This window comes from Mycolicibacterium sp. TUM20985 (assembly GCF_030295745.1).
GTDB lineage: Bacteria > Actinomycetota > Actinomycetes > Mycobacteriales > Mycobacteriaceae > Mycobacterium.
Window position 1 is genome coordinate 4889368 of sequence record NZ_AP027291.1, and the last position, 114509, is coordinate 5003876.

The 114509-nt window shown below is 65.4% G+C and carries 109 protein-coding genes, 3 tRNA genes and 4 pseudogenes (2 of these 116 only partly in view); 56 read left to right on the top strand and 60 right to left on the bottom strand.

Annotation, left to right across the window (positions count from 1 at the left end):
* The 5 genes from QUE68_RS23935 to QUE68_RS23955 form a co-directional block, all read left to right on the top strand.
* A protein-coding gene (locus tag QUE68_RS23935; protein WP_284228767.1) for an acylneuraminate cytidylyltransferase family protein crosses the window boundary here: on the top strand, positions 1–543 show its 3' portion. Its footprint begins 132 nt before the window's first position; 543 of the gene's 675 nt are visible here — the last part of the coding sequence; the start codon falls outside the window, past its left edge; its stop codon occupies positions 541–543.
* Positions 540–1472, top strand: coding sequence for a phosphoglycerate dehydrogenase (locus tag QUE68_RS23940; RefSeq protein ID WP_284228768.1), 933 nt, complete (start codon positions 540–542; stop codon positions 1470–1472). The genes QUE68_RS23935 and QUE68_RS23940 overlap by 4 nt, the downstream gene beginning before the upstream one ends.
* The gene (locus QUE68_RS23945) at positions 1469–2194 is read left to right on the top strand and encodes an SDR family NAD(P)-dependent oxidoreductase (protein WP_284228769.1); all 726 of its coding nucleotides are present in this window, start codon (positions 1469–1471) and stop codon (positions 2192–2194) included. The genes QUE68_RS23940 and QUE68_RS23945 overlap by 4 nt, the downstream gene beginning before the upstream one ends.
* Positions 2195–2254: 60 nt before the next feature.
* On the top strand, positions 2255–3739 hold the full coding sequence (locus QUE68_RS23950; RefSeq protein WP_349816681.1) for a lipopolysaccharide biosynthesis protein: 1485 nt from the start codon (positions 2255–2257) through the stop codon (positions 3737–3739).
* A gap of 205 nt (positions 3740–3944) precedes the next feature.
* The gene (locus tag QUE68_RS23955) at positions 3945–5240 is read left to right on the top strand and encodes an O-antigen ligase family protein (protein WP_284228771.1); all 1296 of its coding nucleotides are present in this window, start codon (positions 3945–3947) and stop codon (positions 5238–5240) included.
* A 120-nt stretch (positions 5241–5360) separates the two neighbouring features.
* Here the strand turns inward: QUE68_RS23955 and QUE68_RS23960 are convergent, their stop codons facing one another.
* Together QUE68_RS23960 and QUE68_RS23965 are read right to left on the bottom strand one after the other, a co-directional pair.
* A complete protein-coding gene (locus tag QUE68_RS23960; RefSeq protein WP_284228772.1) occupies positions 5361–6116 on the bottom strand; it encodes an FkbM family methyltransferase in 756 nt (251 codons plus the stop codon).
* A 144-nt stretch (positions 6117–6260) separates the two neighbouring features.
* Positions 6261–7454: a hypothetical protein gene (locus QUE68_RS23965; protein ID WP_284228773.1), complete on the bottom strand. Its 1194-nt coding sequence runs from the start codon at positions 7452–7454 to the stop codon at positions 6261–6263.
* Positions 7455–7772: 318 nt separating this feature from the next.
* On the opposite strand from QUE68_RS23965, the gene QUE68_RS23970 reads away from it, so the two are divergent.
* On the top strand, positions 7773–8546 hold the full coding sequence (locus QUE68_RS23970; RefSeq protein WP_286274556.1) for an SMP-30/gluconolactonase/LRE family protein: 774 nt from the start codon (positions 7773–7775) through the stop codon (positions 8544–8546).
* 23 nt (positions 8547–8569) lie between these two features.
* Here QUE68_RS23970 and QUE68_RS23975 read toward each other — a convergent pair whose 3' ends face one another.
* From QUE68_RS23975 to QUE68_RS23985, 3 genes are all read right to left on the bottom strand, one after another.
* Entirely contained in the window at positions 8570–9565 is a 996-nt protein-coding gene (locus tag QUE68_RS23975; RefSeq protein WP_284228775.1) for a glycosyltransferase family 4 protein, read from the bottom strand.
* A gap of 122 nt (positions 9566–9687) precedes the next feature.
* On the bottom strand, positions 9688–10776 hold the full coding sequence (locus tag QUE68_RS23980) for a glycosyltransferase family 4 protein (RefSeq protein ID WP_284228776.1): 1089 nt from the start codon (positions 10774–10776) through the stop codon (positions 9688–9690).
* Between the two features lie 8 nt (positions 10777–10784).
* Positions 10785–11861, bottom strand: a complete 1077-nt coding sequence (locus QUE68_RS23985; RefSeq protein WP_284228777.1) for a class I SAM-dependent methyltransferase — start codon at positions 11859–11861, stop codon at positions 10785–10787.
* A gap of 204 nt (positions 11862–12065) precedes the next feature.
* Between QUE68_RS23985 and QUE68_RS23990 the strand changes: the two are divergent.
* The 3 genes and pseudogenes from QUE68_RS23990 to QUE68_RS24005 form a co-directional block, all read left to right on the top strand.
* A pseudogene (locus QUE68_RS23990) lies at positions 12066–12540 on the top strand (helix-turn-helix domain-containing protein); the annotation flags it as partial.
* Positions 12541–13129: 589 nt separating this feature from the next.
* The gene (locus QUE68_RS24000; RefSeq protein WP_286274557.1) at positions 13130–15136 is read left to right on the top strand and encodes an acyltransferase family protein; all 2007 of its coding nucleotides are present in this window, start codon (positions 13130–13132) and stop codon (positions 15134–15136) included.
* Between the two features lie 461 nt (positions 15137–15597).
* Positions 15598–16353 (top strand): SGNH hydrolase domain-containing protein, encoded by a 756-nt coding sequence (locus QUE68_RS24005; protein ID WP_284228779.1) that lies wholly within the window; start codon positions 15598–15600, stop codon positions 16351–16353.
* A gap of 99 nt (positions 16354–16452) precedes the next feature.
* Here QUE68_RS24005 and QUE68_RS24010 read toward each other — a convergent pair whose 3' ends face one another.
* The 5 genes from QUE68_RS24010 to QUE68_RS24030 all read right to left on the bottom strand — a co-directional run bounded on the left by QUE68_RS24010 (position 16453) and on the right by QUE68_RS24030 (position 21252).
* Positions 16453–17319 carry a hypothetical protein gene (locus QUE68_RS24010; protein WP_284228780.1) on the bottom strand — a complete coding sequence of 289 codons (867 nt, stop codon included), beginning with the start codon at positions 17317–17319 and terminating at the stop codon, positions 16453–16455.
* A 1-nt stretch (position 17320) separates the two neighbouring features.
* The gene (locus QUE68_RS24015) at positions 17321–18460 is read right to left on the bottom strand and encodes a Gfo/Idh/MocA family protein (RefSeq protein ID WP_284228782.1); all 1140 of its coding nucleotides are present in this window, start codon (positions 18458–18460) and stop codon (positions 17321–17323) included.
* A 27-nt stretch (positions 18461–18487) separates the two neighbouring features.
* Positions 18488–19630: a DUF1972 domain-containing protein gene (locus QUE68_RS24020; protein WP_286274558.1), complete on the bottom strand. Its 1143-nt coding sequence runs from the start codon at positions 19628–19630 to the stop codon at positions 18488–18490.
* 321 nt (positions 19631–19951) lie between these two features.
* Positions 19952–20338 carry a hypothetical protein gene (locus QUE68_RS24025; protein WP_284228785.1) on the bottom strand — a complete coding sequence of 129 codons (387 nt, stop codon included), beginning with the start codon at positions 20336–20338 and terminating at the stop codon, positions 19952–19954.
* The gene (locus tag QUE68_RS24030; RefSeq protein WP_284228786.1) at positions 20281–21252 is read right to left on the bottom strand and encodes a hypothetical protein; all 972 of its coding nucleotides are present in this window, start codon (positions 21250–21252) and stop codon (positions 20281–20283) included. The genes QUE68_RS24025 and QUE68_RS24030 overlap by 58 nt, the downstream gene beginning before the upstream one ends.
* Positions 21253–21769: 517 nt before the next feature.
* Between QUE68_RS24030 and QUE68_RS24035 the strand changes: the two genes are divergently transcribed.
* On the top strand, positions 21770–22288 hold the full coding sequence (locus QUE68_RS24035; RefSeq protein WP_284228789.1) for an arsenate reductase/protein-tyrosine-phosphatase family protein: 519 nt from the start codon (positions 21770–21772) through the stop codon (positions 22286–22288).
* Between the two features lie 474 nt (positions 22289–22762).
* On the opposite strand, the gene QUE68_RS24040 is transcribed toward QUE68_RS24035, so the two are convergent.
* Positions 22763–23143, bottom strand: a complete 381-nt coding sequence (locus tag QUE68_RS24040) for a M15 family metallopeptidase (RefSeq protein ID WP_284228791.1) — start codon at positions 23141–23143, stop codon at positions 22763–22765.
* A 721-nt stretch (positions 23144–23864) separates the two neighbouring features.
* Here QUE68_RS24040 and gmd point away from each other — a divergent pair.
* From gmd to QUE68_RS24055, 3 genes are all read left to right on the top strand, one after another.
* Positions 23865–24917: a GDP-mannose 4,6-dehydratase gene (gene gmd, locus QUE68_RS24045; RefSeq protein WP_284228793.1), complete on the top strand. Its 1053-nt coding sequence runs from the start codon at positions 23865–23867 to the stop codon at positions 24915–24917.
* A complete protein-coding gene (locus tag QUE68_RS24050; RefSeq protein ID WP_284228794.1) occupies positions 24914–25891 on the top strand; it encodes a GDP-L-fucose synthase family protein in 978 nt (325 codons plus the stop codon). The genes gmd and QUE68_RS24050 overlap by 4 nt, the downstream gene beginning before the upstream one ends.
* 259 nt (positions 25892–26150) lie before the next feature.
* Complete coding sequence (locus QUE68_RS24055) at positions 26151–26327, top strand: hypothetical protein (RefSeq protein ID WP_284228796.1); 177 nt, start codon at positions 26151–26153, stop codon at positions 26325–26327.
* A gap of 11 nt (positions 26328–26338) precedes the next feature.
* Here the strand turns inward: QUE68_RS24055 and QUE68_RS24060 are convergent, their stop codons facing one another.
* Positions 26339–26944 carry a M15 family metallopeptidase gene (locus QUE68_RS24060; RefSeq protein ID WP_284231325.1) on the bottom strand — a complete coding sequence of 202 codons (606 nt, stop codon included), beginning with the start codon at positions 26942–26944 and terminating at the stop codon, positions 26339–26341.
* Between the two features lie 88 nt (positions 26945–27032).
* Here QUE68_RS24060 and QUE68_RS24065 point away from each other — a divergent pair, with 88 nt between their 5' ends.
* On the top strand, positions 27033–28037 hold the full coding sequence (locus QUE68_RS24065; RefSeq protein ID WP_284228798.1) for an endonuclease/exonuclease/phosphatase family protein: 1005 nt from the start codon (positions 27033–27035) through the stop codon (positions 28035–28037).
* Between the two features lie 53 nt (positions 28038–28090).
* Here the strand turns inward: QUE68_RS24065 and rplA are convergent, their stop codons facing one another.
* The 11 genes from rplA to QUE68_RS24120 form a co-directional block, all read right to left on the bottom strand.
* Complete coding sequence (gene rplA / locus QUE68_RS24070; RefSeq protein WP_284228800.1) at positions 28091–28798, bottom strand: 50S ribosomal protein L1; 708 nt, start codon at positions 28796–28798, stop codon at positions 28091–28093.
* A gap of 93 nt (positions 28799–28891) precedes the next feature.
* On the bottom strand, positions 28892–29323 hold the full coding sequence (gene rplK, locus QUE68_RS24075; protein ID WP_284228802.1) for a 50S ribosomal protein L11: 432 nt from the start codon (positions 29321–29323) through the stop codon (positions 28892–28894).
* A gap of 29 nt (positions 29324–29352) precedes the next feature.
* Positions 29353–30195: a transcription termination/antitermination protein NusG gene (nusG, locus tag QUE68_RS24080; RefSeq protein WP_284228804.1), complete on the bottom strand. Its 843-nt coding sequence runs from the start codon at positions 30193–30195 to the stop codon at positions 29353–29355.
* A gap of 28 nt (positions 30196–30223) precedes the next feature.
* The gene (gene secE / locus QUE68_RS24085) at positions 30224–30697 is read right to left on the bottom strand and encodes a preprotein translocase subunit SecE (RefSeq protein ID WP_454786306.1); all 474 of its coding nucleotides are present in this window, start codon (positions 30695–30697) and stop codon (positions 30224–30226) included.
* Between the two features lie 69 nt (positions 30698–30766).
* Positions 30767–30839 (bottom strand) — tRNA-Trp (locus QUE68_RS24090).
* Between the two features lie 147 nt (positions 30840–30986).
* Positions 30987–31496: a (3R)-hydroxyacyl-ACP dehydratase subunit HadC gene (hadC, locus tag QUE68_RS24095; RefSeq protein ID WP_284228808.1), complete on the bottom strand. Its 510-nt coding sequence runs from the start codon at positions 31494–31496 to the stop codon at positions 30987–30989.
* 2 nt (positions 31497–31498) lie between these two features.
* A complete protein-coding gene (gene hadB / locus QUE68_RS24100) occupies positions 31499–31927 on the bottom strand; it encodes a (3R)-hydroxyacyl-ACP dehydratase subunit HadB (protein WP_284228810.1) in 429 nt (142 codons plus the stop codon).
* Positions 31914–32390: a (3R)-hydroxyacyl-ACP dehydratase subunit HadA gene (hadA, locus tag QUE68_RS24105; RefSeq protein ID WP_284228812.1), complete on the bottom strand. Its 477-nt coding sequence runs from the start codon at positions 32388–32390 to the stop codon at positions 31914–31916. Before hadA ends, hadB begins: the two co-directional genes overlap by 14 nt.
* 4 nt (positions 32391–32394) lie before the next feature.
* Positions 32395–32562, bottom strand: coding sequence for a 50S ribosomal protein L33 (gene rpmG, locus QUE68_RS24110; RefSeq protein ID WP_011558336.1), 168 nt, complete (start codon positions 32560–32562; stop codon positions 32395–32397).
* Positions 32563–32601: 39 nt separating this feature from the next.
* Positions 32602–32675 (bottom strand) — tRNA-Met (locus QUE68_RS24115).
* Positions 32676–32715: 40 nt separating this feature from the next.
* A tRNA-Thr gene (locus tag QUE68_RS24120) sits at positions 32716–32788 on the bottom strand.
* A gap of 115 nt (positions 32789–32903) precedes the next feature.
* Here QUE68_RS24120 and QUE68_RS24125 point away from each other — a divergent pair.
* Both QUE68_RS24125 and QUE68_RS24130 read left to right on the top strand, forming a co-directional pair.
* Positions 32904–33629 (top strand): MBL fold metallo-hydrolase, encoded by a 726-nt coding sequence (locus QUE68_RS24125; RefSeq protein WP_284228823.1) that lies wholly within the window; start codon positions 32904–32906, stop codon positions 33627–33629.
* A gap of 87 nt (positions 33630–33716) precedes the next feature.
* Positions 33717–34751: a DUF2510 domain-containing protein gene (locus QUE68_RS24130; protein WP_284228825.1), complete on the top strand. Its 1035-nt coding sequence runs from the start codon at positions 33717–33719 to the stop codon at positions 34749–34751.
* A gap of 345 nt (positions 34752–35096) precedes the next feature.
* On the opposite strand, the gene QUE68_RS24135 is transcribed toward QUE68_RS24130, so the two are convergent.
* The 4 genes from QUE68_RS24135 to QUE68_RS24150 all read right to left on the bottom strand — a co-directional run bounded on the left by QUE68_RS24135 (position 35097) and on the right by QUE68_RS24150 (position 39602).
* Complete coding sequence (locus tag QUE68_RS24135; protein WP_284231327.1) at positions 35097–36467, bottom strand: FAD-dependent oxidoreductase; 1371 nt, start codon at positions 36465–36467, stop codon at positions 35097–35099.
* 33 nt (positions 36468–36500) lie between these two features.
* Positions 36501–37139 carry an undecaprenyl diphosphate synthase family protein gene (locus QUE68_RS24140; RefSeq protein ID WP_284228827.1) on the bottom strand — a complete coding sequence of 213 codons (639 nt, stop codon included), beginning with the start codon at positions 37137–37139 and terminating at the stop codon, positions 36501–36503.
* A 108-nt stretch (positions 37140–37247) separates the two neighbouring features.
* Entirely contained in the window at positions 37248–38672 is a 1425-nt protein-coding gene (locus tag QUE68_RS24145) for a sugar transferase (protein ID WP_454786389.1), read from the bottom strand.
* A gap of 228 nt (positions 38673–38900) precedes the next feature.
* The gene (locus QUE68_RS24150) at positions 38901–39602 is read right to left on the bottom strand and encodes a GAF domain-containing protein (protein WP_286274559.1); all 702 of its coding nucleotides are present in this window, start codon (positions 39600–39602) and stop codon (positions 38901–38903) included.
* Positions 39603–39707: 105 nt separating this feature from the next.
* Here QUE68_RS24150 and QUE68_RS24155 point away from each other — a divergent pair, with 105 nt between their 5' ends.
* Positions 39708–40856, top strand: a complete 1149-nt coding sequence (locus QUE68_RS24155; protein ID WP_284228830.1) for a glycosyltransferase family 4 protein — start codon at positions 39708–39710, stop codon at positions 40854–40856.
* Positions 40853–42418, top strand: a complete 1566-nt coding sequence (locus tag QUE68_RS24160; RefSeq protein WP_284228831.1) for a glycosyl hydrolase family 28-related protein — start codon at positions 40853–40855, stop codon at positions 42416–42418. Before QUE68_RS24155 ends, QUE68_RS24160 begins: the two co-directional genes overlap by 4 nt.
* A 4-nt stretch (positions 42419–42422) precedes the next feature.
* Here QUE68_RS24160 and QUE68_RS24165 read toward each other — a convergent pair whose 3' ends face one another.
* The 4 genes from QUE68_RS24165 to QUE68_RS24180 are packed head-to-tail and all read right to left on the bottom strand — an operon-like array spanning position 42423 to position 47377.
* A complete protein-coding gene (locus QUE68_RS24165) occupies positions 42423–43757 on the bottom strand; it encodes a hypothetical protein (protein WP_284228832.1) in 1335 nt (444 codons plus the stop codon).
* A gap of 2 nt (positions 43758–43759) precedes the next feature.
* Positions 43760–44926, bottom strand: coding sequence for a hypothetical protein (locus QUE68_RS24170; protein WP_284228834.1), 1167 nt, complete (start codon positions 44924–44926; stop codon positions 43760–43762).
* Between the two features lie 26 nt (positions 44927–44952).
* Positions 44953–46071: a glycosyltransferase gene (locus QUE68_RS24175; protein WP_284228836.1), complete on the bottom strand. Its 1119-nt coding sequence runs from the start codon at positions 46069–46071 to the stop codon at positions 44953–44955.
* Position 46072: 1 nt separating this feature from the next.
* A complete protein-coding gene (locus QUE68_RS24180; protein ID WP_286274560.1) occupies positions 46073–47377 on the bottom strand; it encodes a hypothetical protein in 1305 nt (434 codons plus the stop codon).
* A gap of 214 nt (positions 47378–47591) precedes the next feature.
* Between QUE68_RS24180 and QUE68_RS24185 the strand changes: the two genes are divergently transcribed.
* Positions 47592–49598: a hypothetical protein gene (locus QUE68_RS24185; protein WP_284228839.1), complete on the top strand. Its 2007-nt coding sequence runs from the start codon at positions 47592–47594 to the stop codon at positions 49596–49598.
* A 36-nt stretch (positions 49599–49634) separates the two neighbouring features.
* Positions 49635–50348 carry a crotonase/enoyl-CoA hydratase family protein gene (locus QUE68_RS24190; RefSeq protein WP_284228841.1) on the top strand — a complete coding sequence of 238 codons (714 nt, stop codon included), beginning with the start codon at positions 49635–49637 and terminating at the stop codon, positions 50346–50348.
* Positions 50349–50441: 93 nt separating this feature from the next.
* Here the strand turns inward: QUE68_RS24190 and QUE68_RS24195 are convergent, their stop codons facing one another.
* Positions 50442–51188: a hypothetical protein gene (locus QUE68_RS24195; protein ID WP_286274561.1), complete on the bottom strand. Its 747-nt coding sequence runs from the start codon at positions 51186–51188 to the stop codon at positions 50442–50444.
* 11 nt (positions 51189–51199) lie between these two features.
* Positions 51200–51805 (bottom strand): HD domain-containing protein, encoded by a 606-nt coding sequence (locus tag QUE68_RS24200; RefSeq protein ID WP_286274562.1) that lies wholly within the window; start codon positions 51803–51805, stop codon positions 51200–51202.
* 118 nt (positions 51806–51923) lie between these two features.
* Between QUE68_RS24200 and recC the strand changes: the two genes are divergently transcribed.
* The 4 genes from recC (at position 51924) to arr (ending at position 60750) form a co-directional block, all read left to right on the top strand.
* Positions 51924–55217: an exodeoxyribonuclease V subunit gamma gene (gene recC / locus QUE68_RS24205; RefSeq protein ID WP_286274563.1), complete on the top strand. Its 3294-nt coding sequence runs from the start codon at positions 51924–51926 to the stop codon at positions 55215–55217.
* Positions 55217–58510, top strand: coding sequence for an exodeoxyribonuclease V subunit beta (recB, locus tag QUE68_RS24210; protein WP_286275934.1), 3294 nt, complete (start codon positions 55217–55219; stop codon positions 58508–58510). The genes recC and recB overlap by 1 nt, the downstream gene beginning before the upstream one ends.
* Positions 58507–60249: an exodeoxyribonuclease V subunit alpha gene (recD, locus tag QUE68_RS24215; protein ID WP_286274564.1), complete on the top strand. Its 1743-nt coding sequence runs from the start codon at positions 58507–58509 to the stop codon at positions 60247–60249. Before recB ends, recD begins: the two co-directional genes overlap by 4 nt.
* 72 nt (positions 60250–60321) lie before the next feature.
* Positions 60322–60750, top strand: a complete 429-nt coding sequence (arr, locus tag QUE68_RS24220; protein WP_286274565.1) for an NAD(+)--rifampin ADP-ribosyltransferase — start codon at positions 60322–60324, stop codon at positions 60748–60750.
* Positions 60751–60854: 104 nt separating this feature from the next.
* Here the strand turns inward: arr and usfY are convergent, their stop codons facing one another.
* From usfY to QUE68_RS24235, 3 genes are all read right to left on the bottom strand, one after another.
* Complete coding sequence (gene usfY, locus QUE68_RS24225; protein WP_284228851.1) at positions 60855–61148, bottom strand: protein UsfY; 294 nt, start codon at positions 61146–61148, stop codon at positions 60855–60857.
* Positions 61149–61226: 78 nt separating this feature from the next.
* Positions 61227–61463: a hypothetical protein gene (locus QUE68_RS24230; protein ID WP_286274566.1), complete on the bottom strand. Its 237-nt coding sequence runs from the start codon at positions 61461–61463 to the stop codon at positions 61227–61229.
* Positions 61464–61534: 71 nt separating this feature from the next.
* Entirely contained in the window at positions 61535–61996 is a 462-nt protein-coding gene (locus tag QUE68_RS24235) for a very short patch repair endonuclease (protein WP_286274567.1), read from the bottom strand.
* A gap of 72 nt (positions 61997–62068) precedes the next feature.
* Between QUE68_RS24235 and QUE68_RS24240 the strand changes: the two genes are divergently transcribed.
* Together QUE68_RS24240 and QUE68_RS24245 are read left to right on the top strand one after the other, a co-directional pair.
* On the top strand, positions 62069–63331 hold the full coding sequence (locus QUE68_RS24240; protein WP_286274568.1) for a DNA cytosine methyltransferase: 1263 nt from the start codon (positions 62069–62071) through the stop codon (positions 63329–63331).
* The gene (locus QUE68_RS24245; RefSeq protein ID WP_455012484.1) at positions 63319–64470 is read left to right on the top strand and encodes a DNA cytosine methyltransferase; all 1152 of its coding nucleotides are present in this window, start codon (positions 63319–63321) and stop codon (positions 64468–64470) included. Before QUE68_RS24240 ends, QUE68_RS24245 begins: the two co-directional genes overlap by 13 nt.
* Here QUE68_RS24245 and QUE68_RS24250 read toward each other — a convergent pair.
* Positions 64467–65708 carry a L,D-transpeptidase gene (locus QUE68_RS24250; protein ID WP_286274569.1) on the bottom strand — a complete coding sequence of 414 codons (1242 nt, stop codon included), beginning with the start codon at positions 65706–65708 and terminating at the stop codon, positions 64467–64469. The two genes, QUE68_RS24245 and QUE68_RS24250, sit on opposite strands and share 4 nt — an antisense overlap.
* Positions 65709–66009: 301 nt before the next feature.
* Between QUE68_RS24250 and QUE68_RS24255 the strand changes: the two genes are divergently transcribed.
* Positions 66010–66975 carry an esterase family protein gene (locus QUE68_RS24255; protein ID WP_286274570.1) on the top strand — a complete coding sequence of 322 codons (966 nt, stop codon included), beginning with the start codon at positions 66010–66012 and terminating at the stop codon, positions 66973–66975.
* On the opposite strand, the gene QUE68_RS24260 is transcribed toward QUE68_RS24255, so the two are convergent.
* Positions 66972–67883 carry an NYN domain-containing protein gene (locus QUE68_RS24260; protein ID WP_284228861.1) on the bottom strand — a complete coding sequence of 304 codons (912 nt, stop codon included), beginning with the start codon at positions 67881–67883 and terminating at the stop codon, positions 66972–66974. The two genes, QUE68_RS24255 and QUE68_RS24260, sit on opposite strands and share 4 nt — an antisense overlap.
* A 246-nt stretch (positions 67884–68129) precedes the next feature.
* On the opposite strand from QUE68_RS24260, the gene QUE68_RS24265 reads away from it, so the two are divergent.
* Together QUE68_RS24265 and QUE68_RS24270 are read left to right on the top strand one after the other, a co-directional pair.
* Positions 68130–69062, top strand: coding sequence for a cyclopropane mycolic acid synthase family methyltransferase (locus QUE68_RS24265; protein ID WP_284235050.1), 933 nt, complete (start codon positions 68130–68132; stop codon positions 69060–69062).
* 8 nt (positions 69063–69070) lie between these two features.
* Complete coding sequence (locus QUE68_RS24270) at positions 69071–69967, top strand: cyclopropane mycolic acid synthase family methyltransferase (RefSeq protein WP_286274571.1); 897 nt, start codon at positions 69071–69073, stop codon at positions 69965–69967.
* Between the two features lie 7 nt (positions 69968–69974).
* Here QUE68_RS24270 and QUE68_RS24275 read toward each other — a convergent pair whose 3' ends face one another.
* A complete protein-coding gene (locus QUE68_RS24275; RefSeq protein WP_286274573.1) occupies positions 69975–70592 on the bottom strand; it encodes a dihydrofolate reductase family protein in 618 nt (205 codons plus the stop codon).
* Between the two features lie 146 nt (positions 70593–70738).
* On the opposite strand from QUE68_RS24275, the gene QUE68_RS24280 reads away from it, so the two are divergent.
* Positions 70739–72343: an MFS transporter gene (locus tag QUE68_RS24280; protein ID WP_284235047.1), complete on the top strand. Its 1605-nt coding sequence runs from the start codon at positions 70739–70741 to the stop codon at positions 72341–72343.
* Positions 72344–72484: 141 nt separating this feature from the next.
* A complete protein-coding gene (locus tag QUE68_RS24285; RefSeq protein ID WP_284235046.1) occupies positions 72485–75610 on the top strand; it encodes a bifunctional cytochrome P450/NADPH--P450 reductase in 3126 nt (1041 codons plus the stop codon).
* A gap of 9 nt (positions 75611–75619) precedes the next feature.
* Here the strand turns inward: QUE68_RS24285 and QUE68_RS24290 are convergent, their stop codons facing one another.
* Positions 75620–76870 carry a KasA/KasB family beta-ketoacyl-ACP synthase gene (locus QUE68_RS24290; RefSeq protein ID WP_284235045.1) on the bottom strand — a complete coding sequence of 417 codons (1251 nt, stop codon included), beginning with the start codon at positions 76868–76870 and terminating at the stop codon, positions 75620–75622.
* A gap of 86 nt (positions 76871–76956) precedes the next feature.
* Here QUE68_RS24290 and QUE68_RS24295 point away from each other — a divergent pair, with 86 nt between their 5' ends.
* Positions 76957–78021, top strand: coding sequence for an aldo/keto reductase (locus tag QUE68_RS24295; RefSeq protein ID WP_284235044.1), 1065 nt, complete (start codon positions 76957–76959; stop codon positions 78019–78021).
* Position 78022: 1 nt separating this feature from the next.
* Here the strand turns inward: QUE68_RS24295 and QUE68_RS24300 are convergent, their stop codons facing one another.
* Entirely contained in the window at positions 78023–78454 is a 432-nt protein-coding gene (locus QUE68_RS24300) for a nitroreductase family deazaflavin-dependent oxidoreductase (RefSeq protein WP_284235043.1), read from the bottom strand.
* A gap of 56 nt (positions 78455–78510) precedes the next feature.
* Here QUE68_RS24300 and QUE68_RS24305 point away from each other — a divergent pair, with 56 nt between their 5' ends.
* Entirely contained in the window at positions 78511–79341 is an 831-nt protein-coding gene (locus tag QUE68_RS24305) for an MOSC domain-containing protein (protein ID WP_284235042.1), read from the top strand.
* A gap of 15 nt (positions 79342–79356) precedes the next feature.
* Here QUE68_RS24305 and QUE68_RS24310 read toward each other — a convergent pair whose 3' ends face one another.
* Positions 79357–80532: a hypothetical protein gene (locus QUE68_RS24310; RefSeq protein ID WP_284235041.1), complete on the bottom strand. Its 1176-nt coding sequence runs from the start codon at positions 80530–80532 to the stop codon at positions 79357–79359.
* A gap of 145 nt (positions 80533–80677) precedes the next feature.
* On the opposite strand from QUE68_RS24310, the gene pnuC reads away from it, so the two are divergent.
* The 4 genes from pnuC to QUE68_RS24330 all read left to right on the top strand — a co-directional run bounded on the left by pnuC (position 80678) and on the right by QUE68_RS24330 (position 84098).
* Positions 80678–81334, top strand: coding sequence for a nicotinamide riboside transporter PnuC (pnuC, locus tag QUE68_RS24315; RefSeq protein ID WP_284228885.1), 657 nt, complete (start codon positions 80678–80680; stop codon positions 81332–81334).
* Complete coding sequence (locus tag QUE68_RS24320) at positions 81331–82425, top strand: AAA family ATPase (RefSeq protein WP_284228887.1); 1095 nt, start codon at positions 81331–81333, stop codon at positions 82423–82425. Before pnuC ends, QUE68_RS24320 begins: the two co-directional genes overlap by 4 nt.
* Positions 82422–83168 carry an NUDIX hydrolase gene (locus QUE68_RS24325; protein ID WP_284228889.1) on the top strand — a complete coding sequence of 249 codons (747 nt, stop codon included), beginning with the start codon at positions 82422–82424 and terminating at the stop codon, positions 83166–83168. The genes QUE68_RS24320 and QUE68_RS24325 overlap by 4 nt, the downstream gene beginning before the upstream one ends.
* Before the next feature lie 135 nt (positions 83169–83303).
* Positions 83304–84098, top strand: coding sequence for a bestrophin-like domain (locus QUE68_RS24330; RefSeq protein WP_284228891.1), 795 nt, complete (start codon positions 83304–83306; stop codon positions 84096–84098).
* Positions 84099–84204: 106 nt separating this feature from the next.
* On the opposite strand, the gene QUE68_RS24335 is transcribed toward QUE68_RS24330, so the two are convergent.
* The gene (locus QUE68_RS24335; protein ID WP_284228893.1) at positions 84205–84768 is read right to left on the bottom strand and encodes a hypothetical protein; all 564 of its coding nucleotides are present in this window, start codon (positions 84766–84768) and stop codon (positions 84205–84207) included.
* Positions 84769–84965: 197 nt separating this feature from the next.
* Between QUE68_RS24335 and QUE68_RS24340 the strand changes: the two genes are divergently transcribed.
* Together QUE68_RS24340 and QUE68_RS24345 are read left to right on the top strand one after the other, a co-directional pair.
* Positions 84966–85688, top strand: coding sequence for a cutinase family protein (locus tag QUE68_RS24340; RefSeq protein WP_284228894.1), 723 nt, complete (start codon positions 84966–84968; stop codon positions 85686–85688).
* A 481-nt stretch (positions 85689–86169) separates the two neighbouring features.
* Positions 86170–86457 carry a hypothetical protein gene (locus QUE68_RS24345; RefSeq protein WP_284228895.1) on the top strand — a complete coding sequence of 96 codons (288 nt, stop codon included), beginning with the start codon at positions 86170–86172 and terminating at the stop codon, positions 86455–86457.
* Positions 86458–86480: 23 nt separating this feature from the next.
* On the opposite strand, the gene QUE68_RS24350 is transcribed toward QUE68_RS24345, so the two are convergent.
* Entirely contained in the window at positions 86481–87965 is a 1485-nt protein-coding gene (locus QUE68_RS24350) for a serine/threonine-protein kinase (protein WP_284228896.1), read from the bottom strand.
* Positions 87966–88169: 204 nt separating this feature from the next.
* Between QUE68_RS24350 and QUE68_RS24355 the strand changes: the two genes are divergently transcribed.
* Positions 88170–88964, top strand: coding sequence for an aminoglycoside phosphotransferase family protein (locus QUE68_RS24355; protein WP_284228898.1), 795 nt, complete (start codon positions 88170–88172; stop codon positions 88962–88964).
* A 3-nt stretch (positions 88965–88967) separates the two neighbouring features.
* On the opposite strand, the gene QUE68_RS24360 is transcribed toward QUE68_RS24355, so the two are convergent.
* Positions 88968–89093 carry a hypothetical protein gene (locus tag QUE68_RS24360; protein WP_284228899.1) on the bottom strand — a complete coding sequence of 42 codons (126 nt, stop codon included), beginning with the start codon at positions 89091–89093 and terminating at the stop codon, positions 88968–88970.
* A gap of 42 nt (positions 89094–89135) precedes the next feature.
* Positions 89136–90503 (bottom strand): alpha/beta hydrolase domain-containing protein, encoded by a 1368-nt coding sequence (locus QUE68_RS24365; protein ID WP_284228900.1) that lies wholly within the window; start codon positions 90501–90503, stop codon positions 89136–89138.
* Between the two features lie 100 nt (positions 90504–90603).
* On the opposite strand from QUE68_RS24365, the gene QUE68_RS24370 reads away from it, so the two are divergent.
* Both QUE68_RS24370 and QUE68_RS24375 read left to right on the top strand, forming a co-directional pair.
* On the top strand, positions 90604–91203 hold the full coding sequence (locus tag QUE68_RS24370) for a TetR/AcrR family transcriptional regulator (protein WP_284228902.1): 600 nt from the start codon (positions 90604–90606) through the stop codon (positions 91201–91203).
* Positions 91200–92417 (top strand): cytochrome P450 family protein, encoded by a 1218-nt coding sequence (locus QUE68_RS24375; RefSeq protein ID WP_284228904.1) that lies wholly within the window; start codon positions 91200–91202, stop codon positions 92415–92417. The genes QUE68_RS24370 and QUE68_RS24375 overlap by 4 nt, the downstream gene beginning before the upstream one ends.
* Before the next feature lie 6 nt (positions 92418–92423).
* Here QUE68_RS24375 and stpK7 read toward each other — a convergent pair whose 3' ends face one another.
* The 3 genes from stpK7 to QUE68_RS24390 all read right to left on the bottom strand — a co-directional run bounded on the left by stpK7 (position 92424) and on the right by QUE68_RS24390 (position 95687).
* Positions 92424–94238, bottom strand: coding sequence for a serine/threonine protein kinase StpK7 (stpK7, locus tag QUE68_RS24380; protein WP_284228906.1), 1815 nt, complete (start codon positions 94236–94238; stop codon positions 92424–92426).
* 68 nt (positions 94239–94306) lie between these two features.
* Positions 94307–94465, bottom strand: a complete 159-nt coding sequence (locus QUE68_RS24385; RefSeq protein ID WP_286274574.1) for a DUF6307 family protein — start codon at positions 94463–94465, stop codon at positions 94307–94309.
* 76 nt (positions 94466–94541) lie between these two features.
* Positions 94542–95687 (bottom strand): N(5)-(carboxyethyl)ornithine synthase, encoded by a 1146-nt coding sequence (locus tag QUE68_RS24390; RefSeq protein ID WP_286274575.1) that lies wholly within the window; start codon positions 95685–95687, stop codon positions 94542–94544.
* Between the two features lie 138 nt (positions 95688–95825).
* On the opposite strand from QUE68_RS24390, the gene QUE68_RS24395 reads away from it, so the two are divergent.
* Positions 95826–96119: a hypothetical protein gene (locus QUE68_RS24395; RefSeq protein WP_284228911.1), complete on the top strand. Its 294-nt coding sequence runs from the start codon at positions 95826–95828 to the stop codon at positions 96117–96119.
* A 7-nt stretch (positions 96120–96126) separates the two neighbouring features.
* On the opposite strand, the gene QUE68_RS24400 is transcribed toward QUE68_RS24395, so the two are convergent.
* The 5 genes from QUE68_RS24400 to QUE68_RS29580 form a co-directional block, all read right to left on the bottom strand.
* On the bottom strand, positions 96127–96942 hold the full coding sequence (locus tag QUE68_RS24400; protein WP_286274576.1) for a transglutaminase-like domain-containing protein: 816 nt from the start codon (positions 96940–96942) through the stop codon (positions 96127–96129).
* The gene (locus QUE68_RS24405) at positions 96939–97913 is read right to left on the bottom strand and encodes a glycosyltransferase (RefSeq protein ID WP_286274577.1); all 975 of its coding nucleotides are present in this window, start codon (positions 97911–97913) and stop codon (positions 96939–96941) included. The genes QUE68_RS24400 and QUE68_RS24405 overlap by 4 nt, the downstream gene beginning before the upstream one ends.
* Positions 97910–99010, bottom strand: a complete 1101-nt coding sequence (locus tag QUE68_RS24410) for a glycosyltransferase (RefSeq protein WP_286275938.1) — start codon at positions 99008–99010, stop codon at positions 97910–97912. Before QUE68_RS24410 ends, QUE68_RS24405 begins: the two co-directional genes overlap by 4 nt.
* A gap of 262 nt (positions 99011–99272) precedes the next feature.
* On the bottom strand, positions 99273–99446 hold the full coding sequence (locus QUE68_RS29575) for an ANTAR domain-containing protein (protein WP_353507015.1): 174 nt from the start codon (positions 99444–99446) through the stop codon (positions 99273–99275).
* 35 nt (positions 99447–99481) lie between these two features.
* Positions 99482–99763, bottom strand: coding sequence for a GAF domain-containing protein (locus QUE68_RS29580; RefSeq protein WP_353507034.1), 282 nt, complete (start codon positions 99761–99763; stop codon positions 99482–99484).
* On the opposite strand from QUE68_RS29580, the gene QUE68_RS29585 reads away from it, so the two are divergent.
* On the top strand, positions 99682–99996 hold the full coding sequence (locus QUE68_RS29585; RefSeq protein WP_353507035.1) for a hypothetical protein: 315 nt from the start codon (positions 99682–99684) through the stop codon (positions 99994–99996). The two genes, QUE68_RS29580 and QUE68_RS29585, sit on opposite strands and share 82 nt — an antisense overlap.
* Before the next feature lie 550 nt (positions 99997–100546).
* Here the strand turns inward: QUE68_RS29585 and QUE68_RS24420 are convergent.
* The gene (locus QUE68_RS24420) at positions 100547–101233 is read right to left on the bottom strand and encodes a hypothetical protein (RefSeq protein WP_286274578.1); all 687 of its coding nucleotides are present in this window, start codon (positions 101231–101233) and stop codon (positions 100547–100549) included.
* A 198-nt stretch (positions 101234–101431) separates the two neighbouring features.
* On the opposite strand from QUE68_RS24420, the pseudogene QUE68_RS24425 reads away from it, so the two are divergent.
* Positions 101432–102436 (top strand): annotated as a pseudogene (locus QUE68_RS24425) (MMPL family transporter); the annotation flags it as partial.
* An 88-nt stretch (positions 102437–102524) separates the two neighbouring features.
* Positions 102525–102806, top strand: a complete 282-nt coding sequence (locus QUE68_RS24430) for a hypothetical protein (protein ID WP_284228919.1) — start codon at positions 102525–102527, stop codon at positions 102804–102806.
* On the opposite strand, the gene QUE68_RS24435 is transcribed toward QUE68_RS24430, so the two are convergent.
* Complete coding sequence (locus QUE68_RS24435) at positions 102803–103060, bottom strand: three-helix bundle dimerization domain-containing protein (RefSeq protein ID WP_284228921.1); 258 nt, start codon at positions 103058–103060, stop codon at positions 102803–102805. The genes QUE68_RS24430 and QUE68_RS24435 overlap by 4 nt on opposite strands.
* 58 nt (positions 103061–103118) lie before the next feature.
* Here QUE68_RS24435 and QUE68_RS24440 point away from each other — a divergent pair, with 58 nt between their 5' ends.
* From QUE68_RS24440 to QUE68_RS24450, 3 genes are all read left to right on the top strand, one after another.
* Positions 103119–103367, top strand: coding sequence for a hypothetical protein (locus QUE68_RS24440; protein WP_284228923.1), 249 nt, complete (start codon positions 103119–103121; stop codon positions 103365–103367).
* Between the two features lie 69 nt (positions 103368–103436).
* A complete protein-coding gene (locus QUE68_RS24445; RefSeq protein ID WP_284228925.1) occupies positions 103437–105035 on the top strand; it encodes a class I SAM-dependent methyltransferase in 1599 nt (532 codons plus the stop codon).
* Between the two features lie 87 nt (positions 105036–105122).
* Positions 105123–105407, top strand: a complete 285-nt coding sequence (locus QUE68_RS24450; protein WP_284228927.1) for a hypothetical protein — start codon at positions 105123–105125, stop codon at positions 105405–105407.
* Between the two features lie 91 nt (positions 105408–105498).
* On the opposite strand, the gene QUE68_RS24455 is transcribed toward QUE68_RS24450, so the two are convergent.
* From QUE68_RS24455 to QUE68_RS24465, 3 genes are read right to left on the bottom strand one after another with little or no spacing between them, the layout of a single operon-like run.
* Entirely contained in the window at positions 105499–106632 is a 1134-nt protein-coding gene (locus tag QUE68_RS24455; protein ID WP_284228929.1) for an epoxide hydrolase family protein, read from the bottom strand.
* A gap of 24 nt (positions 106633–106656) precedes the next feature.
* Positions 106657–107634, bottom strand: coding sequence for an alpha/beta fold hydrolase (locus tag QUE68_RS24460; RefSeq protein ID WP_284228931.1), 978 nt, complete (start codon positions 107632–107634; stop codon positions 106657–106659).
* On the bottom strand, positions 107635–109395 hold the full coding sequence (locus QUE68_RS24465) for an N-acyl-D-amino-acid deacylase family protein (protein ID WP_284228932.1): 1761 nt from the start codon (positions 109393–109395) through the stop codon (positions 107635–107637).
* A 117-nt stretch (positions 109396–109512) separates the two neighbouring features.
* Here QUE68_RS24465 and QUE68_RS24470 point away from each other — a divergent pair, with 117 nt between their 5' ends.
* The 4 genes and pseudogenes from QUE68_RS24470 to QUE68_RS24485 all read left to right on the top strand — a co-directional run bounded on the left by QUE68_RS24470 (position 109513) and on the right by QUE68_RS24485 (position 112453).
* A complete protein-coding gene (locus QUE68_RS24470) occupies positions 109513–110151 on the top strand; it encodes a TetR/AcrR family transcriptional regulator (protein WP_284228934.1) in 639 nt (212 codons plus the stop codon).
* Between the two features lie 146 nt (positions 110152–110297).
* Positions 110298–110564 (top strand): annotated as a pseudogene (locus QUE68_RS24475) (metal-sensitive transcriptional regulator).
* A gap of 240 nt (positions 110565–110804) precedes the next feature.
* Positions 110805–110981 (top strand): annotated as a pseudogene (locus QUE68_RS24480) (sulfite exporter TauE/SafE family protein); the annotation flags it as partial.
* Positions 110982–111106: 125 nt separating this feature from the next.
* On the top strand, positions 111107–112453 hold the full coding sequence (locus tag QUE68_RS24485; protein WP_284228936.1) for an MBL fold metallo-hydrolase: 1347 nt from the start codon (positions 111107–111109) through the stop codon (positions 112451–112453).
* A gap of 218 nt (positions 112454–112671) precedes the next feature.
* On the opposite strand, the gene QUE68_RS24490 is transcribed toward QUE68_RS24485, so the two are convergent.
* Positions 112672–112848 (bottom strand): hypothetical protein, encoded by a 177-nt coding sequence (locus tag QUE68_RS24490; RefSeq protein WP_284228938.1) that lies wholly within the window; start codon positions 112846–112848, stop codon positions 112672–112674.
* A 239-nt stretch (positions 112849–113087) separates the two neighbouring features.
* Here QUE68_RS24490 and QUE68_RS24495 point away from each other — a divergent pair, with 239 nt between their 5' ends.
* The 3 genes from QUE68_RS24495 to QUE68_RS24505 all read left to right on the top strand — a co-directional run.
* Positions 113088–113381, top strand: a complete 294-nt coding sequence (locus tag QUE68_RS24495; RefSeq protein WP_284228940.1) for a metal-sensitive transcriptional regulator — start codon at positions 113088–113090, stop codon at positions 113379–113381.
* 159 nt (positions 113382–113540) lie between these two features.
* On the top strand, positions 113541–113822 hold the full coding sequence (locus QUE68_RS24500) for a heavy-metal-associated domain-containing protein (RefSeq protein WP_284228942.1): 282 nt from the start codon (positions 113541–113543) through the stop codon (positions 113820–113822).
* On the top strand, positions 113819–114509 hold the start of the coding sequence (locus QUE68_RS24505) for a heavy metal translocating P-type ATPase (RefSeq protein WP_284228944.1). Its footprint extends 1661 nt past the window's final position; 691 of the gene's 2352 nt are visible here — the first part of the coding sequence; its start codon is at positions 113819–113821; the stop codon falls past the right edge of the window. Before QUE68_RS24500 ends, QUE68_RS24505 begins: the two co-directional genes overlap by 4 nt.

The following is a 114509-nucleotide window of genomic DNA, read 5'->3' on the forward strand; positions in this document are numbered from 1 at the left end:
GACCTCATAGTGATCGACACGGACAGCGAATTCATCATCGATGACTGCGCCGAGTGCTTCCCGGACGTGCGGGTGCTCCTCCGACCTGAGCACCTTCGCGACGGCGCTATTGCAATGAACGACGTGCTGATGAACACGCTCAACCAAGTCGACGCCGACATCGCCCTACAGACTCACTCCACGAATCCGTTCTTGAAAGCTGAAACCGTGTCTGGCGCGCTGAGAAAATTCAAGGAACGCGATGGCGCATTCGACTCCATGTTCAGCGTCACACGATTGCAAGCCCGACTTTGGGACGCCGAGTGCCAGGCAGTCAACCACGACCCCTCGGTCCTCCTCCGCACGCAGGATTTGGCGCCGCTGTTCATCGAGAATTCATGCTTCTTCATCTTCACTCCAGACCTTTTGCGGGAACGTGGAAATCGGGTCGGCGCTCTCCCTCTCATGGTCGAGATGGCCCCCCTAGAGGCAATCGACATAGATACCGAAGAGGATTTCGCAATGGCCGCAGCCATTGCCGCGAGCATCGAGGTCAACAGATGAGCCTGCCGCTGATTCTGGTCACATGCCGCCAGATGCAAGTCGAGCTTCCACGACATCGTCAACGGATCGAAGACCTCGGGTTCGAGGTCCTGGCGCCGGATCTCAATGGCCGTCAACAGTTCACTGCGAGAGACTTACTCGAATATCGGTCTCACCTGGTAGGAATCATCGCCGGCGACGACGAGCTTGACCGCGAGTTCTTCGACGGTGCAACGAGATTGACGACCGTGATTCGATGGGGCATCGGAATGGACTCGGTTGATCACGAAGCCGCTCGAGAGCACGGGGTGACCGTTCGCAACACGCCCGGTGTCTTCGGCTACGAGGTCGCCGATTCGGCATTCGGCTTCATCCTGAACCTCGTGCGAGGTTACCTCTCCATAGATGCCGCAGTCCGGCGCGGCGAATGGCCGAAAGTGGAGGGGATAACGCTTGCGGGCGCGCGACTCGGAGTGGTGGGTTTTGGCGCGATCGGACGTGAGATCGCCAAACGCGGTGTGGGGTTTGGCATGGATGTCGTCGCCTTCGACCCATATGTCCCCGCTGAGGCGGCGCAGGCGGCGATGGTTGATCTCGAGTCGCTGTTGGCAACCAGTCGCTTCATCGTGTTGGCCTGCCCGCTGACACCTGAGACGTACCATCTGATAGATGCCGACCGTCTGGCCCTAGTGAGCCCGGATGCCTACCTAGTCAATGTGGCAAGGGGGCCAGTTGTTTTGGAATCTGACCTCATCGATGCTCTCAGGAACGGTCAGCTGGCCGGAGCCGCTCTCGATGTCTTTGAGGTAGAGCCCCTCCCCCTCACTAGTGAACTCCGGACGCTACCGAACGTGATGCTCGGCGCACACAACGCATCGAACACTCGCGAAGGAGTCGTCCGCGCCAGCAATACTGCCGTCGAATTCCTTCTCGAGGAGCTGGCGCCTTGACCCGGGCCGTAGTCATTACCGGAGCCGCGGGCGGAATTGGCGCAGCCCTGTGCGAACGGATGCGGCTGGACGGCTATGTCGCAATCGGCATCGACCGCAACCCCGCACCGGCGGCCGACGTGGATGTGCAGCTCGACCTTTCGAAATCTGATCAATTGGTGGAGCTCGGCCAGGAACTGGCAAGGGACTACGAGCTAAAAGCCGTGATCCACAATGGCGCGGTGCAACCTCTCGGCAGGGCCGGCGAGACATCACTTGGAGAGTGGATAGATGCGCTGCGGGTCAACGTCATTGCGGTCGACGCACTCACTTCGGGTACCCGAGAGAACCTAGCCACCAACGACGGATCGATTGTCGCGATCAGCAGCGTCCACGGCCGCGCAACTTCCGGCGGAGTCACGGCTTACGCCACGACGAAGGCCGCGTTGGAAGGATGGGTTCGATCTGCCGCTATGGACCTTGGCCCAGATATTCGGGTCAACGGTGTCTCTCCAGGGGCGATAGATACGGCGAAGCTACGCGAGGGGTTTGCACGCTGGGGTGATGAATCGGCCGAGACACGAAAGGCAGTTTTGCGGCAACGAACGGCCCTGCGTCGCATAGGAAACCCAAGCGACATCGCCGGGGCCGTCTCATTCTTGATCGGCGGCGATGCCCGTTTCATCACTGGCACCGTTCTGGTCGTCGATGGAGGCGCGACCGCACGTTTGGGTTCCGAGTGACTAGAGCGTGGCACAGGCTCTCAAACAGTCGCGTCTCATTCGGTTTCTGATGGGTTTGTGATGTCCCGTCACAGGAGCGTCGCCAAACGACGGCCCGCATTCAAGCGATCGCCAGGCCAGGATCGGGCGGGTTCAACTGGCAGTGCAGCTCTGACCTATCTCTTGCTCGCTGGTCTACAGCGAGGGATCTCGCTGCTCATCCTGCCGTTCATTTCGCACGTCATGTCGCCGGCCGAATATGGAGCCGCGTCCATGCTCACGGCGGCGGCCGTTCTCTTGGTGGCTCTGCTAGCGCAACCACTCGACGCTTTGGTCTTCCGAACGGTTCCCAGAGGAGGCGAGGACGCACCTCGACTCCTTCGCGCTACAGGATTGTATTGTTATCTACTCCTGCCTATGGCGGCGGCCGTGGTCGCCGCGTTGTTTGCAATGTTCGTCCCACATTTTCTCGGCGTTTCAGGCTCGTTATGGGCCATTGAAATTCTCGCAATTGGTTTCCAGCCAGCAATGACAGTGTTTGCACTCCCCATGGTGCAGTCCCGCAGGGACTTGCGAAGATTTGTTTGTCTCGCCGGCGCATCGATCATCGTTCTCACGGCGTCCAAGTTGACGCTGCTAGTCGTCTGGGAAATGGGGGTTCTCGGGTGGGTTATTTCCGATCTGACCACCGCGCTGATATCCGCATTACTTGCCATGATGATCGTCCGCCCTCCGCGCGCCCGTTTAACTAAAGCAGATATCGTCACTGTCTCAAAGTTCGCCATACCCCTCATTCCCCATAAGGCGTCGTACTGGGCGATCACATCTTTAAGTCGACCCGCCTTGGCCACCGTGGCATCATTGACGCAAGTAGGCTTGCTCTCGCTTGGCTTGAACATGGCGTCGACTGTCACGCTGGTGGTAACTGAAATCAACCGAGCAGTACAACCAAATTATTCGCGGGAGACCTTTCCCGCTCCTACGCACCACACCTATGCCGTTGTGAGGTGGCAGGTCCTGGCAGCTATCGCTGTGCCGGCTGCTGTCGGTGCGGCACTGGCGATGTTCGGACAATGGATCTTTGCCTCCTCCTACTGGCCGGCGTTTGCCTTGACGGGCATTCTTCTGGTTGGGCAAGTTGCATATGGGCTGTACCCGATTGTGATCAATTATCTAGTATTGACGGCCGGTTTACCGAAATACAGCGCATTCGCGACCGGAACGGGGGCGGTAATAATATTGGGTTCCATATTCGTAATCGGGCGTGAATTTGGAGCAACAGGGGTCGCGTACGCGACTACGGTTGGGTACATCGCGATGACAGCGGTAGCAATCCTGCTGACGCGCTTCACCAAACTCGAAATAGCATGGCGCGCTTGGGCGGTACGCTGGCCTGAACACGCGCTCGGCACCGTGGCTCTGGGTTTCACCGTCGCGGCGCTGTCCCTACCCGTGGGGTCCTGGCTGAGCCGTGCTTTCGCCGGGGTGTGCCTCACCGTCCTGATCGGCACTGCGCTCATGGTTGCACGACCCAGGTCGCGCATCCAGGCTGCGCCTACGCAATGAGGCGCCATATCTGGCGCCTCCGCGTGTCACTTCCAGTAACATTTCGTGAATCCCCGCGACGCATTTCGCGGGTCGGGGTTCACGTCTAAGCCGAGGTGGGGAATTGTCTGCAAGAGACGCGGCCACGCCACCCTTCTCTAGGTGGCGCGAGAGGCTATCTACGAGCCCTGAACCGGTTGACTGGATCGTCCTGCTCCTGCCTACCGTGTTCGCGATCCGCACCTTCAGCACCACCGCCGCACTACTCGCGTTGGGCTTACTCGGTTTCACTGCCTACGCACGAAAAGCGAATCTGACTAGCACCATCCAAGCCGGCCCATTCTTTCTTCTGATCGGGTCTACGATACTGGTCCTGACGCGACCGGCGCCAACAGGAGACTTTCTATTCTTCGCGCTATTAGTCGCGCTCATTGTGCGGCTGGTGATGACAATCAATGCGGGCGCAATCATTGCTTCGCTAGTTGACGGCGCCGGAATCTACCTTGCGCTAAACGTAGCAAGTTACGCAGCAGGAGTGCGCTCTCCTGGCGCGGCGGACCGCATTGGTGATATCAGAGACTCTGGTGGCACCCTAAGGATACTATTCCCATTCTCGCCGTCGTTGGAAATAGCGCCCACCATTGCGTCCTTCTACATTGGTGCGGCAGCCTTTTTGGTTTTTCAACGAGGGTGGAGACGCCGCTCGCTCCGCCTCGTGGGCTTCGCCGCCGCCTTTGCCGTCATAGTCCAAGGCGGAAATAGAACCGCACTCTTCGCCGCCGTCGCGTTGCCTATTGCGGTCATACTCTTTCCCTTCATCGCCCGGTGGGTGGGAATTCTCGTGACGGTCTTTGCTTCGGTATCGGCTCTCGTACTGCCAGCCATAGCCGCCTTGGTGCAGCCTACCCTCCTAGCATTCCTATCCTTCATCGCGCCGGAACGGACAACCCGTGCCGCCGACGTAGGCACGCTCAACAATCGTTCCATCATCTGGCGAAAGTCGACTGAATACTGGATGAACTGGGTTGACGGCGAATTCAATTGGCTATTCGGTTTTGGACAACAGGGCCAATACCGTTCTGGCGCCTCAATGTCGTACGCCCAGGCGCTCTCCTCAACAGTTCGGCACCCGGAACTCGCGTCTATGCATAATTCATTTCTTCAACAGCTGTTCGATGGAGGAGTCATCGGATGGCTATTACTTACCCTCGCCATCCTCTGGGCAAATGTCCGATTGTCGCGCTATAGAACGCGTTGGGGTGCTGCCGGACTGGCTGCCATTGTGGCTATGGTTACCTTGCTACTCAATTCAATGACCCAGGTGTCGATCGCGCCGGGGAGTTCCCAAGATAGTTTCTGGCTCCTTGTGATACTGATCGGCGTGGCTTGTCAGTCCCCAAGACATGCACTTCCTGCAATCGAGGCAGATGAACGGAAGACCACAAAGCCAGCCACCATAGAAACTATCGGTTTCCCACCATCGACAGGCGCGCCACTAACTGGCCGAAAAGAAAGCGTCTGACCGACTGGTAGAGACGAAATCCGCTTCTCTTCTGTGTGAGCCCTTTTCCCTCGGCGCGTTGCCGACGCACGTGCACGTCACGCGCCAAGCTGGCCGTGCGCTGCGGGATCCTCAGCGCATCTATGAAGCCTGCAGTATCAGATGGGTCTGGTCCGCGCGCTGAGCTCGATAGACTTCAGTTGTGTATCCGAATTGGTGTAGCAATCCGTTCACCTCTTCGGCGGACGACCCGAACCCGGGCAAAAATGAGTCGTGTACCTCGATGAACAACGCTCGGGGCTTTTCAGGGCCGGTCAGTAGTTGGACAGCCCCACGCAGCGCCAATATCTCTGCACCTTCAATATCCAACTTGATCACGGTCGGCCGAGGAAGACGGGCTTCTGAAACCAGGCTGTCAAGCGACCGCGCGACAACCGAGACGCTGCCGCCTTCTCCGCGCTGATGAACAAGGCTCGGACTGTTCCCGTCGTCACCGTCTGTGTATAGAACAACAGTGCCATCCGCGTCGCTCACCGCAGTTGGTTCGAGGGTGAACGTCCGATCGGCGTTCAGCGCGCCGTTCACTTCAAGCCGATGCCGAAATGAGGGGTCGGGCTCGAAAGCCACTGTGCGGCAGATCTTTGCCGCATGGAGCGTTACCATACCCACGTTAGCCCCCACGTCGAAGAGAACATCATCTTCGCGAAGGTTCTCAAGCATGGCGGCCGTATAAACAGTCTCGCCGCCATGGTCGACAACCCTGTGATGCTCGACGAGGTTCGTGATCTCAAACCGCACGCCGGCCTTCTCGAAATCCTTCAGCGTCACTACATAGGGCAACCGACGCTTGATGAGTCCCGACTTAACGCGTGCAGCGGTCTCTTGAATCGATCTCATTTGCCCCCCCTTGAGAATACGAACACGTCGTAGTCTACCTATTCGCGTACTGCGCGCCTGACATCTGAAACCCTGGTAGGCCGACAGAGCGACACACGGCGCACATTCAGAGATCACAGCCTTCCGAGTGAGGTACTTGCGACGTCACCCCTGGTCCAAGGGCTCCTGGCGATATCTCTTTTGTAAAGTGGGTGTCCAAGATGGGTGGAGCATTTGAAACCGGAAGCCGCGCCGCTCAGCTTCCGCCAACCGCTCGTCTAACAGGTCCCCGTGGACGTGGTTGACATACTTTGTTTCGTTACCCCTCGGCGTCTTATTGGCAAAGAACGCAGGATGCGCATCCCGGATGGACTGCATGAGTTCGGGATAAGCATGACGATCGGAATTCGCCCAGAAGCCGCTGTCACTCGGCCCTCGTCCATCGAACCCCCACATCCGGACATCGCGGCTTAGCGAACAGCCCAGCGGCAATAGAAGATTCGCCAATACATTTTCCACGTCGGGAAGAAGAAATTGCTCGTTGAGGTCAACTGCAATATTCGAATGTTCTCCCCAAGGGATGGGCACCAAGAGCGGCTCGACAGCATGGAACTCAGATCGAACGATTACATCGAACTGAGACGGGTAGACAAATAGTGTGCGGCCCTCAGACTCTTGAAGTCGCTCTAATGCGTCAGCACGGAAAGCTCTCGCGTGTGGATTATTGCCAAAATGATAAATCGCATCGCCGGCGGCAAGAAATGCGGGAGACAAGTGCCGCCATAACTCTGGATCTCTCACGATCGTGTTGCATACGATGGTAGTTCCGTCTGCGAAGGAACGATCGAGAGCTAGATGGAGCGATGGGCCAGTACCGAAGATATATGCCGGCCGAGCTTCATCGGTCTCAAGCTTCCGGACATGATCTCGAAAACGTTGGCCCGCGAGTGCGCTCCGCTGGCGGGCAGCACTACGGGGCGAAATCGCGACGCCGAGTTCCATTAACGACCAGCCATCGGCCAAATTAGTGTCGTAGTCGAGATCAGCTACCCATTCCAGGTGCTTCAGAGCAAGAAACTGAACTGCCGAGCTGTCGGCGGCAACGACCGCCGTATCCCGGACATACGTCATCCATGACGCCCGTCGTACAGTTCGAATATCTAGTTTGCTTTCCAGATGCTCAAATAGGAATTGCAGCCTAGCCTCTATGTTCTGAGCCTTCTCCGCTGAAGCTCCGCCGGAGACAATCGTGGCGACGGGCCGACGAACCGGTGTTCGCAGCCAGCCGGCTACGAGGTTGAAGTAGCGTCTCAACGCATGCTTTAGTCGTACCTTCCTGGAAAAGGAATACTGTGTCATCGGCTCAAATCTGCGGATAGCGGCGAGAAGGAACCTGTTGTCAATGCGACAGTATTGGTCGTTCCTATCGTGGGCACACGAAAAATCTAACATGTTCGTCGCGTGGTCACACCCGTCCTTGCCCGGACCCTCCGTCGAAATCCCGACATAAACCGACGATTACTACGTCATCCGAACTCATGAGCTGACGCCAGGACTACTATCCGGCCAATGAGCTCTGGTCGCCCACCCGTGCACAGCGCCGAGCGGTTTACCCGTTCATTCGCCAACCATGGCGAAGGCCCCTTTTGGGACTCCCGCGGCGGAAAACTCCTATGCATGGATGTTCTGGCAGCCTCCGTCGTCGCAATCGACGCAGACGGCGGAGTTCGGCGCCATCCGGTCCCGAGCAAAGCCGCAACGGTCATCCGGCATCGCTTAGGGCACGGGTTCGTGCTCGCCACCGAACATGGGATTGTCCTCGCAGATCCTGAACTGGCTACGTTCGAGCCTCTTGCTCAGCTCGTCCTCGACCCGACCGTACGAACCAACGACGGAGGCTGCGACCCACTCGGAAGCTTCGTCATCGGGACGATGAACTACGACGGAGACTCAGGCAAAGGAGCCGTGTACCGCGTTACGCCTGACGGCAAAGTCACTCAAATCCTCAGCCACGTCTCGATTTCCAACGGACTCCAATGGTCCGCGGATGGGACTCGTGTGTTTTACATCGACACTCCGACCAAGCGTGTGGAAGTCTTCGACGTCGACGAGGCTGGAGCGTGGTCAAACCGTCGGACACACATCCTCATTTCGGATACCCCCGGCCTTCCTGATGGCATGGCGATTGACGAGGAGGGCGGCCTTTGGGTCGCGCTCTGGGGTGCAGGCGCGGTCAACCATTACGACACCGCTGGGCGGTTGGTTGAGACGATTAACGTTCCCGGTGTCACTCAGACGAGTTCGTGCGCGTTCGGGGGCACAGATCGCACCGTGCTGTTTGTGACCACTTCGCGCCAGGGACTGCCCGACGGTCGGGAGCCGGACGCCGGCGCAGTTTTCGCCGTCGAGGTCGGCGTGCGGGGCGCGCCACCCCTGGAGTTCGCGGGATAGCCGACCCAAGACCATTCAGCGGTTCATCCGTCCCCGACGAGAGTGCGATATAGATCGTCGAATCGACGCGATATCACTCCGACGTCAAACTCTTCCCGCGCTCTCCGGCGTCCCTGCTCACCAAAGCGCCGCCGCGCAACGTGGTCGCCAATGACTAGCTCAAGCGCGTCGGCCAACTCGCGCACACTTCCGGGACTTACCAAGACTCCGTCGCCGTCGCCCACCATCTCGGGTATACCGCCAGCAGTGGTTGACACAACGCATATTCCGCGCGCCATTGCTTCGAGTATCGCCATCGGCTGACCTTCATTGATCGACGGCAGGACGAGAACGTGGGTGTATGCCAGCAACTGTGCGACCTCCGTTGAAGACAACCAGCCTGCCAAGCGGATGGAATCCTCCACACCGAGCCGTCGAATCTGTTCGCGAGCGCGATCGATCTCCCCCCAGCCCGCGATGGTCAGCTTCGTCGCCACGACGTCATTGCCAGCAAGCACCATGCTCCAGGCGTCGATAAGGACCGATGTTCCCTTCCGGTCACACAGCTCACCCAGAAACACCACTTGCACCGCGCCAGCAGACTCTTGGTCGACCGCAGCCTGTGACCGAATCGCGTTCGGCATCACCTCGACGCGGGCGCCTGGAGCGGCATCTCGGAGGCGCTTGGCCCAGACGTCACCCAGGGCTATAACGACATCGGCACGGACAAGCGTTGCCCGGATAACCCGCTGAACGGAAGGGGCTGCGTTCTCGAAATACTCATGAAACTCCCCACCGTGCATGTGGAGCACAACCGGCACTCGGAATGCGGCGGACACCCAGGTCAGAATCCCCTTTCGCACGAAGCTTCCGCGTTCCGAGGTGTGCAGGTGAACCACTTCTGGCCGACGAAGAATGAGTTCGACGACGAAGCCCACGAACCCCGACGTGAAGATCTTGATCCTGGCCAATTTGGTGCCGTCGCAATGGGTCGCGACGTGGCGAACATGCCATTCGTTCCAAAGCGGAGTCGCACTCATATTCCGAACGAAGGTCGCAATTCCGCCGTACGTTTCAAGGCTTGACGAAACCCACAGTGCCCGTTGATTTTTGGGCGCAGGCGCGCTCGACGTTCGGCCCAGAATGCCGTTGCGTCGTGCCCTCACCCGCGCTGCCCTAACCCATCACCCGGGCGGTCGACAGTGGCACCCTGATCGCCGCGCAAGATGTCGGTGAAGATTTCGAGCAATCGCCCTGCTGCAATCTCAGCAGCGAAGTGGGTCTGGTAGTGAGCCTGGGCCACCTTTGCCTGCCTATTGACTTCGGACGGATCTGCTAGGGCGTCGATAGCGCTCGCGAGAGCTTCAACATCATCGATTCCCGTGACACTTAGGCCCTGCGGTTGGTACTCGGATAGGGCGCCAGCGGTCGACACTAGGGTTGGCACGCCAAGCTGCATCGACAACACCTGGACCCCGCTTTGCGAGGCGGCACGGCTGTGCACGATCGACCCCTTGTACGCCGCGAGCTCAGGCGTTATTTGTCGGTAGCGATATGAACCCCGCTGCCAGCGTGCATGATTCGGCAACGGCCGGGGAATCAGGCCGTCGCCCAACAGCACCAATTCGTCACCGCGCCAGAACGGCCCCGCTGTGTGCGCTTCCCAGGCGGCGAACACGACGTCATGATTTTTGTACGGCTTTTGTCGGCCAATCATCACGAAGTTCTTCCGCGCTGCAGCTGCGACGAACGCCGGAACCGAAAAATCGTCAAGGTCACTGGTGAGCGGAGCCTCGTACAAGGGCTGTCTGAGGACTCCCTTTGCTCGAATAGCATCTGACACATATCGACTGAAGACCACGGTTGCATCCGCCGTCGCGTCCCAACGATCGAAGAACATCCGAGTCCACCAAGGCAGAACATCCGTAGGGTCGTGGGGCCGCGCATCGTGAACAAGTCGGACACGCGGGGCGAGCGACCCAAAGGCACGCCAACGGACATCGCGAAGAAACTCTGTTACGACGACATCTGGCTTAAATCGCTTTGCACCCTTATGCGCAGCGATGAACGGGAGCCACCCCTTGTGGGGCAGCGGACGCCCGAGCAACTCGACTTCGTATTCACGCAGCGCGTCGGATTCTGGATGGAGGGGCGCAGTTATCAACATCACCTCGACACCGAGTGCACGAAGACCCTCGACGTTGGCCCGTGCTAGCGGACGCAACCACGGACTAAGCCAAAGAACGCGCATAGGTGCCCTTACTTAGTCGCCATGATGAACACGTCGCCATGAAACATCAAAGCCCTCAGCGCAATACGCGGAGGCCGAGCTTTCGCGAAAAGGCGTTCCAGTTGACTTAGAAATACATAAAGCAACCGCGATCGGAGCACGAACGGGAGACGTTTGCGAACAACGGCGGGCGGGACATAGACGGCGTAGATGCGACTGAAGCCAGCTCGTCGGGCATTCTCACCGAGCTCTCTGTGAGTATATTCCTTCAAGTGCATAAAGTGCGCTCTATCGAGTTTCAATACTCTGGAGAGGTCAGCGGGGCCAAGAAAGAGGTGCGGCGTCGTGAAGATATAGCTCCCACCCGGCTTGGCGAGAGCGAACGCACCTTCGAAGTGACGTTGGACGTCGTCTGGGTGAAAATGCTCGATCACCTGCGTCGATAGCACGAAATCGTAGCTGGATTGCGGTTCAAAAGAATCCAGGTGAATCCCATCTGTCAGGTGCCAGACCATCTCGCCATCTTCTCGCGCTCCGCGCTCGGCGGTAATTTCGGTCGCGACGCAAGGGCGACCATTCTCGGTCAGATACCTTGCCAAAAAACCAGGGCCTGACCCTATCTCTATAACTTGCGCACCGAGCGGAATAAGTCTCAGAAACTGACCGAACTGGAGGTCCGGGCTACGGTTTTCAATCGACGACGTCTCCGCCAGCCACGGTAACTCGCGATATAGACGGTCATAACTTTCGGCCCAGACATCAGATCGCTCTTCTGGCGATGAGCTGATCAGCACATTTTTTAAGGAATATTCGAGGTCCACGTGCTGCTGAACCATCTCTTTGGTGACCGCGATGCCAGACGAGAGCGCGTAGTTTTCGCGGTAACGATCTACGATTTCGTCGGTGATCTCCGGGAATTGCCCGCCCCCGGCGTTCACGACGGAACCAATTCCACCACATCGACGACGGTTGAGCGACTTGATTTCATCGGCAGATATTTCCTTGTCTAAATTGCAGCCAGCGAACAAGGGGTGTTTAGCATGGGGTTGAGCTAGATTGCGCAGAGAAGATCCATATTTCCGACGATCGCCCTTGCGGTCTAACATTCACAATCCTCCCCTCAATTAGATACGGCGTAGAGCAATCTAAAGGTCCGCCAGCATCACCCCGATAACCACCCCAAGCACAGATTAGCGCGGCGAGCCCCTCTGCGCGTGGGCCAGCTCCGCGGTTCGCATGAACAAGTTCGGGCGCTCGCCACGACCGTCTAGTGTCCTGAGTCGTTACTTCCGGTGTAGTGATACAACTGGATTGCGCCTACTCCACATGCCGTTGAGATCGTGTTGACCGCTGATGAGCGCGCCGAGTTGGAGGGGTGGGCGCGACGGCGAACGAGTGCAGCCGGGCCGGCGATGCGGGCGTGAATCGTGTTCGCGGCTGATGGTGGTGGGTCCAACACCGAACTCGCCGACCTGTTGGAGCTCTCGATCGGAACGGTGCGGCGCTGGGGCAACCGGGTCTCCGAGTTACGACTCGACGGGCTGGTCGGCGGGCTGCGGCCGGGCCGCCCGCGGGTTGTGGGCGTTGATCGGATCGAGTCGCTGATCGTGGCGACGTTGGAGACCGCATCCAAGGATGCGAGACACTGGTCGACGCGGTCGATGGCCGATCATCTGGGGCTCTCGCAGTCGATGGTGTCGCGGGCTATGGCGGGCATTCGGAATTGCTCCGCACAAACAGGATTCGTGGAAACCATTTAAGGATCGGCTGTTCCTGGCGACGGTGAATCACCCGAGGTCTTGTGCCGCCTCCATGGTGCGCTGTGCCTTGGGGTTGACGGCACCGTAGAGCGACTCGTATTCGTTGGGCGGGGCAAGTCCGATGCTGAAATGCGGCCTGCTGCAGTTGTACTAGTCGACCCAGGAAGCTGTCGCGAACTCGACGTCGGCGATGAACACCACGTACACCCACCCCGCCCAGGTGCGAACGTACGTGAAGTCAGTCACCCAAACCCGGTTGGGCCATCGGCGGAGTTGCCGATTCAGCAGACCGTCATCCTTCCTAACCCAGAAGTTAACGGCGCGATACCTGGGGTGATTCGTAGGGCGAACCGACGCCAATGACCGCCGTCCGATCAACAGCAGAACACCAGTTGCAGCACCGGCCAGTCGGTGAACGCCTGGGTAGCAGCCTATGGCCGCTCTATCGGTCGGATGGCGTGTTACCTGATGGCGTATGTACGATCCCCGGGGGGTCCGCCCACGTCGGCGGTTCAAGGGGGCTTGGCATGCTGGACTGGTATCGAAGGAAATCTCGGCGCCGGCGCCGTCATGCCGCACGGAACCATCAGCGACTCGACATCCAGGGGTTGCGGATGGTCGCGGTGCTCACCGTGTTCGCAAGCCACTTATGGGGCTGGCCCAGCGGTGGATTCATCGGTGTTGATGTGTTCTTCGTAATCTCCGGCTTCCTCATCACCGGCAACTTGATGCGCACCGCGGAGGACACCGGAACGGTCTCGTTCTGGGGGTTCTACGGCAATCGGATTCGGCGAATCGTCCCCGCCGCGACAGTGGTCCTCGCCCTTACCTGCGTAGCGTCGGCGTTGGTGTTCCTGCCGTTCCGTGCCCGCGAAGTGAACATCGATGCCCTGTGGGCGTTCGTGTTCCTGTCGAACTGGTGGTTCGGGTTCAAGGACACCGACTACTTTCACGTCGCGTCAGATGCTGTCTCACCGCTTCAGCACTACTGGTCGCTGTCGATCGAGGAGCAGTTCTACTTCGTGTGGCCCGCGCTGATCTTTCTGGTCAGTGTCCTCGTGATCCGCAAGTCCTGGTCGCACGCTCGGCGGATGACCATCGCTGGCGGGGTGATGTCCGTCATCGTGGCGGCGTCGCTAGCGTGGGCGCTGGCGGAGACGGCGTCGTCACCGGCGTGGGCGTACTTCGACACAGCAGCTCGAGTCTGGGAGCTCGGTGTCGGCGCCGTGCTTGCGTGCACGGTGGACCGCCTGGCACGGATACCGGATGTCGTCAGACCTGCGCTGTCATGGGTGGGTCTCGCCGCGATTGGTGCGAGCGTGGTTCTCATCAGCGAAGATCCCATCGGGTTCCCGGCCCCGTGGGCGATTCTGCCCGTCGCCGGTGCCGCGCTGGTCATCGCGGCCGGGGTGGGCCGTGAACCCAAATATCAAGCGTTCCTCCGGAACCCGGTCAGCGGTTACCTCGGCGACATCTCCTACTCGCTGTACTTGGTGCACTGGCCGGTCATCATTCTTGTCGGGTCAGTGATGGACGTGAGCTCGTACTACTGGGGCACAGTCATAGGTTTGTCGTTCGGCCTGTCCGTGGCGTCATACCACATGGTGGAGACCCCGTTCCGGCGCATCACGATGGACAAGGTTCGCACCACTCGCAAGCTGATACGCAAGGGCCGGTACTGGCCGCAGAAGGCCAGTCAGTACGCGACGCTGGGGTCGATCATGCTGCTGATTGTCGGCCTTGGCGCTTACGCAATGCGCCCGGAAGCGTATGAATACAGCGGCCCGCCCTCGATCCTCGCCGCGCTGCGCACCACCAGCTGGCCAGAACTCGACCCTTCCATGGAGCAGGTCATCGAAAGCCCCACGGTCGATCCAGCTATCCGACCCTGTGACAACTACAACGCCACCGTCGACGTCAACGAATGCACCTACGGCGAACGGACGGCACCTATCCGGATCGTCCTGGCCGGCGACTCGGAAGGCCACGCCTACGCGGGCCCACTCCGCGATATCGTGCTCAACTCCGGCGGGCAGTTGCAGCTGCTTAACATGTCCATGGCGTCGTGCGCGTTCACCGATCAGCTGGTCAACCGAGGCAACGTCAGTTCCACGTGCGAGGCACGAAAGCGGAACGCCGTCGACACGATCAACTCGACTAAACCTGACATCGTGATCATCTCGAACCTGTACCGGTTCGGCATGAAGGTCGACAGCACGCAATTCACACAGGGCGAATGGTTGACGTCGATGCGCGACATCATCGACCAGTTCCGACCCAGCACCAGGAACGTCGTCCTGCTGTCTGGCCCGCCCGGCGAGGTCAACCCAAAAGAGTGCTTCGGCAAGCGGTCCAACGTCCCAGCGGACTGCATCGGCGAGGTGACTGAGCAGTGGCGGGACATGGCGACGGCCGAACGTCAGATCGCGGACACGATTGACGGGACGTGGATCGACTCGCGTCCGTGGTTCTGCAGTGATCAGCAGCTATGCCCAAGCTTTGTGGGGACGACGGCAACCAAGTGCGACGAGTTCCACTTCGCCCCCGTATATGGCAAGAAGATTTACCAGGTGATCGCCGAGTCGTTGAGGGCAGCCGCAGTGCTGCCTGCTCAGGCTTGAGTTTTACTAAACGCCGTGGAGCCGTCCGGGATTCCTAGAGCGCACGCAGCACAGTGATGACGCACTGTTTCCGTGTCCTTGCGACTGCGCCTTGCCAGCTTGCTATTGGCGGAATTATCGGCCCCGTCGATACAATTCCTCTATCTCCGGGGGATTGCGACAATGAGCAGGGGGCTAGCGGTGGTGGCTTTGTGGGCTCGACTGTCCAGACGCCACCGTGAATTTCGCACGCACCACCGCTCTTCGGTCACGAAATACGTGGCAGTCGTCGTACTGATCATCTTGATCATTGGTGTTTCGGCCTACACCGCCACCCGCCCCAGCGCGGACTACCAGGATCACCAAAACTCGGTCGCGGCAGACCAAGGTACCGGCGCCACCGCAGCTCCGTTAGCGGCTGCGCTAAGCCAAGAGATACAGGCTGCGCTAGGGCGACTCAGTGGCCAATTCTGGAGCCTCCGATGGAATCCGTGATCGCGGGTCCATCACTGCCCGACTGCGTAGGAGTCCAATTTCCAGACGCACTTGCGTGCACCTGGGGGCCGTTCACCGCCAAGACGCACATCGTCCTGGTAGCCGACTCCGTGGGGTTGACCTACGCAGCCCCTCTCCGCGAGATTGCACTGAAGTCGGGTGGACAGATTCAAGTTCACACTGAAGCGATGCGCGGTTGCAGCTTCATCGACGACCTCATCGCTACTATTGACCAATCTCTCCTCGACGCCTGTCCAGCGAGGAAGAAACACGTCATCGACGTAATCAACCACTGGCACCCCGACGTATTGATCATCTCGCAGTCCTATGGGACGAGAACCATCGCTGGAACCGACCAGAACGTGACGACTGGCCGTTGGTCCAACTCAATGCTCAAGATCGCCGAAACAATTCGTAGCAGAGTCAAGAAATTCGTATTTCTGTCGCCCCCGCCGGCGGGGGTAGAAATCAGCGAATGCTATCTAGCTAAGACACCCGCGGACTGTGTCAGTCAGGTGCCGAAATTTTGGAGATCGATGGCAGTAATCGAACAGGAAATCGCAAAATCTTTGGCCGGTTTGTGGATCGACTCGCGACAATGGTTCTGCATCAACGGCAAGAGGTGCCCCAGCTTTGTAGGATCTACCCCCACAAAGCGCGATGCCGTGTTCATGGCGCCGCCGTATGGGGAAAAGATCTACCCTGCCATTGAGGAATCACTGCGGGCCGCGGGAGCGTTCTGAGCGGACATGGGCATCCTGCTCGTGAACTTTGCAGGTCGTTGATCGATCAGCGCCTCATCAACGCGTCAGGCGCACGCCTCGCGACGAAAAAGACCGCAATCATTGAGCCGCCCAGTGCTTCCGGATAAATTCAGCAGTGCTGTCGATGTTGGTTCGGCTCGAGGCGCCGAACACGATCGATTCGATGTTGGGTAGCGAGGTGACCCATTCGATCGCTTCGTCAGCAGGGATCGCGCCTGACGCGAATACCGACATTGCCACGGCACGGAACCGCCGGTTGGTCAGCGCATCGATGTAGCCGTCAATGCCGCCAGACATACGAAAGCCGAGCTTATTGATACTGGAGCAGACGATCGGGTTCTCGATTCCGGCCGTATCGAGGGCGTCAAGCAAGCGCGGCATGTTCATGGTGATGAACCCCGGCTCAGCGTTGTATTCACTTGACACATGATCGGCGAAGATGCGGAAGGCCTCGATGAAGCCCATTCCCAATAGGAAATCGACGACCACGTTTTGCAGAAACACAACTGGCGTTTTGAGACCGTGAAACATTTTCATCTCGGCATCCACCAGCAGAGTTATGATGCCCTCAACATCCTTGCGAGCAAACGACTTGCCACCCCGCATTGCCGCATCAAGGAAGCCCCCGTCGGGCAGGAATTGTTTGATGGCACCAAACATCCCCGCCTCAGACATCGCATTCGCATACTTGTGTGCGTAGGGCATACACGGGATGAGCATCTGGTCCGCGTAGCGTTCAGGCTCGGCACGGATCCGTTGGGCCACGTCTGCAATGCGGTCGTGAGTAGTGCACATAAAGGTCGTAACCCCAGCGCCGTACGCCGCGTCCAGAACGGACATGACCGCATCGAGCGATTGAAAGCGCATCGCCTGAGCCCGTGCCTTTTCTTCTGACATGTGGTTCACGCCAAAGAACTGGTTGTCGCCAAATAGGAGGCGGTCCATGTCAGCTGCCCCCCCCCGTGCGCACTGAACGTTGCCGACGTCGTTCCTTTCGCCGGCCCCAGAAGCCGCTGTTCTCCCCCGAATGGTCATCGGCCAGCTTTTGGGACACATCGAGACTGCGGAGCCCACCGTCGGAGCTGTTGAGGATTGCGTAGAGCACCTCGTCGGTCACGCTGGCCTCCGCAAAGTCGGCAGGGCCTGAGACCGCACCGCTGGCGATCCTCTCGATCCACGTATCGAGCTGAGCGGAGTACTCCTCTCCTCGAACGTAGAAGTCAACCTCCTTGGTCAACTCAGTTGTATACCGAACCGTCCAGCCCTTGGCGTAATCGTCGGGCGCTAACGCTGCATCGCGCAGATAGACCTGCATTTCTTGCCGATCAACGGAAATCTTGCCGTTGGTACCCCAAATCGTCATTCGCGTCGACATTTTGCGCTGCGACTCATCCGACCAGCTGACAGAGAGTTGACCGCTCGCGCCGCTGGGCCACATCAGTGTCGTGAACACCTCGTCCTCGGTCTCGGCGGAGAAGATCTGCCCACGCACTGTGCCCGACACCGACTCTGGTCGACCCAAGTACCACGTCATCAGATCGACTGGGTGTGCCGCGTAGTCGTACAACGCGCCTCCACCTTCGGCCTTCTTGCTGCGCCAACTGCTGCCCTTGGGCTTCAGCACCACAGGTCCGTACGCCTCGGCGAGGACGTGCGTGACCCTGCCCAGTGCACCTAGCTCAAGAAGTCGCTTCACCTCGGCGAACGTTGCCAAATGCCGGTTGTGGTAACCAACTTGGGTGATAAGCGACTTCTTTTGCGCCAGCGCAGCAAGACCTAGTGAGTCGGCAGGGTCCAAGCAGAACGGCTTCTCGCAGAAAACGTGAATGCCCCGTTCTAGGCACTCCCGCACCATCGGCGCATGAAACTTCGACGGCGTCGATATCACCGCCGCCTCCACGTTTCCCGACTCAAGCATTCTGCCTAGATCGTTATACGTGTCCACCCCCGTGTACTTACCGAGGATATCGAGCACGTATCCACTCGCGTCACAGACACCTACGACCTTGACATCCTTGTGCGCGTTGATGATTGAGAAATGCGACAGCCCCATTTTCCCAAGCCCAATGATCCCGACGTTGACCATTTCATCCCCCTAAATACGCCAATCTCCTCAACTCGCTCGCCGCTGGGAGTGACGCTGACACTTGCGCAGCAACGCTTCGTACTGGCCAGCAACGTGATCCCACGTGAACTCACTGTTGAATCTGGCGAGCGCGTTGCAACTCAATTTCTTTGCCAAATCAGGCTGGTCGAGCAGCTCATCGATTCGCTTCTCGGCATCCGCGGGTGTGCTGAAGTAGAGACCCGCGTCGTCAGCAACCCACTTGTTGTACTTGTTGTCATGCGCGATCACCGGGTTTCCGGCGGCCAACGCCTCGACCAGCGACGGATTCGTGCCACCGACCGTGTGTCCATGCAGGTACCCGAGCGCGTGGTAGCGCAGCGCCTGCACGGTGTCGGCATCGTAGATTGCGCCTAGAAAGATGACTTCGTCGCTCGCTGCATCTAGAACCGCACGATGATATGAGTCGGATGCACCGTCGTAGGCACCGAGCACGGCCAGGCGCGTGCCTCGCCTTTTTGCCGAAAATGCCTCAACCAACTCAAGGATTGAGTTTTCGGGAATGGGGCGTGCGATCAACGTCAGGTAGGCGTTTGGGTTGAGGCCAAGGCGCTCGATAGGCTCGGTGGGCGCATCGACGATTGAGTACGCGCCGTATGTGATCGTCGTAATCTTGCGCGCCGGCGCGCGGGTGCGGAGGTAGGTATTCAGCTCTGGGTGGTCGGCAATCAGCGCGTTGCCGAACAATGCTGCAAAGCGCTCGTTGACATAGAGGACCGCCTGCCGGAATAGTCCCCATCGCCTCCGCGACCACTCGATGCCGTCCATATTGATGACATTCGGAACCCGGTGCAGCCTCTGCAGTACGTTGAAGATTCCGGTGTTGTAACCGAACGTTAGGCAGACGTCACGATGTCTAACAGCGTGGACGATCGAGAGCCAGTCGAACTTTGCGGTTCCGAGCCAACCCAGGTTCGGCACAGAGATGTTGACTCGCTCGATGCCGTTCCACTCGTCCTCGTAGACCGGGCCGTCGTGGTCGGTTTGGCAATACACGATTGCCCGCCACCCGTGATCGACCAAGTAACGGGCCACATTCTGAGCAGCGGTCTCAAAACCGCCGTAGTTTGCAGGCACGCCGTGAGTTCCGAGTATCCGAACAGTCGGTCGGCCGTGGAGCACGTCAACCACCGGTCAACCGCACCACGACATCGTGGTTTGCTGTGCATACTCGAAGAGTTTTCACGGCAGCACGTGTCGGATCGGGCGTCCAATGCGCCAGCCGATTGACGACATCGCTCTCGATACGAACCATTGCCTTCCCCCCACGACACACCGCGCTGCCCTTCCCCACGCCGAATCCTAGTCGCTAGCGGCCATGTCTGCACTGGGCGCCCAGTCGTACTTGCGCGACGCTATACCGAGTGGCGACCCGTCAGCCGGCAAAGACCGCCATCCACCCTGAAAACCCCAGTTCACGCGGAGCGCACTTCGCGACCAGCACCAGGGCAGCTACGGAACGACGATGAAGTTCGAGCCCACTTCGCGACCAGTCGCAGCTTGCCACGCGACGGCTCCCTCCACCGTTTCGTCACGTTGAAACTGGATTTTGGTGCCCGCTTTCAAGCGGATCGTGTTGTTGCGGGTGACGTAACCGGCGGGGGGCTCGTATTCGTGGTAGCTGTAAGCCGTATGGGCGCCGTCGAAGGTGTTGTTCTGAATCGTTATGTCCACATGAGTCTGTAGTTTGTAACTTAGCAGATCGACTCTGACATTCTGGTCGGGACGCACATCCGAGAAAACTCCCCCTCCAGCACGTTCGCAGATATTTCCCTCAACGACTATTCGCACGAAACCCGGTGAATCTGGATTGCCATTCTGCGACCAAAGCTCGAACATTTGCGCACAGTCATGAATATGGTTGTTGCGGACAACCATGTCTTCCCAGTACACCGTGCCGCCTTTCGCAACACGACCTTGCGGGCTCCAAGCGACGTCGTAACTTGAGCTATTTCGTTCTTCTCGATCGTCCATCGACTCACATTGGGCCAGTGTTCAATACCGTTCCCGTATCGCGTGTTGGCTTCATACTGACCCGCCAACCACGATCCGCCGATGTAGTCGATCAGACACTCGTGCACATGAACATCAGAACCCTTGCCGCGAATGCCGCATGCCCCCGTCCCCGTGATGTGGACGTCGTGGATCTCGTTTTTCCCGCTTTGGCAATAGATGATTGTCCCGCTAGCTCCGAACGCATTCCCCTTCGGCGGGGCCTTGATGCCACCGGACACCAGGCCAGGATTATCGGGAGACTTCACAAAGAGTGTGCTGTTCGGGATGTCGCAGTAGAAGTCCCAGGTTGCGCTCAACTCTGACATATCGAATTTCAGTGCCGGTTGAACCACATCGTTCACCTGGAGAAAGCCAATATTGGCGTCAGTACTTGCGGTGTAGCCGAGATGTGTATCCGGCGACCCGAGATCGATCTTCCAAATCCCGGGTGATTCTTCTGCCCAACCGTCCGCGCGTGTCAACAACTTGAACATGGTCAGGATCGGCCGGGCGCCTTCGCCGTAAGCCCCTACCTCGCAGCCGAAGGGAAGGTTGAGCTCACCGTAAAAGGTGTCATCTCTTCGAAAAAGAAGACAGGATCCGTCGCCTGGCAGGGCGTCGTTGGCCTTCTGAATGGTTGCCCAGGCCGCGCCAGGCGAGAGACCGTCATTATTGTCGTCGCCTCCATTGGAGACGTGGTAGGTGGGAAGGGCCGGGATCGCGGCGGGAAGGTCGATCTCGAGTGAGGAGGATGTCACCTCCGTCGTTCTCGGCCAAAGACCGAGCAAGGCTGCCGTGCCTACTGCAACTCCCCGAGCCGCCCCGCGAAGAACGACGCGGCGCGCGAAAGGCATTTCCACCGCCTGTTACTCCCCACTAGTGCGGACTACACATCACAGGACCCAATTTGGTCGGTACCACCGCAGCAAGGATACGGCCCGACAGCAATCACGGCTGATTGCCCGCTTACCACCGAATGCGCTAGATCTGTGGACATCTCCGCCGCTTCGTGCACGGAGTCCACCGTTGCCTAAAGGTGCGTCGTCTTGAAGTTTTGGAAACTGACTTGCGACAACGACATGGAAGAGGTCGCATCGCGACCATCAACGTAGATGGTGGTGAGTAGATCTTTCGCTTGTCGCACAACGGAGCCAATCGCTTGCGGCGCGCCGAATCGAGACCCACTGCACTGCGCCGAACCGCACCACCGATACTGACCTCGGTCCAGGCGCTGGTCTGGGCAGCACCCCGTTCAGTGTCAAACGAGGAGTTCCAATGCACGTCCTGTTCGTTTGCACCGGAAACATCTGCCGGTCGCCAACTGCCGAGCGACTCCTCGTCGCGCTGGCCCCTGCAAACGGGCTCCATGGCATTCAAGCGTCCAGTGCAGGAGTTCACGCCGTGATCGGACACCCGATTCACCCTGAAGCTGCACCGGTCCTCGAGCGTTTGGGCGGAGACACCGCCAACTTCGCCGCACGCCAGCTCACGGCGAAGATCGCGTCGGCCGCTGATTTCATCCTGACGATGACCAGAGCCCACCGCGACGCGGTTTTGGAGCTGGCACCTCACCGGCTGCATCGAACGTTCACCCTGACGGAGGCCTCCCGGCTGATCGCCGAACGCGGTGCGCGAACCGTCGCCGAACTCGCGGCCCGCCGCTCCCTGGTCACAGCTGACGCGCTCTTGGACATCCCCGACCCCATCGGGCAATCAACAGAGGTATTTGCTGAAATTGGCGAGCAGATTGCCCACCTGCTTCCACCCGTCTTCGATGTTTGTCAGTCCCTTTGATCGCAAACGCCAATACTTTGACCAGCGCCGTTGCGCCCCAACGCCGACAGGGCACCCCTCCCGAAACTCCAGGGTTGCCCCCGGTTCACAGAGACGTTGCTGAGGGCTAATGTGTAAACATCGGGCTAGGGGAGCTGGCCCGATGAAGTTCGGGGGAAGTCACGATCAACGGCCTATTGGCGCTACACGGAAATGCGTGGGTCGCCTGGATTCACGCCGGACACAAGCCGGTGTCGCCACCATCCGCACTGACGGTGCCTGCGAGACCTGCGGCTTTCCGTTCGCACATCTGTCGCACCCGTGCCTCGGCAGCGGCGAGCAGATCGCCAGCTGACGCCTGCAGGAGCTCAGTTCACCGGCACGTCCATAATCGGCCGCGGATCCTCGCGCCCGGTCCGTGGAAGTGCTACCACTCCCCCGGATACACGGCAGCCCACCGGTCTCCATCGCCGTCCGCAGCAACGCGCGGTTGGCCTACTGCTCGGCGGTGACCCCGTCGGTGGCGTAGGCCAGGCTCTTCGGGGTGAAGTTCTCGAACCCGGTGCCCATGTCGAGCAGCCACCCGTAGTAACCGTCGGCGATGGTCACGTCGACCGACCGGCCCGCCTCGTGACTGCGGGCGAAATCGCTCGGATGCGCCACCCAATTCGGATTCGGCACCTCAGCGGACATCCGCACCTGCACGTCGTGCGGGCGGTAGCAATCCCAGAACACTAACGCATGCCCCTGCGCGCGTAGCTGATTGGCAGCCACGGCCAGCGCCAGCCATCGACTGGTGCACCAGGCACCGTGCCCCGCCTGATACAGAGGAACGCCCACGAAGTTGTCGGCCGTCGCGCACCTCAGGTCGATCACCGCATCGGGCCAACTGCACCGCGATGACGACGCAGGCGGTTAACAGGTGACGGGCTCGGATCATCCAGACCTCTTCGGGACGAAGGTGGTCCCGGCAGGCTGAGCCGGACCTACCGCATGAACAGAATCATCGATGCGTTCGTGCGGTCCTTTCAGGCGATCTCCATTCAGGGTGCTTCGATGGGTTCAGGTGGGGCGGTGGCGGTTGGCGTTCCAGGAGTTTGCCTCCATCGAAGACCGCCCCGAGGCGCTGACGAGGTGACCCAGGGGTACCGACATTTACTTGCGGAGGCAGGCTGTAAGGCATCGATCCTTTGTGGACCGAGGGGCAACTCCCGCTGCACGCGATCTGCGGGCCTTGGCGGTCTTGGTTCGCGCCCGGAACCGACAAACGTGAGCGGCTTACGACGAATGCGGCCCGTCGAAACCTTCACTCAGCGGCTAGCCATTGCAACCGATCCGGATGCTGCAACGAGAATCCCGGAAATCATCCGGGGACGGGCTGCTGCTCAGAGTTCGATCCGAGCCTCAGTAGTACCGCTCGTGGCGCCATGTGCGCCCTTAACGTTGGGGTATCGTCCAACTTCGCAAACAGAGCTGCCTCAGGGGGAATACACGTCATGAGATTTCAGCTCGATTCGGTGGGTGGGCCTGCCAGCCAGCTAGGGTCGTCGGAAATGGGCCGGTGTCGTCGCACCGCCGCAAGCCTCATGGGGCACGGATGACGAAACGCGCGCTCATCACAGGCATTACCGGGCAGGACGGCTCGTACCTTGCTGAGTTGTTGCTTGGAAAGGGTTACGAAGTACACGGGCTGATCCGACGCGCGTCGACATTCAATACGTCACGCATCGATCACCTGTACGTCGACCCTCATTCGCCAGACGCCAAATTATTCCTCCATTACGGAGATCTCAGCGATGGCGCTCGACTGGTGACATTGCTCGCCGGGATTGACCCAGATGAAGTCTATAATCTTGCGGCGCAGTCTCACGTGCGAGTGTCCTTCGACGAACCCGAACACACCGCTGATACCACCGGGACTGGCACGGTTCGAATGCTCGAGGCTGTGCGACTCTCCGGCATCGACACCCGTTTCTATCAGGCCTCGTCATCCGAAATGTACGGAGCGACCCCGCCGCCTCAGAACGAGGCCACCCCGTTCTATCCACGCTCTCCCTACGGCGCAGCTAAGCTGTACAGCTACTGGATAACCAGGAACTACCGCGAGGCATACGGCATATTCGCGACCAACGGGATTCTCTTCAACCACGAATCACCGCGTCGCGGCGAAACTTTCGTCACCCGCAAGATCACCCGTGCGGTTGCCGCCATCAAGGCCGGCCAGCAGGACTATCTCTACCTGGGCAACCTCGACGCAGTGCGTGACTGGGGCTACGCCGCCGAGTACGTCGAAGGCATGTGGCGCATGCTGCAGGCCGACGAACCTGACGACTACGTCCTCGCCACGGGCGAGGGATGCACGGTTCGGAAATTCCTGGAGATCGCGTTCGGGCACGTAGGCCTCACCTGGGAGAAGCACGTCCGGTTCGACGAGCGTTATCTTCGCGCCACTGAAGTCGACGCCCTGATCGGCGACGCGTCACGGGCACGCGACAAGCTCGGCTGGGTACCGACCATCCACGGCCACGAACTGGCGCGCCTAATGGTCGACGCAGACGTGGCGGCGCTCGCGCATGCCGGTAGCGCGTGGATCGACAAAGTGAATTTGGATTCATGGGGATCTGCTAGTGCACGCGCGGTAGCCGAATGACCGCTGCCGCACAGTTTTCCCCCGGTGACCTCGACCGCCGAGCTACGTTCTACGTTGCTGGTCATCGCGGACTGGTCGGCTCGGCGATCGTGCGCAGACTGGAGAAGGCGCATTTCGAGAATATCGTCGGAAGAACCTCAGCCGAGCTCGACCTGAGGAACCGCGACGCGGTCGTCGAGTTCTTCGCCGACGTCAAGCCGAGATACGTCGTACTCGCCGCGGCAAAGGTCGGCGGAATCCTCGCCAACAGCACCTACCCCGTGGATTTCCTAAGCGAAAACATCCGTATCCAGGTCAACGTCCTGGATGCGGCCCGTGAAGTCGACGTCGAGCGACTCCTGTTTATCGGCTCTTCTTGCATCTACCCGAAGTTCGCTCAGCAGCCGATCCGAGAGGAGTCCCTGCTAACCGGTCACCTCGAGCCCACCAATGACGCCTACGCGATCGCGAAGATCGCCGGAATCATTCACGTGCAGTCGGTTCGGAGACAGTATGGGCTGCCATGGATCTCGGCGATGCCGACGAATCTGTATGGACCCAACGACAACTTCTCCCCAACGGGTTCGCACGTTCTGCCCGCACTGATCCGACGCTATGACGAGGCGGCCGCATCGGGCGCGCCTTTCGTGACCAACTGGGGCTCTGGTTCACCGCGACGTGAATTCCTGCACGCAGACGACATGGCTGACGCATGTTTACACCTGCTCGAGCACTATGACGGTCCGGATCAAGTCAACGTCGGCAGCGGCACGGACACCACGATCCGCGAGATCGCCGAGACTGTCGCCTCCGTCGTCGGCTATACCGGTGACACCCAGTGGGACACGACGAAACCCGACGGCACGCCGCAGAAGCTTCTCGATGTCTCGAAGCTCGCACAATCGGGGTGGACCTCGACCATCGGCTTGCGGGAAGGGCTAGCGCGCACAGTGGCATGGTATCGAGACCACATCGGGTCGGCGCGAGGGCAATAGCCTGGGGCACAGGGCGGTAGGAAGTCCCGGTTTGCCGTTCGTACGTGGTGAACATCCTCGGCTTCAGACGACTCGGCGCCGGGGTGGCCGCGAGTCGCCGCATACCGATTCCCAGACATCCCATGTCTGTGTGCATCAGTGGGTTTAGCAACGGAGGCCTGATGTTGAGGGGTTTCCCCTATATCCCCGGACGTTGCTGAGGGCTAATGTATGAACATCGGGCAGGGGGAGCTTGTGCCGATGACGTTCGGGGGAAGTCATGATCAATGGTCTGTTGGCACTACCAGGAAACGTGTGGGTCGCCTGGATTCACGCCAGCCACCAGTCGGCGCCGCCACCGATCGACACCGACGGCGCCTGCGTGACGTGCGACTTTCCGTTCGCGGACCTGTCACACGTGTGCCTCGGTAGCGGCACGCAGCTCCTCGCCAACTGACCCGCAACGGCTCACACCACCGGTACGTCCAAGATCGGGCGCGGCTCCTTCGCGCCCGGCCCATCGAAGTGCCACCACTCCCCCGGATACACGGTCAGCCCACCGGCTTCCATCGCATCACGCAGTAGCGCCCGGTCGGCCTGCTGCTGCGCGGTGACGCCCTCGGTGGCGTATGCGAGGCTGCGCGGGGTGAAGTCGTCGAACCCTGTCCCCATGTCGAGGCCCGCGATGGTCACGTCGACCGACCGGCCCGCCTCATGACTGCGGGCGAAATCGCTCGGGCGGGCCACCCAATTCGGATTGGGCACCTCCGCGAACATCCGCACCTGGACGTCGTGCGGGCGGTAGCAGTCCCAGAAAACCAACGTATGCCCCTGCGCGCGTAGCTGATTGGCAGCCACGGCCAGGCCGTCGGCCATCGACTCGTGCACCAGGCATCGCGCCCCCGCCGGATACAGCGGCACGCCCACGAAGTTGTCGGCCGTCGCATACCTCAGGTCGATCGCCGCGTCGGGCACGATGGTCCGCACGTCGACCAGGCCCGCCGCGCGGGCTTGCGGCGACACCGGAGGCGGATCGGCCGCCGCCGTGGGAACGTGAATCGTCGCGGCGCACATTACGCCGAGAACCGCGACGATCCATCTGCTGAGCGGGGGCACCACCCGAGTCTGCAATGCTCGCTCGTCCCCACGCAGGGATACTGGCATGGCGCCGTTCGACGCGCACGACCAAGGAGAGCTCCTGAGCACCGCGCGCCGAGTCGCCAACGCCTGCCTCGGCGCCGCACTGCTCACCGCCGCGGGCGCAGCATTGGTCGTCCGCTTCACGCCCATTCCCAGCCACCCCGTGCTGTACATCGTCATCGCCTCGCCATTCTTGATGCTTGCCGCGCCGGCCGCACTCGTCGTGTGTACCGTCGGCCGGCGCTGGGCGTTTGCCGCTCTCGCCGGCCTGATCACCGTGCTCTCGGTGGCGACTCAAGTGCCCTGGTACATCGGTACCACTCCCGCCCCTGGTTCGGTTGGGGTCCGGGTGATGACCATCAACATGCTGTACGGCCGCGCCAAGCCTGAAACCCTGATGACGGCGGCCCGCGAACGCGCCGACGTCCTGCTGATCCAAGAGTTGACGCCGGAAGCGGTTCGCCGGCTGGACGCCGCCGGCATCGAGACCACCTTTCCCTACCAGGAGCTCGACGCGCGTCCCAGCTCAGCAGGAGTCGGCGTCTACAGCCGCTACCCCATCACGGACTCGCGCCGCATCGGCGGCTACCAGCTGGCGATGGTGACCGCCCGCGTGCGCATTCCCCAAGTGCCGCATGACGTGTCGCTTCTGTCCGTCCACCTCGATGCACCGTGGCCGCGCCCAATAATTGGCTGGCAGCAGGACATTGCGAAGTTTCCGTCCACTCTCTCCGAGGTGGTCGTCGAAACAGGCGACGGCGCGGTGCTCGTCGGCGGCGACTTCAACTCGACCATCGACATGCGCCCGTTCCGCGCACTACTCACCAATGGCTATCAGGACGCCGCCCGGCAGGCCGGTTCTGGTCGCAACGTCACCTACCCCGCCAACAAGAGGTATCCGCCGGTGCTCGGCATCGACCACATCCTCACCAGGAATGCCACTGCCGCGTCGACCGCGACTATCGAGCTGCCGGGCACCGACCACCGCGCCGTGCTCGCGACGGTGATGGTGCCGACCACCTGGTAGCACAAGAACTCCCCGGCACCTGAGTGCCGGGGAGCTCTGTTAGCGAAAGTGCTTTAGGCCTCGGCGAAGCCACGCGTGACGGACGGATCCACCAGGATCCCGGGGCCGGTCGTGGTCGAGACGACGATCTTCTTCAGGTAGCGGCCCTTCGACGACGACGGCTTCGCGCGCATGATCTCGTCGATCGCGGCGCCGTAGTTCTCGGCGAGCTTGGTCTCGTCGAACGAGGCCTTGCCGATCACGAAGTGCAGGTTGGCCTGCTTGTCGACGCGGAAGTTGATCTTGCCGCCCTTGATCTCGTTGACGGCCTTCGCCACGTCGGGCGTCACGGTGCCGGTCTTCGGGTTGGGCATCAGACCACGCGGCCCGAGCACGCGGGCGATCTTGCCGACCTTGGCCATCTGGTCGGGCGTCGCGATCGCGGCGTCGAAGTCCAGGAACCCGCCCTGAATCTTCTCGATCAGATCGTCGCTGCCGACCTCGTCGGCACCGGCGGCCACCGCGGCCTCGGCCTTCTCACCGACGGCGAACACGATGACGCGGGCCGTCTTGCCGGTGCCGTGCGGCAGGTTGACCGTGCCACGCACCATCTGGTCGGCCTTGCGGGGATCGACACCGAGGCGAATCGCGACCTCGACGGTGGAGTCCTGCTTCTTCGAGGACGTCTCCTTCGCCAACTTCGCGGCTTCGAGCGGCGTGTAGAGATTGTCGCGGTCGATCTTCTCGGCGGCCTCGCGGTACGCCTTGCTGTTCTTGCTCATTGCATTCCAATCATCATTCGTTGGGTCGTGGTGTCTTTCGGGCCGAAGCGGGCCCTCCCACGGGTCGAGCTGGTGGTGCGTGCGGTTCGACGATCAGGAGACCGTGATGCCCATCGAGCGGGCGGTGCCGGCGATGATCTTCGCCGCGGCGTCGATGTCGTTGGCGTTGAGGTCGTCCTTCTTCGTCTCCGCGATTTCGCGGATCTGATCCCAGGTCACCTTGGCGACCTTGGTCTTGTGCGGCTCGCCGGAGCCCTTCTGCACGCCGGCAGCCTTCAGCAGCAGCTTGGCGGCGGGCGGCGTCTTCAGCACGAAGGTGAAGCTGCGGTCCTCGTAGACGGTAATCTCCACGGGGATGACGTTGCCGCGCTGGCTTTCCGTCGCCTCGTTGTACGCCTTGCAGAACTCCATGATGTTGACGCCGTGCTGACCGAGCGCGGGGCCGATGGGCGGGGCCGGGTTCGCGGCGCCAGCCTGAACCTGCAGCTTGATCAGCCCGGTGATCTTCTTCTTCTTGGGGGCCATGACGTGTTCTTCCTGTTCCTTGGTTCTCTTTAGATCTTTGCGACCTGGTTGAAGGTCAGTTCGACGGGTGTCTCGCGACCGAAGATCGACACCAGCACCTTGAGCTTCTGCTGTTCGGCGTTGACCTCGCTGATCGAGGCCGGCAGCGTGGCGAACGGGCCGTCCATGACGGTGACCGACTCGCCGACCTCGAAGTCGACCAGGATGACCGGCCGTTCCAGACCACCGGTTTCGGCGGCCGTACCGGCACCCGACGACGTCGACTTGGCGGGCTTCTTCGCCGCGCCCTGCGGCAGCAGGAACTTCACCACGTCGTCCAGCGTCAGCGCGGACGGCTTGGACGTCGCGCCGACGAAGCCGGTCACACCCGGGGTGTTGCGCACCGCGCTCCACGACTCGTCGGTGAGGTCCATGCGCACCAGGATGTAGCCGGGCAGCACCTTGCGGTTGACCTGCTTGCGCTGGCCGTTCTTGATCTCGGTGACCTCTTCGGTCGGCACTTCCACCTGGAAGATGTAATCGCCGACGTCGAGGTTCTGGACGCGGGTCTCGAGGTTGGCCTTCACCTTGTTCTCGTAGCCCGCGTAGGAGTGGATGACGTACCAGTTGCCGGGCTTGGACCGCAGGTCCTTCTTCATCGCCACGGCGGGGTCTTGCTCTTCTTCTTCGGCGTCCGCCTCCGGGGCGGCCTCGACTGCAGCCTCTTCCGCCTCGGCGGGTACGGCGTCGCCAGCCTCGGCCACGGCCTCAGCCGTGGACGACTCCAACGATTCCGCGGTCCTGCTCGCGATCACCGTGCTGGGGTCAGCGTCCTCGATGCGCGCGTCGGACACAGCCGAAGCCGAAGGCGTGTCGCCCTCGAAGGAAGTCACGTGTCAATCCTCTCTAAGTTCTCTCGTGTCAGCCGAAGACCAGCGTCACGAGCTTGGCCAGGCCGAGATCGACCCCGCCGATAAGCGCGACCATGAACACCAGGAACACCAGGACCACGGTCGTGTAGCTGATCATCTGCTTGCGGTTCGGCCAGATGACCTTGCGCAGTTCCGCGACGACCTGCTTCAGGAAATTCCAGACGAAGGTGAACGGATTGCCGCGGGGCTCGCTCGGCTTCTTTGCAGTCTTCGGCTTCTTGCCGTCGCCGTTCTTGACCTCGCCGGCGTCCGTGGCAGGAGTCTCGCCCGCAGTGGTCGCCCGGCGCGAACGCTTGCCGGTGGGCCGCTGCGGCCGAGTGGCGACCGCGGTCTGGCCGCGGGTGCCAGCGACACCGATGTCGTCGCCTACCGAATCGACGTCGGTGTCCTCGGCGTCCACATCGGAGTCGATGTCATCCACGTCGTCGACTGGGGAGCCGGCACCATCGCGCTCGTCGCTCACCGCATGCCTTTCGTCGGTCTTCTAGTGGTCACCTTCCAGTGTCCACACTCTTCGATCTTTCGTCTTCAGCAGGGGCGACAGGACTTGAACCTGCAACCTGCGGTTTTGGAGACCGCTGCTCTGCCAGTTGAGCTACGCCCCTTCACACAAGGCACTGCTGGCAGGTCCTTGCCGTCGGGGGCCCACACAATTCACGCGCTCCCCGATCGGTCGATCAGTAACCGACGGACAGCGCGCTGATTGGGCGAAACCCCGAGGACCGAGTGTACAACGGCCCCGATCTGACTTACTAATCCGTCGAGGCGGTGCGGACGACCTGGCCGGTCTCCGCATCCCACTGGACCTGAATCGAGTTGTCACCCTCGTGGCCCATCAACGTGGTGAACGCCTCCAGGACGACCTCGCCCTTGTCGTCGACGCAGACGCTGCGCGTGACGACGATGTCGGCCCCGAACCGCTCCACCACCGATTGGATCTCCAGCGACGCGGTCAAGGTCTCCCCGACGACGAGGGGCTTGTGGAAGACGAACTTCTGGTCGACCTGAACGATCTGCATCGTGGTCAGCCCGACGTCGACCTTGCGGAAGAAGTCCTGCTGCACCAGCAGCGCGAGGATCGACGGAAAGGTCAGCGACGCGACGATGTTGTCGTGGCCGAGCTCGGCGGCCGCTTCCTCGTCGAACGACGCGGGGTCGTCGGCCTTGATCGCGCGGGCGTACTGGCGGACCTGTTCGCGCCCGATCTTGAAGCTCTCGGGGTAGTGGTGGACCATCCCCAGGACGTCGGCTTTGAGGGGCACCTCTACGCCAACTTCGCGGTCGCCGTTGCGCGACCGAAGATCTTCTTGCCGCCGGAGGTCGCCGACAGGGCGATGACAATCGACTTATGTTCGGGGTCAACGGATTTCACGCGTCCGTTGAAAACGATCTCGGCGCCGACGCCGTCGTTGGGCACGGGCACGACCGCGGTGAAGCGCACGTTGTACTCGGTGACTGCGGCCGGATCGCCGATCCACGACGTCACGTACCCGCCGCCCAGACCCATGGTGAGCATGCCGTGCGCGATCGCGGTGTCCAGGCCGACCTGCTTGGCGATCTCGTCGTCCCAGTGGATCGGGTTGAGGTCACCGGACACGCCGGCGTAGTTGACCAGGTCCATCCGGGTCAGCGGAATGACGCGTTCGGGAAGTTGGTCGCCGACCTTCACCGAGCTGAACTCACGCAGTGCCATTGGAAAAACCCTCTCCAGTGTCATCGGAACGACCCGCCAAGGTCGTGTAACTCTCCTGCACGGCCTCGCCCTTGTCGTTGGTGATCACGTTCTTGGTGACGATGATGTCCGTGCCGTGCGCCTGCCGGTACGAGTGCACGGACACGTCGCAATACAGGCGATCGCCCGCCTTGATCGGCCGCAGGAACTTCAGCTCCTGGTCGACCTGGACGATCTGCGCGTCGGTGATGCCGATGTTCGCGTGGGCGAAGAACGCCGTCTGCGCCTGGTAGCCGAACACCGAGATGAAGGTCAGCGGTGCGGGCAGCGACTCATGGCCGAGGCGGGACGCGACCTCTTCGTCGAAGAAGGCCGCGTCCTCGTTCTTCACTGCCACTGCGTACTCGCGAACCTTTTCGCGTCCGACCTCATAGAAGTCGGGGTAGCGATAGTGCATCCCGATGATGCTCGAAGACAGCGGCACGAAGCTAGCGCGATTCCTTATGGGCCCGGTGGGTTCCGCAGTTGGGGCAGAACTTCTTCAGCTCCAGGCGGTCGGGGTCGTTGCGGCGGTTCTTCTTCGTGATGTAGTTGCGGTGCTTGCACACCTCGCAGGCCAAGGTGATCTTGGGCCGTACGTCAGTACTGGAGGCCACTTCAGTCGTCCTTCTTCATTCACTTGCGTTGTCGTCTTGTAGCGGTGGGGGGGCTCGATCCCCCGACCTCACGATTATGAGTCGTGCGCTCTAACCAGCTGAGCTACACCGCCCCGGATAGATCGAGGCGGGCACTGGCCTGCCTGTCCTCCGGGCCCCCTAACGGAATCGAACCGTTGACCTCTTCCTTACCATGGAAGCGCTCTACCGACTGAGCTAAGGGGGCAGTGGCCTTTGCCGCGCATCACTCGCGCCGCGGGGCCTTAAAGAGGGTACATTCTCGCCGTTACCCTCGCCAAACCGCTTCGTCGCGGGCTTGGCGCTAGGCCTAGTCTAGGGCGATGGCCAGCCCAACCGACCAGGACCGTTTGTACTTCAAGCAGCTGCTCGCCGGCAGAGACTTCGCCGCGAACGACGTCATCGCCCAGCAGATGCGCAACTTCGCCTACCTCATCGGCGACCGCGAGACCGGCGACTGCGTCGTCGTCGACCCGGCGTATGCCGCCAACGATCTGCTCGACGCCCTCGAATCCGACGGCATGCATCTGTCGGGGGTGTTGGTCAGCCATCACCACCCCGACCACGTCGGCGGCTCGATGATGGGCTTCGAACTCAAGGGGTTGGCCGAGCTGCTCGAGCGAGTCAGCGTGCCGGTGCACGTCAACACCCACGAGGCGGACTGGGTCTCCCGGGTCACGGGCATCCCGATGAGTGACCTCACCTCTCACGAACACGGTGACAAGGTCGCCGTCGGCGACGTCGAGATCGAGTTGCTGCACACCCCCGGCCACACCCCGGGCAGTCAGTGCTTCCTCCTCGACGGTCGGCTGGTCGCCGGTGACACCCTGTTCCTGGAGGGCTGCGGACGCACCGACTTCCCCGGCGGCAACGTCGACGACATGTACCGCAGCCTGCAGGCGCTCGCGCAGCTGTCCGGCGATCCGACGGTCTACCCCGGGCACTGGTATTCGGCCGAGCCGAGCGCCTCGCTGTCGGAGGTGCGACGCACGAACTACGTCTACCGGGCCGGCAGTCTGGACCAGTGGCGGATGGCGATGGGCGGCTGACGCGCGTTCGGAACTAGCGCGACGGCTCGCGACCTGCGCTAAGTTCGGTGCACAGCGCCCTCGGGGCGCAGGATCGGGAGCCCTGCGATGACGACACCGCCCACACCCGCCGACTGGTATCCCGACCCCGAGAATCCCTCCGGCCTCCGGTATTGGGACGGCAGGGCGTGGACCGAGCACCGAGCGCCCGCGCCGGCCGCCGGTCCCATGAGCGGCCAGCGGGAGTTGGCCCCCGAGGAACACCCCGACGGCACCCCCGCGGACGCGCAACCGGAGCCCGTTCAGCCCTACGACACACATCCGCCGACCGCCGACGAACCACTCCCGGAGGACATCCCGTGGAACGCGCCGATGCCGGCGTGGGACTTGCCGTCGACCCAGCAGACGTCGTACACACCGCCACCCACGGAGTCCTTCGAGGCGCCCCCCTACGAGCAACCTCCTTACGAGGCAACCGCTTTCGCGCCGCCCCCGGGACCGCCACCGGGCCTCCACGGCGACGGCCCACACAACGGGGGCCCGAACAAGAAACTGGTCACCGGCATTCTCGGTGGCGGGGCCGCCATCCTGCTGGCCATCGTGGTGGTCATCGCCGTGGTCGTGATGCGCAAGGACGAGCCGACCGTTAAGTCCTCGCAGCCGACGCCGTCGGTGACGTCGTTGACGGAGACCACGTCGAGCGAGACCACCCCGGAGAGCTCGACGGAGCCGTCGCCTACCGAGTCGCCGACGCCACCGCCCTCTGGTGCCGAGGGCAGTGACGGCGACTACACCTTCTCCGTCGAGGGCACCGAAACCGGCGACACCATCACCTCAACGGTCAGTGACTCGGTGGAGACCACCGCCGACGGCCTGTTCTACGTCGTCTACGTCAACGTGACCAATACCGGCGCCGCACCGCTGACGTTCGTCGCCACGTTCCAGCAACTTGGCGCCGCGGGGCAGACGTTCCCCCTCGACGACGAGGCGACCGCATTCCTTGGTGGCACCATCGCCGAGATCGCCCCGGGCGACACAGTCGAGACGCCACTGGTCTACGACGTTCCGGTCGACACCACGCCCGATTCGATCTCGTTGCGTGCCGACCCAGTCAGCCCCGGCGTCCAGTTGCCGCTGCAGTGAGGCCGTGAATTGTTTGGATTTTGAACTACTTTCGGCTAGGTGCGAGGTCGGCGTGACTTCCCTCGAAGTGCTTTAATTGTCGCAACTGTCTACTCGAGGGGAGGGGACTCGCTACCAAGTCCGCGGGACAGCGCGGAGCCGCCGTAGAGCCCATTGGCAGGGCGATCGACCATCTGCATCGGCGCAAGTCCTCGAAAACGAACTCGGCCTCGTCACCAGGGGGGGTTGGTGACGAGGCCGATCTATCGGAGCCTGGGGGAGGCTCTGAAATAAAAACTTATTGGATGTTTCTGTGCGGACCCCTTGGTGAACCTGAGTAGAACCTAAGAATTTGGGTTCCAGCTCCTACCTCTTGAGCACGCCGGCCTCGTGATAGCCAGGGTCGGCGTTCACCTGCCACGGGTCGACGTTCTCGCCGAAGTACCTGGCGACACTATGCATGGCACTCAACATCGCGTGGTCCTGATTGTCGTAGCGATGCATCCCGTTGCGTCCGATGGGGTGCAGGGACGGGTAATTTCGGCGCAAGTAATGACGAATTCGGGCAACGCTTCTGTCGCGCGCCGGGTCGCAGATCGGGTAGGCGAACGGGGATCGCACGACCATCACTCGCTCGACCGTGGAGTCATCGATGCCCAACGCGCGAAGATCCTCTGCGGCAACGCGTTTCAAGCTCTCGTCATCGATTGCATACAGGTCGTCGGTCGGCCCGAAATAGTACTCGAGTCCCAGGTAGGTTCCCTGCCAGCCGTCCGGAGCGAGCCCGCCCGACCATAGGCCGTAGTTCTGAATCCGACCCACCTTCACACCCTCTTGCGGCGTGTAGACCCAGTTGTAGGGAATGTCGTAGTGCTTCCCGAGGGCGACGGCCACCGTGATGAGCGCACGATGTTTGAGTTCCGCAGCCACCGCGCGAACGTCCCGCGGCGGCGCGGGCTCGAGTGCATTCACGAGCAACCGCAGCGGCATGCTCGAGAACACGGCATCTCCAGACGCGGTCTCGCCACTTTCCAGCTCGACCGTCCAGGTCTTGCCATTGAATCGGGCCTTCGCGACCCGTGAATCAAGTGAGGGGACCACTCCACTGTCGGCCAGTCGCGCAGCTGCCGCTTCCCAGAGTTGGCCGGGTCCGCGGATGGGATATCGAAAGGCGTCCTCTTCGGCGGGATCCCGCTTGTTTTGGGCATGCCAACCGATCGGTTTGATGCGTTGGCGCGCCCATTCACTCGTGATGTCACCGGGGTCAGTCAGCCACGTCTTGCGGACATAGCCGTCGAAGAACATGTCGTACCAATAGCGGCCGAATTGATCAGTGCCCCAGTCGCGGAAGTCCGCCGAGTCGTCGATGACGCGCGTTCCGCGCTGAGTTCTGGACCACAAGTAACTGCTCAGACCACGTATGCCGCGCCGAAGCCCCATCTGGAACAGCAGGTCCCGGCCGAGGAGCGGGTACCGCACGTAATGGTCGTCAACGAGCATGGCAGAGCGACGTGGCACGGAGATCCACTGGTCGGGTGGGAGAAGGGAATGCCAGAGGTCCAACACCTCTTCGCTTCTGGTGAAGAACCGGTGACCGCCGGGGTCGACGCGCCAATCGCCGTCGCCTGGCGTACGGGCCAGGCCACCGACGTTCCCCGTCGCCTCGTAGATGCGGGGCGCCACTCCCCTCTTCACTAGCCGCAGGGCGGCAGTGAGTCCGGCGGGACCAGCGCCGATGATCAACGGGTTACCGTTCGCCCCTGTCACGAGCTACCGGCCACGCAACTGGAGGAAAGCTCGGTACTCCGCGATGAGGTCGTCGATGTGGCGATCCGTCAGATCGTTGAGTGGCGTCGCCAGGAAGAACAGCGGGGCGTATTGGCTTTGCAGCGGCAGGAATCCGCTGAGCAGCTGCTCCGGAGTGGTCCGGATGACCATGTCGACGTCACCTATCTCAAAGGCGTCGCCGATGTCGGAACCGTCCTGCCGGGCCTTCTCGTGGGCCGCCCGCAGTTCGTCACGAGCGTCGTATGCGGCGAGAACGTTGATGGTGAAACCGTCACCCTGCATTGCGCTTTCGACTCGACGTGCCGCCGCGAGGTACGACGCGGGCAGCGAGCTCCGGTCACCGTGCAGGCGGACGCTGGTCGTACCGGGGTCGAAACGAGCGGGGATCAGCGTTTCGAAGAACTCGACGGAGGCCGCAAAGACGGCCTGCAGTTCGTCGTCGTGGCGTGAGAGGTTGGCACGACTCAGGTTGTACACCGACACGGTCTGTACACCGTGGCGCCGCAGGGCGAGGAGGATGTCGGCCACCTTCTCGGCACCCCGCTGGTACGCGTCGGTCAGGGTGACGTCATGAGCGTTCGCCCAGCGGCGCAGTCCATCCGGAATCAAGCCAACGTGCATTGGTCCGTCGTACATCGGCCATACCCCCCACAGGCAATTTGATCACGAAAGCTATTGGCGGCCAGCGCAATCGATCGACGGAATACCTAGGTCGCCGGTAGGCGAACATCAATCCTCCGCACTGCGCAACACCGCCAACACCGTCAACAGCAGGATCTGGAAGTCGAGGCGCAACGACCAGTTCTCGATGTAGTAGTTGTCGAATTCGGCCCGGTCGGCGATCGAAGTCTGCCCACGAAGGCCGTGCACCTGCGCCCAGCCGGTCATGCCGGCCTTCACCCGATGCCGGTCGCCATAGCGCCGGACGCGCATTTCGAACAACTCGACGAATTCCGGGCGCTCGGGACGCGGGCCGACCAGACTCATGTCGCCCCGCAGCACGTTCAACAGTTGAGGCAGTTCATCCATCGACGTCTTGCGCATGATCTTGCCGATCCGCGTGCGCCGATCGACACCCTCCACCCCTCCGGGGGCATCTCCCACCGTCGGCGCGAAGGCCTCGTCGGACGGGTCGTCGGGGCGCATACTGCGGAACTTCAGACAGTCGAACACGTTGCCATCACGGCCAACTCGCGCCTGGCGGTAGAAGATCGGCCCCGGGGAGCTGGACTTCACCAAGAGCGCGAGCCCGATGAACACCGGCGAGATGGCCAGCAGCCCCAGCCCGGCGGCCGTCCTGTCGAACGCGTGCTTGACGGCGAACTGCCACCCCTTCGGATCGGCATGGCTGAGCACGATCAGGGGAACGCCACCCAGGTGCTCGACCCGGGCGCCGATGCCGATGGCGTCCATCAGCCGCGGTACCACGCGCACCCGCATTCCGAGGGATTGGGCCACGTGAGCGGCCTGCGCCAGTTGCTCGTCCGATGCCGACGACGGGGCGACGATGAGCTCCTCGGCACGTACTGCACGCGCGGCCGCCTCGAGGTTGCTCGTGGTTCCCAGATAGGGCAGCTCGTGCAAATCCGCGTCTGCCGGCCGGACGTCGTCGAGCAAACCGACGGGGCACAGACCGTATTCGGGCACCTGACGCATCCGGGTGATGATCTGGTGCACGATCGGACCGGATCCGATGATGAGCGCAGGCGCGGCGATCCGGTACTTACGCCGCAGGTGGCGGTACGCCAGGGATCTGACCAGACGCGCGGCTGGCATCAGGATCGCGGCGCAGACCCAGATCCGCACGACCAGATCGCTGGGACGGACGTACACCCCGACGACCTCGCCGGGCCTGAAGGGCGGCACCGCCAACATCAGCAGCGTCAGCGTCCCCAAGGCCGCCACCGCGACGGCCGTCTCCATTGGCTCCAGGTCTTCGAGGAACTTGAAGTTCAGGTTGCGCTTGTACATCGATCGAGTGCTCAAGACGACGATGACGAATGGAACGAAGGCCCACGAGTACGTCAGGACGTTGCGATTGTCGATCCCACCCGGGATCCACGCATGCGCCAGAGCAACCGCGCCGACGGCGGACACCACGTCGACCAGCAACCTGATCACCACGAACCAGCGGTCGCTTCGCAGGCTTTCCATCCAGCCGGGAGCGCTCGACAGGTTGGCGCGACCAGGCGGCGTCGCTGAGTTCAGCCGCGGCACTGTGGCGATGTCACTCGGAACGTGCGTCGTCGCATTCACCTCTGTCGCGCTCCCGATCCCCCTGGAGAAACTCTTGGGAAACGACTCTAATGGGATTCGACGCCAATGACGGTCGATTTGCCAGACGAGGGTACGAGGCAGCCGGTGGGTAGGACCGAACCTCGATCAGGGGCCGAAGATCCGTTCCGCCGCGAGAGTGGCGAGGTCGGTGAGGATCTGCACGTGTCCGGTGCTCCACAGCCGCGGCTTGGCATCGAAGACACACAGCGTGCCGATGGCGTTCTTGTCGCGATCCATCAGCGGTATGCCAAGGTACGCGACGACGCTGCCGTCGAGGACGACCGGGTGATTCTTGAAGATTGGATGAATAGTCGCGTCTTCGATGATTAGTGGTGCGCCGTTTGCCACGGCATATTGACATACCGACCGATCGAGCGGCGTCTGCCTTTCTTCCGGGGACGTGCCACCCATGCCGAGAGTGCTTACGAAGAATTGCCGGTCGACGTCGATCAAGGAAACCGCCGAATGCGGCGCGTCCAATGCGGCCGCGGCGGCCCTCATGATTCGGTCGAATGCCTCTTGCGGTGGGCTGTCCAGCAGACCCGTGGCATACAGGGCATGGAGTCGCGCCGGGTCACTTATGGCCGCGGAAGTGTTCGGCATCTCAGCGTCAGCAAACGCACCCGACGCCGACAGGTGAGTCATGAGCTTGGCGATGCCCGGACTGTTGATGCGTCGATGCTCGGTGACCATCCGCGCCGCGACCGCCCGCGCCACATAGGTCACGACGTCCTCGCCCGCGTCGTTCGCGCACTCCTCGAGTTGGCGGTTGAGCCACTCGTCGAACCCCGCCAGAGACCTCGTCACCTGGACAAGCTACCGAATTTTCCGTCGACCCGGACACCGAAGGAGCTTCGCTCGCCACAACGCCCACGTAGCGTTGGGCCCCTACCGCCGACGATGGGAGCGATTGTGCCGGACCGTCGGGCGACTGAGCGTCCCGCCGATCTCCTCTTCGACGCTCGGCACATTCGCCAGAGTGGGATAGGTACCTACATCCGCACGCAGCTGCCGTACCTCGAGGAGGGGGCGGCAACCCACGGCGTGTCCCTTGCCGTCCTGGGCGACCGCGAATCCCTCCCCCAGCTACGCCCGAGCACCAGGGTGGTGCGCGCCTCGCCGTCGTCGTCGCCGATGTACACCACGGCCGAACAAGTAGCCTGGTGCCGAGCATTCGCGCAGACCCGACCCCGCGCAGTGTGGTTGCCGCACTATCCCTACCCGGTGGCTCGGTTACTCCCCGCCAATCGCCGAACGCTCGTGTACGTGACCGTCCACGACACCACTCAGCTGCTCCCGTGGAGCGTCAGCGGCCAGAGCTGGGCCCGCCGCACCTACGCCCGGGCGATGCTGAACGTGGACGCCCTGGCGTGCCGCCGGATCTTCACCCCATCGGAGGCCACCGCCACGACCCTCAAGGCCGTTGCGCGAAACCCGCGGGTGTTGGTGACGCCGATACCCGTTGACGAGACCTGGTTCACTCCAACCGATTCCAGCTTGTCGCCGGTGAGCGGTCCGTACATCGTGTACGTCGGAAACAGCAAGCGCTACAAGAACCTCCTTCTCCTCATGGAGGCATTCGCCGACCTGGACCAGACCCTCCCCCACAAGCTCGTGATCGCCGGCGGTGGAGCGACGCTGCGGACGATGGACGATCGCGTCCGCCAGATCGCGGACGACAACCGGGACCGAATCGTGCTGATCGGACAAGTCGACTTCGCGGCACTTCGGGCGCTGGTCGCAGGCGCAGACCTACTGGTCATGCCGTCGTTGCACGAGGGTGCCGGCTTACCGCCGTTGGAGGCCATGGCGTGTCAGACGGCCGTTCTGTCGTCCGACATCGCCGTTCTCCGCGAGACGTGCGGGGATGGCGCCGATTACTTCGACCCACACGACCGGGACGGATTGGCGCGGATGATGGAGTGGTATTGCACTAACGATGCGGCCAGGGCTGAACTGGCGGCGCGGGGTTACGCCCATGTGGTGCAACGCCAACGGGAAATCTGCGCCACCGCGGCCGCCGAGGAGATCTGCAAGCAACTCCTCGACTCCGGGCGATGACGCTGTCGCGGCGCAGGATCATGGCCATCGCGCCCGCCGCAGCGGCCCTGGCTCTCGCGCCGAGCGTCCAGCAGAGGGCCCGCACCGTCGTCGACGTCAGAGCGTTCGGCGCGACGGGCGACGGCACCACCGATGACTCACGTGCGATCCAGGCTGCCGCAGCGGCGACCGGATCTGGCTGCACACTGCGCTTCCCCTCCGGGACATACCGATTCGCGCAGCGCTGGCCGGCCGGTACGGCGGCGATCGTCATCAACCGGGTCGCGGATGTCGTGGTGGAGTTCGAGCCAGGGGCCGAACTGCTCATCGACAATCTCGACCCCGTGACGCACACCGGTACCGGTCACGGCCTCCTGGTCCGTGGCCCCGCATCGCGAATTTCTCTGCGCGACGTGAATATTCGGTGGGCAGCCCGCGCACGGCGGTCCCTGGGCGACGGGATCAGGGTGGTGGGCTGCCCCACCCCGGGTGAGGGCGCGCCCGTGGGCTGGTCCGGTCCGTTGGCGCCCGTGGACCAGGTATCCATGTCCGACTGCGTCATTCGCGCTAGCCCGCAGACCGGGGTGGTCATGCATGGCGTATCCGACATCACCGTGGACAGATTACGAGTCGTCGACAGCCGAGCAGATGGGTTGCACTTCAACGCTTGTCGCCGCGCCAGGATCGCCGACTACGACGCGGTCGACACCGGTGACGACGGGTTGGCGCTGGTGACCTATTACGCACCGGAGTTCTCCTTCGACGACGCGGCGCACACCTTCGCGTTCCCCACCCTGATCGACTGGTCCAACGCGGACTTCACCATCAACGACGTCAGGGTCCACGGTAGCCAGGCCAACGGAATCAGGATCGCGGGCGCCCACCGAGTCACCGTCGGCGGCCTCGTGGTGACCGGGGCGGGCGCGGGCTCGGCGGTGATGGCCGACTCTGCAGCGCCGGGGACGGACGTCGGCTGGAATTACCTCGCCAGCCGCGGGGTGCGCGTCGAGGACCTCTCCGCCACCGACTGCGACACGGGAATTCACCTTCTGGCCCGGCCTGGCGCAGTCGGTGATCGCCAGTTCACCGATTTCGACGTGACCATCGATGAGGCGACGCTGGACGACTGCAGCAATTGGTCGGTCAGGGCTGAATCATTGAGCGACACCACGGCCCGTGGCCTCCGGATGGGGAATTGCCGCATCTCCGCGACGTCGACCACGGGTGGCAACGGCGGGGTCGGTTTGGAGAATACGCAGCAGATTGCACTGGGAGACATGTCGATTCGTCACGCCAACGCCGTCGTCGCCTTCCGCGCCTCGAACGCCGAACAGCTTGCCGTGGACCGCCTCGAGGTCACCATCGGCGGCTCCGGACCGGCTACCGGCACCCCTTCGCCATGCGTATCGCTCGAAGACAGCGACGGCACGATCACCGCCATCGACGTCTATTGGCCAGCGGCACCACCGGGGTGGACGGCCGTGCGGCAGTCCGCTGCCGGCCGGTGCAGCGTCGACCCCGCGATCGTGCGGGCTCTCAAAGTCACACCGCCGGGCGGTAGCTTCGTGGTCACCTGCCCCTGACTGGTCAGTTCGGTTGTGCCGCGGCCGTTCGCGGTGGGCGCAGTCTTGCCGCCGCCCACGCCGCTGCGGCAGTCAGCAACAGCAGGAAGACGACGATGCCGTAGGTCAGGATCTGGACCCGCCATACCTCGAGGAAGCAGTACGCCACCACGCCCGAGGACGCCGCGACGACCGGACTGAGGCTGTAGATGCGCGCGAACGCGTAGCCGGCCACTCCGTAGGCCAGGATCGTGTAGAGCCAGCCCCAGGTCCCGTACACCGAGTAGGTGTCCGCGAACACGGAGTTGGTGAAGAAGTTCCCGGCGAAGGTCACCGAGAAGCCATACACCGACGCTTGTTTGAAGCTGTCATCCTTGGCCACCTTGTTGAATTGCAGGAAGGTGGGCATGACCGCGCCCAGTGCCGTCACGGGGTCGCCCGGCTTCTCCCACGCGCCACGGCCCACCGCATCCGACACTCCCAGTGAAACCTGCGCCGGGACGGCGAGATAGGCCCCACTCTGATAGAGGTTCATGGCGACCGGGTTGGAGACTCCGGCTTCTCGGTAGTAGTTCGCGTTGCGGGAGTAGTTGAGTGCCGTGAGAACGGCGAACCCGCTGAGGATGACTAGCGCGACGACGGAATACGTGCGCGCGCGGGAGCCGGGCATCGCCGGTCGTGGTTCTCGACCTCTCACCGACATCGCCACGTAGACCGCGCTGGCCATGAGTAGCGAGAGACGCGAGGTGATCATCGCGTTGGTGCCCAGCAGGAGTACCGCGACCGCCATCCACGGCCAACCGATGACCTTCTTGCGCCAGAGGTAGACACCGATGGGAGCCGCCAGAATGTTGGCGTACCGCAAGGTCTGCAGCCCCGCGAAGCCCGAGAGCGAATTGCTGAAGTCGTTGGCGGTCTGCTCGCTCAACGAATCGACGATGGCCGCGATACCGCCGACCTTCAGAAAGGCGTCACCGATACCGATGGCACCGGCAGCCACCACGATGAAGAAGTAGCGCCGTTCGAACCAGTCGGTATTCGTGGGTGCGTTGGCGTCCACAGCGCGTGACCTGTGCGTCCCGAGCCAAAAGCCGACCGTCGACACCCCGATGATCGCGCCATACCACAGCAGGAGGAGCCCGATACCGCGACTGCTGACCTCGGCGGGTATCGAAAAGCCGTTCAGCGCCTCGGGATTGGTCTGGGCTCGGCCATAGTGCTGTCTTGTGGTCAACGCGAACCACGCTAGGAACGACAGGCCCACCGGCGCCACGATGAACACACCAGGAGAGAACCACGCGGGGGCCCGCGAGCTGGCTCCATCCCGGCGCACGGAATCGGGGATCTGATCGGCGAGCATGCCTAACGGAACCGTTCACGCAAGTGCCGCCACCCGAAGGTCGCCGCGTAGTCGGGCGCACCCTGGACGGCCGCGCGGTGGTACAGGATGGCGGTGAGCATCTCGGCCACGACGAACGCCAGGAAGATCGCGCCCGTGGTGTGCCACACCATCAGAAAGCTCACGCTGATCACCAGGTAGATGACAGTGCTGGCGCCGCGAATCCAGAACACCAGCACGGTCTTCCCCACCTTGCGGAGGGCGGCGAACGGCACCGTGGACAGCAACGTGACGCCCTTCCACAGGAAGGCCAGCAGTAACGCGGCGACACCCACACCGCCCCAGGCCGGCCCGAAGATCAGGCTTCCCGCTCCGCCGAGGGCGGCGGCGAGGACCATTGCCATCGCGACGGCGAACACCGCCACGAACGGCGCGAGTTCACCGCGGTGTCCATGCGCCAGCAGTCGATACCTGCCGTAGGCCAGGATCGGCTCCATCGCGCCCGCGACCGTCGAGATCACGCGGAACGTGACCGACGCCGCCGGTCCCACCATGACCAGGAGCAGCGAGGTGATCGCGGGTTGCACCGCGCCGACGACCGCCGTCTCCGCGGTGACCCAACTCGACCGACGCACGTCCGGTGGAAAACCCATGTGCCAGCGAGTCTTCCGCGGGCGGTATCTCGCCAGGACGGCCACTAGAGCCCCGATCGCCAGCACTCTCACGCAATGCGGATTGTGGTTGGTGGCCATCCACAGGGCCACCACACTGGCAACGATCAAGGCGGCCGCCCCAACGCCTTCGCGTTTCCAATCGCCCGCCACCACACCGATGGAGCGGGTCATCAACAGCCCGGTCATCACGCCGATCGAACTCACGATCAGCACCGGCGACGAGGCAACGGCGGGGCCGATCATCAGCAACGCCACGGCGCCAACGGTGAGCGCCACGACCCATATCGGCAGAAGCGTTTCGTCGTCGGCGTCGGGGGTGGCGAGATGACCCTCCACGATGAACGCGTTGAACAACTGGGCGACGTAGACACCGATGGCGAGCGCCAGCGCGAGGAAACCCTGAGTCTCGATGGGAGCGATGCGCGCGTAGATCGCAATGAAGATGGCCGGGAAGACGTTCAGCGCCAAGCCGGCGACGACTTGAACCCCGGTGTGGACGTGTTTGACGTCAGGCACGACCGCTCCGCGTCGAGCCTGGGTGGTCACACATCTCGGTGAGTCGCGAGAGTCTGTTCGACGACTCCGGCCATCTTCCGGCGGAACGCCCCCCGCGAGAAGGTCTCGGCGTGCAACCGCACCTTGGCCGGATCGAACTGTCTGGAGTCGAAGCGGGCAAGCGCGTGGGCGAAATTGGTAACCAGGTCACGATCACCGGCATTGGCGACGAACGTTCCGGTGGTGCCGTCGACGACACTGTCCAAGGCGCCCCCGACGCCGAGCGCGATCACCGGAGTGCCACACGCCATTGCCTCGACGGGTGTGATGCCGAAGTCCTCCTCCCCCGGCATGATCATCGCGGTCGCTCGACGGTACAGACTGCGCAGCTCTTCGTCGGAGACACGGCCGACGAACGTAATGTCGCTGCCCTCGGCGAGCTTGCGGCATCGTGCGCCATCTCGGCCGTCTCCTACGACGACCAGTTTGACCCCGGCCTCCGCTGCCGCTCTGATGGCGACGTCGGGTCGTTTGTAACCCACCAACCGGCCCGCGAGGATGAAGTAGCCCTCTCGCGCCTCCGTCCGGTCCGGTGTGTAGAAGTCCACGTTCACCGGTGGGTGGACCACCTGGGCTTCGCGTCCCCAGTGTCGTTTGATTCGCTGGGCTACCGCCGTGCTGTTGGCCACGACCGTCGTAATCTTCGGTGCCGCAGCCAACTCCGCCCTGATCGCGAACTTGGCCAGTACGTCCAGCGCGAGGCGACCGGATCGCGACGACGTCTCCTCGAGCCGCATCTTCTCGTCCCATGCCCACCTGGCAGGTGAATGCACGTAGGCGATCGTCGGCATGCGGGTGGCCGCGGCGGCGGCCGCGATCGCGAAGGCATGGTGGCTGATGACCACCGCGTCGGCCGACCCGAAGTCGCGGCGCCGCAACCATCCCGGCACCAGCGGAAGGAGAGGCGCGTAGGTGCGGTAGCCCGCCATCCGATATGCCGACGACAACCGACCGGTCGTCACGCGCGCGCTGAAGGGCGTGCTGACCCGGGCATCGACGATGGGAATGGTGATCGGTGCCTCCGGCCACTCCCGGGACAGCTCGGCGACGACGTGCTCGGAACCGGCGACTTCGGTCAGCCGTTCGTGAACGATTGCCAATCTCACGTCACTCTTCCCGTCCACGAGGGTCACTGGCGCTCGGCGGCACCGCCGCCACTTCCGCCCCTGCTCGACGCTTCCTGAAGGGGCGGATCCGCGATCGGCGGTAGGTGAAGACCGCCACCACGGGCACTGCACTGGCTGCTGTAGCCGAATGCAGCGCCGACGCGTCGGCGATGGTGTCGGACTCGAGCTGGGCCACCAGCACGATGTTGGTCGCTGCTGCGATGACGTCCGGGGTCACTGTCCTATCGCCGACGGTACCGCCGTCGATGACTGTCGTGGTGGGCGATTCGGCCGAGCTCGGTGCCCAATGCTGGCCTGAGCCATTCGCCCCGGGCCGAGCGACGGCGGCGGCTCGCTCGAGTAAGGACGCCACGGCCGAGCCGCCCGAGTGGGGCGACGCACCGAGGACGAGAATTGCTCGATTCGTTCCCGCTACGGCACATTGGTTATAGAGCGTGCGGCCGAGCCGGTCCTGTTCGTCAGTCGAGGCATCTGACTGCACGGCGCCGAGATCGACGGCCGGGAGCACCACACCATCGATGTGCTCGCCCAATACCTTCACCAAGGACCCGCGACCCGAACGCCGTCGGCGCGCGAGAATGACGGCGACAGCACATGATCCGCCTAGTAGCGCGCCGAGGAACATCCCGATCAGCCATTGGTGGGAACTTTGCTCGTTTGGCGTCGGCGGTTGCACGACGGACAACGTACTGGCCTCGGCCGCTTGAAGTTCCACGCTCTCGCGCACTCGCTGAAGGTCCTGCGGCGGCGCGCCTACGGCGGCCTCGCGCTCCTGCCACTCGGACAGCTTGGGCAGTAGCACCCGCAGCCGCTCGTCGACGCGCCGGGCGAGATCCTGACTGTAGAGGTCGATGGCCGTCTGCACGGTTCTGGTGGCGACGTCGGCGGACTTGCTGGTGCAACTGATGGTCACGATCGACGATTGGCTCGCCTGCGCGATGTTCAGTGCCGCGGGTTCGTTCTGGGCCATCTTCCGGCCCACGGCCTGAGCAAAACCGTCTCCCGACAGGTACGCGATCTCCCCGCTCACGAATTTGGCGGTGTTGTCCTGGTTGTCCGGGGTGATCTGACTCGCCCCGCCCGCTATTGCGGTCAGGTCCACCGGAACCTTGAGGCGCACGAAAGCCGTTGCGGTGCTGTCCGAGACCAACGTGCCGAACGCCAGACCGCCGGTGACCGCACCAACGCAGAGACCGATCAGGACACCGAGAACCAGCCTCGACATCAACAGCCGGCTCTCGAGCGATGAGACCCTCGAAATCGCGGACACCGGCACCTTCGACACGTTGACAGACAACCTCTGGCGCTCCGTCCTAAGCCTTATGCGAACCTGATGGTAAACGGCGCTGAAGCGATTGCTGCGTCAAACACTCGTTTCCGATGCTCAACCGATGTGCCGCTGTCGCCAGTTCGGCGCATCAGCCCTCGGAACACGCGCTTTGGCAGTAGCGTGCGACGCCGGGGAGTGATACCAAGGATCACTCGGAGCAGGAGTGAGCGTGTCTTCTGGGGTAACTCGCCGGGTTCGACGAGCGGCCACCGCGGCGGCGTGTTTGCTGTCGTCGGTCATCTTGACGGTGACACTCGGCGGCTCCGGCACGGCGTTCGCCGAACCTTTGAACTCCGACACGATCCCCGGCGAAGACATCACGTTCCCGTGGACCACCGTCGGCCTGCCCGACGACGTCACGCTGGTCGGCGCCAACAACACTCAGAGCTTCACGGTTCCGGTGCCATCCGGGTTCACCGCCAGACGCCTCCGGGGACTCATCCACGCCCCGGTGGACTTCGGCGCCGGCTTCGTCGAGATCGATGACAGCAGAGGCACGCTGCTCGCCACCGTGGATCTGCCCGCAGTGACGCCCGATCAGGCCGTGGTGCCCTTCGACGTCGACGTCTCGGCAGCTCTGGTCGGCAGTACGGGGGTCGGCCTGTCCTTCACGGTACGAGAGGCCCCGCTCCCAGTGGAGCAGCGGTGCGGACTTGGACAGCAATTGCTCTTGAGCGATCTTGCAGCCGTGTTCGCCGGCAACGAGCCCGCGCCCACGACGATTGCGACCTTCTTTCCGCCCGTCCTGCAGCGGCTCACGATCTACGCACCCACCGACGCCGAGAGCGCCGAACAACAGGCGGTCCTCACCCTCGCGTCGGCGGTAGCGCGGATGTACCGGCCACAGGCCCCGGCCATCACGGTCGTCACGCAGCCGCGTGGCGCCACCCCGCCGCCTACACCACAGTTCACGAGAGCCGTCGTGGTCGAAAATGGCGACGCCGGAACGAACCTCGTCAACGCCGATCGGCCCAACGTGTACCTCAAGATGACCGGCCGCGGCAATCAGATGACCGATCAGGTGGCCATCGTCGTCGACCAATTGCAGTCCCTCATCCAGGTCCCGACCGCACGGGTCGACAACGCCGGCTCCAGCCGTGACCCGCTCACCGACGAGCTGAGCTTCGGACGATTGAAACTCACCGGGGAGCGCGCCGTCCTGCGCACGTCCACGCTCACGGTGGGAGTCGACCGCTCCGCCTTGGGCACGGGACGCGTCGACGGCCTGCAGGTACACCTGCTCGCCACTCACACACCGGTGGCAGCCCTGGACTCCGCCAGCCTGGTGGTCAGTGTGGATGGGCAGGCCGTCTACACCACGCCCCTGACGGATAGTGGTCGCGTCGACGCCGTCTTCGATGTCCCTAGCGACTTTCTTCGCCAGAGAATCGATTTCGAGTACGCACTGGCGTACAGCCCACGCCAGTTGTGTAGCCCCACGACGGCACCTCTGACATTCCAGGTCGACCCGCGGTCGACGTTGACCGTGCGACACGGTGGCCAGGCCCTCGACGGCTTCAGCGCCGTGCCCTCGGAGTTCAACCCGGAGTTCCTCGTGGCGCTCGACGGCAGCGACCCGGGGCTACTCGACTACGCGACCCGCGGGGTCACGGACATCGCGCGGCTGACCGGGACGTCCCTGATGCCGCGCGTGGTCGACGTCGAGTCCGCGGCCGACTCGACGACCGCCGGATTGATCGTGGCGAACGCGACCACCCTCGGCCAAACGTCGCTGCGGCTGCCCATCGGGGGTGAAAGCACCGATGTGCGAGTCGATCTGCGCGGCGAACTTCGGGCCAGCATCGACAAGGGCGTGGGGTCGATCCAGGCCTTCGCGGACACCCCGCGGAACCGTTCCGTCGTCGTCATCACCACGAGCGGGGAGTGGTCGCTCGTCGAACCGCTCTTCGGTTACATCGATCAGCTGCCGGGCGGCTGGTCGAGCCTCGACGGGAACGTCGTGGCGGCCGGGGCGGCGGGCAGCGTGACCAACCTGTCGATCGGGCCGGGCGAGGTGGCGCCTGCTCCTGCCGACGAGGGGATCAGCCGGACGACCTGGCTGGCCGTCGGCGCCGGGTGCGTCGTCCTGGCGGGCCTCGTCATTGGTGCACTGCTGTGGTCACGCCGGCGTCGCGGCGCCGCGGAACCCGTCGCTCCGGCACCACCGGTGCAGTAAGTACGATCGGCTCGAACCGCACCCAAGGGAGAGCCGATGACAAGCACCGTTGCCTACGAGCAGACCGAGTCCGTCGCCACGATCACGCTCGACGACGGCAAGGTGAACGTGCTGTCCCCAGCGATGCAGCAGAACGTCAACGACGCCCTCGACCTGGCCGAGAAGGCCGCAGCCGACGGGGAGGTCAAGGCCGTCGTCCTCGCAGGCAACTCGCGGGTGTTCAGCGCCGGCTTCGATCTCAGCGTCTTCAACTCCGGCGATGCCGCCGCCGCACTGGGCATGCTGTCCGGCGGCTTCGAGTTGTCGATCCGCCTGCTGAGCTTCCCGGTGCCGGTGATCATGGCGGCCACGGGACCCGCGATCGCGATGGGCTCGTTCCTGATGCTCAGCGGTGACCACCGCGTCGGATCGCCGAGCTCGCGGTGCCAGGCCAACGAGGTCGCGATCGGCATGGTGCTGCCGATCTCGGCGATCGAGATCATGCGAAACCGCTTGACGCGAGCGGCCTTTCAGCGCGCAGTCTCGATGGCAGCGGTGTTCACCGGCGCCGACGCCGTCGCCGCCGGCTGGTTGGACGAGATCGTCGAGGACGGGAACGTGCTGGCGCGGGCGCACGACGTCGCCGCCGACGCGGCCGCCGGCCTACACGTCAAGGCGCACCGGGCCAGCAAGCTGAAGGCCCGCAAGGACGCGATCGCCGCGATTCAGGCCGGTATCGACGGTCTGCCCGCCGAGTTCACGTCGAGCTAGCTCCTAGCGAGCGCCTCCGCGAGCAGACGCAAAAGGCCCTCGTTTGCGGCAAATGAGGGCCTTTTACGTCTGCTCGCGGGGAGGGGGAGGGAGTCAGTCGCCAAGCGTCGGCGCGAGGGCCTGCAACCAGTCCTTCGCCTCGCGGGCGGCCTCGAGCTTTGCCGCCGCCGCCTGCTCGAGCGCGGCATACGCGTCCCGCAGCGCCGGGAGTTCGCGCACGAGGCGACTGGCGAGGGCGGTGTCATCGTCGGTCGGCAGCGGCGAGAACGACTGGTGGGCCAGGCGGGCCGCGGCGACCGCCGTCAGGGTGACCTCCTCGGGCGGTGGCGCGTCGACAGCCCGTACGAGCGCGATCAGGGCTTGTCGTGCCCGATGCGCACCAGACCTGGCCACCCGCAGGGCGCTGGCCGCATCCCGCTCCGCTGTCAGTGCGGCGCGCGCCCAAACCACCCACTCGTCGTCCAGGGAACCCTTGGCGCACACCGGGCAGGGCTGGGTGCCGTGCCGGTCGTGAAACTCGAGGCTGGTTTCGAGGAACTGGACCCGGTCCGCGGAGAGGGCGTCCGCGGCACGTTCCGCGTCACCCTGCGCGGCGGCCGCGGAAAGCAATGCGGCACAGGCACTTTGCATTTCATCTGCGTCGGGTACGGTGGCCGCGGCGGTGCGATGCGCTGAGAGTGCGTCGATCTCCGCGTCGAGCCGGGCCATCGCGACCGTGAGCGACGCGTCGGTGGGCACGTCCCGCCACGCCTCGGACACCACCTGTCGCGCCCGATCGCCAAGGGCGTCGTCGTCGCGGGCACGGTGCAGGACGGCGTCCCTGAGATGTTCGTCGGTCATCGCGAACGACCCTAGGCGGTGGCTGCCGTCCTGACCATCTGCTCCAACTCGACGTACACCCGATCGAGTTCGGCGACCAGCCAGGTGGTGTTGCGCTGCTTGAACACCGTCAAGAGCGAGCGGTAGTACCAGAGATGCATCTCCGGGTCCTTCACGTTGAACCGCTGCCACAGCTCATCCCCCTGCTGCCGATAGTCCCGCAGGATGGCCCGCGCGTTGTCGAGCTTGTCGGCCAGCGACACCAGGATGGTGGCCTCGGACGCCTCCCCGAGATGGTCGACGTAATGCTGCTTGCGCTCCTGCCAGGGCGGCTTGGGCACCACGTCGGTGTCGCTGCACTCCGCGACGATCTGCGCGACCTCGTCGCCGAACTTCTCGCGGATCTCGGCGAGCACCGGAGCGCCGCCCTGATCCTCGACCGCATCGTGCAGAAGGGCCGCGATGGTCTGAGCTTCGGTGCCGCCACCCTCGATCACCAGGCTGGCCACGGAGAGCAGATGACCGACGTAGGGGATGTCGCCCCCCTTGCGGGTCTGCCTCCGGTGCAGGCTCGACGTGTAGGCCAAGGCCTCGTCGAAGCGGGTGGACAGGCGCGGGGTGGTGGTTCGTTCAGGCATTTCGCTCCTTCTCTCGACACCTTCACTCTCCCACGGGCCTACGACACGTCGACGCGCCCGAGCAAACTTCCCGGCGTTCCTGCAACCGCTGTCGGAGGCGCCCCCTAGGCTGGCGGCAATGGCACTTCACCTCCACCGTGCCGAGCGGACCGATCTGCTCGCCGACGGCCTCGGCGTCATGCTCGCTCAGCCCCTCGACGACCCGTTCGCCATGGAACTGGTGCTGGTGCCCGCACGCGGCGTCGAGCGTTGGCTCAGTCAGCGGCTGTCCCACGTACTGGGCCGCGGCGCGGGTGCCGACGGTGTCTGCGCGGGCGTCGAGTTCCGCAACCCCCAGTCGCTGATCGCCGAGATCACCGGTACCTCGGACGACGATCCCTGGTCGCCGGACGCCATGGTGTGGCCCCTGCTAGAGGTCATCGACGAGAACCTGGAGCAACCCTGGTGCCGCACGCTCGCGACGCATCTCGGGTGCTTCGAGACCGGTGCCGAGCGCGAGCTTCGGCAGGGCAGGCGCTACGCCGTCGCGCGCCGGATCGCCGCACTGTTCGCGTCGTACGCCAGGCAACGCCCGCAGCTCCTGGCTGGCTGGCTCACCGGGGACACCGCCGATCTCGACGCCGACCTGGACTGGCAACCACCGCTGTGGTGCGCCCTCGCCGGCCGCATCCCGGCCGATCCGCCGCACGTCCGACACGGCAAAACCGTTGCGCGCCTTCGCGAAGCACCAAGTGACCTCCCGCCACGACTGTCCCTGTTCGGGCACACCCGGCTGCCGGTGACCGAGATCGAACTGCTCGACGCGCTCGCCACCCACCATGACGTGCACCTGTGGCTGCCGCACCCCAGCGACGCGCTCTGGCGGGCGCTCGACGATCTTCGCGGCGCCGTGCCGCGATGTACGGACACCAGTCACCGAAGGGTCGGCCATCCCCTACTGGCGACGCTCGGCCGCGACGTGCGCGAACTGCAGCGCACCCTCCCCGCCGCACTGGACACCGACGAGTACCTCGGACGCCCCGCGGGCGCCGGCGACCAGCCAGCCGACCTGCTGGGCTGGCTGCAGTCCGACATCGCCGCGAATGCCGTTCGGGCACAAGGACGGACGCTTCCCGTCGGCGACCGCTCCGTGCAGGTGCACGCCTGCCACGGGCCCGCCCGCCAGGTGGACGTGCTGCGCGAGGTCCTGCTCGGCCTGCTCACCGACGACCCCACCCTCGAGCCGCGCGACATCCTGGTGATGTGCCCCGACATCGAGACCTACGCCCCCCTGATCAACGCTGACTTCGGCCTCGGTGACGTGCTCCGCGATGCCCACCCGGCGCACCGGCTGCGAATGCGGCTGGCCGACCGCTCGCTGGTGCAGACCAACCCGCTGCTGGCCGTGGCGTCGCAACTCCTGGATCTCGCCGGCCGCCGCGCCACCGCCAGCGAGGTGCTCAACGTCGCCCAGACGGCGCCGGTGCGCGCGCGCTTCGGGTTCACCGACGACAATCTCGAAGACATCACGCGCTGGGTCCGCCAGTCGAACATCCGGTGGGGGTTCGACCAGGAGCACCGTCGCCCGTATGGGGTCGACTTCGTCCACGACACATGGCATTTCGGCTTGGACCGGGTGCTGGCCGGTGTCGCGATGTCCGACGATGCGCACGCCTGGATCGGCGCCACCCTGCCGCTCGACGACGTCAGCAGCAACCGCGTCGACCTGGCCGGCCAGCTTGCCGAGTTCGTCGACCGGCTGCAGCGCACCGTCGACGCGCTGTCGGGGGCGCGGCCCCTGCGCGAGTGGTTGGCCGCGTTGACCGACGGCATCACGATGCTGACCCGGGTCGGCGACGCCGACGCGTGGCAGACCAGCCAGATGGAACGCGAGTTCGGGGAGGTCCTCGCCGATGCGGGCGCCAGGGCCGGAACGGTCCTGCGCCTGCCCGACGTCAAGGCGCTGCTCGCTCGCCACCTCGCGGGCCGGCCCACACGGGCCAACTTTCGCACCGGCACGCTGACCGTGTGCACCATGGTGCCGATGCGGTCGGTGCCGCACCGGGTGGTCTGCTTGATCGGCCTCGACGACGGGGTGTTCCCGCGACGCGGCGTGATCGACGGTGACGATGCGCTGGCCCGCCAGCCGATGACCGGTGAACGCGACACCCGCTCCGAGGACCGTCAACTGCTCCTCGACGCCATCGGCGCGGCGACCCAGAAGCTCGTCATCACCTACACCGGAGCCAACGAGTACTCCGGGCAGCCGCGTCCGCCCGCGGTGCCGCTGGCCGAGCTGCTGGACACCCTCGACACCACCACCGAGGACCGGGTGCGCGATCAGATCGTGATCCGTCATCCTCTGCAGCCCTTCGACATTCGCAATGTCGAGCGGGGCCGGTTGGTTCCCGGGGAGCCGTTCACGTTCGACCCCACCGTGCTCCGCGCGGCGCGCATCGGCGCGGGCCAGCGGGTCGAGCAGCCACAGTTCGTGGCGGGCCCGCTGCCTGCCCGACCGACCGACGACGTCGTGCTCGCCGATCTCGTCGGCTTCTTCAAGGATCCGGTGAAGGGCTTCTTTCGCGCCCTGGAGTACACACTGCCGTGGGACGTCGACGGTGTCGAGGATGCGATGCCCGTCGACATCGACGCCCTCGAGGAGTGGGCGGTTGGCGACCGGATGCTGTCGGACATGCTGCGCGGCATGTCACCCGACGACGCCAGGCACGCGGAGTGGCGTCGCGGCGCGCTGCCGCCCGGTCAGCTCGGCTGGCGCAAGGCGACCGAGTTGCGAGACCAGTCCAGCCTGTTGGCGCAGGCGGCCGCGCAGTACCGCACGGTCACGCCGCGGGCCTTCGACGTCGACGTCGACCTCGGCTCAGGCCGCCGCCTGACGGGCACCGTGTCCCCCGTCTTTGGCAGGGACACCGTTTCGGTCACCTACTCGAAGCTCGACGGCAAGCATCTGCTCGCGTCCTGGATTCCGTTGCTGGCCTTGTACGCTCACGAGCCGGGCACCGACTGGTCGGCCATCTGCATCGGGCGGCCCAAGCGCGGGGCCACGCCGCGCCAGCGCAACCTCGGGCGGCCGCACGGGTCGGCGGTCGGATTGTTGCGCGATCTGGTGGCGATCTACGACGCAGGCGCCCGAGAGCCCTTGCCGCTGCCACTGAAGACCTCCTACGCCTGGGCCGAGGCACGGCACGGCGGCGACGATCCCGAGCGGGCCGCCGGCTTCCGCTGGAAGTCGAACATGTATCCCGGTGACGACCAGCAACCGGCCCACGTGCGCGCGTGGGGGCAGGGCGCTTGGCTGCGGGACCTGATGCAACCCGTGCGCGCCGGCGAGGAGTGCGACGGTGAGACCAACCGGCTGGGCGCCTATGCCGGACGGCTCTGGCTGCCGATGCTGCGCGCGGAGGTGAGTGGGTGATGGAACCTTTCGACCTTCGGGGACCACTGCCCGCCGCACACACCACGACGGTGCTCGAGGCCAGCGCCGGCACCGGGAAGACGTTCGCCCTGGCCGGTCTGGTCACCCGCTACGTCGCCGAGGGCAAGGCGTCGCTGGACGAGATGCTGCTGATCACCTTCGGCAAGGCCGCCAGCCAGGAGTTGCGGGAACGTGTGCGTGCCCAGATCACCGAGGCCGCAGTAGCTTTCGACAACGCCTCGGCCGCCACCGACAACGAGGTGGTGGTTCACCTACTCGACGGCACGGACGAGCAGCGCGCCGAGCGACGGGAACGCCTACGCGACGCCCTGGCCGGCTTCGACGCCGCCACCATCGCCACCACCCATCAGTTCTGTCAGCTGGTGCTGAAGTCGCTCGGTGTGGCGGGAGATTCCGATGCCGGGGTCCAACTGGTGGAGAGTCTCAACGACCTGGTCACCGAGATCGTCAACGACCTCTACCTCGCGCACTTCGGCAACGAGCGCGAAGATCCGTTGTTGAGCTATCGCGACGCCCTCACCCTCGCCAAGGAGGTGGTCAACCATCCGGCTACCGAACTGCGGCCACGCGATCCGGCGCCCGACTCGCGGGCTGCGGTCTGCGTCGCGTTCGCCAATCACGTTCTGGCGGAGATGGAGACGCGTAAGCGGCGCCTCGGCATCCTCGGGTACGACGATCTGCTGACCCGACTGGCCGCCGCCCTCGACGCCGACGATTCCCCCGCCGGCGTGCGCATGCACCAGCGCTGGCCGATCGTCATGGTCGACGAGTTCCAGGACACCGACCCCGTGCAGTGGAGGGTCATCGACCGCGCGTTCAGCAAGCGCTCGACCGTCATCCTGATCGGTGATCCGAAGCAGGCGATCTATGCGTTTCGCGGGGGCGACATCGTCACCTATCTGAGCGCCGCGCAGACCGCAGGCGACAAGAAGACGCTGACCACCAATTGGCGCAGCGACGGTGTGCTGGTCGACCGGTTGCAGGCGGTGCTGCGCGGCGCCCAGCTGGGGCACCCCAGCATCGTCGTCCACGACGTGGCGGCCGCCCACCAGGGCCAACGACTGGTGGGCGCCCCGTGCGACGATCCCTTCCGGCTGCGCGTGGTCGAGCGGAAGACGTTTGGCCGCAGCGGTATTCAGAACCTCGCCATCGGCGACCTACGTGAGCACATCGGCAGGGACCTGGCGTCCGACGTCGGCGCGCTGCTCGCCAGCGGCGCCACCTACGACGGCAGGCCGGTGCAGGCGCGCGACGTCGCGGTGATCGTGGAGACCCACAAGGACGCCAGGGCCTGCCAGCGCGCACTGACCGAGGCGGGTGTTCCCTCGGTGTACACCGGCGACTCGGACATCTTCGGCTCCGAGGCCGCCGACGACTGGCTGGCCCTGCTGGAGGCGTTCGACCAACCGCACCGCGCCGGCGTCGTGCGCGCGGCCGCCGCGACGATGTTCTTCGGCAAGACGGCCAAGGATCTGGTGGCGGGCGGTGACGCGCTGACCGATCGACTGGCCGAGACGTTGCGGGAGTGGGCCGCTCACGCCCGCGAGCGCGGGGTCGCCGCGATCTTCGAGGCCGCGCAGCTCGCGGGGATGAGCGACCGCGTGCTGTCGTGGCGCAACGGCGAGCGCCACATGACCGATCTCGCACACATGACGCAGCTGCTGCAGGACGTCGCCCACCGCGAGCGGTACAACCTGCCCGCACTGCGCGACTGGCTGCGCGCCGAACGCGACGGCGGCAGCGCCACCGAGCGCAACCGCCGACTCGACAGCGACGCGGCGGCCGTGCAGATCATGACGGTGTGGGTCAGCAAGGGCTTGCAGTACCCAATCGTGTACCTGCCGTTTGCCTTCAACCGCTGGGTTCCCGATCCGGAGATCATCCTGTTCCACGAAGGAGACACCCGGTGCCTGCACATCGGCGGCAAGGACAGCCCCGACTACCACACGGTGGAGGCGCAGGGCCGGGCCGAGGCGGCCGGTGACGACAGCCGACTGACCTACGTGGCCCTGACCCGGGCGCAGTCCCAGGTGGTGGCGTGGTGGTCCTCGGCGCGGGACGAGCCGAACGGCGGACTGTCACGGCTGCTGCGCGGGCGCCGCCCCGGTGAGGCCGTCGTCCCGAACCGGTGCGTGCCCGCCAAGGTCACCGACGACGAGGCGTTGGACCGACTCCGCGCGTGGGAGGCGCTGGGCGGCCCGGTGCTCGAGCCCTCGGTGCCGACCACGGTGACGGCTCCACCCACCGAGCCGACGCCATCGGATCTGGGCGCCAGGCACTTCCACCGCAGCATCGACACCACCTGGCGGCGTACCTCCTACTCGGGCCTGATCCGCGTGACCGAGACCGCGGGGGTCAGCAGCGAGCCGGAAATCGTCGAACTCGACGATGAAGTGGCCGACATCGCGCTGGTCCAAAACCCCGTCGGGCCGGACGTGCCGTCGCCGATGGCCGACCTGCCCAAGGGGGCGAAGTTCGGCAGCCTGGTGCACGCGGTCCTCGAGACGGCGGACCCGTTCGCCGCGGACCTCGAGGCCGAGCTGGCGGCCCGGATCAGTGAGCACTCGGTGTGGTGGCCGGTGGACGTGCCCGACGGTGAGCTCGCGGCCGCGCTGGTGCCGATGCACGACACCCCGCTCGGGCCGCTGGCCGGCGGGCTGACGTTGCGTCAGATCGGGTTGCGAGACCGGTTGCGGGAGCTCGACTTCGAATTCCCCCTGGCCGGTGGTGACCTCGGCGCGACGGCACCGCAGATCCATCTGAGGGACGTCGGCCGGTTGGTGGCGCGACACCTCGGTGCCGGCGATCCGTTGGCGTCGTACGCGGACCGCCTGACCGGTGCCGGGCTGGGCGACCAGCCGTTGCGCGGCTATCTGAACGGGTCGATCGACGTGGTACTGCGCATTCCCGACGGCTACGGCTGCCGCTACGTCGTGGTCGACTACAAGACGAACTGGCTCGGCGAGGACGAGACGCCTCTGACAGCAGCCGATTACGGCCGCCCGCGGCTGGTCGAGGCGATGCTGCACTCGGACTACCCGCTGCAGGCCTTGCTCTACAACGTGGTGCTGCACCGATTCCTGCGTTGGCGCCAGCCGGGGTATGACCCCGAACGCCACCTCGGCGGGGTGATGTATCTGTTTCTGCGCGGTATGTGCGGTGAGGGAACCCCCGTGGTCGACGGGCATCCCTCGGGGGTGTTCGACTGGCAGCCGCCGGCGGCGCTGACCGTGGCGATGTCGGATCTGCTCGATGCGGGGAGGGCGGAATGAGCTCGACCGAGACCGTTGACGAGGCCGACTGGCGCCGCGCGGCCGGGGCATCCGGACTGTTGCGGACGTTCAACGACGCCGGCGTCCTCGAATCGTCGGATGTGCATGTGGCGCAGCGTCTTACGGCCCTGGCTGGCGAGGCCGACGAGCGGGTCGCCCTCGCGGTGGCCTTCGTGGTGCGCGGGTTGCGGGGCGGCTCGGTGTGCGTCGACCTGAGCTCGGTCGCCGCGCAGGTCGACGATCCCGAACTTCCGTGGCCGGCAGCCGACGCCTGGTTGGCGGCCGTGCACGCGAGCCCGCTGCTGGCCGCGCCGCACGTGCTGCGCCGGGAGGGCGACCTGCTGTACCTGGACCGGTACTGGCGCGAGGAGGAGCAGGTCGCCAAGGATCTGCGGGCGATGCTGGGCGGGGCGACGACCGCGGCGGACACCGACCTCGAGCGCCTGTTTCCCGCCGGGTACGAGGAGCAGCGCCGGGCGGCGAAGACCGCACTGTCGCAACGGCTCACGGTGCTGACCGGTGGACCGGGAACGGGTAAGACCACCACCGTGGCGCGACTGCTGGCCTTGTTCGCCGGGCAGTCGGGCTCGGCGCCGCGGCTGCGCATCGCTCTGGCGGCACCGACCGGCAAGGCTGCCGCGCGGCTGCAGGAGGCCGTGCAGGTCGAGATCGACGAACTGGATCCGGCCGACCGGGAACGCATCTCCGGCCTGCGCGCGACGACGCTGCACCGGCTGCTGGGCAGTCGGCCGGACAACTCGTCACGGTTCCGGCATCACCGGGCCAACCGGCTGCCGCACGATGTGATCGTGGTGGACGAGACGTCGATGGTGTCGTTGACCATGATGGCGCGACTGCTGGAAGCGGTGCGGCCCGAGGCGCGTCTGCTGCTGGTGGGCGACCCCGACCAACTCGCGTCCGTCGAGGCGGGCGCGGTGTTGGCGGACCTGGTGGAGGGGCTCGGCGCCACCGAGGGCACCGCGGTCGCTGCCCTGCAGACGTCGCACCGCTTCGGCGAGTCGATCGGTGCGCTGGCCGCAGCAATCCGCGACGGGGACGCCGACGGCGCGATCGAGGTGCTGCGCGCGGGTGGTGAGCACATCGAGTGGCTCGACGTCGAGGACGCCATGGCCGATCTCTCTAAGGTGCTTCTGCCGCAAGCGCTTCGGCTCCGGGAGGCGGCGGTGCTCGGTGATGCCGCGACGGCGCTCGAGACGCTCGACGAACACCGCCTGCTGTGCGCTCATCGCCGCGGCCCGCACGGGGTACAGCACTGGAATCGACAGGTCGAGCGGTGGCTCGCCGAAGCGACCGGGGAGCCCATCTGGTCGGACTGGTACGCCGGTCGACCGGTGCTGGTCACGGCCAACGACTACGGGCTCACGCTGTACAACGGCGACACCGGGGTCACCGTCAGCGACCCGACCGGGCTGCGCGCCGTCATCGGTGGTGCGGGTGCGCCGCTGTCGTTCGCCACGGGGCGACTCGCCGACGTCGACACCATGCACGCGATGACGATCCACAAGAGCCAGGGTTCGCAGGCGTCCGAGGTGACGGTGTTGATGCCGCCGGTCGACTCGCGACTGTTGACGCGTGAGCTGTTCTACACCGCCGTCACGCGGGCCAAGGCGAAGGTGCGGGTCGTCGGTTCGGAGGCGTCGGTGCGGGCGGCCATCGATCGTCGCGCGGTCCGCGCGTCCGGGTTGGCGCTCAGATTGCAGCGACCGGCCGCGGACTAATTCCCTCTCTCAATTTATGGCACACCCGGGGGCTTGCCGCAAGACCCCGGTCGTGGTGCACCATCGTCGACCATGACGAACAAGCCCAAGCCCTTCGAGGTGCACGCCTCGGGTGCGTATCTTCACGGCACCAAAGCCGCACTGGCGGTGGGTGATCTGCTGATGCCCGGTCGCGAATCGAACTACGCCCCCGGCCGCATCATGAACCACGTCTACGTGACGCAGACCCTCGACGCCGCGGTGTGGGGCGCCGAGATGGCGGTCGGCGACGGCCCCGGCCGCATCTACGTCGTCGAACCCGAAGGCGCACTCGAGGACGACCCGAACGTGACGGACAAGAAGCTGCCCGGCAATCCGACCCTTTCCTACCGGACCAGCGAACCCGTGCGCATCGTCGGTGAGCTGGTCGACTGGGTGGGGCACACCCCCGAGCAGCTGCAGACGATGCGCAGCGGACTGGCCGACCTCAGGCGCCGAGGGCTCGACGTCATCTACGACTAGGGCCTGACGGCGCGTCGAGTGTGATTGATATGGACGGATTTTGGCGAAATCTCGTCCATAGGGCACACAGTCGATGTGCTGAGGCGGCAGGCGCCGCGATGGAGCTAGTGCACACGCGGATGTTCGGCGAACCAACGTTCCTCGACGCGTATGACGCGGTGGTGCTCCAGTGCGATGAGGATGGTTCCGGCGGTGACGAGTGCTCCGGCGATGAACGCGAGCGGTAGCTGCCAGGCGGTCTGTTGGTAGGCGGTCGCCGCCAGGAAGCCAGCGATCGTCACGGTGCCCAACATGATGAGCAACAGGCCGGGTAGCCACAGCGTGTCGATGAACGATTCGCCGGCATGCGGCTGTGTGGTGCGGCAGTGATCCACGGGATCGCGATGCGCGCTTTTCATGTGCATCTCCCTTCTCAAGAGATGACCTCGAGCATACGCCCCGTGTGATCTAAATCACATTGAACGGTGGGTTCTGCACTAAGTGCATTTGTTGACGAAGTACAACCCGGGCGTCGCGCAGATCCCGTCCCCGCCGTAGGCGGCATACGGCGAGGGTGTCACCGGCACCTGACCGGCGCCTTCGCCGATCTGACTCGTCGACTGCACCTCGGGCGACACGGGTGCGGGTGCAGCCTCCGCCACTCCCGCCCCGATGCCGAGCGCCAGCGATCCGGCGACGACGATGCCGCCCGCCATGCTTCTCAGATCGATCATGGTCAACCTCTTCGCGACGTCAGGCGGCCAGTGCGCCCGAACTGCTATGCGCAACTAGCGAGGTTGGCTTCCTATTCCGCGGATCCACCAGGTGTGACGACGACGCCGCCGTCCCCGTCGCGGCGGGCCCGCACGACCTCCTCGACCTGCCGCGCCGCCGCCACCGGGTCTTCGTGCTCCCAGATCCTGACGCTCACCCAGCCCGCCGCGGCCAGCCGCCCGTCGGTATCGCGGTCCCTGGCGCGGTTCGCCTCGACCTTCTCGGCCCAGAACGTGGCGTTGGCCGACGCGACGGTGTGATGCTCGGGGCAGCCGTGCCAGAAGCAGCCGTCGAGGAACACCGCGACCTTCGCCCGCGGGAACACCAGATCGGCGGTCCGCCGCAGCTCGCGCAACGGCTTGGCCGATACCCGGTAGCGCAGGCCCAACGCATGCACGGCTGACCGCAGCGCCAGTTCGGGTTTGGTGTCGCGGCTCTTGTTCGACTGCATCCGCGCCCGAGCCTCCGGTGACGACGCCCACGAATCCGCCATGGTGAACAGCCTATTGACGGCGCGCCGTGCCACCTGGCCGGCCTCGACGACGACGCTGCATACGATCGGCGGGTGAGCAGCCGCGCCGACGTCGCCTCCGACGTCGGACTCGAGCGCTTCCGGACCCGCAACGGGATCTACGAACGGCATGTCGCGCGTCGGGACGGTCGGCAGACCGCCAGCGTGATGGCCGGTTACACCGGCACCGATGCCCGGCCCACGTGCGCCGACGAAGCCGAGCGCGCCTGGCTGCAGAGCACCGTCGCGCCGCCGTGCGGGGCGGCGCGGTCCTCGGTTCGCGTCGTCGATCTGTTCTCGGGCTGCGGCGGGCTGTCCATCGGGGTGGCCGAAGCGGCGCGGGCGCTCAATCGATCGTTCGAACCGGTGCTCGCCGTCGACGTCGACGCGGTAGCGGCAAAGACCTACGCGGCCAACTTCCCCTCGGGCACCACGCTGTGCCGTGACGTCGACGACGTGCTGCCCGGCGAGGTCGGCTCGCGGCTCACCTCGGCCGAACGGCTGCTGGCCAAAGGCCACGCCGACGTCGACGTGCTGGTGGGTGGGCCGCCGTGTCAGGGTCACAGCGACTTCAACAACCGCACCCGCCACGCCGACGACAAGAACGAGCTTTACCGAACGATGGTTCGGGCAGCCGAAGTTCTTGGCCCGCAACATATTCTGATCGAGAACGTGCCGGGGGCCATCAACGACCGACGAGCCGTCGTCCAACGCACCGCCGACGCCCTGGCAGACCTCGGATACCACGTGTCGATCGGCGTGATCGACCTCAGCGAGATCGGCGTGCCGCAGCGCCGACGTCGACTGGTCCTGGCGGCCAGCCTCACCCAGACGACCGGCGTCGACGACGTCGTGCACCGGCACCGCCGCAGTCCTCGCGACGTGGCTTGGGCATTCCAGGATCTGGAGAGCCAGGCCGAACCCACCAAGCTGGTGGACATGGTCGCCAGGTCGGCGCCCGCAACGCGACGGCGCATCGACTACCTCTTCGAGAGCGGCGAATTCGACCTGCCGGACCGCGAACGGCCCGCCTGCCACGCCGACGGCGGCCACAGCTACAAGGCCATCTACGGGCGGCTGGCGTGGGACCGCCCGTCGCACACCATCACCACCGGCTTCTACAGCATGTGCATGGGCCGCTACGTGCACCCGAGCCGTCGTCGCACCATCACCGCCCACGAAGCCGCACGGCTGCAATACATTCCGGATTGGTTCTCGTTCGATGGCGTCACCCAGCGCACCGCCCTGGCCAGGATGATCGGCAACGCCGTGCCGTCCCGGCTGAGCTACGCCGTCGCACTGGAATGGCTGCGGTGACGCTGAAGGTCGCGGGGCTCTTCGCCGGCATCGGCGGGCTCGAGCTGGGCATGGCGGCCAACGGTCATCACGCCCACCTGCTCGTCGAGAATTCCTCACCCGCCATGCACGTGCTGCGGCGGCGGTTCCCCGACACCAAGCTCGAAGCCGACGTGCGCGACGTCGGTTCGTTGCCGACGGGGACCGATGTCGTCGTCGCCGGCTTTCCCTGCCAGGATCTGAGCAGTGTCGGGCGCAAGGCCGGAATCGTCGGCGCCCGAAGCAGTCTGGTCGGCGAGGTGTTGCGGCTGCTCTCCGACGGTGACGTGCCGTGGGTGGTGCTCGAGAACGTGCCGTTCCTCGTGTCGCTGGGTCGCGGGGCCGCACTGCGGGTGATCACGACGGCGTTGACGCAGCTGGGGTATCGGTGGGCGTACCGCGTCGTCGACACCAATGCCTTCGGGCTGCCGCAGCGGCGCAACCGGTGGTACCTCGTCGGGTCGCGGGTGGGCGACCCCAGGGACGTGCTGCTGGCCGACGACTGCGAGAAGCCCTTGGCGACGAGCGGTTACCCGGACGTGGCCTGCGGCTTCTATTGGACCGAGGGCATGCGTTCCTTCGGCTGGGCCGTCGACGGCGTGCCGCCCATCAAGTGCGGATCCTCGGTGGGGGTGGCCTCGCCCCCGGCGATCAGGCTCCCGACGGGCCGCTACGTCACCCCCGACCTTCGCGATACCGAACGGCTGCAAGGCTTTCCCGTGGATTGGACCGCACCCGCCGACGAGGTGGCGCGCCGCGGCGAGCGCTGGCGGATGGTCGGCAACTCGGTCAGCGTGCCCGTCGCCGCCTGGATCGGCAGCCGGCTCGTCGACCCCGGCCGCTACGACCCCGGCGCCGACTTGCCGTGGACGGGAACCAAGTGGTCGCGCCGCGCGGCGTGGGCGGACCTCGACGGCGTCGTACACGTCGCGGACGTCGGGCCGTGGCCGGTGTGGGAGCCGAGGCTGCCGTTGGTGGACTTCCTGCGATTCCCGGGCAAGCCGCTGTCGGTGCGGGCGGCGTCGGGCTTCCTGCGGCGGACGGGCAAGGGGGCGTTGCGGTTTCCCGACGGGTTCCTCGACGAGCTGGCGGCGTATGCGGAATCTTCGCGCAACCCCTAGGTGATGCTGCTGCCCTTGAGCCACTGATCCCACGGCACCGTCCAGTCGCCGTTCTGCCAGATCTCCAGCGGCTTGCCACCGGTGTTGCGCACCTCGACGACGTCGCCGGGAACCGAGAAGTCGAAGAACCAGGAAGCGTTGTCGCCGTTGAGGTTCAGGCAGCCGTGCGACGTGTCGGTATTGCCCTGCGCCCACACCGTCGAGTTGAGCTGGTGCAGGTAGATGCCGTCGGTGCTGATCTTGGTGGCGTAGGAGATCGTCTCCTTGTAGCCGAGCCGCGAGCTCGTCGGCAACCCGAACGTCGAGGAATCCATGATCACCGGGTTGGCCTTGTTCAGCACCGTGTAGACGCCGGGCGGGGTGAAGAACGAGAAGGTGTTGCCCGCAATGGTTTGGACGCCGCCCATGCCCATCGAGGTCGGCATGGTGCGGACCAGCTTGCCGTTGTCGTAGACGCTCACCATGTGGGTGATGTCGTCGGCGATCGACACGTGCGCGTCACCGATCTTGAACGAGACGTGCTCGTCCTCCTCGCCGTAGAGGCCGTCGCCGAGCGGGGTGCCATAGACATTGGCGGCCACCGTCACGGTGGTGCCCGGCGCGTAGTACTTCTGCGGCCGCCAGTGCGCGGTCTGATCGTCGATCCAGTACCACGATCCGGCCACCGGCGGGTTCGTGGTGACCGATAGGTGCCGCTCTGCGTTGGCTTTGTTGTCGATGTCCTCGTCGAAGTGGGCGACGACCACCGCACCCACGCCGTAGGTGGCGCCGTCCTGCAGCAGTCCGCCGTCGGTGGTCTCGAAGTACACCTGCGTTTGCTTGCTGGGAGACACCGTGGTGAAGCTGGACTCCTGGCGGGAGGGCATCCCGGCGGGGCCGCGCGCCAGGACCTTCATCGTGTAGGTGCGGCCGTAACCAAGCTGACCGGTTGGCTTCCAAGCCGTGTGATCCGGCGTGAGCACACCCGGCACCACCTTGCCGCTGTCGTTGGTCATCGTGACGTCGGTAAGGGTGCCCGCGGTGGCGCTGACCACGACCGGACTCGACGGATTCACCTTGTCGGCCGCCGGTGCCGGCATGACCGACAGCATCGCGGGTGTGGACGCGGGCACGGTCGGCGTCTGCGCCTCGGCCAGATCCCGAGGGGCGGCGAGCACCTGGCATCCGTGCACACAGCGTTCCGAACCACTGACCACCACGCCACCGAGCACGGCCAACACCGCGAAGGTTGCGGCCATCCCGGCCCCTCGCGCGCGACGATTAGACGTCAACAAGACTCCATTGATTTTCGGCACCGACGATTACGACGCGGTCCCATGGTAGGTGGTTCGGGCCGTTCCCTCGCATACCGGCAGGTGTCGTTCGGTAACGAACGGGTAAGTGTCGCCGAGAAGAAGAAAAGAGGGCAGCGCTCCGCGGGGTGCGTTGCTCCGCGGGCGGTTGCCAAGAAGTGACAACCGGTAGGGCGGCCACCCGGTCGCCGTACCCGAAACCGTTCACCGCACCGAGTGCGGGACTTCCCGAAGAGATGGATGTGAGATGACGTTCGTTCAAAGAATCCGGCGCAGTTGGGGACGGCGGCTCGCCGTCGCCGCAATCGCCGCCGCCGCACTACCCGGCCTGATCGGGGTCACGGGCGTATCGGCGACCGCCGGGGCGTATTCGCCTGCGGGGCTGCCGGTCGAGGACCTGCAGGTGCCCTCCGCCGCGATGGGCCGCAACGTGCTGGTGCGCTTCCAGCCCGGCGGTTCGCACGCGGTGTACCTGCTCGACGGGCTCCGTGCCCGCGACGACAACAGCGGCTGGGACATCGAGACCAATGCCTTTGAGAAGTTCAACGGCTCCGGTGTCTCGGTCGTCATGCCCGTTGGCGGCATGTCGAGCTTCTACACCAACTGGCAGAGCCCTGCCGTCGGCAACGGTCAGACCCAGAACTACCAGTGGGAGACGTTCCTGACCTCGGAGCTCCCCGCCTACCTCGCGGCGAACAAGGGCATCTCGTCGAGCGGAAACGCCGTCGTCGGCCTGTCGATGTCGGGCAGCGCCGCGCTGATCCTGGCCGCCTACCACCCGGGCCAATTCTCCTACGCTGGCTCCATGTCGGGCTTCCTGAACCTCTCGCAGGGGGTCTGGCCCACGCTCGTCGGATTCGCGATGCGCGACTCCGGCGGCTTCGACGCGGGCGCCATGTGGGGTCCCGGCGGCGGTCCGGCCTGGCAGCGCAACGACCCGACGCTCCAGGCGAGCCGGTTGGCCTCCAACGGCACCCGGATCTTCGTATACACCGGTAACGGCACCCCCAATGAACTGGGCGGCGCCGACCTACCTGCCACGCTGCTCGAGAGTTTGACCCGGGATAGCAACGTCGCCTTCCAGAACGCCTACACCGGCGCAGGCGGAAACAACGCGACGTTCAACTTCCCGCCCAATGGCACCCACGCCTGGGGCTACTGGGGCGCCCAGCTAGATGCGATGAAGTCGGGCATCGTCCAGACGATCGCCTAGGCGTCAGCGCGTAATCGCACCATCCGCGTCGTGGAGCTCTCATCGAGCTCCACGACGTCGGTGCGTGAGCGCAAGAAGTCGCTGAACGACCGGAAGCCCAGCGACTTCTCGCTGAACGAGGGATCCATCCGCTTCATCTGCGCCTTCACCGCCGAGTTGTGCAGCCACTCGACGTCGTCCTTCTCCAGCCCGATGCGCAGGGCACGTTGCAGGAGTCCGGTCGCGGCGGTTTGCGGATCGGGCGTCTCCGGCTCCTCCTCCTCGACCACCTGCGGCCGGGTGGCCCGCCGCCGCGGGGCGCGTTTCTTCGGCTCCGGCTCCGGTTCGTCCTTCTCGGGGGCGGCGATCTCCGGCGGCTCGAAGACCGGCACGCCGGGTAGCGCGTCGTAGATGACGAAGTCGTCGCACGCCGCTGCCAGGGAACGGCTCGACGAGCCCGCCACCCCGATGCCCACGACGTAGCGTCCGAGCCGCTTGCACCGCTGCGCGAGCGCGATGTAGTCGGAGTCGCCCGCGACGATGACGACGTGCGTCAGGTCGGGGAGACGGAACATGTCCTCGACCGCGTCCACGGCCAATCGGATGTCGGCACCGTTCTTGCCGTAGGCCGCCGCGGGGAACAGCTGCACGAGGTCGACGGCGCGACTGACCAACTGGCCGCGGTAACCGGCGTTGACGTCGGCCGACCAGTCGGCGTAGGCCCTGGTCAGCACTAGTGTCCCGAAGGACGAGGCGAAGTCGATGATCGCTCCGACGTCGACGGTGGCGCGGTGCAGCCGGTCGACCTCCAGGCCCTTGGTCTTGTCGCGCTGAAACGAGTTGCGGCCGTTCACCTGGTCGTACCGTGAGATCACGATGTTGTCGAAATCCAAGTAGACCGCGACGCGGGGGTCCTCACGTTCCGTCATGAGACAAGTGTGTAGCGCGGCCACCCCGCGTGTCCCGGCGGGTCCGGGGAAGGCGATTTCAGCAATTCTTCTGCCACGGCTCGGCAAAGAACGCGCACCGGCACTTCCGAGATAACCTCGTCTGCGCCGTCGCGTCGCCGTCGAAACGACGACGTGGCGGAGGTAGGGTCGATGTGCCGGCATGGTGAAGAAGACGCCGGGCGGCACGGCCGCGACCGCCACTATCGATAGCCGACAGGTTGGTTCATGAATTCCTCGAGCGAGACGCAAAGCCCGTCACCTGCACAGTCCCAGTGGCTGTCCAAGTCCGCGTCGCAGACGCGTGGATCGGACAAGAAGGAAGTCCAGTTCCACTACGACATCTCGAATGACTTCTTCAAGCTCTGGCAGGATCCGAACCAGGTGTACAGCTGCGCCTATTTCGAGCGTGACGACATGACGCTCGAAGAAGCCCAGATGGCGAAGATCGATTTGTCGCTCGGCAAGCTCGGCCTGGAGCCGGGGATGACTCTGCTCGACATCGGCTGCGGCTGGGGCGCGACGATCATGCGGGCGGTCGAGAAGTACGACGTCAATGTCATCGGCCTGACGCTCTCGGAGAACCAGAAGCAGCACATCGAGCAGCACTGGATCGCCAACTCGACCAGCGATCGCACGATGGAAGTTCGCCTGCAGCCGTGGGAGGACTTCAGCGGTCAGGTCGATCGGATCGTGTCCATCGGCGCCTTCGAGCACTTCGGCTTCAACAAGTACGACGACTACTTCAAGAACACCTTCGACTGGCTGCCCGACGACGGCGTGCAGATGCTGCACACGATCACCATCCCCGAGGATGAGGAGATCAAGGCCAAGAAGCTGCCGCTGACCATGTCACGGGTGCGCTTCATCAAGTTCATCATGGACGAGATCTACCCCGGCGGTCGTCTGCCGCTGGCGTCGATGGTCACCAATCACGCGGTCAAGGCCGGTTGGACCATCACCCGCGAACAGCACCTGCAGCCGCACTACGTCAAGACGTTGGACACCTGGGCGGCGAACCTCGAGGCCAAGAAGGACGAGGCCATCGAGATCACCAACGAGGTCATCTACGAGCGGTTCCTCAAGTACCTGACCGGCTGTGCCGATCTGTTCCGCGAGGGCTACACCGACGTCGTTCAATTCACCTGCGAGAAAGTGTAATTCGAGACATGGTTGAGACGAAGGCCGAACGAATGAAGACGTCGACGACCATGGAACCGCACTTCGAAGAGGTCCAGGCGCACTACGACTTGTCCGACGAGTTCTTCGGCCTGTTCCAGGATCCGTCGCGGACCTACAGCTGCGCGTACTTCGAGCGTGACGACATGACGCTCGAAGAAGCTCAGATGGCCAAGCTCGATCTGGCGCTCGGCAAGCTGAACCTCGAGCCTGGCATGACGCTGCTCGACATCGGCTGCGGCTGGGGTTCGGTGATGCAGCGTGCGATCGAGAAGTTCGACGTCAACGTCGTCGGCCTGACGTTGAGCAAGAACCAGCGCGCATTCGGACAGAAGTTGCTGGACGGTCTCGACACCACGCGGTCGAGCCGGGTGCTGCTCCGCGGGTGGGAGCAGTTCGACGAATCCGTCGATCGCATCATTAGCCTCGAGGCGATCGAGGCGTTCCCGCCGGAGCGCTATGCGCCGTTCTTCCAGAGCTGCAGCGACATGCTGCCCGCCGATGGCCGAATGGTGTTGCAGGCCATCCTTGGTCACCCCCTGAAGCGCTGGCCGGAGATGGGCATCCCGATCGTGATGACCGACCTGCGGTTCATGCGGTTCATCGCCAAGGAGATCTTCCCGGGCGGCTCGATCCCATGCGACGAGGACATCATCAACCTGTCTGAGGCGGCTGGCTTCAAGGTCTCGGACAAGCAGTTGCTGGACGAGCACTACGTGCGGACGCTGGATCTGTGGGCGACGGCGTTGGAGCAGCATCACGACGAGGCGGTCGCCGCGACGTCCGAAGAGGTCTACGAGCGATACATGAAGTACCTGGTGGGTTGCAGCGACTTCTTCCAGCGCGGCATCAGCGAGCTGGGGCAGTTCACGCTCGTCAAGGGGTAGTGCGCCGTCACTCTCCGTCGACGACGCGGTAGCGCAGGTGCGCCACCCCCGGCGCGTCGAGGACGCGTGCCAACTCGAGGCGCGGACTGCCCGCCTCGAAGCCGTCGAACAAGCGCTCCCCCGCTCCCAGGATGACGGGACTCACCTGCAGGTCGATCTCGTCGACGAGCCCTGCGCGGATTGCCTGCCTGGCGCAGGAGGCGCCGCCCGCGATGCTGATGGGTCGGTCGCCCGCCACCTCGACCGCCTGCGAGTAGGCGGACTCGATGCCGTCGGTGACGAAGTGGAATGTCGTCCCCTCGAGGGCGATCGGGTCGTGGGCGTAGTGGGTCAGCACGAACACCGGGCAGTGGTACGGCGGTTCCTCGCCCCACCAGCCGGCCCAGTCCGAGTCGCCCCAGTCACCGCGCACCGGACCGAACATGTTGCGCCCCATGATGGTTGCACCCATCCCGCTGAGCATCTCCGAGACCACCTGACGATTTACGGGATGCTCCGCCTCGGGGCCGAGGTGCCATCGGTGCAGTAGCTGACCGCCGATGCCGAGCGGATGCTCCTCGCTCTGGTCCGGACCGGCGACGTAGCCGTCGGCCGAAATCGACATCGAGAGGTTGGTCCGCGGCATTGGTCGTCCGTTCTGAGGGTCTGGGTGGTGTCGGGGCAGACTCGGGTGGTCGGTGAAACTCATCGGCCGGGGCGCGTTGCCAGGTGAGTCGCGGGGGTATTCCGTCACCCTAGGGTGTCCTGGAGACCATGGGACGGGAGCGAGGAATGGCAGCGGTGACCACACCGACGGGACCGATCTCGACGTGGGCACCGCTGCGGTCGCCGGTCTACCGGGCACTGTGGATCGCCCAGCTGGTCTCCAATCTGGGCACCTGGATGCAGACCGTCGGCGCGCAGTGGATGCTCGTCGGGGATCCGCGCGCGGCGGTTCTGGTCCCGCTGGTGCAGACCGCGACGACGCTGCCGGTGGTGCTGCTGGCGTTGCCGTCGGGTGTTCTCGCCGATCTGGTCGACCGGCGCCGGCTACTCATCGCGACGCAGGGGGCCATGGCGGCGGGTGTCGGCCTGCTCGCGACGCTGACCGGGTTTGGCTTGACCACCCCGGCGGTGCTGCTGATGCTGTTGTTCGTCATCGGCTGCGGGCAGGCGCTCACGGCGCCGGCATGGCAGGCGATCCAGCCCGATCTCGTTCCCTCCGAACAGATTCCGGCTGCGGCGGCGTTGGGCAGCATGAGCTTGAACGGTGCCAGGGCGATCGGCCCGGCGATCGCCGGTGTGCTGGTCTCGCTGTCCGGCCCGACGCTGGTCTTCGCGCTCAACGCGGTGTCGTTCATCGGGATCGTGTTCGTCCTCGTCTGGTGGCGTCGGCCTCCTGTGGTCAGCGGTTACCCACCCGAGCGGGCTCTGGCGGCGCTCGGCGCGGGCGGACGCTTCATCCGCAGCTCACCGATCGTGCGGCGGATCCTGCTGCGGGCGGCGCTGTTCATTGGTCCGGCGAGCGCGCTGTGGGGACTGCTGCCGGTGATCGCGGCGAACCAACTCGGGTTGTCCTCCTCGGGCTACGGGCTACTCCTCGGCGCGCTCGGTGCGGGCGCGGTGCTCGGCGCATTCCTGCTGTCGCGATTGCGGGCGCGGTTCGGCCAGAACGTCCTGCTGACGGTCGGCGCGGCGGGGTTCGCGGTGGCCACCGTGGTGCTGGCGCTGGTGCCCGTCTTCGCTGCGGTGATGGCCGCCTTGATCGTCGGCGGCGCGTCGTGGCTGCTGTCGCTGTCGACGCTCAACGCCTCCATGCAATTGAGCCTGCCGGCGTGGGTGCGCGCCCGCGGGCTGTCGGTGTATCAGCTGATCTTCATGGGCGGGCAAGCATTTGGGTCGGTGCTGTGGGGCGTGCTCGCCGCGGCGACGACCAGTGCCACCAGCCTGCTGGTCAGCGCGGGCCTGTTGGTGGTGTGCGGACTGTCGTCGATGTGGTGGCCGCTGCACGCGAACACGAGCCAGCTCGACCTGACGCTGTCCTCGCACTGGCCCGAGCCGACGCTGATCTTCGAGCCCGAACCGTTGGACGGCCCGGTGCTGGTGCTGACCTCCTACCGCGTCGCATCGTCGGACGAAGAACCCTTCCTGGCGGCGATGGCGGTACTGGGCCGGTCCCGGCAGCGCACCGGCGCCTCGCAGTGGCGGCTGTTCCGCAGCGTCGAACACGAGTCGACGTTCGTTGAGACGTTCATCGTGCGGTCCTGGGGCGAGCACATGTTGCAGCACTACACCCGGCTCACCGGTCAGGACCGACTGATCGAGGAGGCCGTCGAGCGCTACACCGACGGCGTTGCGGTCTCCGAACACTATCTGGCGGTCCGGGATTCGCGGTGAACATCGCGATCGAGCCCCCACCTCCCCGCGAGCAGACGCAAAGGGCCCTGACACCCGCCGGTTCAGGGCCCTTTGCGTCTGCTCGTGACGGCCTCGTCAATTCCCGAACCTCGCGATCCGTCGGTGCCTATGCTCCGCGACATGCCCGACTACGTGCCGTCCCTGCCACCGACGATTGACGGCATCCCGTCGGCGGACGGTCCGCTGCCCACGGACGCAGACCTCGTGGGCCGGCCCTACGCGCTGCCCATCGACATCCTCGCCGAGCGGCACGGCCCAATCTTCTATGCGAGTTGGAGCGGTGCCCGAAAGCTGTACGCGTTCTCCGTGGAACTCGTCGAGGAGCTGTGCGACGAGGGCAGGTTCGCCAAGAACCTCACGGCGTCCCTGGAACGGGTCCGTCCGTTGGCCGGAGACGGGCTGTTCACCGCCTTTCACGGCGAACCCAACTGGCAGAAGGCGCACGACGTCCTGCTACCCGGATTCAGCTACGCGGGGCTGCGCAACTACCACGACGCGATGCTCGACATCAACCGCCAGTTGGTCTCGCGGTGGGACGCCCGTGTTGGCGTCGGCCCGGTGGACGTCTCCGATGATCTGCAGAAACTGGCCATGGACACCGTCGGGCTGGCGGGCTTCGGGGCACGGTTCGAGTCATACGCCTACGACGGTCTGGCCCCGATCCCGCAGAGCTTCACCAACGCGCTGACCGAGGTCTTCGCACACGGCGAGACACCGGAGTTCGAGGCCGAGTTGTCGACCCTGCACGCCTACTTCGGCGAGCTGATCGCCGGGCACACCGCCGGTGGCACCGGGGATCTGCTCTACGTCATGCTCGGCGCAGAGGGGGCTCAGGCTCTCGGCGAGGACAACATCCGCAACCAGATCATGACCTTCCTGATCGCCGGACAGCTGACGACGTCGGAGCTCATGCCGAACACCGTCTACAACCTGCTGCACCATCCCGGGGTTCTGGCCCGAGTGCGGGCCGAGGTGGACGCCGTGTTCGGACCTGACGACGACCACCTGCCGACCTACGACGACATCGGCAAACTCAGCTACCTGCGTCAGGTGATCAGCGAGACGCTGCGACTGTCCCCGCCCGTGCTGAGCTTCGATCGGATGGCGTTGGCGGACACGGTGATCGGTGGGAAGTATCCGGTCAAGCAAGGTGAGGCCGTCACGGTGTTGACCGGAGCACTACACCGTCAGCCGCAGTGGGGCGACAATCCCGAGCTGTTCGATCCGTCTCGATTCGATCCCGTTGTCGCAGAGGACCGGTCCACCGCATCGTTCAAGCCGTTCGGCACCGGCGAGCGCTCGTGCATCGGACGTCAGTTCGCGCTGCACGAGGCGGCGATGCTGGTCGCCAGGGTCGTGCACCGTTACCGGCTCGTCGACTCCCAGCACTACGTATTGCAGTGGGAGGGCCTCAGCCGTCGGCCGGTCGGGTTCCACGTCGATCTCCTGCGGCGTACCTCTACCGAGCGAGTGGTGATGTCTGCGGCGACGACGGCCGCTGCGCCAACGGTTTCGGCGGCGACCCCGGTGAAGGCGGGGATGACGTTGACCGTCTTGCACGGGTCGAATCTCGGCACCTGCCGGGCGCTGGCCAAGCAGCTCGCCGAGGAGGCCACCGACATCGGTTGCGTTGCAACGGTCGCGCCCCTGGACTCCGCTGCCGGGAACTGGCCCAACGCCGATGCGGTCGTGATCGTCGCGTCGTCGTACAACGGCCAGCCCACCGACGACGCGCGCGAGTTCGTGACGTGGTTGTTCGGTGATGATGCTGCGCTGCAGAATAATCCGCTGTTTGCCGTCCTCGGCGTCGGCGACCACAACTGGGCCGACACGTATCAGGCCATTCCGATCCGCATCGACGAACGGCTGACCGGACTCGGCGGACGGGCGCTGCTGCCCCGCGCGGCAGCGGACACCTCGGGGGATCTCAACGGGACGCTCGAGGAGTTCACCGGCGCGCTCTGGTCGGCATTGGCGGAGCACTACGGCGATCCCGACGCGGCATCGCTGACGACCAACGACGAACCGCTCTACGACCTGCGTCTGATCCAGGGGCCGGTGACCGCGGCGATCGACGCGAGGTTCGCGGTGCAGCCGATGACCGTCACACTGAACGACGTACTGGTGAGCGCCGCGGGCCAGGCCAAACACTATGTCCGCGTAGCGCTTCCCGACACCGTCGAATACGCCACGGGTGACCACCTGACGGTGCTGGCCGACAATCCGCCCGAGGTGGTCGACACGGTGCTCGACCTGTTGAACATCGATCCGGAACTTCGGCTGTCGATCAACCCGAGGCGCACCTCGAGACGGCTCATCGCGCTGGACCGGGAGGTGAGCGTGCGCGAACTGCTCACCCACTTCGTCGAACTACGAAAGCCCGCGACCCGCAGCCAGCTGCGTCGCCTCGCAGCGGCCAACCCGTGTGAACCGGAGCGCCGACGGCTCGAGGAGCTCGCCGAGTCGCCCGACCCGTGCACGCTGAGCCCGTTGGAGTGCCTGCATCAGTTCCCGGCGTGCGCACTGACGGGCGCCGATCTCCTCGAACTGCTCGAACCCATGACGCCGCGACACTATTCGATCGCGTCGTCGTCGCGGTTGTCGGCGCACGAGGTGGCACTGATCGTCAGCGTCCTCGACACGCCGGCGCGCTCCGGCCTCGGGCTGTTCAAGGGGGTCGCGTCCAATCATCTGGCGGGGGTCGCCCCCGGAGCGTTGATCCGCGCCAGGATCGATCCCGCCCGGCAGGCGTTCCGGGCCGGCGCGGACCCGCAGCGCAACGTGATCCTGGTGAGCGCGGGTACCGGCGTCGCCCCGTTCTGCGGCTTCCTCGGCGACCGGTTGGCGGCGAAGCGGGCCGGCGAACCGTTCTCGTCGGCGCTGTGCTTCTTCGGCGTGCGAGATCCGGAGGTGGACTACATCTTCCGCGACGAGTTCGAGGAGGGTGAACGACAGGGCATCGTGCGGATGCGGCCCGCGTTCTCCCGAGCCCCGCAGAACGGCGTGCGCTACGTCCAGGACCGGATCGCCGCCGACGCCGACGACGTCTGGGACCTGCTCGGCGACCCCACGAAGAACACCCACGTCTTCGTCTGCGGGGACGGAGGTCGGATGGCGCCCGCGGTCCGTGCGGCGTTCCGGGACATCTACCGGGCGCGCACGGGAACGGATGACGCCGCTGCGAAGGACTGGCTCGAGGCGTTGGTCGAATCGGATCGCTACGTCGAGGACGTGTGGGCGGGCTGACCGTCGGGGCTACACGGCGCCGAACACTAGCGCGACGTTGTACCCACCGAATCCAAAGCAGTCGGTGAGCGCGTAGCGGTACTCGCCGCGGCGGGGCCGGTCGGTCACCACGTCGAGGTCGATGGCGGGGTCACACGTCTCGAGGTTCAACGTCGGCGGCACCACCTGGTCGCGGAGCGCCTGCACGGTCAGGACCGCGTCGATGGCTCCCGTCGCACCCCAGGAGTGTCCGAGTGCCCCCAACGGCGCGTAGACCACGGGCCTGTGACCGTCGAGGACCTGGTGCAACGCCTTGGCCTCGGCCAGGTCGCCGGGTCCGGTTCCGGTGGCATGCGCGCTGACGAGGTCGACGTCGTCGGGCGCAATGCCTGCGAGATCGATCGCTCGGGCGATCGCACGCGCAGCGGAGTCGCCGCTCGGGTCCGGTGCGATGGGGTCGTAGCCGTCCGAGGTGATGGCGGCACCCAACAGCCGGCCGAGGATCGTCGCTCCGCGAGCCACGGCGTGCTCCTCGGTCTCGAGGAGCATCATCGCGCCGCCCTCGCTGAATACCGTGCCGTTGCGATCGACGTCGAAGGGGCGGCAGGCCGCGGCGGGGTGGTCGTTGTTCCTCGAGAGCAGTCCCATTTGGTTGAACGACGCGATGGGCACCGCGGCGATCCAGGTATCGATGCCGCCGCAGATGGCGAAGTCGGCGTCCCCGAAGACGATGGCGCGCCATGCCTCGGCGATGGCACCCGCACCGGAGGCGTCTGCCATGAGCGGGGTGACGACGCCCGCCTTCGCCTTGCGCTCCAGACCGACGGCGGCGGCCGGCGAGTTGGGCATGTACATCTGGATGGCCAGCGGCGACACGGCACGCATGCCCTTCTCCTTGAAGGTCTCGTACTGGACGACGGTCTCCTCGGAGGTGCCGAGCGCCAGCCCGATGGAAATCATTAATCGGGAAGTGTCGACGTCGTCGAGTCCGGACTGGTCCCACAACCGGCGGCTCAGGATGAGCGCCATCTTTTGCAGATACGACAGTCGCCGCAGTTCGATGCGGTTGAAATGGTGGTCGAAGTCCTCGTGCAGCGGCCCACCGATGCGGACCGGAAGGTCGAACTCGGCGACGAAGGGCTTGTCGAGGGGGCGGATGCCGCTTTGGCCGTCGAGCAGCCGGCGCCAGGTCTCCTCGGCGTCGGTGGAGATCGACGTGGTCGACGTGATCGCGGTGACCACGACGTTCGGGTGGTCTGCTTCCGTTCGCTCCGTGGACATACCCCTCGCTTCGGCGGTCGGCCCGACCTGGCTGCCCGATTTTACGTCGGCGGCGACGGCACGACGAGCAGGCCTAGCATCGAAGAATGGACCATCGCAGCCTCGGCCGAACCGGAATCCAAGTCAGCCCGCTATGTCTGGGCGCCATGATGTTCGGTGCCTGGGGTGAACCCGACCACGACACCTCCATCGACGTCATCCACGCGGCGCTGGACGCCGGTATCAACTTCATCGACACCGCCGACGTGTACTCCCAAGGAGAGTCGGAGGTCATCGTCGGCAAGGCCTTGGCCAAGGGCAAACGGGACGACGTGGTGCTGGCTACCAAGTTCCACGTGCAGATGGGCGTTCCGGTCAACGCGCCGATGGGCACGGCGGGTGACCCCAATCAGCGGGGCAACTCGCGACGCTGGATCATCCGCGCGGTCGAGGACAGCCTGCGCCGGCTGGACACCGACTGGATCGATCTCTACCAGGTGCACCGGCCCGACGCCGACACCGACGTCGAGGAGACGCTGGCGGCGCTGACCGACCTGCAGAGCCAAGGCAAGATCCGCGCCTTCGGCTCGTCGACCTTCCCCGCACACCAGATGGTGCAGGCCCAATGGGTCAGCGAGCGAAGAGGTTTGGGCCGCTTCGTCACCGAGCAGCCGCCCTACTCACTGCTCGCGCGAGGTATCGAGGCCGATGTGCTGCCCGTGGCGCAGGAGTACGGGATGGGCGTGCTGCCGTGGAGCCCACTGGCCGGCGGCTGGCTCACCGGCGGGTACCGCAAGGGCCGGGACCTGCCAGAGTCCAAGCGCCGCAGCCGAATGCCCGCGCGTTTCGACCTGGACACCCCGGACAACCAGCGCAAGCTCGACGCGGCGGACGCACTGGGCCGGTTGGCCGACGAGTCCGGACTGACGCTGGTCCACCTGGCGCTGGCGTTCGTCATGCAGCATCCCGCGGTCACCGCGCCTATCATCGGGCCACGCACCATGGAGCACCTGCAGTCACAGCTCGGGGCCGCCGACGTCACGCTGCCGGTCGACGTGCTGGACGCGATCGACGAGATCGTTCCGCCGGGGTTGACGATCTCGAGTGCGGATGCGGGCTATCAGCCGCCGGCACTGACCGACCCGTTCCTGCGGCGGCGCCGGACGGCGTAGTTCAGTTGGCGGCGAGCTCGAAGACCGGGATGACGCGGTCGGTGCGCTTCTCGTATTCGCCGAAGCCGGGCGCGCGTTCGACGATGCGCTCATAGATGTTGTGCCGCTCGGCTTTCGGCAATTCGCGGGCGAGCATCTGCTGAGGCGGTTCGGGTCCGATCTCGACGGTGACGGTGGGGTCGGCACGCAGGTTGAACACCCAGGCGGGGCTGGCGGGGCGGCCGGCTGCTGAGCCGACGACGTAGACCTTGCCGTCGATGTCGAAGTATCCGATCAGGTTCTCGCGCGGTTCCCCGCTCTTGGCGCCCGTCGAGGTCATGATCAGCAGTGGGAAGCCCTCGAATTGCCCACCCACCTTCCCGTCGTTGCTGCGGAACTCCGCAATGTTGTGCCTGTTGAACTCGCGCTCGGATTGCATCTCGTCGTCGGCCATGGTTTCCATGGTGGCACGGGTGGGACGGCGGGAGGGCCGATCACTAGGGTGCTGACATGAGCACTACCGACGCGGACGTGCAGATGCACGTGGGAACGCTGTACCGCTATCCGGTGAAGTCGATGCTCGGCGAGGCCGTCGACGCACTCTTCATCGACGAACGGGGCGTCGAGGGCGACCGGCGCCTGGCCCTGATCGACGAGGCGACCGGCCGGGTGGCCAGCGCCAAGCAGGCACGACTATGGCGGGCCCTGCTGACGTGCAGCGCCACCATGGACGCCGGTCGAGTGAGCATCCAGATGCCCGACGGAGTGACGATGGCCGCCGAGGCGGACGAGGTGGATGCCCGACTTTCGAAACTGCTTGCCCGACAGGTACATCTGGCCCACAGCCGGCCGCCGGGGGCATCCGTGGAGCGGGCGGATCCCGAGCAGGTGCTCGAGTTCGGCCTGGATGCCGAGGTCGAGGCGCCCCTGCTGGAGTTGGCCGAGGCGACTCCGGGCGCATCGTTCACCGACTACGCGCCGGTACACGCGATCACCACCGCCACCCTAGAACGCATCGACATCGACGCCGAGCGCTACCGACCCAATCTGGTGATCGTCACCCCGCCTGGCTTTCCGCCGTATGCGGAGAACGAGTGGACGGGCCGCACCCTCGCGGTGGGACAGGCACGGCTGCGGTCTCTCGGTCCGACCCCGCGGTGTGTCATCCCCACGCTCGAGCACGGTCGGCTGGGCCGCGCACCGCAGGCGATACGCACGCCCGCATCCGAAAACCGCGTTTCGGCATTGGACATGGGTGTGCTGCCGTGTGCCGGGGCGTACTTCGAAGTCGTTGCGGCGGCGACGATTCGGGTGGGGGATCGGGTTTCGCTTGGGGAGTAGTGGTTTCGTGGGCGGTCAGTGCCCGTCGGCCGATAATCGCCTGGGCTCGACGTCGTCTACCTCGTTGATTGCACGAGCGACCAGCTGTCGCTTGTAACCGAGGCTCATCTCGTCGATCGAGGCGATCGCGTCGTCAGTCAGCTCCTGCCGAATTCCATTGTGCGCGTGCGCAAACGGGATATAGGCCCGCAGGAGCGCTGGAGCATCCAACGCAATCTCAAGCGGGACATCGTGGTCAGGGAAGGGTTTGTCGAGGATCCACCAGAGCCGATGAACGCTCCATCGCCCTGGGTCGCAGCAGCCCGTCTCGCACAGTTGCCGCAGGAGGTCGCGATAGTCGACGTCACCAAAGGGTGCGCCCGCCGGGGAGGCGAAGAAGAGATCGAGTAGTTCCGAAGCGGCGCGGTCATCCGTCGACGGTCCCAGGTACGCGCGGCCGCCGTCCGGAAGCAGGGTGGTCACCCAGCGCAGCAAAGGCCGGGCCAGGCGCCACTCATTCGACCGCGGCAAGAATCCCCCGGTCCGCAACCCGTACTCGAGCCACGTCCGGGCGCCGGCGGGCTCCATCTCCTCGAATCTCGTCTCGTGGTCGCCATTTCGGTGCGCGCGGACGAGCACTCTGTCCAGTGAGTCACTCAACACGCCTATCTCGGTGATGCCCGAGAGCTCATTGTGATCGACGAAGGCAACGAACGTCAGCTCGGTCGCATCGGCGAAGCGCAGACCAATCAGGAGTTCGTCGCCATCGCCTAGCACCTCGGTCCTTCGCAGCACCCGGAGAACCTCGACGCGACGGAGGCCGACCAACCACTTCGGCAGATGGTCGCTTCGTGTCGAGACTTCGCTGCGGCACCGCTCGAGCAGGCAGTCGTCCTCGACGAGCAATTCGGCGAGCACCGCGAGCAGGGCAGTCGTCTCGCGAAGCCTCCGACTCGCGAGACCATCCACGAACTCCTTCAACGAATTCGACTCCTTGAGCGGCCCACCCTTCACCCATGCATACGGATCGGGGGTGGCCCAGCCGATGAAGCAGCTGGCAATGCCGAGCAGGGACGCAGGATGCTTGGCCAACGCCTTGCGGACCGTCGTGACTAGAACGTCGTCGTCGCCCTTGCTGGGTCGACGCTTCCGTGCGCGACGGATGTCTCTCCGCATCTGCTTGGCGGCGCGGAGTTTGCGTGTGTCGTTCATGCGCCGGACGCTACGGACGGGCACCGACACGACTACGTCAGTCGCCGTCGGCTGGGCCGAACCGCCGAGAACGAATCCCGTTCGACGCAAAAGCGCCCGTGTGTCAGTTATAGTCAGAGTGACTATAACGATCTAGGAGGCCCCGATGATCGATTGGCTGGCGCGACTGGTGGACCCACTCAACGTGGTCCTGTTCTCCATCGGTGCAGACCACGTGAGCTGGGCCGAGCTACTCGGGTTCCTCACTGGAGCGCTGTGCGTCGCCCTGACCGTGCGCAGGAGCATCGCCAACTTTCCTGTCGGCATTGCCAACAGCGCATTCTTTCTCGTCCTCTTCGCGTCGGCTCAATTGTGGGCGGACTCGTGCTTGCAACTGCTCTACATCGGCCTTGGTGTCGCCGGGTGGTGGCAATGGCGGTACGGCAGCGCTGCGAGAAGTGCCCTGGTGGTTCGACGGGCTGGCCGGGGCGAGTTGGCGGCATGCCTCGTCTTCGTCGTGGTCGGTACCGCGGCTCTCCATTTCATACTGACCCTTGCGCACGATTCGGCGCCTTTCTTGGACGCGGTCACGACCTGCCTGTCGCTGACGGCGCAGTGGCTACTCAATGGCAAGCGAATCGAGACGTGGTTCTTTTGGATCGCCGCTGACTGCATATACATCCCGCTGTATCTCAGCAGGGGACTCACCCTGACGGCGATCGTCTATGCGTTGTTCCTCGTGTTGTGCTTCGCCGGGTTGCGAGCGTGGTCGCGTGCACGTGCGATCGACGCACCTGTCCTGATCGCGAGTCCCACAACGTGAATGAGTTCGAACACGGCCTGATGATCGGCAAGTTCTATCCGCCGCGACACGGACATCATGCGGCAATTCGGGCCGCCGCCGCGCGATGTGCGAAATTCACCGTGCTCGTGATGGCCTCAGCCGTCGAGACGATACCGCTGGCCGATCGGGTGGCCTGGCTGCGCGACGAGCATCGAGACGAACCCAATGTTCACGTCGCCGGCATCCGCTGCGACGCCCCCCTGGACATCAGCGACGAAAGGGTCTGGGCGGCTCAGGTCGCCGCGATGCGCGCCGGACTGGGCGCCGCTGGGGCACCGGCGGTTGTCGACGCGGTGTTCAGTGGCGACGGCTACTACGCCAAACTCGCGAAGTGGTTCGGCGCCACCGGGGTCAAAATGGATCGGACCGGGAGCAGTACCGCGGTGCGTCGCGATCTCGCGGGCCAGTGGAGCGAGTTGGCGGCGCCGACTCGCGCGGGCTTGACCAGTCGCGTCGTCGTAGTCGGCGCCGAATCGACGGGCACGACGACTTTGGCCGAGCGCCTTGCCGAGCACTATGCCGCGCGCGGCGGGGTGTGGGCCGCCACCCGGTGCGTCGCCGAATACGGCCGCGAATACACCTGCCTCAAGGCAGCAACCAAACCCGACCTCGATCTCACCGAATTAGATTGGGAAGAACACGATTTCGACGTGATCGGCCCGGAGCAGACTCAACGCGAGGAGGCTGCGGCACGAGTGGGCTCCCCGGTCCTGATCTGCGATACCGACGCGTTCGCAACGTCCGTATGGAAGCGTCGCTACCTGGGCACGAAGAGTGCGACACCCGAACCATGGACGTCCGTCCCGGCGCGAGCGGTCTACCTGCTCACCGACCACGCCGACGTGCCATGGCGCGACGACGGCATGAGGGAGGGTGACCTAACGATTCGTGCGGCCATGACCGGCTGGTTCACCGAAGCCCTTACCGCTGAGCAACATTCGTGGGTGCTGCTGACCGGCACACTGGAGGAGAGAATGGATCTCGCCGTCCGCACCATTGACCCACTGTTGGCCCATCGCGCGCGATTCGGCGAACCACTGCACGGCCCCGGATTCGAGGCGGCACCGTGACCGGAGAAGCGACCTGGTTGCGGCAATACGATCCGAGCGAGTTCCCGCCGTTCGCCGTCACGGTAGACCTCGCTGTCTTCACGCTTCGAGGAAATCAATTGTGTGTGCTGCTGGTGCGGCGCGGTGAACATCCCTATCGGGGATGGTGGGCACTGCCTGGCGGGCATCTGCAACATGGGCGCGAGTCCGCCGACGATGCGGCGCGGCGAGAACTCCACGAGGAAGCCGGTTTGGACACCGAGTCCGCCGGGGTCCACCTCGAGCAACTCGGCAGCTATAGCGATCCCGGCCGCGACCCGCGGATCACCGCCGGTCTGCAAGTGGTGTCGATCGCATACTTCGCGCTAGCCCCCGACCTGCCGGACGCCGAGGCAGGCACGGATGCACGCGAGGCGGCGTGGTGGCCGGTCAGCGACGCCACCGACCTCGCGCTGGCCTTCGACCACCGCATCATTCTCGACGATGCGCTCGGCCGGGTGCGCGCGAAACTCGAATACACCACCTTGGCAACGCGATTCGTGTCCGAACCGTTCAGCCTGGCCGACCTGCGGCACGTATACGAAGTGGTCTGGGGTTATGCACCCGACACCGCAAACTTCCGTCGGAAGGTACTTGCGACGGAAGACTTCGTACGCCCCAGCCCAGAGATCGCCGACTCGACGCGCACAGGCGGACGTCCCGCTGAACTCTTCACCAGAGGTGATGCGCAGGCCATCTTTCCTCCGCTGATGCGGCGCGAGTAGGAACACGATCGATGCGACGTCACGAACTGCTGGGACTGCTCTGACCAGTAGTCGGAGCGTCGATCGGGACTGCGCCCGCAGCAACGCCATACTGGTCGCGCGGGCACTCGGACGTCCGCGCGACCAGGGGGTTCCGTGATCTGGCTTCTGCAGCTGCCTGCTTCGCTTCTCGGGTTCGCCGCGGTGGCCCTCGTCGTCGGACTGTCTGTGGCCGGGCTGCTGCTGTTCCGCAAGGCCGTGTCACACACTCGGCTCGAGGAAGCGAATGCCGCGTCGGGACAAATGTTTCAGCTTGCCGGTGTGCTCTACGCGGTGCTCGTCGCCTTCGTCGTGGTCGTGGTGTGGGAGCAGTTCGGCGACGCCGAGAACGCCACCGTCGCAGAAGCCAGCGCGATCACGGACCTGCTCCGGGACTCCGAGGCGATACCCGCCGCGTACCGGATGGACGTGCAGCGCAACCTCCTCGCCTATGCCGACGACGTGATCAACGACGAGCTACCGCGCATGCGCCGGGGCGAGACCATCGAGGAGGAATCTGATCACATGACGGCGATCTGGACCGCCTTCCTGAAGGTCGAGCCGGACACCCGCAACGAGATCGCGTTCTTCGACCACGACATCGTCAAGCTCAACGATCTGAGCGCCAACCGCAAGTTGCGGGTATCGACCGGTGAGTCCGCGGTCCCCGGTGAGTTGTGGGTGCTGCTCCTCGGCGGTGGAGCCGTCGTCATGACGTTCACGTTCCTGTTCGGGACCCGTGACGTCGTTCTTCATGCGCTCGCCGTCGGCCTCACGGCGGGCTTGATGGGCTTCGTCCTGTATCTGATCTTCGCGCTCGAGCATCCGTTCGTGGGGGCTCTGTCGGTCAAACCCGACCCCTACGTGAACGTGCTGCAACTCTGGAAAGACGACATGCCGTCACCGCCGTAGAGGCACCGTGCGTTCGCCGCCTGCACACGTCGAGTGTGTGCCCCCTGGATGACTCGTCGCCACCCTCCGTACCTGGGGCACACACTCGACGCGACCATCGAGCGGTCTAGTCGAGCAGCCGCTGCGCCAGCTTGTTGCCGAGCCCCAACACCATCTGGTCGGGACGCTGCTGCTCGCCCTGCTGTGAACCGAGGACGATGATCGTGCCGGTCAGCACCGGGAGCGCCCACTGCAGGTACTTCAGGTTCCTCTGCGCTGCGGCGACGTCATCGGGTGTCGACGATGACGGCTCCGTCGCGCCTTCGACGGAATGACCGTCGCCCTGAGCGACTTTGGCGCCCAGGGCGCCGCTGACGGCCGTCGCGCCCAGCGCGAGGCCGGTCACCACGAGCTTGGCCGCGGTATTCGCGGTGACTCCGGATTGATTCTTGGCGCGGCCACGGTTGGCGTACAGGATCGCGGCACCGCCGACGAGATGCGCGCCGATGGCGGCGGCGTTGGCCGGGGCCCACTTTGCCCAGCCCACCGAGGCGACGCGAGCTCGGTCACCGGGTTCGCGCACCGCAGCTGCAGCGCCATTGACACCGAGCGCACCCATCAACGATCCTCCGAACCAGGCGGCGGCTCCGAGATCGTGGAGTGAGCGGACGATGGTGTTGCGTTCAGACATGACAAGTCCTTCGAAAGTTGGTGCGTCGGACGCGCCGCGGGGCTGGACGCGGTCCTCATCTCAAGGGGTGCTCAACTCGGCGCATTCGAAACGTGACATGCCAAATCGCCTACCGCCGAAACCGTGAAGCGCGCTCTCCCTCGTTTAGCTGGCAAACGACGGGGTAGTTGGGAGGGAACATCGACGTGAGGAACGACATGACCATTGGACATCTGCCCAGACTTCTCGGTGCGGCCGTCGTGTCCGCCGGCGCGGTACTTTGCTCCACCTCGGCCCCCGCCGCGTACGCGGCACCCTGCGCCGACGTCGAGCTCGTGTTCGCCCGCGGCACCGGCGAGGCACCCGGCGTCGGTGGCATCGGCCAGTCCTACGTCGACGCGCTGCGCACGCAGCTCGGCCCGAGGTCGCTGGACGTGTACCCGGTCAACTACCCGGCCAGCGACGACTTTGCCAACCGTGAAGCGTTCGCCAGCACGGTCATCGAAGGCGTTAGGGACGCCGGGGCGCACGTGCAGGCCACGGCAGCGAACTGCCCCACCACCAAGATCGTGCTCGGCGGTTACTCACAGGGCGCAATAGTCGCGGGATACGTCACGGCGGACCAGGCGCCCGCCGGCGTGCCAACGTCCGTGGTGCCCGACCCCCTGCCCGCCAGCGTCGCCGACCACGTCGCCGCCGTGACGCTGTTCGGTACGCCGTCGCCCGAGTTCCTGCAGCAATACGACGCGCCCGCGTTGACCATCGGGCCGAACTACACCGCCAAGACCCTCAAGCTGTGCGCGCAGGGCGACAACATCTGCGACGGCACACCAGGTGGGCAGCCCGGCTTCGCGCACATCTCGTACGGCTTCAACGGCCTGACCAGCGAAGCGGCTGGCTACGCTGCGGACCGCATCGCGCCGGCTCCCGATCGCGGCTAGTCGACGGCTCGCTCACACCGGCGCAGCCCCCGAACTGCGACCCCGTCAGCCCTCTGTCGGGAAATGATAAAAGCGTGTCGCATAACGTCAAGACGCGCCAGGGTCCGTTCAGCCATTCTTGTGTTGTAGCTCCTGCGACTCCGCAGGCGTGAACCAAGGAAGGCCATGACCGCGACCCGCCCCAACGCCCCCGCCACCGGCACGTCCCTCCGTGGACCCGCCCGTCGCGCGTCAGGACGGGGGCGGCGACTCTTCGTGCCCTACGTGCAGGATCCTCCCCAGTCGCTCGATGCTCGCACACGCCTGATCTCTAGCTAAAGCCGCTGCACGACAATGCGATTCACCCGGCTGGCCGGGTAGTCGATCGCGATTGCCGCACGCCGCCCGTGCCGCTGAGTTGCGCGCACGACCTCGAGCACCGCCACTGCGGTGGCCCGCAAACACCCTCGGCCGACATTCGCGAGGGAACGCAGGAGCAACGATGAGCACATCCCGTAAGAACAGTTCGCGCTTCACGTGGACGGCTGACCACGACGCCGCCTTGCGACGACTCGCAGAGGCCGTTCAGCAGGTCCGGCACGCCGACACCCCCATCACCCAGCAGCAGCTCAGAGCGGCGGTCGACAGCGCTCGGGACGCGGGCCTCGGATGGACCCAGATCGGCGACGCGCTCGGAATCGCCAGTGGCAACGCCTATCACCGTTACCGACGGCGACCGATTGCCTCGGAGCAGGAACAGCCCTGCGACGCGGGCGAGACAAGCTTCTAAGAGGTCCGGCCGCCGCTCGGGGGTTACTCCGCCGACCCGTATTCGAGCGCCGGCTCAGCGGAGTCCACGCGCCCGTTGCTGATGATCGTCAGCTGGCCGGGCCGCACCTGGTACCTGGCGCCGTCGGCCGGGTTCACGGCGTCGAAGCCGCCATCTGAGGGCACCGCGTTGGACAGGCGCACGTTGGCGCCGTCTCGCAGACGTTCGCCGTGGTAGTAGTAGCTGCCCGACGACTCCTGGCAGATCACCGCCAGCGACGACGCCGTCCTCATCGCCGACACCAGCGTTCCCGAGTCGCAGCGCGCGGCGTGGCCGACGAAGCCCTGCGCGTCGGTGTTCGACACTCCCGAGACGGGCGCGGCGCTCGTCGACGTGGTGCTCGTCGTCGAGGTCGACGTATCGGTGGTGCTCGCGGGCGGGGCGGCCAGCGGACTCTGCGGCTGAGACCCGGTGCCGCCACCGGTGAAGACGATCGCGGCAGCCAGTCCCGCCGCGAGCGCGAACATCGCGACGGTCCCGGCGAGCAGCGCCTTCTGCGTGCGGCTGAACCGCGAGCGCGGGACCGGCGCCGGGGGCGGCGGTTGTGGCGCGTAGGGCCGCGGACGCTCAGCACTGAACTGGCGCGTGCTGGGCGGCGGTCCAGGGCGCGCCGGCGAGACGGCGGCGGGCCCCCCGTGCACGGCGGCAGCGGCCGCCTTGGCCAGCTCACCCGCCGTCGCGTACCGCTCGGCGGGGTCCTTCGCCATGCCCTTGGCGATGACGGCGTCGAAGGCGGGGCTGACGCCCTGCCGCACCTCGCTCGGCCGCGGGGGCGGCGCGAACATGTGCGCGCTCATCACCTGACGGATGTCGGCCGCCTCGAACGGCGCGCGTCCCGTCAGGCACTCGAACAGCAGGCAGGTCAACGAGTACACGTCCGACGGCGGTCCGCCCGGCTTGCCGCTGAGGCGCTCGGAGGCCATGTACGCGCAGGAGCCGATGATCAGCCCGGTCCGCGTCACAGTCGCCTCGCCGCCGCCGTTGGCGATGCCGAAGTCCACCAGGTAGGCGAAGTCGTCCGGCGTAAGCAACACGTTCTCCGGCTTGACGTCGCGGTGCACCAGCCCGTGGGCGTGCGCGGCGTCCAGCGCGGCGGCGACCTGCGCGACGATCGACACCGCCCGCGCCGGCGGAAGCACGCCCGTGACCCGCAGCTCGTCCTTGACGCTGCCGCCCTCGACCAGGCGCATGTCGATGTACAGGACCCCGTTGATCTCGCCGAAGTCGTGCACGGGGATGACGTGGGGCTCGTGCAGTCGCGCCGCGATGCGCGACTCGCGGCGGAACCGGTCGCGGTAGCTCGGGTCGGCGGCCACGTCCGCCCGCAGCAGCTTGAGCGCTACCATCCGCTCCCGCGCGGTGTCGTAGGCGCGATAGACCTCGCCCATTCCGCCCATACCGAGCAGTTCATGGAGCTCATAGGGCCCGAAGCGCGTGCTCGGACGCGGTCCAGCACCCGGCGACGCCATAACCGCTCCTTCCCTGTTCCGTGACCCGACTTGCTCAGGTGTTCCCGTTTATGTCCAGCTCAACCCGCTCTCGCGGGGGCGACCAGGGGACGATGCCGAAGTCGAAGTAGCACAAGCGAATTGCTTCGTGGCAAGGGTACAGGGTCGGGCCCGACGGGGTGGAGCGACGCCATTCGGGCGTCGGGTGTGCGCCATGCTGGACGGGTGAGCGATCTCGACGACCTCGTAGCGGAGTGGGGACTACGTCCCGACGGCACCCCGCTCCACACCGGCCGCGCGACGCTGCTGCCGGTGCGTTCCGGGGGCGCGGCAGCCATGCTGAGGATCGCGGTCGAGGACGTCCCCGGCCACCTGGTCCTGCGCCGCTGGAACGGCGAGGGCGCGGTCCGCTTGCTGCGCGCCGACCCGCACCGTCGCGCCATGCTGCTGGAGCGGCTACGTCCCGAAACCCTCGACGCACTCGACGACATCGCCGCCTGCGAGGTGGTCGCCGGGCTCTACGGGCGGCTGCACGTACCCGCGATGCCCCAATTGCGTTCGCTCAACGAACTTCTCGCTGCCTGGGCCGACGACTTCCGCGCGCTCCCCCGCAGTGCGCCCATTCCTCGTCGCCTCATCGAGCAGGCCGTCGCCCTGTGCCGCGACCTGTCCACCGAGCCCGCCGACCACGTCCTGCACGGCAATCTGCACTACGGGAACGTGCTCGCCGCCGACCGGGCACCGTGGTTGGCGATCTCCCCCACCCCGCTCAACGGTCACCCGGCCTTCGAGTTGGCGCCGATGCTGTGGGGCCGGTGGGACGAACTCACCGACCACGTCCGCGGTGGCGTGCAACGCCGCTTCTACACCCTGGTCGACGCCACTGGGTCCGACGAGGACCGCGCCCGCTCCTGGGTACTCGTCCGGGTGGTCCGCGCCGCGGCTCGAGCCCTGGCCGACGATCACGACGCGGGGACGTTGACCCGCTACGTCACGCTCGCCAAGGCCGTGCAGGAGTGACGGTCAGTCGTCGTCGGCGTCGGGGATGCCCCCCGGCGGCGGCGTCGCGTAGGCCGGGCTCGCGGGGGGAAGCACTTCGAGGGGGTCGGCTTCGGTCGAGTCGGTGTCGTCGGGTTGGGGGTTCGTCATCACTATGTGCTACCCGTCGGTGCGGGCCTGAAACGAACGGCCTTACGGGTCTTCGCGACTCGGCGCCGGGTAGGTCGCGGCGGCGAGGTCGAGGATCTCTTGGCGGTCGTCGGCGCGGAGGAACCCCGCCGCGATCGTGGCGTCGAGCGAGGCAGTGAACTTGGTCAGGTAGTCGGCCGAACCGCCGGGGTACAGCACGGCGAGCGGCCCCGCCCCAAACCGTTCGCTGGAGCCGAAGAGCAGCGCCAACACGTCGTCGGCCGCGCATAGCCCCGACGTCCGGGCGACGGGCACCTCGACCCACGGCGTGCGCACTCCGCCCGTTGCCAACCCGTGGTCGTCTCCGATGAGCTGCGGCGGGTCGGTGGCGGTCAGGTCGATCGGCGGGGCGCTCGGCGGCGCCGTTTCGCTGCGCACCCAGTCGACGAGCTGCGCGATCGCCGCCTGCAGGACGTAGTGGTGCTGCGGCGCGTTGTTGATGCAGTGCGGCAGCTGGCGGCCCATCAGCGACGACGTCGGCGCATAGGCCGCGACCAGGTCCGCCAGCGGTGCCGACCCGGAGTCGATGAAGCCGACCTTGATCGTGTAGTTGTCGGCGTGCGCTGTACCGGGTATCTCCCAGGTGCGAAGTCGCTGCGAATCTGGTTGCCGCGCGGCGTAATAGCCTGCCCGAACCCCGCCGACCAGATCTGTCTCGGTGATCACCGTCATGACCGGGACGCGCAAGTCTTGAACGAACGGGACCGCCTCGGGTGCTGCGGCGCCGGAGTCATCGAAGATCGACGAGCCGTCCAGCGGCGCCGCGGGCCCAAAGCGGGAGTGGACCAGGAACCCGTCGTACACCTGCGCGAGCGGGTCGACGACGTTGACGTAGGTGGTGAGGAACAGTGCGGACTGCGATTCGCCCACCGCCACGACGGCTTCCGGCGTCAGTCCCCCGAGCACGTCGGCGGCGCGCTCGCGGACCAAACGCCCGATCTGGGAGAAGACGTCGTAGGCGTACGCGTCGCCGGGATGGTGCAGCGGGCCGTAGCGACTGGGATCGAGTGTCTTCAGCGACATGTCCATGCCGAGGCTGGCGCCGCCCTCGACGCCCACCCGCTGCGCGGAGACCGCGACGAACGCGTGACCGGCGCGCACCAGCTCGCGGTGCGCCATGAGCCAGACGGCGGGCGCGTCGATGCCACCGCTCACGTTGAGCCATTCGACGACGACCGTGCCACTGAAGCGATTGGCATCCGTCGGCGTCAGGACAACGATCCGGGTGGTGAACTCGGCGGTGTCGAAGGGTTTCGCGTGCCGAGCGGCCGAGCCGGAGACGAAGAACTCCCTCGCCTCGTAGCCGAGGGTGGCGAGGCCGTAGGCGCCGAGCAGAAGGTTCGGCGTACCCGTCACGGGTTTCACGATCATGGCCTGACTCTTGCACAGCATCAACGGGTCGCCGTGCACGCAGTGATCGGCACTCCATCTTGCACTTGCTGCAAGTTGCAGTTCATGCAATCATCGCTGAATGGTCGAGAATCAACCCGCGGACGGCAGGGAGCGCAACAAGCGCGCGACCCGGCAGGCGCTTCGGACCGCCACCTTGGAGTTGGCGCTCGAACGCGGCATCGACGCGGTGACCATCGACGAGATTGCGCGACGCGCCGGAGTGTCCACCCGGACGTTCTTCAACTACTTCGACACCAAGGAGGACGCTGCCCTACTCGAATTGTTCCTCGTCTCCGACGAGGAGCTGGAGGGGTTTGCGGTGGCGACCGGCAGTGACGTCTGGGCAGAGTTGACCGAGATCTTCACCACCGACGTACGGCACGCCGAGCAACTCGACGCTGCGAACTTGTTGCGCTACCTGCAGTTGCACGCTCGACACCCAGAACTCGGGGCCCACCAGATGGGTCGGTTCGCGATGTTCCTCGACCGCCTGAACGACGCGATCACCAAGCGCCTGGGCAACCGCAGCCGACTGCGAGCCGAGGTCATGGCCGGATCGTGCATCACCGCCGTGCGCGTCGGGCTGGACCAATGGCACGCCCGGAACGGGAAGTCGTCGGCGGCCACCTACGTCGCCGCGGCGTTCGGCGAGTTCGACGGCGCGTTTGGAGATCGATGACCAGCCAGAGCCTCGCGGCCGTCGACGTCACCGCACCCTCGTTCAAGGCCGACCCGTTTTGGTTCTACGCTCGCTTGCGCGACGAAGCGCCCGTCTTCCCGGTGACGATTCCGAGGATGGGCCGCGCCTGGCTGGTCACTCGTTACGACGACGTGGTCGGCGTGCTGAAAGACGAACGGCTGCTGAAGAACCCCCGAGCGGCGATGACACCGGCTCAGTTGAAGAAAGTGCGGACCCTACCCCGGCCGCTGGCCGTGGTGCAGACCGGTCTGCTGAGCACCGATGGTGATGATCACGCGCGGCTGCGCGCCCTGGTGCGCCACGCGTTCACCGCCCGGCGCATCGAGCAGATGCGCGAGCAAGCCCAAGTCATCGCCGATGGACTGCTCGACGCCGCCCTTCACCGTGGCCGGATGGACCTCGTCGCCGACTACGCCCTCCCGATCCCGTTGCTACTCATCGGACGCATCCTCGGCGTGCCGGAGAAGGACAACTCGAAGTTCGCAGCCTGGTCGACTGCCTTGATCTCGTCCCCCGAACGGCGCAACCCGCTGCTGGCCGTGCCCTCGATCCTGAGGTTCCTTCGCTACCTCCGCGCCTTGATCGCCGAGCGTGCCGCGCGACCGACCGACGACCTCATCTCCGCGATGGCCACTGCTCGTGACGGAGAAGACCGGCTCACTCCCGACGAAATCTTGGCGATGTGCGTGCTGCTGCTCACCGCCGGCCACGAAACTACCCGCAACCTCATCGCCACGGGAACCCTTGCGCTACTGCGCAATCCCGATCAGATCAACCGCCTACGCGACGATCCGACTCTGACGGGGACCGCTATCGAGGAGCTCCTCCGCTTCACCGTTCCCGCCGAGACGGCCACCGAACGCTATGCGCGCGAGGACATCTCGATCGCGGGAACGACCATCGCCCGCGGCTCCCTGGTGCTCGCCGTACTGGCGTCGGCCAACCGCGACCCGACTCACTTCGACAACCCCGACACCCTCGACGTCGGCCGAACCCCCAACCGGCACCTGTCATTCGGCCACGGGGTGCACTACTGCCTCGGCGCACCGCTGGCCCGGCTCGAAGGTCAGATCGCCATCGAAACCCTGTTGCGGCGCGCCCCGGCGCTGCGACTCGGTGTCTCACCGGAGCGGCTGACCTGGCGCGGCGGCATCGTGCTGCGCGGCCTTCGTGCTCTTCCCGTGCTGCTCTGACCCGCCCTACCGGATTGCGCCGTTGATCGTCGACTCGTCGATGAGACCCTTCTCGACACCCCACATCGTGGCGATGGTCCGGTACTCACCGGTCTTCATCAGATGCTCGAGGGCCTGCCGCATGGACTCCGCCAGCGCCGATCCCTTGGCCACCGGCCAGCCGTACGGCTGTGGGTCGGTGACCTCGCCCGCCTCCTCCAGCGCGCCGCCGCTGGTCTTCACCGCGAACCCGGTGACCGGGGAGTCGGCCGCCATCGCGTCGACCTCACCGGCGATCAACGCCTTCGTCAGATCGTCCTGTCGCACGTAGACGACCTTGTCGATCGGCGCGAGACCCGCGTCGACACAGGCGTCGCTCAACGCCGGGATCTCAGAGGTCTCCTGCAGCGCGCCGTACGCCACTCCGACCCGCAGTCCACACGCGTTGTTCGGATCGACCGACGACCCCGGCCGCTGGGCCCACAGCGTGCCCGCCTCGAAGTAGGTGACGAAGTCCACCGCGGACTCCCGCTCGACGGTGTCGGTGAACGACGACATCCCAACGTTGAAGTCCTCCGCGCGTACCGACGGAATGATGGCCTCGAAGGCGGTTTCGCGGTATTCGGCCTTCAGGCCCAGTGTCCGCGCGATGGCGTTCATCAGATCGACGTCGAAGCCCACGATTTCACCGTTGGCGTCCTTGAATTCGTTGGGCGCGTAGGGAACGTTGACCCCGACGATCAACGTGCCCGTCTCGCGGACGTCCGCGGGCACGGTGGCCGCGATCGACGCCACAGCGCCGGGTGCCAGCGACGGGTCCGGCGACGCGGTGCTCCCGGCCACGCCCGCCTGTCTGGTGCCGCCGGTACTGGGTGCGCCCGTCAACTGCACGGCGCCAAACGTGCCGACCGCCGCCACCAGCACCACCGCCGAGACGATCGCCAGCACCCGACGCGAGGGCCGCCCCCGCCGACTCGTGGCGACGCGCCGCGCGGAATGCCTACCGGACCGGCCGGTGGTGCGCACGGGCGCCTCGAAGGCGCGCCGGGTGGCCGCCGCGAGGTCCGCGGCGGTCTGGAACCGCTGGGACGGCTTCTTGGCCATGCCCTTGGCGATCACCTGGTCGAAAGCCGCCAGCGCCGGGTCGAACGACGACGGGCGCGGCGGTGCCGACACCATGTGCCCGGCGATCTGCTGTTCGAGGCTGTCCGCAGGATATGGGCGCGAACCCGTCAGGCTCTCGTAGAGCACACAGGTCAACGCGTAGATGTCGGAGCGCGAATCGCTCTGCCCGCCGTCGAAGCGCTCCGGCGCCATGTAGGCAAGCGTCCCGAGGGTGCTGCCCGCCGTCGTCATCCCCTGCTCGCCGGCGGTGCGGGCCAGGCCGAAGTCGATCAGGTATGCGAACTCGCTCGCGGTGATCAGGATGTTCGACGGCTTCACGTCGCGGTGGATCAGACCGGCCCGGTGCGCGGCGTCCAATGCCATCCCGACCTGCTCGACGACCTTCACCGCGAGCGCCGGATCGATTGGCCGCTCACGGCGGGCGAGGATGTCGGCCAACGTGCGGCCCTCGATCAGCCGCATGTCCAGATACAGCCTGCCGTCGATCTCGCCATAGCCGTGGATCGGCACCACGTGCGGATCACTCAGGCTGGCCGCGGCCTGCGACTCCCGGCGAAACCGCTGCTGAAAGACCGTGTCCTGGGCCAAGTGGGGTGGCAGCACCTTGAGGGCGACCACGCGGTCGGTCTTGGTGTCATAGGCGCGGTAGACCTCGCCCATGCCGCCACGGCCCAACAGCTCTCGCAGCTGGTAGTGCCCAAATGGCGTCGCTTCCACCGTTGACTCCTCGGCGACCGCCATCCCCGCACGGCGTGTCGATCAGAAGTTACCTCAGCCCAGCGAGGTCAGCGAACCTTCTCGGGAATCGAGTTCAGCGCGTGGAGGACCTCCACGGCCACCAGGCCCGCGGCATCGTCGTCGAGCGTGGAGTGGGACGTGATAGTCGTCTTGACGAGTTCGAGGCGAATGTCATACGGGGTACGGATCTTCGTGGGCGAAGCCATCGTGGTGTCCTTCAAAAGCGAGCATGTTGGCTCGGAACCGAGCAGCTCGATACCCAAGACGCTACGCCATCGCAGGTCAGCCGGGGTCCTTACGGACGTGCGGGTACTCCGCCTCACGGTCCTGGAACGCCAGGATGTCGGGGTTGACGATGGTGCCCTCCCGAATCTCGATCGCCCGGCGCACCGTCTCGTCGTCGTCCCATTCCGGCGGGCCACCGAGAATCGTTGGCAGATAGGGAATCAACGCCTCACTGATCTCCCACGTGGCGGCGTTCCACAGATACGACGGGCTGTGGTCGACGGCGTAATAGGTGGTGTTGTTGCCCACGATGAAGGCTGGATCGTCGAAGGTGGTGGGCCGCGCCCAGCTGAAACCCATTGCCTCGTCGCACGATACGTCGATCAACAGGCTGCCCGGCCGGAACGACTCCAGGTCGTCCTCGGCGAGGAAGACCAGCGGCGCGTTCGGGTCCTGCAGGACGCAGTTGACGATGACGTCGTGCTCGGCCAGAAACCCGGCGAGCGGCACCCTGCCGTCGTCGGTCAGCGCGAAGCTCGAGCCATCGTCCCCGGACTCGAATTGCACGATCTCGGCGGAGTGGATCGGCGACGCCACCTCGGCGACGTTGCGGTTGGTCAGGATGTCGATGTCGTGGATGCCGACCGCGTTCAGCGCCGTCACCGCCCCGCGCGCGGTGGCGCCGAAGCCGATCACCGCGGCCCGCAGCCGTCGCCCGTAGGTGCCCGTCGACCCGATGAGCTCCAGGGCGTGGAACACCGAGCAGTAGCCGGCCATCTCGTTGTTCTTGTGGAACACGTGCAGCTTGAAGGAGCCGTCCTTGCGCCAGAGGTTCATGGCCTCGAAGGCGATCAAGGTCAGCCGGCTGTCGATCGCCCGCTGCGTCAGCTCCGCGTCCTGCACACAGTGCGGCCAACCCCACAGCACCTGACCGTCCCTGAGCTCGGCGAGGTCGTCGGCGTCGGGCTTGGCCAAGAGGATGACGTCGCACTCGGCGATCAGCTCGGCCCGCGATCGAATCCCCGCTACCGAGCGCGCCAGTTTCTTGTCGGAGATCCCGAACTGCTCGCCGTATCCCCGTTCGAGGTAGATCTGGGCGGCGACGTCCTTGTCGATGCGATCGAGATGCTCGGGGTGGATCGGCAAACGCCGCTCGTTCTCCTTGTGAGTGACGGCAATGATGCCGAGACTGAGCCCACTCAATTCACCCTCCCGAGGCGGCTTTACACCGAGGTCGAATGTCGACTCGGTCCAGATCAACGTACGCTTGGCTGGTCAGCCTCCGGGGTTCGACCGACTATTGAATGATCTGAGGCGCCCGTCGTGACTACCAATACCAACGTGCTGATCGTCGTCGCCGTCCTGGTGGCGCTCGCACTGGCCGGTGTGGTGGTCGGCTTCAAGCGCAAATTCCGGGCCGAGCGTCGGCTGCTCGGCGGCGCCACCATTCTGGACGAGATTGCCGAAGATGCCCTGTTCGCGCAACACCGTGAAGAGGCGGCCGCCGAGGGGACCACCAAAAGTCAAGCGGCGCAGCTCGATAGCGGCATCGAAGCGTTCCGCACCCGCACCAGGCCGCACGAGTCGCCGGACGTCAAGGATGCCGCCGACATGCGCGAGCAGTTGAAGGACTGACCCGCCTTCACCGGATCGACACCAACTGGTCGATCGAGTCGAACGGCAGCTCGCCATCCACGATCGCCGTCACGTTCATCGAGTTGAGGACGATCGCACCCTTGTGGTTGGCGAGGAACGCGGTATCGGAGGCGTCGCGCCCGGTGGCGATGCGCACCAGGCTCTGCCGCGGCGCCAGTAGCGTGGCGTCGACGACCCGCCACTGGTCCTCCACGAAGGCCTCGGCGACCGCGTGGAAGTCCATGGGGGACAGCCCGGGGGCATACGCGGCGACCAAGCGGGCCGGCACGTTGACGGCGCGCAGCATGGCCACCACCAAGTGGGCGAAGTCGCGGCAGACACCCGCACCCGCGAGCAGTGTGTCGACGGCGCCGTCGATCGGATCACTGGACCCGGCGACGTAGTTCAGCCGGCCACCTACCCAGGCAGCGACGTGCTCCAGCAGGGTGGCGGAATCGGCGTATTGGCCGAATTCCGTTGCCGCGAAACCATAGAACTTATCGGCCTCGGCGTATCGGCTGGGCCGTAGATACACCGACAGGTCGTAATCGGTCACGGGCGCCGGATCGGTTCGGCCGGTGATCGTGGCCGAATACGCGACCTGGAGATTGCCGCCCGCAGCCCAGAACTTGTGAATCCGGTTGCCGTGCGCGCCACTGATCTCGACGGGGAACACTGGCTTGCCGTCCAGGGTGAACGTCAACGACTCGAAGACTTCGGTATGCGGGTGCGGAGCGACGGCGATCTGGAATTCCAGCGTCGTCGGTGCGGTGATGTCGACGTCGAGCTGGCAGCCCACGTCGCGTTTATAGCGTGGCGTCATTCAGAAACGGTAGAGAAGCGCCGAGCATTCTGCAGCGTGGAGAGTACGGCCAGGGTCGAGGCCGCACCCTGATTGCGGTCGATCCCCTCGGCGTGCAGTGCGTCGAAGCCCGCGCCCGTCTCCGGATCCCACATCGGTTGGCCCCCGGCGTTGGCACCTTCGAACCAGGCCACCGCTGCCCTGACGCCGTCCGGCCACGCTGGGCTGGCGTCGACCGTGGCAGCCCGGGCGCACGCATCCGACATCGCGGCCACCTCGACGGGCTGGCGATCGAACGCGGGCCGCTCGCCCGTGGCCTCGTAGTCGAGCAGCCACCCCAGCAGGTCAAGACCCCGCCGAGAGAGCTCGGGGCGCTCGAGGGCGGTGCCCGCGGCGATCATCGCCTCGGCCACGACCGCGTTCGCCTGGCAAAGTTGGGTTTCGGGCCAGGGCCATTCGGTGTCGGCACTGGGTGCGGGCACGCTGTCCGCGTACGCCGTCAGCAGCGCGCGGGCTATGGCGTGATCGGGCTCGACGGAGAGGATCTCCGCGGCGCCAACGGCCGCATAGGCCATGGCACTGGGCAACGGTGACCGCACCTGCGCGGCGCGCTCGAACTGGATGACGCAGACCCGTCGCACCAGACCCACGCTGCTGTGCGCGGCGGCGGTGCCCAGGGCCCACAGGCAACGGCCCCACCACTCCTCGAGGGTCGGCTGGTCGGTCCATCTGCCGTTGGCGTCCATGTGGTTGCGGCACGTACCCGCATAGGACTGCGCCTCGTTGAGGAAGCGCACGGCCAGACCGGCCAAGCCGTTGATCACGCCACCCGGATCGGGCTGGCGGGTGGCCACGACGAGCAGTCGGGACATGTCGTCGGTGGTGTACCCGCCGCCACGCTCGGGTTCGGTGAGCAGGGCGTGCTCGAAGGTGCCGCGCCGATCTGACATGTGCAGCAGGTGGTCGAACACGGGAAGCGGTGCGGTCGTCATACGAGTGCCGCCCGCTCGACGAGCAGCCGCTGCGCGAGTGACATGTACGCGGCGGCGGCGACCGGCCAGCCCAGCGTCGGAGCCAAACGCCTTGCCTCCGCGGCCATGTCACCGGTCATCCGCGGATCGGTCAGCATGCGGCGCAATGCGAACGCCAGGGCCTCCGGGTCGTCGTGACTCACGACCACCCCGGCGCCGCTGCCGAGGAGTTCGACGGCGTGTGGGAAGGCGGTGGCCACGACGGGCCGGCCCGCGGCGAGCGCGTCGACGAGCACGCCGGAGTTGGCCTGATCGGTGGAGTCGTACGGCAGCACGACCGCGGCCGAGGTCTGGATCAACGCCGACAGCGACGCGGTGCTGCGGTAGATCGAGTCGAAGCTCACCGCGGTACCGACACCGAGGCTGCGGGCGCGTTCGACGCAGGCTTCGCGGTAGGCCTCACCCTCGGCGGCGAGTACCCGTGGATGCGTGGCGCCGGAAATCAGGTAGCGCGGCTGCCCGCGCAAGTCCTTGAGCGACACCATCGCGTCGATGACCCGTTCGACACCCTTGCCGGGACCCATCAAGCCCCAGGTCAACAGCGTCGGTCGGCCGGCCCTCTTCAGGGGCGCGACGGTGGGCAGGGTAGCGCCGCGGCCGATCGTGACGACCGTGTGGCGATCGATGGCGTAGTCGGTGTGCAGACGTTCGTTGGCGGCTTCGGACATCACGACGATCCGGTCGGCCTTGATCCCGATCTGCTCCATCACCGAACGTTGCCGAGCCGTCGGATTCTTCGGGACGGTGTGAGCGACGACCACGATCGGGACGCGTAGCCCGTCGATGACGTCCAGGACGTCGGCGCCCTCGGTGCCGCCGTAGATGTCATAGGCGTGCTGAATGACGGCGACGTCACGCTGATTCAGCAGTTCGGCGCACGCCGCTACCGAAGAACTAGAACCGGCGACGAGCTCTCCGACCACGGACTCGCTCGATGCCTCCTCGCCGTCGGCGATCCGGACGACGCCGACGTCGGATCCCTTGGCGGACAACCCATGAGCCAGGCCCGCGCTGAACGTCGCCAGGCCGCAGGGCGTCGGCGGGAAGCTGGTCAGCATGCCGATGCTGGGCGGCTTGTGGCGCGACGGCGTTCCGTGGCCGCCGAACGACGGAAAACGGGGTGGAGCGTTCAAAGGTGTTCCCAACTGACGGATGTCACCGGAGTGTCCGGCGTGAGCGGCTGCTCGAGGAGAACAGCGGCGTACAGCTGCTTCGATCCCGGACTTGTTGGGTTCCCAACGCAGTCAACGGTACCACCCCGACAACCCCGAAGTACCCCCGCGGCCCAGCATTCGCACTGCTAGAGGGCCTGTTGACGGATCAAGCGGTCCAGTTCCTGGCCTGGGCGCGCCGCACCGCCTCATCGACGACGACCGCTGCGACCTCGGCGAGCTTGCGGTGTTCGCTCCGACTCATCGCCTGCAGTTGACCGAAGGCCTCCTCGGCACTTCGACCCGTCCGTCCGCGGATGATCCCGATGGCTTGGTCGATCACCGGGCGCGTCGTCAGCGCCTCCGTCAGCTGGACGTTCAGCGCAGGGCCTCGGCGAGGACCTGCGCGTTGTGAACCGCGGCGGCCGCCGGTCTGGCGAACATCTCGCCCAGCCGCTCGGCATGCTCGTCGAAGACGTCCTTGGCGTGGGAGTACACGCCGATGGCCCCGACCACGCGATCGGGCAGCAGCAGCAGCGGCAGGGCGAGCGCGCTGTGCACGCCCATCCGACCGACGCGTGGGCCGAACCTCGGCCACGCTTCTCCCCGCCCAGCGAGCCGGAGCGCACCGCCCGCCGATCCCGTACGGCGGTGATGCAGGGCCCTTCGTCGAGGGTGACGTACTGGATCTCGTCGATCGCGGCGACGAACGGGTGGCTCGCCGCCAACGCCGCAACCGCGGTCTCGGTCGCACCGCCACGCAGCAGCGTGACGCCGGCACCGTCGGACCCGGGTATCGCGCGGCACGTGAAGGCCGCCACCTGCGCGAGCAGCTCGGGCAGACCGAGGCTGCCCGCGAGCAGACCTGCGAGATCGTCGATACCCGCCCGTAGGTCAGCGCCGTCCGCGTCCTTCGCGGTGACCTCCGCCATGCTCGTTCCTCCCAACCGGGGTGATGCCGCGAACCACAGTGGGATGACGACCAGCCGATGCTCGCCGCCGGCGCTGGCGACACAGTGCAGGCCCGAGTCCGCCAGTCGGATCGACGGTGGTCAAACCCGTTGCGACACAAGGCCTTCAGGGAAGTCTACCGGCCGTCGGCCCGCGGCGGAACAGACGTCCGCGATCGAGGATGCCATCGGCGATAGGGGACTAATGGCACCTATTTCACCGAATGATTGACGAGCCGGTAGCTGACAGCTAACGTCAATCCCAGGGTTGGGACAGCTTTGCTATCGGGGGGAGCCGAAATGGGGCGTTGGAAGCTTTTTGCACCGTTGGGGAGTACTCACGGCGATGGCGAAGGGTGCCCGGTCTGCGATCACCCTTTCGGTCATCTCAACCACGCCTGCATCAGCTCGATCGGCGCCGTAACGCCGGCGGTGGTCAACCTGCCTTCGCGGCTGCCGGAGACCGTCGTCGCCTAACCGCCGCTATCCGGTCTCACCGGTAGTAGATCTCGCGCCCGCTGGGATATCCCCCACCGGTCGTCGTGAGATGGACGTGGTCGTAGTGGCCGGCTCCCGTGTTACGCGAACCACTCGGCGTGTAGTAGACACCGCGCCAGATCGCGTCCTGCAACCCGAACCTCGCCGCGTTCTCCAGCGCGTACGCCACGATGCGGTTCCCCAGCGCGATGCCCTCGGCAGAGCCGGGGTTCGGGATCATCACGTCCAGCGCCAAGCCGTCGGGATGCCACCGCAGGGCATCGGGCCGCACGCCGCCGATCTCGTGGATGCCGGGAAAGACGATGCTGATGCTGCGGGAGAGGAAGATCGTCTTCACCTGCAGGCCGCGCTCGGGGGCGATGCCCGCGGGCAGGATGCGATGCATGTCGATGACGCGCCACCGAGAGGCCGCGGCCGGCACCGCGGGCGCCCCCACCTGGGCCGGCGCGGCGGAGGCAAAGAGTGCCGCACCCGAGCCCGCCGAGTAACCGGCGTCCGACACCGAGACGACCTCGAGGCAGCACGGCGGCGCGCTCGCCACGACGGGTTTCGCCTCGACCTTGGCGGCCGGCGGTTCGGCGCCGGTCGCCGCAGCGGTGAGAACGGCGAGCGAGGCGACGACTCCGACCAGCAGAATCGGCGGTCTGCGCCGCCGACTCCTCGCCATCTCGTGCCTGCCCACGAGAGCACTTTATTAGAAGACGGGACATGAATAGCAATCTTTCCGAGATCTAATCGTGATCTGTCACTAAATGCACCCGCAAATACGCGAGCGACGGGCCGCATTCCGTACCACCACGGGCGGTAGCCACCGGGCGGAGCGCAGGAGGCCGGCCGCGCTGACCTCGGCGCCGGCGTTGCATCGGCACGTTACGACGCCCGCCCCTACATCCCTGCCACCGCGCCGGCCAACGTCGGCTACGCCGCGGCCGAGCGCCACTTCTCGCAAGCTCGCCTGAATCCCGAACTGCTGATGATCGAGACCGACCACCACCTTCGGGATCCGACCGACATGATCTTGCTCGAGCGGGTTGCCAAGGCCGTCTTCCACACCGACGGCATCGCCCAGGTGCAGTCGATCACGCGACCGTTGGGGACCCACCTGACGATGATCAACTACGCCGACACCTTCCGGCATCGACGACCAGGCGGCAGCGACGCTGCAGAACGCCACCGCGCTGGGCCAGGCCTATGACGCGTCGAAGACCGATGACTCCTTCTACCTGCCGCCGGAGGCGTTCACCAACCCGGAGTTCCTGCGCGGGCTGAAGCTGTTCCTCTCCCCGACGGCCACGCCGCGCGCATGATCGCCACCCACGGCACTCAGCCCAGGAGGCCGTCAAGGGAACGCCGTTGGCGGGATCCAAGATTTAACTCGCTGGTGGCCGCGTTCGTCCTCGTCGGCACCGTCTGTGTCGCTGGGTGCTTCCTTCGGGCTGTCGGCGCTGATCTGGCAGGACCTCCTCGGCATCCCGCTGTACTGGATCATGTTGGCGTTAGCCGCAATTCTCCTGTTGGCGGTGGGCTCGGACTACAACCTGCTGTTGATCTCGCGGTTCAAGGAGGAGCTCGACGCCGGCGTCGACACGGGCATCATCCGGGCGATGGCGGGTTCCTGGCGCGGTGGTTCACCGCCGCCGGTCTGGTGTTCGCCGCGACCATGGTCTCGTTCGTGTTCGCCGATCTGCGCATCCTCGGTCAGATCGGCACGACGATCGCGCTCGGCATGCTCTTCGACACGGTGATCGTGCGGTCGTTCATGACCCCGTCGATCGCCGCGCTGCTCGGGCGCTGGTTGTGGTGGCCCCTTCGGGTGCGAAACCGTCCGGTTCCCAAGCCCTTTGGCTCCGGTGACACCGATAGCCGACAGCTCTCCCCGGTCTGAAGCGCTCCGGTCGGTCCTTGGCCGCGATGGCGGATCGGAGTTACCGTTTTGGCGCATCGAAGAGCTCCGCTCGGTATAGGGTGCTCCGATGACTGCCGCCGACCTGCACGGAACCAGCTCCGTGGGGCCCGGCGACGCCCTCCAGGCGGACCACTTTCGCAAGACATTGTTCGAGGAGCGGGAACGCATCGTCGATCACGTGGCCAAGCACCGGGACCAACTCGGGCGCCGACTCGAGATGGGGACGATCTCCGGCGTGGCGCACCTGCGCTCGCAGGTTCAATCCCTGGAAGCCGAGTTGCGCTACGTCGACGGCCTCTTGGCGAAGCTCGACGGCCGGTTCGCCGGCCCGCCGACCGACCGCCGCTAGCCGCTCAGCAAGCCAAGTTGGGTTCGCGCACCACGCTCCACGAAGAGCGGGATGAAATCCCGGATGGGGCGCCGATCGAAACGGGCGTAACAGCCGTTGACGACGTCGGCCACCTGCTCCCCCGGGACGCTGGGGTATTTCTGCACCAGTCTGTCGACCACTTGGTCGATGACCGTCCGTTCGCTCGACTCGATCACCCCCTCAATTTGCTCTCCATTCATCCGGACGTCAACTTCGCCGGGAAATTGCGCCATGTCTTAAGGGAAACGCGTTCGCCGCGCCAACATTAGGAATTGATGAGACGATCACGGAATGGTTGATGACCACAGCACGGCGCAGGCGCGAGAGCTCTTGCGCGAGTTGCGTCAACACGCCCTCAGCATCTCGCAAAAGCTCGACGCCGTCGAGAACTGTCGTCGTCGTACATCTGCGCGCGGGGCGATGTTGCAACGTCGGCAGTCATCATCGCTGCGCCGGGAGTTGCACGAGGCTCGCCGGCTCATCGACGGGCTTCATCGCCAGTTCCCCGACGCGCTCACGACCGAACGCGTGGGCTGCTGAGGCGTCGGACCGTAACGCTCGGCCGACCGGGATCGCCAGGCCGCGTCGCACACAGTCACGGGAGTGGACATGAACAATCCGGTCGGCCAGACGCGCGGCACGGGGCGGGCGGACGAGTCGGTGGACCGGCTGCGCGCCGACTACGACCTCACGCCATACAACTCGGACGCGTTCCCGCAATCTGCGCCGGGCCAGCTCGCGGCGATCGGCCACGTCTTCGGACTGCGAACCCCGGTAGCGTCGGGAGCGCGTGTTCTCGAGATCGGTTGTGCCACAGGCGGAAACCTCATTCCCTTCGCCGCGACGCACCCCGGCGCGCAGGCGGTCGGCATCGACCTGTCACAGGTACAGGTCGACCAGGGGCGCAGCCGCGCCCAAGCCATGGGGCTCGACAACGTGCAGTTCGTCGCCGGCGACATCGCGCAGGTCGACTCGACCTCCTGGGGGCAGTTCGACTACATCATCGCCCACGGCGTGTACAGCTGGGTCCCGCCGAACGTGCAGGACGCCATCCTGTCGGCGATCCGCCGTCTGCTCGCGCCCGACGGGATTGCCTACGTCAGCTACAACACCTATCCCGGCTGGAAGGCCAAGGAGGTGATGCGCGATGCCATGATGCTTGCCAGCGGCGCCAGTGCCACCCCGCAAGACAAGGTGCGCGAGGCGCGCGGCATCGTCGACTTCCTTGAGGACGTAGCTCCGCAGGACGGTGTGCTGGCAAGGGTTTTGGCCGAATTCCGGGCTCGTGACGAGGGCTTCGGCGACTCCTACCTGCTGCACGACGAACTGGAGTCGTTCAATGCGCCATGCTATTTCTACGAGATGGTCGGGCGGGCCGGCGGGCATGGTCTGACCTACCTGGCCGAAGCCCGTCCTGAGACGATGTTCCCGGCCAACCACGGGCCGCAGGTCGCCGAATACCTGGCCCAAAAATGTTCCGGCGTACAGGTACTCGTCGAGCAGTACCTCGACTTCGTGACCAACCGCACGTTCCGCGAATCGTTGCTGATCCATGCCGAACGCGCACCGCAGATCCGTTACGACCTGCATCCCAGCCGGTTCGATGGACTGCACCTGGCCGCCTGGACTCCGCCGGTCGACGGGCTGACCCGGATCGACCAATCACGCCAAGAATACGAAGTTGCCGACGGCGCGACGCTGTTCACCAACGATCCCGGCCTGAAGGCCACGCTGGAAGCGCTGAATGCGCGCTGGCCCTGGACGCAGTCCCGCGACGAGTTGATTGAGGAGGTACGGGCCCGGCTCGTGGCGGCAGGACTGGACCCGAGCGCTGAACTCCCGGGCCACGTCGACAACCTGATCGGGGTGCTCATCGCACAGGGTCAGGCGCGCTACCGACTAGAGCCAGTTTCGCCGCAACGGTGCTCGACCGGGTCCCTGCGCCTGGAGACATCGATCCGACGGCTGGCGGAACTGACCCGCGAGCACGACGAGGCATCGATCTACAACCTGTGGCACGAGGCACTTCTGCTGTCACCGGTGGACCGCCAGCTGCTGCCACTGCTCGACGGCACCCGCGATCGCACGGCACTGCTGGAGGCGCTGACGACCATCATCGGTGACGCCGATCGCCGGGATGAGCTCGCCGCGGTGATCGACTCACTCCCGGAGCGTCTGACCGAGATGAAGCTGATCCGCGTCGACTGACGGGACGACGTGGCGCCCGGATGAACGGTCGGGAACGTTCTGGTGCAGGGTGGCGCGACCGGGCAGACCGTCGCAATGATGGTGATCATGAACGCATTCGTCTCCGTGTACGTCGATTGGGCGGCAACCGAACACGACGTGCGAGCAGCCATTGCGACCCTGCCCAAACCGGTGGGAGTGTCCCTGGTCGCCGTAGCCGCCACCTCCGACACGTTCGGTTGCCGCACGGCCGTCGACCTCATCGGAAGCTTCGACGAAGCGAGGCAGGGCCGTCACATCGCCCGGCACTACGCCACGCAACTGTCAGCAGCTCTCGGCTTGCCGGCGTTTGCGCTGAGCGACCTCATCCTCGCCGACAACTCGGAGTGGTGAACGCCGTCGGTGAGGCCCTCGCCTATGCCGGGATCACGGGCCCGAGCATGGGGAACAGTCGCCGGAGAACATTCAGCCCTGACGGGTGCGGTTAGAAGAGACCCAGCTCTCGCAGACGCGCACCGTAGGCGTTCACGTCGGCAGCGAACAGCCGCGGTTGCTCGAAGGCGGCGAAGTGCCCACCACGCTCCTGATGCGTGTAATGCACCAGGTTGTAGTGCTTCTCGGCCCAGACCCGCGGCGTCTGCAGGATCTCGCACGGGTACACGGCATAACCGGTCGGGACGGCGACGCGGCCCTGCCACGGGCTCAGCGCGCCGGTCCCCGTGCGCGCCGATTCGCAGTAGAGGCGCGCTGCCGACGTCGCCGTGCACGTGAGCCAGTAGAGCATGAGGTTGTCGATCAGGCGGTCGGTGCTCACCGGCATACCGTCGCGGGTGTCGCACCATGCGTCGAACTTCTCGAGGATCCAACCGGCCAGCCCGAGGGGAGAGTCGTCCAGTCCGTAACCCACCGAATGCGGACGCGTCGACTGCACGTCCATGTACGCGGTGCCATTGGCCACCTGGCCGGAAGTCCGGACCATCGCCGCGATTTCGTCCTCGGTGACGCCGTCCATCACATCGGGCGCGCCTTCAGCGGGTAGGGCGAACAGCATATTGGTATGGATGGCAACGACATTGGGGGTGAAGTGCTCACCGAGGTACCGGGTGACGAGCGCGCCCCAGTCGCCGCCCTGGGCTACATACCGGTCGTAGCCGAGCTGGGCCATCACGTCGGCGACGGCGGCGGCGACCTTCACGACGTCGACCCCCCGCTCGCTGGTGGGCCCCGAGAACCCGTAGCCAGGCATCGATACGACCACGACGTGGAAGCGGTCCCGCAGCATCGGCAACGCGTCCAGGAACTCGACGATGGATCCGGGCCAGCCGTGGGTGAGGACCAACGGGATGGCTCCGGGGTCCGCCGATCGCGCATGCAGCAGATGGACGCGCTGTCCAGCGGCGATGGCGGTGAACGAACCCCACCCGTTCAGTTCGTCTTCGGTGCGCCGCCAGTCATACCCACCCGTCCATCGCTCGACGACCGCGCGCAGGAAGCTCTGATCCGTCCCGTAGTCCCCGCCCGCCCCGTCGATCTCCGCCGGCCAGCGGGCGGTATCGAGGCGGCGTTGCAGATCGTCGAGCTGCGACTGAGCGATCGCGATGGGGAAGGGCTCGGGCATTGCGGTCCTCTCGGGTGCGTTCGGTCATGGCTGGGCTGGTGCGGACACGCGGCCGAACACCGCGGGCATCAACTGGTTGAAGACGTCCGCACGCTCCCACTGCAGGAAATGGCCTGCACCCGGAACTACCAGTGGCCCAATGCGATTGCGGAACGCCCGCTCACACCGGGGGACGAAGTCTTCACCGATGGCGTGGTCGTCGGGCCCATACAGGATCAGGGTCCGGACGTCGACGGCGTCCATCAGGGGGAATTCGGGCATCGCCCGGTCGTAGGCCAGCTGATAGGTCGCCCAGCCTGCGCGCAACCGTGCTTCGTCGGAGAACGGTTCGGTCATGAAGTCGACGTCCGCCTGCTCGAAGGCAAATCGCGAGGCCCAGAGCCGGCTGGTGTACATCGAGGCGACCCACTGTCGACGGGCCTGCTCCGAACCCAGCATCGCGGCCAGCTCGTCGGGAAACGCTCCCTGCATCCACCGGTAGTCCCCCGTCGGATCGGAGCCGGCCGCCCCAGTAGCGATGTCATCGAACGTGATTCCCGAATAGTCGACGCCCATCGGCGGCACGGTGTTGAACACGCAGAACCCGTCCACGAAGCCGGGGTAACGGTGGATGAGGTCGGTGGCGACGACGCCGCCTACGTCGCTCGCCGCGATCACGCACGACGCATGACCCAGGTGGTCGTGGACCAACGCGTGAAGGTCGCGTGAGTAGGTGACGATGTCGTGCTGATCGTCGGGCGGAAGATCGCTGTCCCCGAAGCCCCGCAGGTCGGGTGCAATGACCTCGAAGCCCGATGCCGCCAGCACCTCGACGTTACGCCACCAGATCCGCTTGGTCTCCGGGTAGCCGTGGATCAGCAACAGCGGTACCCCGCCGACACCCTCCCGAACATAGGACAGCGAAACACCCTCGGCGACAACGGCCTTCTCGATCGTGAAGGCGTCCGGCGGTGGCAGGACGGGCTGCGTGGGCCGATGCCGCGGGTCGTATCGAAAGGCCACTCAGCGGGCTCCGCGCACCAGCCGACCGGGGCGTGCACCCGTGTCGGCGCCAGCGCGGCGCGTGACGACTCCGCTGACGACGGTGGCGTCGTAGCCCGACGCACCCTGGACCAACCGGTGCCCACCCGCCGGCAGGTCGTAGGCCATCCGCGGGGCGTGCAGCGTCAACGCGTCCATGTCGATGACGTTCATGTCGGCCTTCTTGCCCACGCCGATGACGCCGCGATCGGTGAGACCGAACAGCTGCGCGGTGTCGTGCGCCTGCTTGCGGATGACGTACTCCAGCGACAGCTGAGCGCCGCGGTGACGATCCCTCGCCCAGTGCGTCAGCAGGAACGTGGGATAGGACGCGTCACAGATCATGCTGCAGTGCGCACCGCCGTCGGAGAGTCCCACGACGCCCGCGGGGTGGGTGATCATCTCGCGGATGGCGTCGTGATTTCCGTTGGAGTAGTTGAACATCGGGTACATCAGCATGTTGCCCGCATCGGCCTCGAGCATCAGGTCGTACATCGTGGCCAGCATGTCCTCCCCCCGCTCGCGCGCGATCGCGGCGACCGTCTGATCGGCGGTGGGTTCGTAGTCGGGCGGCTGGCCGAGGTAGTACAGCCGTTCGCTGCCGTACTGGGCCAGGGCGAACATGCCGTCGAACAGCTTGTTGGGATCGATCGGTAGATCGTCCTCGGCCAGGATGGCTGCCCGCACTGCGGGTTCGGCGAGCCGGGCGGCGAGTTCCTCACGGGAGCACTCGGCCTTCAGCCGCCGATAGGTCGGTCGGTGGGTGAAGGCGTGATGGCCGGGAAACCCGAGCAGCATGCCGAAGGGGCGCGCCGCGATCTGCGGGTGCAGTCGGCTACCGGCATCGTGGGCGGCGGCCGAGATGTCGAGCTGCTCACGCCACAGATCCGGGGCGGCGTCGACCTGGATCAGCGCAAAGCTGAGGGCGCAGTCGATCTCGGCGCCGAGCCGCTGCATCCACTCCAATTCCTTCTTGGGGGCCACGATGTCCTCACCCGCCGCGCCCTGCGGGGCGAGCTCGAAGACACTGGCCCCACCCGCCGCCATGGCGCGGCCGAGGGCGAACAGTTCATCCTCGGCGGCATACGTCCCCGGGACGGGTTCACCGTCCATCGCGCGGTGGGCAATGGTGCGCGATGACGAAAAGCCAAGTGCGCCAGCCTCGACGGCCTCCCGGACCAGCCGGCTCATTGCAGCGATGTCCTCCGGGGTGGCCGCCTCGTTGCGCGCGCCGCGCTCACCCATCGCGTATGCGCGAACCGTGCCGTGCGCGATCTGGCTGCCGAAGTCGACGGCCAGTTCACGCGTGCCGATCACGTCGAGGTACTCGGCGTAGCTCTCCCACCCCCACGTGATGCCCTCGGTCAGCGCCGTGCCCGGAATGTCCTCGACACCCTCCATCAGCGCGATCAACCACTCCTCGCTGCCGGGCCGCACCGGGGCGAACCCGACGCCACAGTTGCCCGCGACGACCGTCGTCACACCGTGATTGCTGGACGGTTCGAGCACGCTGTCCCAGCTGACCTGACCGTCGTAGTGGGTGTGGATGTCGACGAAACCCGGCGCGACGATCTTGCCCGTGGCATCGATCGTCTCGGTCGCGTCGCCCTCCAGCGGGGCGTCGCCTGGACCGCGGCGGCGGATCTCGACGATCTTGCCGTCCTTGACTCCCACGTCCGCGGTGAATCGGTCAGCGCCAGTGCCGTCCACCACGGTCCCGCCGGTGATCTTCAGGTCGAACACGTCTTCCTCCTCGCGCGCAGCTGCCCGGATCGTCGTCGAGAATGTAACACCGTTACAACCGCCAATGTAATACCGTTACAGGCGCGAAAGAGGATCGACCGACCGGAGGTGAGAGCGATGGCGCCACTGCCTCGCAACTCCCCCGGAGATCGTGGAGTCACGGCCGAGGCGGTTCTCGAAACCGCCGCCCGGCTGATCGAACTCGACGGGGTCAAGGCACTCACCATGCGCAACCTCGCCGACCAACTCGGTGTCGCGGTGACCTCCATCTACTGGCACGTCGGCGGTCGCGACCAACTCCTGGACAACCTGGTCGAGCGCCTCCTCGGCGAGTTGGCGAATCTCCCCGTCGACGGTGACTCCCCCGTCGAACGCATTGCGTCACTAGCTCGTGCGCAACGCCGGGTGCTGATCGAGCGGCAGCATCTGCTCGGCATCGCCCACGAGCGCGACCGAACGCCGCAACTGTTCCTGCCGATTCAGCAAGCCCTGGCAGCACAATTGGCGCAGATCGGCGTGACCGGAACCGACGCTGCACTCATCCTGCGGGCCGTCCAGGTGCACGTCATCTCGTCGGCGGTCATGCAGTTCTCCGCGGTGCGCGGGGCCAAGCACGACGAGGAGGACCCCTCGCTCTGGGCCGACGCCTGGCCCGATCAGGCACTCGTCGAAGCCCTCCAGGCCCCCACCGACTACGACGCGGTCTTCGAGTACGGGCTGCACGCGCTGATGGCAACGCTGCCGCAGTCTGGGTGAGGTTGAGTCGCTGCCCTGGAGGCACCGACTGCGGGAGGTCCGTCGACATGTTCTTGCCGCACGCCCACTCACTCGACAACGGATACCCCCTGGGGTACCGTGGAAGACGGGGGCATACCCCCACTGGCAAAGCGAGGAGCGCACGAATGGTCGGAGACGAAGAAGCCGTCAACGTGGTGCTCAACCGGCCACGGCGTGCCCACGGGCAGCTCGCGGGCGTCTCGATGATCGAGCAGGGGCGCGACTGGCAACGACGTCGTCATACATCTGGCGGCGGTATCCCGTGCGCTTGACAAGGCTGGATTCAAGATCGTCGCGACGGGGCTTCGGCAGTGCCTGGCCGGCGAAACGCCGGAGACGCTGAACCAATGAGCGAGGCCGAGCTGAAAAAACTCTTCCTCGCGCTCGCCTGAACTACGGAGGGAACGCCATGACGCTCGCCACCACACAGCATGCCTCGATCGACGACGCCCCGTCGATCACGCGCCAGCAGAAGCCGACTTGGAGGTAGGGACCGCAATCGGGAAGCCACGTGGGTTCACACTGCCGTTGAATGTCGCAGGGCCGCAGGCGAACTGGGCGCCGCGTCCGGCCCTTTGGCTCTAGCACGGTTTACGAAGACTTGAACTTTGCGGGCGTGGGGAAATTGTCATATGACGACAATCACTCGTTTGGCCCTGGGCGGGGTCATCGGCATCCTGCTGGGCCTACTCGGGGGCGGCGGCTCCATCCTGGCCGAGCCCGCGTTGGTCTACGTGATCCACCTGGACGTCAATCGAGCGATCCCCAAGGTGCGCGCAAGCCAGGTGCCGTGGCGCTACAGCGCGGTCCGCCTACCTGTGTTCACCGTCGACGCCTACGTCCTCGTCGACACCATCCTGCCGCCTTAGCGGCTCCTACTCCTGCACGCACGGAACGAATCGCGTTGCCGCACAACTGAAGGGGAATCTCCATCATGATCGTGTCCATCATCGAAACCTCCGGCCTCGGTGACCGCAGCTACCTGGTCAGCGACGACGATGTGGCCGTCGTCATCGACCCGCAGCGTGACATCGACCGAGTGCTCAGGCTCGCGTCCGAGCACGGCGTGCGAATAACCCACGTGCTGGAGACCCACATCCACAACGATTATGTCACCGGCGGACTGGAGCTCGCCCGCGTCGCCGACGCCGAGTACGTGGTCCCCGCCGGAGACGACGTCGACTACGAACGGCGCGCGATCGGCGACGGTGACGTCATCGACGCCGGTCCAATTCAACTCAAGGCCATGCACACGCCCGGCCACACCCACCACCACATCAGCTACGTGCTTAGCGATCCGAACGGTGTGAGCGTCGCGGTGTTCACCGGAGGATCGATGTTGCACGGCACGACGGGGCGCACCGACCTCCTCGGGCCCGAGCACACCTCCGAGCTGACGCACGCTCAGTTCCACTCGGTCCGGCGTCTCGCCGACGAATTGCCCGACGGTGTCGAGGTGTACCCCACCCACGGGTTCGGGAGCTTCTGCTCGGCCACCCCCAGCAACGGCGATTCCTCCACCATCGCCGATGAGCGCCAACACAATCCGGCCCTCACCCAGGACGAGCAGGCCTACGTCGACCAACTCATCGCCGGCCTGTCCGCCTACCCCGCCTACTACGCCCACATGGGCGTCATCAACGCGGCCGGTCCCGAACCCGTGGACCTGTCCACCCCCGAACCCGTCGATCCCACCGAGCTACGCCGCCGCATCGAGGTCGGCGAATGGGTCGTCGACCTGCGCAACCGCACGGCGTTCGCCGCGGGACACCTCGACGGTACGTACGCATTCGAGTTGTCCAACTCATTCGTCACCTACCTCGGATGGCTCTACCGGTGGGGCGCACCATTGACGCTCATTGGTGATGACGACGCGCAGATCGCCGATGCCCGAAGGGAACTCGTCCGAATTGGGGTCGACAACGTCACCGGTTCATCCGTCGGAGACATCGCGAAGCTCTCTGGCGGCACGCCTCCGAGGTCGTATCGAGTTGCGGACTTCGGCGAACTCGCCGAGGCGATGAACGAGCGCGGGCTCACAGTTCTCGACGTTCGCCAACAGGGTGAGTACGCCGAGAGCCACATCACGGGCGCGATCCACATCCCCCTTCACGAATTGCTGGATCGCACAGCCGAAGTGCCCACCGGAGAAGTATGGGTGCACTGCGGCTCGGGCTACCGCTCGTCCATCGCGGCGTCGATGATCGACGAGCCCGGCCGCGACGTCGTCCTCGTCGACGACACCTACGACGGCGCCGACACGCTCGATCGGACGGTCTGAGGAATCCGGCAGGCGGGCACGCCGAGATGCGCTCGAGCGCAGCCCGAACGGGCCGATGACGCAGCCACCGCCGTCGTAGTCGTTGTACCCGCCGTCCCCGTAGTTGGGTGGCGTGGGCGGCGGTGGGCCCCCAGTTCGGCCCTCCCCCGTTCCGCCCCGGGCCGCCGGGTCCGTGATCCCAGCCGCGGTCCTGGGCCCATCCCGATCCCGAAACGGTGTCAACGTGCAGCGGTGGCAATGATGTGGTGTTGCACGTTCTTCGGATAGTGGGGACGCAGTGCGGCAGCGAGGATGCGATCGACGGTGCGGTCGGGCAGGAACTGCACCAGGCGCACGAGCGCAGCTTCGCGGCCGACGGTGTAGCGAGTACGCGGCTTTCGCACCGTGACGGCCATGGCGATCACGTTCGCTGCCGCGGAGGCGGGCAGAGCCGACGAAGTGGATGACTTGGCCTGCGCACTGACCGCCCGCTGATGATGACAGCACCGGCCCGGCCAGTATTCGTGCGTCATCACATCTCAACTCGACCGAGACGCACCCGTCACACCCCGAGTCACATCGGCTTGACAGATCTATACCCCTCAGGGGTATATTGCAGTTACACCCCGAGGGGGTATTACGGAAGGAGAGGTCCATGGACACGACGGCGCCCGGGTACGCAGACTCGAAAGACGCACATCTCAAGCGACTGCGCAGGATTGAGGGGCAGGTCCGCGGTCTGGCACGAATGGTCGATGAGGACGCCTACTGCATTGACGTGCTCACCCAGATTTCGGCGGCAACCAAAGCGCTGGAGTCGGTGGCGTTGTCGCTTCTCGACGAACATCTGTCCCATTGCGTCCGTGACGCAATCCACCAGGGTGGCGAGATGGCCGACCAGAAGATCGATGAGGCTTCGGCGGCAATCGCGCGTCTCGTCCGCTCCTGAGCGCACATCCGACCTTCATCCCGCAGGTGAAAGTAGCCAGAAATGACCCAACAGCACAACGCTTTTCTGCCTCTGATTCCGTCGACCTCGTCGGGCTGCACATGCTGCGTACCGAGGTCCTCTGACACATACCCAACGGCCACGCTCAAGGAGACCGCGATGAACACGACCACCAAGTCCTACGCCGTCACCGGCATGACTTGCAGTCACTGCGTCGCTGCGGTGACCACAGAACTCGGCGCACTCGCCGGCGTCACCGACGTTCAGGTCGATCTGGTTGCCGAAGGCACATCCACCGTGACGATCTCCAGCGACGCACCACTGATCGCGGAGCAGGTCGCCGCCGCACTCGACGAGGCCGGCGACTACCGCCTGTCCACCAATCAACCGCACCAGCGGCTCGACGTTACACGAGCCCCGTTTTCGAAGGACAAAGCATGAGCCTCCCGGATCACGCCGTCGGTGTCGATCAGCCCCACAGCGTCGAGTTGTCGATCGGTGGAATGACCTGTGCATCGTGTGCGGCCCGAATCGAGAAGAAGCTGAACAAGATTGATGGGGTCGAGGCCAGCGTCAACTATGCAACCGAGAAGGCCAAGGTGCTCTATCCCAACTCCGTCGATCCGGCGGTGTTGATCGCCGCGGTGGAAGCGACCGGGTACACCGCAACCGCGCCCCCGGTGCCGGATGACGCCGCCCAAGCCGCGGATTCCGGCCCGGCAGCGGGCGAGGCCGACTCCTTGCGGAGCCGATTGCTGATCTCCCTCGTTCTGACGGTGCCCGTGATCGCGATGTCGATGATCCCCATGCTGCAGTTCACCAACTGGCAATGGCTTGCGTTGACCTTGGCGTCTCCCGTCGTGGTGTGGGGTGCGCTGCCTTTTCACCGCGCAGCCTGGGCCAATGCCCGCCATCGCGCCGCCACGATGGACACCCTGATCTCCTTGGGTGTCGGCGCGGCCTACCTGTGGTCATTGTGGGCGTTGTTCCTCGGGCATGCCGGCATGCCAGGGATGCGGATGACCTTCAGCCTGCTGCCCGACGCGGAATCCGGGATCGAGCACATCTACCTCGAAGTCGCCGCTGCGGTGACGGTGTTCATTCTGGCCGGCCGATACTTCGAAGCGC

Coding starts and splice junctions, on each gene's coding strand:
- QUE68_RS23940 (WP_284228768.1), top strand. CDS start 540: ATGAGCCTGCCGCTGATTCTGGTCACATGCCGCCAGATGCAAGTCGAG.
- QUE68_RS23950 (WP_349816681.1), top strand. CDS start 2,255: ATGTCCCGTCACAGGAGCGTCGCCAAACGACGGCCCGCATTCAAGCGA.
- QUE68_RS23960 (WP_284228772.1), bottom strand. CDS start 6,116: ATGAGATCGATTCAAGAGACCGCTGCACGCGTTAAGTCGGGACTCATC.
- QUE68_RS23965 (WP_284228773.1), bottom strand. CDS start 7,454: ATGACACAGTATTCCTTTTCCAGGAAGGTACGACTAAAGCATGCGTTG.
- QUE68_RS23970 (WP_286274556.1), top strand. CDS start 7,773: ATGGATGTTCTGGCAGCCTCCGTCGTCGCAATCGACGCAGACGGCGGA.
- QUE68_RS23975 (WP_284228775.1), bottom strand. CDS start 9,565: ATGAGTGCGACTCCGCTTTGGAACGAATGGCATGTTCGCCACGTCGCG.
- QUE68_RS23980 (WP_284228776.1), bottom strand. CDS start 10,776: ATGCGCGTTCTTTGGCTTAGTCCGTGGTTGCGTCCGCTAGCACGGGCC.
- QUE68_RS23985 (WP_284228777.1), bottom strand. CDS start 11,861: ATGTTAGACCGCAAGGGCGATCGTCGGAAATATGGATCTTCTCTGCGC.
- QUE68_RS24000 (WP_286274557.1), top strand. CDS start 13,130: ATGGTCGCGGTGCTCACCGTGTTCGCAAGCCACTTATGGGGCTGGCCC.
- QUE68_RS24005 (WP_284228779.1), top strand. CDS start 15,598: ATGGAATCCGTGATCGCGGGTCCATCACTGCCCGACTGCGTAGGAGTC.
- QUE68_RS24010 (WP_284228780.1), bottom strand. CDS start 17,319: ATGGACCGCCTCCTATTTGGCGACAACCAGTTCTTTGGCGTGAACCAC.
- QUE68_RS24015 (WP_284228782.1), bottom strand. CDS start 18,460: ATGGTCAACGTCGGGATCATTGGGCTTGGGAAAATGGGGCTGTCGCAT.
- QUE68_RS24025 (WP_284228785.1), bottom strand. CDS start 20,338: ATGTTCGAGCTTTGGTCGCAGAATGGCAATCCAGATTCACCGGGTTTC.
- QUE68_RS24035 (WP_284228789.1), top strand. CDS start 21,770: ATGCACGTCCTGTTCGTTTGCACCGGAAACATCTGCCGGTCGCCAACT.
- gmd (WP_284228793.1), top strand. CDS start 23,865: ATGACGAAACGCGCGCTCATCACAGGCATTACCGGGCAGGACGGCTCG.
- QUE68_RS24050 (WP_284228794.1), top strand. CDS start 24,914: ATGACCGCTGCCGCACAGTTTTCCCCCGGTGACCTCGACCGCCGAGCT.
- QUE68_RS24055 (WP_284228796.1), top strand. CDS start 26,151: ATGATCAATGGTCTGTTGGCACTACCAGGAAACGTGTGGGTCGCCTGG.
- QUE68_RS24060 (WP_284231325.1), bottom strand. CDS start 26,944: ATGTGCGCCGCGACGATTCACGTTCCCACGGCGGCGGCCGATCCGCCT.
- QUE68_RS24065 (WP_284228798.1), top strand. CDS start 27,033: ATGGCGCCGTTCGACGCGCACGACCAAGGAGAGCTCCTGAGCACCGCG.
- rplA (WP_284228800.1), bottom strand. CDS start 28,798: ATGAGCAAGAACAGCAAGGCGTACCGCGAGGCCGCCGAGAAGATCGAC.
- rplK (WP_284228802.1), bottom strand. CDS start 29,323: ATGGCCCCCAAGAAGAAGAAGATCACCGGGCTGATCAAGCTGCAGGTT.
- hadB (WP_284228810.1), bottom strand. CDS start 31,927: ATGGCACTGCGTGAGTTCAGCTCGGTGAAGGTCGGCGACCAACTTCCC.
- QUE68_RS24125 (WP_284228823.1), top strand. CDS start 32,904: ATGGCCAGCCCAACCGACCAGGACCGTTTGTACTTCAAGCAGCTGCTC.
- QUE68_RS24130 (WP_284228825.1), top strand. CDS start 33,717: ATGACGACACCGCCCACACCCGCCGACTGGTATCCCGACCCCGAGAAT.
- QUE68_RS24140 (WP_284228827.1), bottom strand. CDS start 37,139: ATGCACGTTGGCTTGATTCCGGATGGACTGCGCCGCTGGGCGAACGCT.
- QUE68_RS24145 (WP_454786389.1), bottom strand. CDS start 38,672: ATGGAAAGCCTGCGAAGCGACCGCTGGTTCGTGGTGATCAGGTTGCTG.
- QUE68_RS24160 (WP_284228831.1), top strand. CDS start 40,853: ATGACGCTGTCGCGGCGCAGGATCATGGCCATCGCGCCCGCCGCAGCG.
- QUE68_RS24165 (WP_284228832.1), bottom strand. CDS start 43,757: ATGCTCGCCGATCAGATCCCCGATTCCGTGCGCCGGGATGGAGCCAGC.
- QUE68_RS24190 (WP_284228841.1), top strand. CDS start 49,635: ATGACAAGCACCGTTGCCTACGAGCAGACCGAGTCCGTCGCCACGATC.
- QUE68_RS24195 (WP_286274561.1), bottom strand. CDS start 51,188: ATGACCGACGAACATCTCAGGGACGCCGTCCTGCACCGTGCCCGCGAC.
- QUE68_RS24200 (WP_286274562.1), bottom strand. CDS start 51,805: ATGCCTGAACGAACCACCACCCCGCGCCTGTCCACCCGCTTCGACGAG.
- recC (WP_286274563.1), top strand. CDS start 51,924: ATGGCACTTCACCTCCACCGTGCCGAGCGGACCGATCTGCTCGCCGAC.
- recB (WP_286275934.1), top strand. CDS start 55,217: ATGGAACCTTTCGACCTTCGGGGACCACTGCCCGCCGCACACACCACG.
- recD (WP_286274564.1), top strand. CDS start 58,507: ATGAGCTCGACCGAGACCGTTGACGAGGCCGACTGGCGCCGCGCGGCC.
- arr (WP_286274565.1), top strand. CDS start 60,322: ATGACGAACAAGCCCAAGCCCTTCGAGGTGCACGCCTCGGGTGCGTAT.
- usfY (WP_284228851.1), bottom strand. CDS start 61,148: ATGAAAAGCGCGCATCGCGATCCCGTGGATCACTGCCGCACCACACAG.
- QUE68_RS24230 (WP_286274566.1), bottom strand. CDS start 61,463: ATGATCGATCTGAGAAGCATGGCGGGCGGCATCGTCGTCGCCGGATCG.
- QUE68_RS24235 (WP_286274567.1), bottom strand. CDS start 61,996: ATGGCGGATTCGTGGGCGTCGTCACCGGAGGCTCGGGCGCGGATGCAG.
- QUE68_RS24245 (WP_455012484.1), top strand. CDS start 63,319: ATGGCTGCGGTGACGCTGAAGGTCGCGGGGCTCTTCGCCGGCATCGGC.
- QUE68_RS24250 (WP_286274569.1), bottom strand. CDS start 65,708: ATGGCCGCAACCTTCGCGGTGTTGGCCGTGCTCGGTGGCGTGGTGGTC.
- QUE68_RS24255 (WP_286274570.1), top strand. CDS start 66,010: ATGACGTTCGTTCAAAGAATCCGGCGCAGTTGGGGACGGCGGCTCGCC.
- QUE68_RS24260 (WP_284228861.1), bottom strand. CDS start 67,883: ATGACGGAACGTGAGGACCCCCGCGTCGCGGTCTACTTGGATTTCGAC.
- QUE68_RS24265 (WP_284235050.1), top strand. CDS start 68,130: ATGAATTCCTCGAGCGAGACGCAAAGCCCGTCACCTGCACAGTCCCAG.
- QUE68_RS24270 (WP_286274571.1), top strand. CDS start 69,071: ATGGTTGAGACGAAGGCCGAACGAATGAAGACGTCGACGACCATGGAA.
- QUE68_RS24275 (WP_286274573.1), bottom strand. CDS start 70,592: ATGCCGCGGACCAACCTCTCGATGTCGATTTCGGCCGACGGCTACGTC.
- QUE68_RS24280 (WP_284235047.1), top strand. CDS start 70,739: ATGGCAGCGGTGACCACACCGACGGGACCGATCTCGACGTGGGCACCG.
- QUE68_RS24285 (WP_284235046.1), top strand. CDS start 72,485: ATGCCCGACTACGTGCCGTCCCTGCCACCGACGATTGACGGCATCCCG.
- QUE68_RS24290 (WP_284235045.1), bottom strand. CDS start 76,870: ATGTCCACGGAGCGAACGGAAGCAGACCACCCGAACGTCGTGGTCACC.
- QUE68_RS24295 (WP_284235044.1), top strand. CDS start 76,957: ATGGACCATCGCAGCCTCGGCCGAACCGGAATCCAAGTCAGCCCGCTA.
- QUE68_RS24300 (WP_284235043.1), bottom strand. CDS start 78,454: ATGGCCGACGACGAGATGCAATCCGAGCGCGAGTTCAACAGGCACAAC.
- QUE68_RS24305 (WP_284235042.1), top strand. CDS start 78,511: ATGAGCACTACCGACGCGGACGTGCAGATGCACGTGGGAACGCTGTAC.
- QUE68_RS24310 (WP_284235041.1), bottom strand. CDS start 80,532: ATGAACGACACACGCAAACTCCGCGCCGCCAAGCAGATGCGGAGAGAC.
- pnuC (WP_284228885.1), top strand. CDS start 80,678: ATGATCGATTGGCTGGCGCGACTGGTGGACCCACTCAACGTGGTCCTG.
- QUE68_RS24335 (WP_284228893.1), bottom strand. CDS start 84,768: ATGTCTGAACGCAACACCATCGTCCGCTCACTCCACGATCTCGGAGCC.
- QUE68_RS24340 (WP_284228894.1), top strand. CDS start 84,966: ATGACCATTGGACATCTGCCCAGACTTCTCGGTGCGGCCGTCGTGTCC.
- QUE68_RS24345 (WP_284228895.1), top strand. CDS start 86,170: ATGAGCACATCCCGTAAGAACAGTTCGCGCTTCACGTGGACGGCTGAC.
- QUE68_RS24350 (WP_284228896.1), bottom strand. CDS start 87,965: ATGGCGTCGCCGGGTGCTGGACCGCGTCCGAGCACGCGCTTCGGGCCC.
- QUE68_RS24360 (WP_284228899.1), bottom strand. CDS start 89,093: ATGACGAACCCCCAACCCGACGACACCGACTCGACCGAAGCCGACCCC.
- QUE68_RS24365 (WP_284228900.1), bottom strand. CDS start 90,503: ATGATCGTGAAACCCGTGACGGGTACGCCGAACCTTCTGCTCGGCGCC.
- QUE68_RS24370 (WP_284228902.1), top strand. CDS start 90,604: ATGGTCGAGAATCAACCCGCGGACGGCAGGGAGCGCAACAAGCGCGCG.
- QUE68_RS24375 (WP_284228904.1), top strand. CDS start 91,200: ATGACCAGCCAGAGCCTCGCGGCCGTCGACGTCACCGCACCCTCGTTC.
- QUE68_RS24385 (WP_286274574.1), bottom strand. CDS start 94,465: ATGGCTTCGCCCACGAAGATCCGTACCCCGTATGACATTCGCCTCGAA.
- QUE68_RS24400 (WP_286274576.1), bottom strand. CDS start 96,942: ATGACGCCACGCTATAAACGCGACGTGGGCTGCCAGCTCGACGTCGAC.
- QUE68_RS24405 (WP_286274577.1), bottom strand. CDS start 97,913: ATGACGACCGCACCGCTTCCCGTGTTCGACCACCTGCTGCACATGTCA.
- QUE68_RS24410 (WP_286275938.1), bottom strand. CDS start 99,010: ATGCTGACCAGCTTCCCGCCGACGCCCTGCGGCCTGGCGACGTTCAGC.
- QUE68_RS24430 (WP_284228919.1), top strand. CDS start 102,525: ATGACTGCCGCCGACCTGCACGGAACCAGCTCCGTGGGGCCCGGCGAC.
- QUE68_RS24435 (WP_284228921.1), bottom strand. CDS start 103,060: ATGGCGCAATTTCCCGGCGAAGTTGACGTCCGGATGAATGGAGAGCAA.
- QUE68_RS24440 (WP_284228923.1), top strand. CDS start 103,119: ATGGTTGATGACCACAGCACGGCGCAGGCGCGAGAGCTCTTGCGCGAG.
- QUE68_RS24445 (WP_284228925.1), top strand. CDS start 103,437: ATGAACAATCCGGTCGGCCAGACGCGCGGCACGGGGCGGGCGGACGAG.
- QUE68_RS24450 (WP_284228927.1), top strand. CDS start 105,123: ATGAACGCATTCGTCTCCGTGTACGTCGATTGGGCGGCAACCGAACAC.
- QUE68_RS24455 (WP_284228929.1), bottom strand. CDS start 106,632: ATGCCCGAGCCCTTCCCCATCGCGATCGCTCAGTCGCAGCTCGACGAT.
- QUE68_RS24470 (WP_284228934.1), top strand. CDS start 109,513: ATGGCGCCACTGCCTCGCAACTCCCCCGGAGATCGTGGAGTCACGGCC.
- QUE68_RS24485 (WP_284228936.1), top strand. CDS start 111,107: ATGATCGTGTCCATCATCGAAACCTCCGGCCTCGGTGACCGCAGCTAC.
- QUE68_RS24490 (WP_284228938.1), bottom strand. CDS start 112,848: ATGGCCGTCACGGTGCGAAAGCCGCGTACTCGCTACACCGTCGGCCGC.
- QUE68_RS24495 (WP_284228940.1), top strand. CDS start 113,088: ATGGACACGACGGCGCCCGGGTACGCAGACTCGAAAGACGCACATCTC.
- QUE68_RS24500 (WP_284228942.1), top strand. CDS start 113,541: ATGAACACGACCACCAAGTCCTACGCCGTCACCGGCATGACTTGCAGT.